The organism is Streptomyces sp. NPDC042346, assembly GCF_055581845.1.
On sequence record NZ_JBVJEH010000001.1, the window covers coordinates 1192181 to 1304829 of the forward strand.

99 protein-coding genes, 2 tRNA genes, 1 pseudogene and 1 riboswitch (1 of these 103 cut by a window edge) are annotated in these 112649 nt (G+C 72.5%); of the genes and pseudogenes, 63 read left to right on the plus strand and 39 right to left on the minus strand.

Annotation, left to right across the window (positions count from 1 at the left end):
- A partial coding sequence (locus ACZ6K0_RS05720) for a DEAD/DEAH box helicase (RefSeq protein ID WP_469575268.1) occupies positions 1-2104 on the minus strand: 2104 nt, incomplete at its 3' end.
- Positions 2105-2585: 481 nt separating this feature from the next.
- Between ACZ6K0_RS05720 and ACZ6K0_RS05725 the strand changes: the two genes are divergently transcribed.
- Positions 2586-3308 carry a ferritin-like fold-containing protein gene (locus ACZ6K0_RS05725; protein ID WP_317598878.1) on the plus strand — a complete coding sequence of 241 codons (723 nt, stop codon included), beginning with the start codon at positions 2586-2588 and terminating at the stop codon, positions 3306-3308.
- Positions 3309-3351: 43 nt separating this feature from the next.
- Here ACZ6K0_RS05725 and ACZ6K0_RS05730 read toward each other — a convergent pair whose 3' ends face one another.
- The 4 genes from ACZ6K0_RS05730 to ACZ6K0_RS05745 form a co-directional block, all read right to left on the minus strand.
- Positions 3352-3621: a hypothetical protein gene (locus tag ACZ6K0_RS05730; RefSeq protein WP_376412546.1), complete on the minus strand. Its 270-nt coding sequence runs from the start codon at positions 3619-3621 to the stop codon at positions 3352-3354.
- A gap of 190 nt (positions 3622-3811) precedes the next feature.
- Entirely contained in the window at positions 3812-4039 is a 228-nt protein-coding gene (locus tag ACZ6K0_RS05735) for a DUF3107 domain-containing protein (protein WP_030207540.1), read from the minus strand.
- 140 nt (positions 4040-4179) lie between these two features.
- Positions 4180-4839, minus strand: coding sequence for a TetR/AcrR family transcriptional regulator (locus ACZ6K0_RS05740; protein ID WP_376412543.1), 660 nt, complete (start codon positions 4837-4839; stop codon positions 4180-4182).
- Between the two features lie 146 nt (positions 4840-4985).
- Positions 4986-5201, minus strand: a complete 216-nt coding sequence (locus tag ACZ6K0_RS05745) for a hypothetical protein (RefSeq protein WP_024759554.1) — start codon at positions 5199-5201, stop codon at positions 4986-4988.
- 142 nt (positions 5202-5343) lie between these two features.
- Here ACZ6K0_RS05745 and ACZ6K0_RS05750 point away from each other — a divergent pair, with 142 nt between their 5' ends.
- From ACZ6K0_RS05750 to moeZ, 12 genes are all read left to right on the plus strand, one after another.
- On the plus strand, positions 5344-6309 hold the full coding sequence (locus ACZ6K0_RS05750) for an alpha/beta fold hydrolase (protein ID WP_376412540.1): 966 nt from the start codon (positions 5344-5346) through the stop codon (positions 6307-6309).
- A gap of 8 nt (positions 6310-6317) precedes the next feature.
- Entirely contained in the window at positions 6318-7844 is a 1527-nt protein-coding gene (locus ACZ6K0_RS05755) for a DUF3152 domain-containing protein (protein ID WP_469227729.1), read from the plus strand.
- A 101-nt stretch (positions 7845-7945) separates the two neighbouring features.
- Positions 7946-8041 (plus strand): Ms4533A family Cys-rich leader peptide, encoded by a 96-nt coding sequence (locus tag ACZ6K0_RS05760; protein ID WP_312846791.1) that lies wholly within the window; start codon positions 7946-7948, stop codon positions 8039-8041.
- Between the two features lie 200 nt (positions 8042-8241).
- The gene (locus ACZ6K0_RS05765; RefSeq protein ID WP_469227727.1) at positions 8242-9975 is read left to right on the plus strand and encodes an ABC transporter substrate-binding protein; all 1734 of its coding nucleotides are present in this window, start codon (positions 8242-8244) and stop codon (positions 9973-9975) included.
- A 41-nt stretch (positions 9976-10016) separates the two neighbouring features.
- On the plus strand, positions 10017-10964 hold the full coding sequence (locus tag ACZ6K0_RS05770) for an ABC transporter permease (RefSeq protein WP_376412677.1): 948 nt from the start codon (positions 10017-10019) through the stop codon (positions 10962-10964).
- Positions 10961-11950, plus strand: coding sequence for an ABC transporter permease (locus tag ACZ6K0_RS05775; RefSeq protein ID WP_376412529.1), 990 nt, complete (start codon positions 10961-10963; stop codon positions 11948-11950). The genes ACZ6K0_RS05770 and ACZ6K0_RS05775 overlap by 4 nt, the downstream gene beginning before the upstream one ends.
- Positions 11947-13599, plus strand: coding sequence for a dipeptide ABC transporter ATP-binding protein (locus ACZ6K0_RS05780; RefSeq protein ID WP_469227724.1), 1653 nt, complete (start codon positions 11947-11949; stop codon positions 13597-13599). Before ACZ6K0_RS05775 ends, ACZ6K0_RS05780 begins: the two co-directional genes overlap by 4 nt.
- A 190-nt stretch (positions 13600-13789) precedes the next feature.
- Positions 13790-15436: a glycosyltransferase gene (locus ACZ6K0_RS05785; protein WP_469228019.1), complete on the plus strand. Its 1647-nt coding sequence runs from the start codon at positions 13790-13792 to the stop codon at positions 15434-15436.
- A 13-nt stretch (positions 15437-15449) separates the two neighbouring features.
- Positions 15450-16988 carry a hypothetical protein gene (locus ACZ6K0_RS05790; protein ID WP_469227722.1) on the plus strand — a complete coding sequence of 513 codons (1539 nt, stop codon included), beginning with the start codon at positions 15450-15452 and terminating at the stop codon, positions 16986-16988.
- 130 nt (positions 16989-17118) lie between these two features.
- Positions 17119-18090: an NAD-dependent epimerase/dehydratase family protein gene (locus ACZ6K0_RS05795; protein WP_376400467.1), complete on the plus strand. Its 972-nt coding sequence runs from the start codon at positions 17119-17121 to the stop codon at positions 18088-18090.
- Positions 18078-18824: a spherulation-specific family 4 protein gene (locus ACZ6K0_RS05800; protein WP_469227721.1), complete on the plus strand. Its 747-nt coding sequence runs from the start codon at positions 18078-18080 to the stop codon at positions 18822-18824. The genes ACZ6K0_RS05795 and ACZ6K0_RS05800 overlap by 13 nt, the downstream gene beginning before the upstream one ends.
- A 63-nt stretch (positions 18825-18887) precedes the next feature.
- Positions 18888-20066 carry an adenylyltransferase/sulfurtransferase MoeZ gene (gene moeZ, locus ACZ6K0_RS05805; RefSeq protein ID WP_376400461.1) on the plus strand — a complete coding sequence of 393 codons (1179 nt, stop codon included), beginning with the start codon at positions 18888-18890 and terminating at the stop codon, positions 20064-20066.
- Between the two features lie 53 nt (positions 20067-20119).
- On the opposite strand, the gene ACZ6K0_RS05810 is transcribed toward moeZ, so the two are convergent.
- The 3 genes from ACZ6K0_RS05810 to ACZ6K0_RS05820 form a co-directional block, all read right to left on the minus strand.
- Positions 20120-21697, minus strand: coding sequence for an alpha/beta hydrolase (locus ACZ6K0_RS05810; RefSeq protein WP_469227718.1), 1578 nt, complete (start codon positions 21695-21697; stop codon positions 20120-20122).
- 71 nt (positions 21698-21768) lie between these two features.
- Positions 21769-23343 carry an alpha/beta hydrolase gene (locus ACZ6K0_RS05815; protein WP_376400455.1) on the minus strand — a complete coding sequence of 525 codons (1575 nt, stop codon included), beginning with the start codon at positions 23341-23343 and terminating at the stop codon, positions 21769-21771.
- A 155-nt stretch (positions 23344-23498) separates the two neighbouring features.
- Entirely contained in the window at positions 23499-26153 is a 2655-nt protein-coding gene (locus tag ACZ6K0_RS05820) for a flippase-like domain-containing protein (protein ID WP_376400452.1), read from the minus strand.
- Between the two features lie 204 nt (positions 26154-26357).
- Between ACZ6K0_RS05820 and ACZ6K0_RS05825 the strand changes: the two genes are divergently transcribed.
- From ACZ6K0_RS05825 to nudC, 6 genes are all read left to right on the plus strand, one after another.
- Complete coding sequence (locus ACZ6K0_RS05825) at positions 26358-26723, plus strand: MGMT family protein (RefSeq protein ID WP_376400449.1); 366 nt, start codon at positions 26358-26360, stop codon at positions 26721-26723.
- 191 nt (positions 26724-26914) lie between these two features.
- Positions 26915-30415 (plus strand): ATP-dependent helicase, encoded by a 3501-nt coding sequence (locus ACZ6K0_RS05830; protein ID WP_469227714.1) that lies wholly within the window; start codon positions 26915-26917, stop codon positions 30413-30415.
- 108 nt (positions 30416-30523) lie between these two features.
- Positions 30524-31384: a hypothetical protein gene (locus tag ACZ6K0_RS05835; protein ID WP_469227711.1), complete on the plus strand. Its 861-nt coding sequence runs from the start codon at positions 30524-30526 to the stop codon at positions 31382-31384.
- A 71-nt stretch (positions 31385-31455) separates the two neighbouring features.
- Positions 31456-34881, plus strand: coding sequence for a UvrD-helicase domain-containing protein (locus ACZ6K0_RS05840; RefSeq protein ID WP_469227709.1), 3426 nt, complete (start codon positions 31456-31458; stop codon positions 34879-34881).
- 10 nt (positions 34882-34891) lie between these two features.
- Positions 34892-36370, plus strand: a complete 1479-nt coding sequence (locus ACZ6K0_RS05845; protein WP_376400438.1) for a dipeptidase — start codon at positions 34892-34894, stop codon at positions 36368-36370.
- Between the two features lie 137 nt (positions 36371-36507).
- Entirely contained in the window at positions 36508-37473 is a 966-nt protein-coding gene (gene nudC, locus ACZ6K0_RS05850) for an NAD(+) diphosphatase (protein WP_376400435.1), read from the plus strand.
- Between the two features lie 154 nt (positions 37474-37627).
- Here nudC and ACZ6K0_RS05855 read toward each other — a convergent pair whose 3' ends face one another.
- The gene (locus ACZ6K0_RS05855; protein ID WP_024758721.1) at positions 37628-37885 is read right to left on the minus strand and encodes a mycoredoxin; all 258 of its coding nucleotides are present in this window, start codon (positions 37883-37885) and stop codon (positions 37628-37630) included.
- 146 nt (positions 37886-38031) lie between these two features.
- Here ACZ6K0_RS05855 and ACZ6K0_RS05860 point away from each other — a divergent pair, with 146 nt between their 5' ends.
- From ACZ6K0_RS05860 to ACZ6K0_RS05880, 5 genes are all read left to right on the plus strand, one after another.
- A complete protein-coding gene (locus tag ACZ6K0_RS05860) occupies positions 38032-40209 on the plus strand; it encodes an ATP-dependent DNA helicase UvrD2 (RefSeq protein WP_469227707.1) in 2178 nt (725 codons plus the stop codon).
- A 176-nt stretch (positions 40210-40385) separates the two neighbouring features.
- The gene (locus tag ACZ6K0_RS05865) at positions 40386-40712 is read left to right on the plus strand and encodes a hypothetical protein (protein WP_469228017.1); all 327 of its coding nucleotides are present in this window, start codon (positions 40386-40388) and stop codon (positions 40710-40712) included.
- A gap of 171 nt (positions 40713-40883) precedes the next feature.
- Positions 40884-41261 carry a WhiB family transcriptional regulator gene (locus tag ACZ6K0_RS05870; RefSeq protein WP_376400429.1) on the plus strand — a complete coding sequence of 126 codons (378 nt, stop codon included), beginning with the start codon at positions 40884-40886 and terminating at the stop codon, positions 41259-41261.
- Entirely contained in the window at positions 41258-41581 is a 324-nt protein-coding gene (locus ACZ6K0_RS05875; protein ID WP_376400426.1) for a hypothetical protein, read from the plus strand. The genes ACZ6K0_RS05870 and ACZ6K0_RS05875 overlap by 4 nt, the downstream gene beginning before the upstream one ends.
- Before the next feature lie 113 nt (positions 41582-41694).
- The gene (locus ACZ6K0_RS05880) at positions 41695-41877 is read left to right on the plus strand and encodes a hypothetical protein (RefSeq protein ID WP_376400424.1); all 183 of its coding nucleotides are present in this window, start codon (positions 41695-41697) and stop codon (positions 41875-41877) included.
- A gap of 33 nt (positions 41878-41910) precedes the next feature.
- Here ACZ6K0_RS05880 and ACZ6K0_RS05885 read toward each other — a convergent pair whose 3' ends face one another.
- Positions 41911-43260: an ABC1 kinase family protein gene (locus ACZ6K0_RS05885; RefSeq protein ID WP_376400421.1), complete on the minus strand. Its 1350-nt coding sequence runs from the start codon at positions 43258-43260 to the stop codon at positions 41911-41913.
- 42 nt (positions 43261-43302) lie between these two features.
- On the minus strand, positions 43303-44454 hold the full coding sequence (locus ACZ6K0_RS05890) for a TOMM precursor leader peptide-binding protein (RefSeq protein ID WP_469227704.1): 1152 nt from the start codon (positions 44452-44454) through the stop codon (positions 43303-43305).
- Between the two features lie 259 nt (positions 44455-44713).
- On the opposite strand from ACZ6K0_RS05890, the gene ACZ6K0_RS05895 reads away from it, so the two are divergent.
- The 4 genes from ACZ6K0_RS05895 (at position 44714) to ACZ6K0_RS05910 (ending at position 48561) form a co-directional block, all read left to right on the plus strand.
- Positions 44714-45289, plus strand: coding sequence for a M48 metallopeptidase family protein (locus ACZ6K0_RS05895; RefSeq protein ID WP_376400416.1), 576 nt, complete (start codon positions 44714-44716; stop codon positions 45287-45289).
- A 131-nt stretch (positions 45290-45420) separates the two neighbouring features.
- The gene (locus ACZ6K0_RS05900; RefSeq protein ID WP_469227702.1) at positions 45421-47091 is read left to right on the plus strand and encodes a TerD family protein; all 1671 of its coding nucleotides are present in this window, start codon (positions 45421-45423) and stop codon (positions 47089-47091) included.
- Positions 47092-47105: 14 nt separating this feature from the next.
- Positions 47106-47786, plus strand: coding sequence for an AIM24 family protein (locus ACZ6K0_RS05905; RefSeq protein WP_376400410.1), 681 nt, complete (start codon positions 47106-47108; stop codon positions 47784-47786).
- Between the two features lie 19 nt (positions 47787-47805).
- On the plus strand, positions 47806-48561 hold the full coding sequence (locus tag ACZ6K0_RS05910) for an AIM24 family protein (RefSeq protein ID WP_376400407.1): 756 nt from the start codon (positions 47806-47808) through the stop codon (positions 48559-48561).
- A gap of 57 nt (positions 48562-48618) precedes the next feature.
- Here the strand turns inward: ACZ6K0_RS05910 and ACZ6K0_RS05915 are convergent, their stop codons facing one another.
- Positions 48619-49140 carry an NUDIX hydrolase gene (locus tag ACZ6K0_RS05915; protein WP_376400404.1) on the minus strand — a complete coding sequence of 174 codons (522 nt, stop codon included), beginning with the start codon at positions 49138-49140 and terminating at the stop codon, positions 48619-48621.
- Positions 49137-50594 carry a zinc-dependent metalloprotease gene (locus tag ACZ6K0_RS05920; protein WP_376400401.1) on the minus strand — a complete coding sequence of 486 codons (1458 nt, stop codon included), beginning with the start codon at positions 50592-50594 and terminating at the stop codon, positions 49137-49139. Before ACZ6K0_RS05920 ends, ACZ6K0_RS05915 begins: the two co-directional genes overlap by 4 nt.
- 215 nt (positions 50595-50809) lie before the next feature.
- Here ACZ6K0_RS05920 and ACZ6K0_RS05925 point away from each other — a divergent pair, with 215 nt between their 5' ends.
- The 4 genes from ACZ6K0_RS05925 to ACZ6K0_RS05940 all read left to right on the plus strand — a co-directional run bounded on the left by ACZ6K0_RS05925 (position 50810) and on the right by ACZ6K0_RS05940 (position 54072).
- Positions 50810-51919, plus strand: coding sequence for an SDR family oxidoreductase (locus ACZ6K0_RS05925; RefSeq protein WP_376400399.1), 1110 nt, complete (start codon positions 50810-50812; stop codon positions 51917-51919).
- A gap of 149 nt (positions 51920-52068) precedes the next feature.
- Entirely contained in the window at positions 52069-52530 is a 462-nt protein-coding gene (locus ACZ6K0_RS05930) for a molybdenum cofactor biosynthesis protein MoaE (protein ID WP_376400396.1), read from the plus strand.
- Positions 52531-52775: 245 nt separating this feature from the next.
- Positions 52776-52910 carry a hypothetical protein gene (locus ACZ6K0_RS05935; protein ID WP_376400542.1) on the plus strand — a complete coding sequence of 45 codons (135 nt, stop codon included), beginning with the start codon at positions 52776-52778 and terminating at the stop codon, positions 52908-52910.
- Positions 52911-52983: 73 nt separating this feature from the next.
- A complete protein-coding gene (locus ACZ6K0_RS05940) occupies positions 52984-54072 on the plus strand; it encodes a YlbL family protein (protein WP_376400393.1) in 1089 nt (362 codons plus the stop codon).
- Between the two features lie 136 nt (positions 54073-54208).
- Here ACZ6K0_RS05940 and ACZ6K0_RS05945 read toward each other — a convergent pair whose 3' ends face one another.
- On the minus strand, positions 54209-54760 hold the full coding sequence (locus ACZ6K0_RS05945; protein ID WP_376400390.1) for a PPA1309 family protein: 552 nt from the start codon (positions 54758-54760) through the stop codon (positions 54209-54211).
- A gap of 135 nt (positions 54761-54895) precedes the next feature.
- On the opposite strand from ACZ6K0_RS05945, the gene ACZ6K0_RS05950 reads away from it, so the two are divergent.
- From ACZ6K0_RS05950 to ACZ6K0_RS05965, 4 genes are all read left to right on the plus strand, one after another.
- Complete coding sequence (locus tag ACZ6K0_RS05950; RefSeq protein WP_376400534.1) at positions 54896-57787, plus strand: UPF0182 family membrane protein; 2892 nt, start codon at positions 54896-54898, stop codon at positions 57785-57787.
- A 45-nt stretch (positions 57788-57832) separates the two neighbouring features.
- Positions 57833-57906, plus strand: a tRNA-Met gene (locus ACZ6K0_RS05955).
- A gap of 202 nt (positions 57907-58108) precedes the next feature.
- Complete coding sequence (locus ACZ6K0_RS05960) at positions 58109-60115, plus strand: tetratricopeptide repeat protein (RefSeq protein WP_376400387.1); 2007 nt, start codon at positions 58109-58111, stop codon at positions 60113-60115.
- Between the two features lie 60 nt (positions 60116-60175).
- Positions 60176-60249, plus strand: a tRNA-Met gene (locus ACZ6K0_RS05965).
- 150 nt (positions 60250-60399) lie between these two features.
- On the opposite strand, the gene ACZ6K0_RS05970 is transcribed toward ACZ6K0_RS05965, so the two are convergent.
- Entirely contained in the window at positions 60400-60819 is a 420-nt protein-coding gene (locus ACZ6K0_RS05970) for a Fur family transcriptional regulator (protein WP_376400384.1), read from the minus strand.
- A 151-nt stretch (positions 60820-60970) separates the two neighbouring features.
- Between ACZ6K0_RS05970 and ACZ6K0_RS05975 the strand changes: the two genes are divergently transcribed.
- Positions 60971-62440 (plus strand): catalase, encoded by a 1470-nt coding sequence (locus tag ACZ6K0_RS05975; RefSeq protein ID WP_376400382.1) that lies wholly within the window; start codon positions 60971-60973, stop codon positions 62438-62440.
- A 60-nt stretch (positions 62441-62500) separates the two neighbouring features.
- Here the strand turns inward: ACZ6K0_RS05975 and ACZ6K0_RS05980 are convergent, their stop codons facing one another.
- Entirely contained in the window at positions 62501-62893 is a 393-nt protein-coding gene (locus ACZ6K0_RS05980) for a CBS domain-containing protein (protein WP_376400380.1), read from the minus strand.
- Positions 62894-63101: 208 nt separating this feature from the next.
- Between ACZ6K0_RS05980 and ACZ6K0_RS05985 the strand changes: the two genes are divergently transcribed.
- Positions 63102-63629 carry a hypothetical protein gene (locus tag ACZ6K0_RS05985; protein WP_376400377.1) on the plus strand — a complete coding sequence of 176 codons (528 nt, stop codon included), beginning with the start codon at positions 63102-63104 and terminating at the stop codon, positions 63627-63629.
- A 148-nt stretch (positions 63630-63777) separates the two neighbouring features.
- On the opposite strand, the gene ACZ6K0_RS05990 is transcribed toward ACZ6K0_RS05985, so the two are convergent.
- A complete protein-coding gene (locus ACZ6K0_RS05990) occupies positions 63778-65244 on the minus strand; it encodes an AfsR/SARP family transcriptional regulator (RefSeq protein WP_469227701.1) in 1467 nt (488 codons plus the stop codon).
- A gap of 134 nt (positions 65245-65378) precedes the next feature.
- Here ACZ6K0_RS05990 and ACZ6K0_RS05995 point away from each other — a divergent pair, with 134 nt between their 5' ends.
- From ACZ6K0_RS05995 to ACZ6K0_RS06010, 4 genes are all read left to right on the plus strand, one after another.
- A complete protein-coding gene (locus tag ACZ6K0_RS05995; RefSeq protein ID WP_469227700.1) occupies positions 65379-68477 on the plus strand; it encodes an AfsR/SARP family transcriptional regulator in 3099 nt (1032 codons plus the stop codon).
- Between the two features lie 90 nt (positions 68478-68567).
- Positions 68568-69470, plus strand: a complete 903-nt coding sequence (locus ACZ6K0_RS06000) for a CAP domain-containing protein (protein WP_469227699.1) — start codon at positions 68568-68570, stop codon at positions 69468-69470.
- 5 nt (positions 69471-69475) lie between these two features.
- Positions 69476-70348, plus strand: a complete 873-nt coding sequence (locus ACZ6K0_RS06005) for a peptidoglycan-binding protein LysM (RefSeq protein WP_469227698.1) — start codon at positions 69476-69478, stop codon at positions 70346-70348.
- Between the two features lie 29 nt (positions 70349-70377).
- Positions 70378-70968: an RICIN domain-containing protein gene (locus tag ACZ6K0_RS06010; RefSeq protein ID WP_376400362.1), complete on the plus strand. Its 591-nt coding sequence runs from the start codon at positions 70378-70380 to the stop codon at positions 70966-70968.
- Between the two features lie 57 nt (positions 70969-71025).
- On the opposite strand, the gene hisN is transcribed toward ACZ6K0_RS06010, so the two are convergent.
- Positions 71026-71835, minus strand: a complete 810-nt coding sequence (hisN, locus tag ACZ6K0_RS06015) for a histidinol-phosphatase (RefSeq protein ID WP_376400359.1) — start codon at positions 71833-71835, stop codon at positions 71026-71028.
- Positions 71836-71957: 122 nt separating this feature from the next.
- On the opposite strand from hisN, the gene ACZ6K0_RS06020 reads away from it, so the two are divergent.
- Positions 71958-72602, plus strand: coding sequence for a TetR/AcrR family transcriptional regulator (locus tag ACZ6K0_RS06020; protein WP_469227697.1), 645 nt, complete (start codon positions 71958-71960; stop codon positions 72600-72602).
- Here ACZ6K0_RS06020 and ACZ6K0_RS06025 read toward each other — a convergent pair.
- The 4 genes from ACZ6K0_RS06025 to ACZ6K0_RS06040 all read right to left on the minus strand — a co-directional run bounded on the left by ACZ6K0_RS06025 (position 72494) and on the right by ACZ6K0_RS06040 (position 75962).
- On the minus strand, positions 72494-72817 hold the full coding sequence (locus tag ACZ6K0_RS06025) for a DMT family transporter (RefSeq protein ID WP_267045756.1): 324 nt from the start codon (positions 72815-72817) through the stop codon (positions 72494-72496). The genes ACZ6K0_RS06020 and ACZ6K0_RS06025 overlap by 109 nt on opposite strands.
- A gap of 92 nt (positions 72818-72909) precedes the next feature.
- Entirely contained in the window at positions 72910-73923 is a 1014-nt protein-coding gene (rsgA, locus tag ACZ6K0_RS06030; RefSeq protein ID WP_376400351.1) for a ribosome small subunit-dependent GTPase A, read from the minus strand.
- A 3-nt stretch (positions 73924-73926) separates the two neighbouring features.
- A complete protein-coding gene (gene aroA, locus ACZ6K0_RS06035; RefSeq protein ID WP_469227696.1) occupies positions 73927-75258 on the minus strand; it encodes a 3-phosphoshikimate 1-carboxyvinyltransferase in 1332 nt (443 codons plus the stop codon).
- 20 nt (positions 75259-75278) lie between these two features.
- The gene (locus tag ACZ6K0_RS06040; RefSeq protein WP_376400345.1) at positions 75279-75962 is read right to left on the minus strand and encodes a M50 family metallopeptidase; all 684 of its coding nucleotides are present in this window, start codon (positions 75960-75962) and stop codon (positions 75279-75281) included.
- Between the two features lie 49 nt (positions 75963-76011).
- Here ACZ6K0_RS06040 and ACZ6K0_RS06045 point away from each other — a divergent pair, with 49 nt between their 5' ends.
- From ACZ6K0_RS06045 to def, 8 genes are all read left to right on the plus strand, one after another.
- Positions 76012-76827: an SOS response-associated peptidase gene (locus ACZ6K0_RS06045; RefSeq protein WP_376400342.1), complete on the plus strand. Its 816-nt coding sequence runs from the start codon at positions 76012-76014 to the stop codon at positions 76825-76827.
- 40 nt (positions 76828-76867) lie between these two features.
- Positions 76868-77521 carry an alpha/beta hydrolase family protein gene (locus ACZ6K0_RS06050; RefSeq protein ID WP_469227695.1) on the plus strand — a complete coding sequence of 218 codons (654 nt, stop codon included), beginning with the start codon at positions 76868-76870 and terminating at the stop codon, positions 77519-77521.
- Positions 77522-77773: 252 nt separating this feature from the next.
- The gene (locus tag ACZ6K0_RS06055; protein ID WP_376400531.1) at positions 77774-78430 is read left to right on the plus strand and encodes a sigma-70 family RNA polymerase sigma factor; all 657 of its coding nucleotides are present in this window, start codon (positions 77774-77776) and stop codon (positions 78428-78430) included.
- A complete protein-coding gene (gene rsrA / locus ACZ6K0_RS06060) occupies positions 78427-78756 on the plus strand; it encodes a mycothiol system anti-sigma-R factor (RefSeq protein ID WP_376400336.1) in 330 nt (109 codons plus the stop codon). Before ACZ6K0_RS06055 ends, rsrA begins: the two co-directional genes overlap by 4 nt.
- 180 nt (positions 78757-78936) lie before the next feature.
- Positions 78937-80466 carry an HD-GYP domain-containing protein gene (locus tag ACZ6K0_RS06065; RefSeq protein ID WP_469228014.1) on the plus strand — a complete coding sequence of 510 codons (1530 nt, stop codon included), beginning with the start codon at positions 78937-78939 and terminating at the stop codon, positions 80464-80466.
- Positions 80463-81719, plus strand: coding sequence for an HD-GYP domain-containing protein (locus tag ACZ6K0_RS06070; protein WP_376400334.1), 1257 nt, complete (start codon positions 80463-80465; stop codon positions 81717-81719). The genes ACZ6K0_RS06065 and ACZ6K0_RS06070 overlap by 4 nt, the downstream gene beginning before the upstream one ends.
- An 80-nt stretch (positions 81720-81799) precedes the next feature.
- Positions 81800-82780, plus strand: a complete 981-nt coding sequence (locus tag ACZ6K0_RS06075; RefSeq protein WP_189799965.1) for a tetratricopeptide repeat protein — start codon at positions 81800-81802, stop codon at positions 82778-82780.
- Between the two features lie 67 nt (positions 82781-82847).
- Positions 82848-83510, plus strand: a complete 663-nt coding sequence (gene def, locus ACZ6K0_RS06080) for a peptide deformylase (RefSeq protein ID WP_469227694.1) — start codon at positions 82848-82850, stop codon at positions 83508-83510.
- A gap of 66 nt (positions 83511-83576) precedes the next feature.
- Here def and ACZ6K0_RS06085 read toward each other — a convergent pair whose 3' ends face one another.
- Both ACZ6K0_RS06085 and ACZ6K0_RS06090 read right to left on the minus strand, forming a co-directional pair.
- Positions 83577-84344 carry a GntR family transcriptional regulator gene (locus ACZ6K0_RS06085; RefSeq protein WP_469227693.1) on the minus strand — a complete coding sequence of 256 codons (768 nt, stop codon included), beginning with the start codon at positions 84342-84344 and terminating at the stop codon, positions 83577-83579.
- Complete coding sequence (locus ACZ6K0_RS06090; RefSeq protein ID WP_469227692.1) at positions 84341-84886, minus strand: UTRA domain-containing protein; 546 nt, start codon at positions 84884-84886, stop codon at positions 84341-84343. Before ACZ6K0_RS06090 ends, ACZ6K0_RS06085 begins: the two co-directional genes overlap by 4 nt.
- A gap of 153 nt (positions 84887-85039) precedes the next feature.
- On the opposite strand from ACZ6K0_RS06090, the gene ACZ6K0_RS06095 reads away from it, so the two are divergent.
- From ACZ6K0_RS06095 to ACZ6K0_RS06105, 3 genes are read left to right on the plus strand one after another with little or no spacing between them, the layout of a single operon-like run.
- Positions 85040-85285, plus strand: coding sequence for an ATP-binding protein (locus ACZ6K0_RS06095; protein ID WP_469227691.1), 246 nt, complete (start codon positions 85040-85042; stop codon positions 85283-85285).
- Positions 85285-86409 carry an adenosylhomocysteinase gene (locus tag ACZ6K0_RS06100; protein WP_469227690.1) on the plus strand — a complete coding sequence of 375 codons (1125 nt, stop codon included), beginning with the start codon at positions 85285-85287 and terminating at the stop codon, positions 86407-86409. The genes ACZ6K0_RS06095 and ACZ6K0_RS06100 overlap by 1 nt, the downstream gene beginning before the upstream one ends.
- Positions 86410-86420: 11 nt before the next feature.
- Positions 86421-86963 (plus strand): NUDIX hydrolase, encoded by a 543-nt coding sequence (locus ACZ6K0_RS06105; protein ID WP_469227689.1) that lies wholly within the window; start codon positions 86421-86423, stop codon positions 86961-86963.
- Between the two features lie 74 nt (positions 86964-87037).
- Here ACZ6K0_RS06105 and ACZ6K0_RS06110 read toward each other — a convergent pair whose 3' ends face one another.
- From ACZ6K0_RS06110 to ACZ6K0_RS06135, 6 genes are all read right to left on the minus strand, one after another.
- A complete protein-coding gene (locus ACZ6K0_RS06110; protein ID WP_469227688.1) occupies positions 87038-88054 on the minus strand; it encodes a ribonucleotide-diphosphate reductase subunit beta in 1017 nt (338 codons plus the stop codon).
- Entirely contained in the window at positions 88054-90426 is a 2373-nt protein-coding gene (locus tag ACZ6K0_RS06115; RefSeq protein ID WP_469227687.1) for a ribonucleoside-diphosphate reductase subunit alpha, read from the minus strand. The genes ACZ6K0_RS06110 and ACZ6K0_RS06115 overlap by 1 nt, the downstream gene beginning before the upstream one ends.
- A gap of 141 nt (positions 90427-90567) precedes the next feature.
- Positions 90568-90665: riboswitch (adenosylcobalamin-variant (AdoCbl-variant) riboswitch) on the minus strand.
- A gap of 66 nt (positions 90666-90731) precedes the next feature.
- Complete coding sequence (locus tag ACZ6K0_RS06120) at positions 90732-91232, minus strand: GNAT family N-acetyltransferase (RefSeq protein WP_376400321.1); 501 nt, start codon at positions 91230-91232, stop codon at positions 90732-90734.
- Between the two features lie 82 nt (positions 91233-91314).
- Positions 91315-92961, minus strand: a complete 1647-nt coding sequence (gene mctP, locus ACZ6K0_RS06125) for a monocarboxylate uptake permease MctP (RefSeq protein WP_469227686.1) — start codon at positions 92959-92961, stop codon at positions 91315-91317.
- On the minus strand, positions 92958-93230 hold the full coding sequence (locus tag ACZ6K0_RS06130; protein ID WP_376400315.1) for a DUF3311 domain-containing protein: 273 nt from the start codon (positions 93228-93230) through the stop codon (positions 92958-92960). Before ACZ6K0_RS06130 ends, mctP begins: the two co-directional genes overlap by 4 nt.
- 168 nt (positions 93231-93398) lie before the next feature.
- Entirely contained in the window at positions 93399-94163 is a 765-nt protein-coding gene (locus ACZ6K0_RS06135) for a GntR family transcriptional regulator (protein WP_024761167.1), read from the minus strand.
- 424 nt (positions 94164-94587) lie between these two features.
- Here ACZ6K0_RS06135 and ACZ6K0_RS06140 point away from each other — a divergent pair.
- From ACZ6K0_RS06140 to ACZ6K0_RS06155, 4 genes and pseudogenes are all read left to right on the plus strand, one after another.
- Positions 94588-95547 (plus strand): annotated as a pseudogene (locus ACZ6K0_RS06140) (extracellular solute-binding protein); the annotation flags it as partial.
- Between the two features lie 326 nt (positions 95548-95873).
- Positions 95874-96896, plus strand: coding sequence for a carbohydrate ABC transporter permease (locus tag ACZ6K0_RS06145; RefSeq protein ID WP_376400312.1), 1023 nt, complete (start codon positions 95874-95876; stop codon positions 96894-96896).
- A gap of 44 nt (positions 96897-96940) precedes the next feature.
- On the plus strand, positions 96941-97777 hold the full coding sequence (locus tag ACZ6K0_RS06150) for a carbohydrate ABC transporter permease (protein WP_376400524.1): 837 nt from the start codon (positions 96941-96943) through the stop codon (positions 97775-97777).
- Between the two features lie 8 nt (positions 97778-97785).
- Positions 97786-99309 carry a glycoside hydrolase family 3 protein gene (locus tag ACZ6K0_RS06155; RefSeq protein WP_376400309.1) on the plus strand — a complete coding sequence of 508 codons (1524 nt, stop codon included), beginning with the start codon at positions 97786-97788 and terminating at the stop codon, positions 99307-99309.
- 119 nt (positions 99310-99428) lie between these two features.
- On the opposite strand, the gene nagB is transcribed toward ACZ6K0_RS06155, so the two are convergent.
- Together nagB and ACZ6K0_RS06165 are read right to left on the minus strand one after the other, a co-directional pair.
- Positions 99429-100214, minus strand: coding sequence for a glucosamine-6-phosphate deaminase (gene nagB, locus ACZ6K0_RS06160; protein WP_376400521.1), 786 nt, complete (start codon positions 100212-100214; stop codon positions 99429-99431).
- Positions 100215-100464: 250 nt separating this feature from the next.
- Positions 100465-101217, minus strand: a complete 753-nt coding sequence (locus tag ACZ6K0_RS06165) for an SDR family oxidoreductase (protein ID WP_376400306.1) — start codon at positions 101215-101217, stop codon at positions 100465-100467.
- Positions 101218-101300: 83 nt separating this feature from the next.
- Between ACZ6K0_RS06165 and ACZ6K0_RS06170 the strand changes: the two genes are divergently transcribed.
- Both ACZ6K0_RS06170 and ACZ6K0_RS06175 read left to right on the plus strand, forming a co-directional pair.
- The gene (locus tag ACZ6K0_RS06170; protein ID WP_469227685.1) at positions 101301-101984 is read left to right on the plus strand and encodes a TetR/AcrR family transcriptional regulator; all 684 of its coding nucleotides are present in this window, start codon (positions 101301-101303) and stop codon (positions 101982-101984) included.
- A 293-nt stretch (positions 101985-102277) separates the two neighbouring features.
- Entirely contained in the window at positions 102278-103744 is a 1467-nt protein-coding gene (locus ACZ6K0_RS06175; protein WP_376400300.1) for a sensor histidine kinase, read from the plus strand.
- A gap of 197 nt (positions 103745-103941) precedes the next feature.
- Here ACZ6K0_RS06175 and ACZ6K0_RS06180 read toward each other — a convergent pair whose 3' ends face one another.
- Both ACZ6K0_RS06180 and ACZ6K0_RS06185 read right to left on the minus strand, forming a co-directional pair.
- A complete protein-coding gene (locus ACZ6K0_RS06180; RefSeq protein ID WP_004937597.1) occupies positions 103942-104199 on the minus strand; it encodes a WhiB family transcriptional regulator in 258 nt (85 codons plus the stop codon).
- Positions 104200-104517: 318 nt separating this feature from the next.
- Positions 104518-105486 carry a diacylglycerol/lipid kinase family protein gene (locus ACZ6K0_RS06185; RefSeq protein WP_376400297.1) on the minus strand — a complete coding sequence of 323 codons (969 nt, stop codon included), beginning with the start codon at positions 105484-105486 and terminating at the stop codon, positions 104518-104520.
- Between the two features lie 177 nt (positions 105487-105663).
- Here ACZ6K0_RS06185 and ACZ6K0_RS06190 point away from each other — a divergent pair, with 177 nt between their 5' ends.
- On the plus strand, positions 105664-106089 hold the full coding sequence (locus tag ACZ6K0_RS06190; protein WP_469227684.1) for a hypothetical protein: 426 nt from the start codon (positions 105664-105666) through the stop codon (positions 106087-106089).
- A 7-nt stretch (positions 106090-106096) separates the two neighbouring features.
- On the opposite strand, the gene ACZ6K0_RS06195 is transcribed toward ACZ6K0_RS06190, so the two are convergent.
- From ACZ6K0_RS06195 to ACZ6K0_RS06205, 3 genes are all read right to left on the minus strand, one after another.
- The gene (locus ACZ6K0_RS06195) at positions 106097-107122 is read right to left on the minus strand and encodes an RNA polymerase sigma factor SigF (protein ID WP_469227683.1); all 1026 of its coding nucleotides are present in this window, start codon (positions 107120-107122) and stop codon (positions 106097-106099) included.
- On the minus strand, positions 107119-107532 hold the full coding sequence (locus ACZ6K0_RS06200) for an ATP-binding protein (protein ID WP_024761155.1): 414 nt from the start codon (positions 107530-107532) through the stop codon (positions 107119-107121). Before ACZ6K0_RS06200 ends, ACZ6K0_RS06195 begins: the two co-directional genes overlap by 4 nt.
- A 293-nt stretch (positions 107533-107825) precedes the next feature.
- Complete coding sequence (locus tag ACZ6K0_RS06205; RefSeq protein ID WP_376400287.1) at positions 107826-108086, minus strand: UBP-type zinc finger domain-containing protein; 261 nt, start codon at positions 108084-108086, stop codon at positions 107826-107828.
- A gap of 47 nt (positions 108087-108133) precedes the next feature.
- On the opposite strand from ACZ6K0_RS06205, the gene ACZ6K0_RS06210 reads away from it, so the two are divergent.
- Positions 108134-109732: a Na+/H+ antiporter gene (locus tag ACZ6K0_RS06210; RefSeq protein ID WP_376400284.1), complete on the plus strand. Its 1599-nt coding sequence runs from the start codon at positions 108134-108136 to the stop codon at positions 109730-109732.
- 15 nt (positions 109733-109747) lie between these two features.
- On the opposite strand, the gene ACZ6K0_RS06215 is transcribed toward ACZ6K0_RS06210, so the two are convergent.
- Together ACZ6K0_RS06215 and ACZ6K0_RS06220 are read right to left on the minus strand one after the other, a co-directional pair.
- Positions 109748-110671 carry a 1-aminocyclopropane-1-carboxylate deaminase/D-cysteine desulfhydrase gene (locus ACZ6K0_RS06215; RefSeq protein ID WP_469227682.1) on the minus strand — a complete coding sequence of 308 codons (924 nt, stop codon included), beginning with the start codon at positions 110669-110671 and terminating at the stop codon, positions 109748-109750.
- Between the two features lie 29 nt (positions 110672-110700).
- Positions 110701-111291 (minus strand): N-acetylmuramoyl-L-alanine amidase, encoded by a 591-nt coding sequence (locus ACZ6K0_RS06220; RefSeq protein WP_376400278.1) that lies wholly within the window; start codon positions 111289-111291, stop codon positions 110701-110703.
- A gap of 254 nt (positions 111292-111545) precedes the next feature.
- Between ACZ6K0_RS06220 and ACZ6K0_RS06225 the strand changes: the two genes are divergently transcribed.
- On the plus strand, positions 111546-112649 hold the 5' portion of the coding sequence (locus ACZ6K0_RS06225; protein ID WP_376400275.1) for a family 2B encapsulin nanocompartment shell protein. 309 nt of this gene lie beyond the right edge of the window; 1104 of the gene's 1413 nt are visible here — the first part of the coding sequence; its start codon is at positions 111546-111548; its stop codon lies beyond the right edge, outside the window.

The window sequence follows — 112649 nt, forward strand, 5'->3', positions numbered from 1 at the left end:
GGGCCTTGGGGGCTTCCTCGACGACCGGCTCGGCGATCGGCTCGGCGACGGGGGCCTCGGCCACCGGCGCCTCGGCGGTCACCGGCGAACCGGTGGCCTTGCGGACCGCACGGCGACGGCGCGGGGCGGGAACCTCGGCCGTGACCTCGGTCGTGACCTCGGCCGTGACCTCGACGGTCTCGACCACGGGCGCGGCGACGGCCTCGACGACCTGCTCCGCGACGGCCTTCTTGGCCGTACGGCGGCGCGGGGCCTTCTTCGGCTCCGCCGGGGCCTCGACAGGGGCCTCGACGACCGGGGCGGCGGGCGCCTCGGCGACCGGAGCGTTCCGCAGGGCGGCCGCGGCGGTCTCGACCGTCTGGAAGGAGACGGTGTCCTCGACCGGACGCAGCACACGAGGACGGCGACGGCGCGGTGCCGGGGCGGCCTCCTGGGCCACGGGGGCCGGGGCGACGGGCGCGGCCGTCACGGCCTCCGGACGGGCGACACGGGCACGGCGACGGGGAGCCTTCGGCTCCTCGGCGACGGGCGCCGCGGCGGCCTGGAAGACCGGGGCGGTCTTGACGACCGGCGCGGCCTGGACAGCCGGAGCCGTCCGCACGACCGGAGCGGACTCCACGACCGGGGCCGCCTGGGCGACCGGCGCGGCGCCGGCGCCGCCCGGACGGGTACGGCGACGGCGACGCGGGGTGCGCGGGCCGGACTCGGCCGGGGCGTCCTCGGTCACCGCGGCGGCCGGAGCGGCCGACACGGCGGCGGCCGGAGCCGTCGACGCCGGGGCGTCACCGAACTCGCTGCCGCCACGGGTACGCCGGCGCTGACGCGGGGTCCGCGTACGGTCCGGACGCTCCTCGGCCTGCTCGGTCCGCTCGGTCCGCTCGGCGGTCTTCGGGCCGCGGCCACGGCGTCCGCCGGGCTCGCCCAGGTCCTCGAGCTCCTCCGCGCCGAGACCCGCACGGGTCCGCTCGGTGCGGGGCAGGATGCCCTTGGTGCCCGCCGGGATGTCCAGCTCCTCGTAGAGGTGCGGGGACGACGAGTACGTCTCGACCGGGTCGTGGAAGTCCAGCTCCAGCGCCTTGTTGATGAGCTGCCAGCGCGGGATGTCGTCCCAGTCGACCAGCGTCACGGCCGTGCCCTTCGCCCCCGCGCGGCCGGTGCGGCCCACGCGGTGGAGGAAGGTCTTCTCGTCTTCCGGCGACTGGTAGTTGATGACGTGGGTGACACCCTCGACGTCGATGCCGCGCGCGGCGACGTCGGTGCAGACGAGGACGTCGACCTTGCCGTTGCGGAAGGCGCGCAGCGCCTGCTCGCGGGCGCCCTGGCCGAGGTCGCCGTGGACCGCGCCGGACGCGAAGCCGCGCCGCTCCAGCTGCTCGGCAATGTCGGCCGCCGTGCGCTTCGTACGGCAGAAGATCATCGCGAGCCCGCGGCCGTTGGCCTGGAGGATGCGGGAGACCATCTCCGGCTTGTCCATGTTGTGCGCGCGGTAGACGTGCTGCTTGATGTTGGCGACGGTCACGCCCTCGCCGTCGGGCGAGGTGGCCCGGATGTGCGTGGGCTGCGACATGTAGCGGCGGGCCAGGCTGATGACCGCGCCCGGCATGGTCGCCGAGAACAGCATGGTCTGGCGCTTGGCCGGAAGCATGTTCATGATCTTCTCGACGTCGGGCAGGAAGCCCAGGTCGAGCATCTCGTCGGCCTCGTCGAGGACGAGGACCTTGACGTGCGACAGGTCGAGCTTGCGCTGGCCGGCCAGGTCGAGCAGTCGGCCGGGGGTGCCGACGATGACGTCGACGCCCTTCTTGAGGGCCTCGACCTGGGGCTCGTACGCACGGCCGCCGTAGATGGCGAGCACGCGGACGTTGCGCACCTTGCCGGCGGTGAGGAGGTCGTTGGTGACCTGCTGGCACAGCTCGCGGGTGGGGACGACGACGAGCGCCTGGGGGGCGTCGGTCAGCTGCTCGGGCTTCGCCCGGCCGGCCTCGACGTCCGCGGGAACGGTCACGCGCTCCAGGATGGGAAGGCCGAAACCGAGGGTCTTGCCCGTGCCGGTCTTGGCCTGGCCGATGACGTCGGTGCCGGTGAGGGCGACCGGAAGGGTCATCTCCTGGATGGGGAAGGGGGTGACGATGCCAACGGCCTCAAGGGCTTCGGCCGTCTCGGGGAGGATTCCGAGTTCTCGGAAAGTCGTAGTCAGGGTGCTGCCTCTTCTGTGGACGCGGTACGAGGCGAACGATGGGGGTCGTACCGTGCCGGGACACCGGCCGGATCGGGAAGATCACAGCCGGGTGGCACGGGACCACTGCCGTCGCTCGAGCGTCGTACCGCTGAGGTGACCCTTCCGCGGGGTCCGCCGGAAGGGCTGTCGGGCCGGAGCCGATCGGGCCACCGACCGGGCATCCTCATTCATGAGTCGGCCCACCGGATACGTCCGAACGTGCGAAAGCATGTCCGCATACTCAGCAGGCGCTTTATCACTGTACCCCGGAATCGCGCATGTGTGTTGGGAGAAAACGTGATGAGGGCACGGTCACACTGACTGACCAGGGCCTTCCCGGCGGCGGGAGCGGGCTATTGTGCGCTCCATGGAGACGCCTGACAACGCCACACCGACCGGGATCGCCGCCGAGGACTGGGCCACGGCATCCGCCGAGCCGCAGTACCGCGCCGCCGTGATCGACCTCCTCGGCGCGCTGGCCTACGGAGAGCTGGCGGCCTTCGAGCGGCTCGCCGAGGACGCCAAGCTGGCGCCGACCCTCGCCGACAAGGCGGAGCTGGCGAAGATGGCCTCGGCCGAGTTCCACCACTTCGAGCAGCTGCGGGACCGGCTCGCCGCCGTGGACGCCGAGCCGACCGCCGCGATGGAGCCCTTCGCCAAGGCGCTCGACGACTTCCACCGCCAGACCGCGCCGTCGGACTGGCTGGAGGGTCTGGTCAAGGCGTACGTCGGCGACTCGATCGCCAGTGACTTCTACCGGGAGGTCGCGGCCCGGCTCGACTCCGACACCCGCGGGCTCGTCCTGTCGGTGCTCGACGACACCGGCCACGGCAACTTCGCCGTGGAGAAGGTCCGTGCGGCGATCGACGCCGACCCGCGCGTCGGCGGCCGGCTCGCGCTCTGGGCGCGCCGTCTGATGGGCGAGGCGCTCTCGCAGGCCCAGCGCGTGGTCGCCGAGCGCGACGCGCTGTCGACGATGCTGGTCGGCGGTGTCGCGGACGGTTTCGACCTCGCCGAGGTCGGCCGGATGTTCTCCCGGATCACCGAGGCGCACACCAAGCGGATGGCCGCACTCGGCCTGGCCGCCTAGGGGCTTGGCGGTTCCTGGTCGTTCCAGGGGCGTGCGGCGCTGTTCACGCCGCCGCTGATCGTCGCAGTCGGCGCGAGGCCGGGCGGATCAGCAGGGAGAGCAGCACCGCCGCGACCGCCACGGCACCGATCAGGGTGGCGAGGGGATGCCCGGGGCCCAGCGCTCCGTGCGTGACGAGCGAGCCGAAGACGCCGCCCACCGCGCCGGTCATGAGGACGGTCCCCCGGGAGGGGAGGCGGTCGGCCAGCCGGTGCACGGCGACCCAGGCCAGGGCGAAGCCGAGCAGGGCGGAACCGAGGGCTTCCAGGAACACGGCGGATCACCTCGCGGGTGCTGCGGGGCGGGTGGTGCGGTCGTAGCCCTTCTACCCCCGGCGCCCGGACGGCAATCCTCCCCGTACCCCCTGACGTGGCCATACGGCCCGATGCCGGGGCGGACGACGGACAGACGAAAGGCCCGGCGGACCGTGACGGTCCGCCGGGCCTTTCCCGTAGATCCGGGACTCAGAGGGCGCCGAAGCCCACCCGACGCACGGCGGGCTCGCCGAGCTCCACGTACGCGATCTTCTCGGCCGGGATGAGGATCTTGCGGCCCTTCTCGTCCGACAGGCTGAGCAGCTGCGCCTTGCCGGCGAGTGCGTCGGCCACCGCGCGCTCCACCTCCTCGGCGGACTGCCCGCTCTCCAGAACGATCTCCCGGGGTGCGTGCTGCACGCCGATCTTGACCTCCACGGCTATGTCCCTCCGAACGGTCAGCGTTGCGCGAATTCCCGCGCCGTACGCTGCACACATTAGCCCGGTGAGGGGACGTGCACGGCTCAGCCGCAGCACGCCAGGAGCGAACAGCCCGCGGGAATGCCCCGGGCAGGGGCTCAGTGGCCCTCGGCGCTCAGCTGGCCGTCGACCGGGTGCAGCGGGAAGCCGGCGATGCCGCGCCAGGCGAGCGAGGTCAGCAGACCCACCGCCTTCTCGCGGGGGATCGCGGACTCGCTGGACAGCCAGTAGCGGGCCACGACCTGGGAGACGCCGCCGAGCCCCACGGCGAGCAGCATCGACTCGTCCTTGGAGAGACCGGTGTCCTCGGCGATGACGTCGGAGATCGCCTCGGCGCACTGCAGGCTGACGCGGTCCACGCGCTCGCGCACGGCCGGCTCGTTGGTCAGGTCGGACTCGAAGACCAGCCGGAAGGCGCCGCCCTCGTCCTCGACGTACGCGAAGTAGGCGTCCATCGTCGCCGCGACCCGGAGCTTGTTGTCCGTGGTGGAGGCCAGGGCCGTGCGCACCGACTGCAGGAGGGACTCGCAGTGCTGGTCGAGCAGGGCCAGGTACAGCTCCAGCTTTCCGGGGAAGTGCTGGTAGAGCACCGGCTTGCTGACGCCCGCCCGCTCGGCGATGTCGTCCATCGCGGCCGAGTGGTACCCCTGGGCGACGAAGACCTCCTGGGCCGCGCCGAGCAGCTGGTTCCGTCGGGCACGTCGCGGCAGGCGCGTGCCCCGAGGGCGTGCTGCCTCTGTCTGCTCGATGGCGCTCACGCGGCCTCCCAAGATTCGATCCATGCGCGCTGTCGCGCCGCGCCGCCATCGTACTTTTGGGTAACCCGGCTGTGCGCGGTGCGAACGCAGAATTTCACGGACCGGACGCCCCGGTCGACAGTCGATTCAAGATTAAACCGAACAAATCAGCGATAGTCGTCCTCGTCGAGGGCGACGACACGCGCCTGATCGGACGCGTCGGCCTCGTTCGCCGACTCGTGCTCGATATGCGTGGGGTGCTCGTCCTCGCGCTGCTGGACTTCGGTGTGCTGCTCGGCCGCGTCGGCCTCGGGGATTTCCTGGTCGAGCACGACGACCTCTTCCTCGGCGAATGTGTCCGGCTCGGTCGGATCGACAGTCATGCGGTTCCTTCCGGCGCGCGGGGTCCGCGGTCCGCTCCGATGGCCCTCCCTTCGAGCGTAGGAGCACACGCGCCCCGCCGCACACGCACTTGTGACGGCACCCACACGCGCCGCCGCGTGATCGTCTCGTAATATTGCGGCCATGTCCTCGACCGAGCTGCCGGAAACCCGGACCGCCGCCGCCCCGCAGGCGTCGCGGATCCGCACCGTACGGGTCGCCGACGGCGAGGAGCTCCGCTCCGTCGCCCTGCCCGGACTCACCCTTACCGTGCGCGCCCGCCCCGGCATCCGCACCGGTCTGCCGCCCGCGCTGTACGTCCACGGCCTCGGCGGCTCCTCGCAGAACTGGTCGGCGCTCATGCCGCTGCTCGCGGACCTGGTCGACGGCGAGGCCGTCGACCTGCCCGGCTTCGGCGACTCCCCGCCGCCCGACGACGGCAACTACTCGGTCACCGGTCACGCCCGCGCGGTCATCCGGCTCCTGGACGCCGGCGGGCGCGGACCGGTCCACCTCTTCGGCAATTCGCTGGGCGGCGCCGTCGCCACCCGCGTCGCCGCCGTCCGGCCCGACCTGGTCCGCACCCTCACCCTGATCTCCCCGGCCCTGCCCGAGCTGCGGGCCCAGCGCAGCGCCCTGCCCACCGCGCTGCTCGCGGTGCCCGGCGTCGCCTCGCTGTTCGCGAAGATCTCCCGGGACTGGACGCCGGAGCAGCGGGTCCGCGGGGTCCTCTCCCTCTGTTACGGCGATCCCGGCCGGGTCTCCGACGAGGGCCTCCGGCACGCCGTCGAGGAGATGGAGCGGCGCCTGGAGCTCCCCTACTTCTGGGACGCCATGGCCCGCTCCTCGCGCGGCATCGTCGACGCGTACACGCTCGGCGGGCAGCACGGGCTGTGGCGGCAGGCCGAGCGCGTGCTCGCCCCGACGCTCCTCGTCTACGGCGGGCGCGATCAGCTCGTCGCGTACCGGATGGCCCGGAAGGCGGCCGCCGCCTTCCGAGGCTCGCGCCTGCTGACCCTGCCGGAGGCGGGGCACGTGGCGATGATGGAGTACCCCGAGACGGTCGCCCAGGCCGCGCGGGAACTGATCGCCGAAGACGGCGGGAGCTGATCCGGGGCGTGGGACGACATAGTCGCAAGGGCTCCGTGCCCTCGGTGCCCGACACCGAACAGCAGCGCGCGGCGGCCGGACGGACGACCCGGACGACGGGGACGGCCGCGCCGGCCGCGGCCGGACCGCCGCGTACGGTGACGGGGCAGACCGGGGGAGCGACCGGGCAGGCCCCGGGGGCGACCGGGCAGGCCCCCTCGGGGACGGGGCGCCGCCGCAGGGCGCCGGGCGGCGGCGAGAGCGTCGCCGATACGCCGGGATACGGAACCCCGCAGTACGGGACGCCGCAGGCACCCCAGCGCGGGACGTCCCCGTACGGGTCGGCGCCGTACGGAACGCAGACGTACGGGGGCGGGTCCTACGACACCCCCGCGCACGGGACCCCGGGAACCCCGGCGTACGGCATCCCCGCCTACGGGACCAGTCCCGTACGGGGCGGGCATCCGCAGCACGACGAGGGCGGCGGCCCGCGTCCTCCCGAGGGGTACGGCCGCCGGCGCGGCTCGCACCGGGCCGCCGCGCCCGGGCAGGACACGTTCGGGCAGGAGGCGTTCGGACCGGACACGTTCGGGCCGGATGCGTTCGAGCAGCAGGACGCGGCCGGATCCGAGCGGGGCGCGTTCATCCCCGGGCCCCGGCGCGGGAGCCCGACCGACCCGGAGGCTCCGGCCGACGGATCGGCCGGCCGGGTCCTCAAGGGCCGCACCCTGACCGGTATCGCGGCCGCCGCCGTCACCACCGTCCTCGCCGTCGTCGTCGCCGGACAGGTCGCCGACCGGGGGGACGCGCCGACCACCACCCGCGCCGCCGACGGGCAGGCCGACCGGGCCTCGGGCGACACCTCCGCCTCCCGCTCCGACGACCGGATCACCCCGTCGCGCCCGGCGACCGCCGCACCCGCGGCCCCCTCGGCGTCCGCCTCGGCCCCGGCGCCGACGTACGAGCAGTTGATGACCCGCCAGTTCCCGATCGACCCGAAGCTGAAGGGCTCCGGCGAGTTCGAGGCCGTGCCGGGCTTCCAGAAGGCACCCGGCAAGGGGCGGCTCGTCCGCTACCGGATCGACGTCGAGAAGGGCATCGGGCTCGACCCCGCGCTCTTCGCCTCGGCCGTGCACAAGACGCTCAACGACGAGCGCAGCTGGGCCGGTCAAGGGGCGATGACCTTCGAGCGGATCTCCACCGGGGAACCCCAGTTCGTCATCACGCTCGCGAGCCCCGGCACCACCGGGGAGTGGTGCCGGAAGTCGGGGCTCGACACGACGGTCGACAACGTGTCCTGCGATTCCGCCAATACCGAGCGCGTGATGATCAATGCGTTCCGCTGGGCGCAGGGCTCTCAGACCTTCGGACCCAAAGCCATGTACGCCTATCGCCAGATGCTCATCAATCACGAGGTCGGACACCGGCTCGGGCACGGTCATGTGAGCTGCGGCACGCCCGGTGCGCTCGCCCCCGTGATGCAGCAGCAGACGAAGTCGCTGCGGATCGACGGAATCGCCTGCCGTCCCAACCCCTGGGTGTATCCCGGAAGTTGATGTTCCGTCTCTTTCGATGATGATCACATGGTGAGACGCGCGTCTCGGGAAACCCTCCCTGCGCGTTGACATCGCTCGTGCGTTCGTTCATATTTCTCGGCATGTCGCACCGTCACGTCGCCTTCGATCGCGCCGCCATTGAGCTGGCGCTCATCGGCGTGACCGGACACGCCGTGGCCGACATTCTCTGTAGCTGACGCCAGCCCGAGCGCTCGTCGGCCTTTCCGTCTTCGCGTACTGCCGACGCCTTTCCGCGCCCGGGTATTTCCCTCCCGCAGGCGCGGCTTCTCCCTGTGCTGTTCCGGTTCTCCGTCCCTTTCTCCGGACGTCGCCGCTCGCCGCTGCCTGCGCGGAATTCCCTTTTCCCCGCCCGCAGTTCTTCGAGAGGTCTTCTCCGATGCGTCAATCGTCCGTCATTTCGCGCCGCGTGGCAGCGGCCGCCGTCAGCATCGTCCTGGCCTCGGGCACCGCCGCCTGCGCGGGACCCGAGGACACCGGCGCCAAGGGAGGCGCCGCCGGCAAGGCGGCCGCCGGCACCCCGCAGAAGGGCGGCACGCTCACCGTCCTCAACAGCGAGGCGCAGACCGACTTCGACCCCGCCCGCCTCTACACCTCCGGCGGCGGCAACGTCCCCTCCCTCGTCTTCCGTACGCTCACCACCCGCAACCGCGAGGCGGGCGCCGCCGGCAGCAAGGTCGTCCCCGACCTCGCCACCGACATCGGCCGCCCCAACAAGGACGCCACCGAGTGGACGTACACCCTCAAGGAGGGGCTGAAGTTCGAGGACGGCACGCCCATCACCAGCGCCGACGTCAAGTACGGCATCGAGCGCTCCTTCGCCGCCGAACTCTCCGGCGGCGCCCCCTACCTGCGTGACTGGCTCGTCGGCGGCGACACCTATCAGGGCCCCTACAAGGACAAAAAGGGCCTCGCGTCCGTCGTCACGCCCGACGACCGGACCATCGTCTTCAAGCTGAAGAAGCCCGAGGGCGAGTTCCCCTTCGTCGCCACGCAGACGCAGTTCACCCCGGTCCCGAAGGCCAAGGACCAGGGCGCGAAGTACGAGGAGCACCCCGTCTCCTCCGGCCCGTACAAGGTCGTCAAGAACGAGAACGACGGCGAGCGCCTCGTCCTGGAGCGCAACGAGCACTGGGACCCGAAGACCGACGAGGAGCGCAAGGCCTACCCGGACCGCATCGACGTCAGGTCCGGGCTCGACGAGGCCGTCATCAACCAGCGCCTCGCCACCTCCTCCGGAGCCGACTCCGCCGCCGTCACCACCGACACCAACCTCGGCCCGGCCGAACTCGCCCAGGTCGGCTTCGACAAGGCGCTCGCCGCCCGCGTCGGCACCGGACACTTCGGCTTCACCAACTACCTCGCCTTCAACCCGAAGGTGAAGCCCTTCGACAACCCCAAGGTCCGGCAGGCGATCTCCTATGCGGTAAACCGCACCAGCGTCGTCAACGCCGCCGGCGGCTCCGCGCTCGCCGAGCCCGCCACCACCTTCCTGCCCGAGCAGAAGTCCTTCGGCTTCACGCCGTACGACCACTTCCCGGCCGGGAAGACCGGCGACCCGGCCAAGGCCAAGCAGCTCCTGAAGGAGGCCGGGTTCCCGAACGGGCTCAGCGTCACCCTGCTGCACTCCACCGCCCAGAACCGCGCCACCAGCCCCGAGATCGCCACCGCCGTGCAGGAGGCCCTCGGCAAGGCCGGCATCACCGTGAAGCTCGACGGCCAGGAGCCCAACTCCTTCAACGAGAAGCGCTGGAGCGTCAAGGACGCGCCCGGCCTCTTCCTCTCCCGCTGGGGCGCCGACTGGCCGGCCGGCGGCCCGTTCCTCGCGCCGATCTTCGACGGCCGCCAGATCGTCGCCAACGGCTCCAACTACAACCACGCGCAGCTGAACGACCCGGCGGTCAACAAGGAGATCGACGAGATCAACAAGCTGACCGACCTCCAGGCCGCCGCCGCCCGCTGGGGCGCCCTCGACAAGAAGATCGGCGAGCAGGCGCTCGACGTGCCCCTCTTCCACCCGGTCTACAAGCGGCTCGTCGGCAAGGACATCAAGAACGTCGTCATCAGCGACTGGACCGGCGTCCTCGACATCTCGCAGGTCGCGGTCAAGTGACCGCACTGACCGGCACACCGCTCGCCGACCCGTCGGCGCCCGTGGCGGGCACCCCCGCCACGGGCGCCGCCCGGCAGGCCTGGCGGCGGCTCCGCACCCGCCCCGCCGCCCTCGTCTCCGCCGGGGTCCTCCTCCTGCTCGTCCTCCTCGCCGTCGCCGCGCCGCTGCTCGCCGCCCTGGAAGGGCAGGACGCGTACGCGTACCACGACGACCTCGTCGACTCGGCCCGCGGCGGCGTCCCGTACGGCTCCTTCGGCGGAGCGAGCGCCGACCACTGGCTCGGCGTCGAACCCGGCACCGGCCGCGACCTCTTCGTCCGCCTGCTGTACGGCGCCCGGATCTCGCTCCTCGTCGCCGTCGGCGCCACCGCCGTCCAGGTCGCCCTCGGCGTCGTCATCGGCCTCGCCGCCGGGCTCGGCAGCCGCTGGGTCGACGGCCTCCTCGGCCGGATCACCGACGTGCTCGTCGCCCTGCCCATGCTGGTCCTCGCCATCGCGCTGACCGCCGTCGTCCCCCGGGACTTCCCCCGCCCGCTGCTGCTGATCCTCGTCATCGGCCTGCTCGGCTGGGCGGGCACCTCCCGGATCGTGCGCGCCCAGACCCTCACCCTCAAGAGCCTCGACTTCGTCGCCGCCTCCCGCCTCGCGGGCTCCGGACGGTGGCGGACGGCCCGCCGCGAACTGCTGCCCGCGCTCGCCGCGCCCGTCATCACCTTCGCCGCGATCCTCGTCCCCACCAACATGGTCGTCGAGGCCTCCCTGTCCTTCCTCGGCGTGGGCGTCACCCCGCCCACCCCGTCCTGGGGGCAGATGCTGTCGACCGCGCAGACCTGGTTCCGCGCCGATCCCGCGTACGTCCTGCTGCCCGCCGGACTGCTCTTCGTCACCGTGCTCGCCTTCACCGTCCTCGGCGACGCGGTCCGCACGGCCCTCGACCCGCGCGAGGCGAGCCGGCTGCGCGTGGGCACCCGTAAGGAGAACTCCCGATGACCCGCTACGTCCTCAAGCGGCTCGCGGGTGCCGCGCTCGTCCTCCTGGCGCTCTCGGTCCTCGTGTACGCCCTCTTCTACGTGGCGCCCGGCGACCCCGCCCGGCTCGCCTGCGGGGAGCGCTGCAACCCCCAGCAGATCGCCCAGGTGCGCGAGCGGCTCGGCCTCGGCCAAGGCGTGGTCACGCAGTACCTGCACTTCCTCCAGGGGGTGTTCGTCGGCCGCGACTACTCCACCGGCACCTCCGTCACCCACTGCGACGCGCCCTGCCTCGGACTCTCGTACCAGAACGACCAGCAGGTCACCCGGCTCATCCTTGAGCGCCTCCCGGCCACCGCCTCGCTCGCCCTCGGCGCGCTCGTCGTCTGGCTCGTCGTCGGCGTCGGCACCGGACTGCTCTCGGCGCTGCGCCGGGGCGGCGCCACCGAACGCGTCCTGACCGTGCTCACCCTCGCCGCGACCGGCACGCCCGTCTTCATCCTCGGGCTGCTGCTCCTCATGGTCGTCTGCGCCTACCTCCAGTGGCTGCCCTTCCCGAGCTACGTCCCCCTCGGCGAGGACCCCGAGCAGTGGGCGTGGAACATGCTGCTGCCCTGGCTGACCCTCGGCTTCTTCGAATCCGCCAAATACGCGCGACTCACGAGGAGTTCGACCCTGGAGACGCTCGCCGAGGACCACATCCGCACCTTCCGCGCCTACGGCGTGGGAGAGCGGGCCGTCGTCACCCGTCACGCCCTGCGCGGCGCCGTCCCGCCGGTCATCGCGGTCAGCGCCGTCGACCTCGGCTACATGTTCGGCGGGGCGGTCCTCACCGAGTCCCTCTTCGGCATCCCCGGACTCGGCAAGACCCTCCTCGACGGGGTGCGCTCGATCGACCTGCCGGTCGTGGTGGGCGTGGTCATGGTGATGGGCGTCGCCGTCGTCCTCGCCGGCGTCGTCGCCGACCTCCTGTACGCCGCCGCCGACCGAAGGGTGGTCCTGACGTGACCTCGCTCAACGAAGCCCCCCTGGTGGAAGTCCGGGACCTCACCGTCGAGTTCGACCGCGCCGGCGACCCCGTACGGGCCGTGGACGGGCTCTCCCTCACCCTCGGCGAAGGCCGCGCCCTGGCCCTCGTCGGCGAGTCCGGCAGCGGCAAGTCCACCGTCGCGAGCGCCCTCCTCGGCCTCCACCGGGGGACGGGCGCGCGGGTCACCGGCTCCGTACGGGTCGGCGGCATCGACGTCGCCACCGCCGGCCCGGCCGAGCTGCGGAGACTGCGCGGCGGGGTCGCCGCGATGGTCTTCCAGGACCCGCTGTCCGCCCTCGACCCCTACTACGCCGTCGGCGACCAGATCGCCGAGGTGTACCGGATCCACGCCGGGGGCTCCCGCCGGGACGCCCGCGCCCGCGCCGTCGAGGTCCTCGACCGGGTCGGCATCCCCGACGCGGCCCGCCGCTCCCGCTCCCGCCCGCACGAGTTCAGCGGCGGCATGCGCCAGCGCACCCTCCTCGCGATGGCCCTCGCCTGCGAACCCCGGCTCCTCGTCGCCGACGAGCCGACCACCGCCCTCGACGTCACCGTCCAGGCCCAGATCCTCGACCTGCTGCACGAACTCCGGCGCGAGACCGGAACGGCGCTGCTGCTCGTCACCCACGACGTGGGCGTCGCCGCCGAGAGCGTCGACGAGGTGCTCGTCATGCGCGGCGGCCGTGAGATCGAACGCGGGCCCGTCGACGGGGTGTTGGGCGCCCCCGTGGAGCCGTACACGCGCAGGCTGCTCACCGCAGTGCCCCGGCTCGACGGGCCGGTGCGGCCCGCCGCCGCCGTGCCCGCCGGCGAGCCGCTCATCGAAGCGGTCGACCTGCGGCGGGAGTTCGGGCGCGGCAAGCGCGCGGTGACCGCCGTCGACGGCGTCTCCCTCACCGTCCACGCGGGCGAAACCCTGGGCGTCGTCGGGGAGTCCGGCAGCGGCAAGACCACCCTCGGCCGCATGCTGGTGCGGCTCCTCGATCCGACAGGCGGCCGGCTCCGTTACGGGGGTACGGAGATCGGCGGCCTGTCGGAACGGGAGCTGCGCCCGTACCGCCGCGAGCTCCAGATGGTCTTCCAGGACCCCGTCGCCTCCCTCAACCCGCGCCGCTCCGTCGGCGAGTCGATCGCCGACCCGCTGCGCGCGGCGGGGGAGCGCGACGAGACCCGGATCCGCGGCCGGGTGCGGGAGCTGCTCGACCGGGTGGGCCTCGAACCCGACCGGTACGAGGCCTACCCGCACGAGTTCAGCGGCGGCCAGCGCCAGCGCGTCGGCATCGCCCGCGCGCTCGCCGCCGAGCCCCGGGTCGTCGTCTGCGACGAACCCGTCTCCGCGCTCGACGTCACCACCCAGGCCCAGGTGACCGCGCTGCTCGCCGAACTCCAGGCCGAACTCGGCCTCGGGCTCGTCTTCATCGCCCACGACCTCGCCGTCGTCCGGCAGGTCAGCGACCGCGTCGCCGTCATGCGCGGCGGCCGGATCGTCGAGCAGGGCACGGTCGAGGAGGTGTACGGCGCACCCCAGGACCCGTACACGCGGAGCCTCCTCGCCGCCGTTCCGTCCCTCGACCCGGCCCACGCGGCCGAACGCCGGGGACGCCGCAAGGAACTGGCCGCTGCCTGACACTCCGTAACCCTCCCGACGCGTACCGCGACAGAACGCGACCGGGGTGGGAAAGTTACGTGCATTCACCCCTTCCGGTGGTGCGACGGACAACCGTCCGTCGCACCACCGACATCTCCGCTTACGTTCTTCCCGCTGCGAGTCGCCGGACCAACGGTGGCCGTCGTCAAGGGAGATCGGGGGTGTGCACGTGCGGATCGGACTGCTCACGGAGGGTGGCTACCCGTACGCCACCGGTGAATCCGGACTCTGGTGCGAACGGCTCGTACACGGGCTCGGGCAGCACCAGTTCGACCTCTACGCCCTCGGCCCCACCGGCACCCCGCCGCCCCTGCCCCCGAACGCCCGGACCGTCCACACCGGGGACGTGAGCGGCCCCGGCGCCGACACCGCCCCGGGGAGCCGGATCGAGCGGGCCGCCTTCGGCGACGACCGGGCCTCCCGCCGCGCCTACGGACGGCGCGAGCGCCGCCGCTTCACCGAGGCCTTCCACGCCCTCGCCACCGGCCTCTGCGCCGAACACGACGAGACCTCCTTCGCCACCGGGCTCTACGCCCTCGCCGACCTCGCCCGCGAGCGCGGCGGACTGCCCGGCGCGCTCCGCTCCGACGACGCCGTCCGCGGCCTCGAAGCCGCCTGCCGCGCCCCCGGCGCCCGCCGGACCGCGGCCGCGGCCGGGCTCCCCGACCACCTCGCCTTCGCCGACCGGCTGGAGCGCGCCCTGCGCCCGCTCTCCCTCGACTGGTACACGGAGGAGGCCCTCGGCGCCGTCGACCTCTGCCACGCCACCGCCGCCGGCACGGCCGCCCTCCCCGGCCTCCTGGCCAAACGCTTCTTCGGCACTCCGCTCCTCGTCACCGAGTACGGTGCCCAGCTCCGCGCCCACTACCTCTCGCCCGCCGTCGCCGGACACTCCGCCCCGCTGCGCGCCCTCCTCGCCGCCCTCCAGGGCCGCCTCGCCGCCGAGACCTACGGGCAGGCCGCGCTCCTCACCCCCGGCAACGCCCACACCCGCCGCTGGCAGGAGAAGTGCGGCGCGGACCGCGCCCGGATCCGCACCGTCCACCCCGGCCTGCCCGCCGACCGCTTCGCCGAGGTCGGCGAGGACGAGGAGAGCGGCGACCCGGCCACCGTCGTCTGGGTCGGCCGCGCCGAACCCGCCAAGGACCTCGTCGCCCTGCTGCACGCCTTCGCCGACCTCCGGGCCCGGCAGCCCGACGTGCGGCTGCGGATCGTCGCCGTGCCGACCGGCGAGCCCGCCGCCGACGCGTACCTCGCGCACTGCAAGGGCTTCGCCGCCCAGCTCTTCCCCGACGAGGCCGCGGGGGCGCACGCCGTCGGCGAGAACCCCGTCACCTTCGAGGAGCTCGGCGGACCCGAGGCGCCCACCCTGGAGGACACCTACGCCTCCGCCGCCGTCGTCGTCCTCTCCAGCGTCGTCGAGGGCTTCCCGACCAGCCTCGTCGAGGCGATGTTCTGCGCCCGCGCCACCGTGTCGACCGACGTCGGCGCGGTCGTCGAGGTCATCGGCGGCACCGGCCTCGTCGTCCCGCCGCGCAACCCGCGCGCGCTCGCCGACGCGTGCCTCGCGCTCCTCCGGGACCCCGAGCGCCGCCACCGGCTGGGCGCCGCGGCCCGCGCCCGCGCGCTCGAACTCTTCACCGTCGAACAGAACCTCGCCGCGTTCCGCGGTATCTACCTGGAGCTTCTCTCCCACGCGCCGGTGCGCCACCGCCCCGGGGACGGCGTGCCCTTCGCCCACCCGGCCGAGGCCCACGTGCCGGGCAGCTGGACGCACCAGGCCGTGACCGCGGGCACAGGAGCCCCCGATGCCTGAAGGAGGCACCCCCATGCGCGGCACCGCCGCCCCCACGAGCCCCGGAGCCTGGGACGCCCGCTCCGAAGCCCTCCTCGGCGCCCCGGCCCTGACCCCGGCCGACGCCGGCACCCTCGACCTCCGCGCCCCCGAGGACCCGCTGGACGCCCTGGACGCCGCACCGTCCGGGATAGCCCCGGCCCCCGAGGCCCCACCGGCCGACCCGCCGGCCGACCGCCCGGCCGACGAGGACGTCGAACCGTCGGCCTCCGAGGACGTCGACCCGCCCGCGTACGAGGACGTCGACCCGCCCGCGTACGGAGGCGTCGACCGTCCCGACGCCCCGGAGCGCGGTCTCGCCTGGAGGGCGGCGGCCGCGGAGGAGCCCGCCTCGGCGGAGGGGCCGACCCCGGCAGCCGGGCCCGGCGCCGCGGCCTTCGCGCCGACCGAGGCCTCCGTACCGGCCGAAGCCCCTGAGCGGACCGCGGCCGACGGGCCGGGTGCGCCGGCGCCCGCCCCCTCGGCCTCCACGCCCCGGCCTCGGCGCGGCACCGCCGACCCCGTCAAGGTGCTCATGCACCGGCACCGCGAGCTGTGCGAGCGCGCCGTCGACCCGCTGGAGATCGCCGCCGGGCTCGAAGCGCAGGGATTCACCGACCGGACCGCCGCCCGCTTCCGGCACCGGGACGTCTTCGCGCTCGCCGAGGAGCTCTACGTACGCGTGCCCCGCGGCACCGCGACGCCCCCGGCCCCGGCACCGGGCGAGCGGGTCCGCGCCCCCTGGGTGCTCGCCACCCTCGCGCCCGGCGCCGCCGCCGCGCTCGCCGGACTCGGCCTCACCCTCACCCACGGGTCCGCCCGCCTCGCCGTCGGCGCCGCCGGAGCCCTCGCGCTCACCGGGGCGCTCCTCCTCGCCGTCCGGCGCGGACCGCTCCGCGCCCCCGGCGGCCGGACCGTGGCCGCCGCCCGCCTCTGGACCCTCTGGCTCCTCGCGTACGCCGTCGCCGGCGACGGCCTCCTGACCCAGGTCCTCACGGGCGGCCCCGACGGGCCCTGGGCGCTCGCTCCCGGCCCCCTCCTGGCCCTCGCCCTCGCCGTCGCCCCCGCCGCCTGGGGCGCCCACCTCTTCGCGAGCCGGGCCCGCCGCCGGATCGCCGACAGCCGGGGACTCGCGGACTTCGCCGCCGGAGCCCGGCCCCTGCTCCTCGGCACCGTGACGCTCCAGCTCCTCGCCCTCACCGTCCTCCTGGCCCTCACCGGATTCAGCCCGGGGGCCCTCGCCCTCGGCGCGCTCCTGCTGTCGGCCCGGCTCCTCACCGTGCACGGCTTCCCCGAGACGGCCTCCGCCGCGCTCGCCGCTGCCTGTGCCGCCGAGGTCCTCGCCCTCGCGAGCGTCCTCGCCGCCCGCATCCCCGCCCCCGGCTTCGACGCGCTCGCCGCCCCCGTGCGCTCCCTCGTCGAGGCCGCGGGACCCGGGGCCGTACCCACCCTCGTCTGCGGCGCCGCCGCGCTCGGCCTGCTGGCCCACGCGACCGGCGCCCTCGCCCGGGCCTCGGCCCACGTAACCCCGTGAATCCCCCGCTCACCCGCGGAGCCGACGCCGCGGGCGTGCCCCACCACCTCTCTCATCACCCCGCAAGGAGACCCAAGACCATGACCCCTCACTCCCAAGGACCGGCCGGTCGGCACGTAGGGGCCGCACGATGAGGGTGCTTCTGCTCGGAGCCAACGGCTTCATCGGCCGCTTCGTCGCCGACCGGCTGCTCGCCGACCCGGCCGTCCACCTCACCGCCCTCGGCCGGGGCGACGACGCCGACGTCCGCTTCGACCTCGCCTCCGGCAGCCCGGGCGCGCTGACCCGCTTCCTCGACGCCGTCCACCCCGGGGTCGTCGTCAACTGCGCGGGCGCCACCCGCGGCGGCGCCCGCGAGCTGACCCGGCACAACACCATCGCCGTCGCCACCGTCTGCGAGGCCCTGCGCCGCAGCGGTTGCGGCGCCCGGCTCGTCCAGGTCGGCTGCGCCTCGGAGTACGGGCCGAGCCAGCCCGGCTCCTCCACGGCCGAGGACGCCGTACCCCGCCCCGGCGGCCCGTACGGGGTGTCGAAGCTGGCCGCGACCGAACTCGTCCTCGGCTCGGGCCTCGACGCCGTCGTCCTGCGGGTGTTCTCGCCCGTCGGCCCCGGCACCCCCGCCGGCTCCCCGCTCGGCCGCCTCGCCGAGGCGATGCGCCGCGCGATGCAGGCCGGGGACGGTGAGCTCAAGCTCAGCGGGCTCGGCGTGCAGCGGGACTTCGTCGACGTACGGGACGTGGCCAGGGCCGTCCACGCGGCCTCGCTCTCCGCCGCGCAGGGCGTCGTCAACATCGGCACCGGCCGCGCGGTCCGGCTCCGGGACGCCGCCGCCGTGCTCGCCCGGGTCGCCGGCTACACCGGCAACCTGCACGAGCTGGACGCCCCGCACGGCATGCAGCAGCGCCCGATGATCGGCGCCCCCCGCTCCGAGGGGACCATCGCCGACCAGCTGGCCTCCGCCCCCTACCCGTACCCCGACGGCTGCGGCCCCTGGCAGCAGGCCGACGTCAGGACCGCCCGCGACCGGCTCGGCTGGCGCCCCCGGATCAACCTGGAGGAGTCGCTCGCCGACATCTGGATGGAGGCGGCGTGTCGCATCTGACGACGACCGCGGCCACCGGGGCGGTCCAGGCGCTGGGGGTCGGCGTCCCCGGCTACGCCCACCCGCTGCTCGCCCCCGTCGAGTGGGCCGAGCTGACCCGCCCCGGGACCCCGCTGCACTGGGCCGTGCTCAATGTCGCGGACGGCCCGGGGAGCCGTCCCGACCCGCACTGTCTGGAGGCCGCGGGGAAGCTTCGCAACGCGGGGGTCCGGGTCCTCGGGCACCTGGACCTCGCCTACGGCTCCCGGCCCTTCGGGGAGCTGGTCTCGGAGGCCCACCGCTTCCTCGACTGGTACAAGGCGGACGGCTTCTACCTGGACCGCTGCCCCTCGGACCGGGCCGACCTGCCCGGCACGCGGCGGCTCACGGCGACCCTGGAGGCCGTCCTCGGCGGCGAGGCGCACCTCGTCCTCGGGCACGGCACCCACCCCCATCCGGGATACGCGGAGACCGCCGACCAGCTGGTCACCTTCTCCGGCGCCTGGTCGGAGTACCGCTGGTCACAGGTGGCGGAGTGGACCGCCGACTACGCGGAGGCGAAGTTCGTCCACCTCGTGCACGGGGTCCCGCGCACACACCTCGACGAGGCGCTGCGGGTCGCCCGCTGGCAGGGGGCCGGGACGATCTTCTTCACCGACCGGACCGGGGCGGCGGGACAAAGTACGCCATTCCACTCGCTGCCCGGCTACTGGGACGAAATCGTCTCGCGGATCGGACCGGGTGTCTCGGAATGAGAAGGGGCGTGGCAGTGTTACGGGGAGAACAACCGTACTGACATACCGACAACCGGAGTCCCCGTGTCGCTGCCACCCCTGGTCGAGCCGGCTGCCGAGCTCACCGTAGACGAGGTCCGCAGGTACTCCCGCCACCTGATCATCCCGGACGTCGGGATGGACGGGCAGAAGCGGCTGAAGAACGCCAAGGTGCTGTGTGTCGGCGCCGGTGGCCTCGGCTCGCCGGCGCTGATGTACCTGGCCGCCGCCGGCGTGGGCACGCTCGGCATCGTGGAGTTCGACGAGGTCGACGAGTCGAACCTCCAGCGCCAGATCATCCACAGCCAGGCCGACATCGGCCGGTCCAAGGCCGCGTCGGCCCGCGACAGCGTGCTCGGCATCAACCCGTACGTGAACGTGATCCTCCACGAAGAGCGGCTCGAAGCCGAGAACGTGATGGACATCTTCAGCCAGTACGACCTGATCGTCGACGGCACCGACAACTTCGCCACGCGCTACCTGGTGAACGACGCCTGCGTGCTGCTGAACAAGCCGTACGTCTGGGGTTCGATCTACCGCTTCGACGGCCAGGCCTCGGTCTTCTGGTCCGAGTACGGCCCCTGCTACCGCTGCCTCTACCCGGAGCCCCCGCCGCCGGGCATGGTCCCGTCCTGCGCCGAGGGCGGCGTCCTGGGCGTGCTCTGCGCGTCCATCGGCTCCATCCAGGTCACCGAGGCCATCAAGGTCCTCGCCGGTGTGGGCGACCCGCTGGTCGGCCGCCTGATGATCTACGACGCCCTGGAGATGCAGTACCGCCAGGTGAAGGTCCGCAAGGACCCGAACTGCGCGGTCTGCGGCGAGAACCCCACCGTCACCGAGCTCATCGACTACGAGGCCTTCTGCGGCGTCGTGTCCGAGGAGGCCCAGGAGGCGGCGCTCGGCTCGACGATCACTCCCAAGCAGCTCAAGGAGTGGATCGACGACGGCGAGAACATCGACATCATCGATGTCCGGGAGGTCAACGAGTACGAGATCGTCTCGATCCCCGGCGCCCGCCTGATCCCGAAGGGCGAGTTCCTGATGGGCACCGCCCTCCAGGACCTCCCGCAGGACAAGCGCATCGTCCTGCACTGCAAGACGGGTGTCCGCAGCGCCGAGGTCCTCGCGGTGCTCAAGTCGGCGGGCTTCGCGGACGCGGTGCACGTCGGCGGCGGCGTGATCGGCTGGGTCCACCAGATCGAGCCCGAGAAGCCGGTCTACTAGGCCACACCGGAAGGGCCCGGACCTCGTCACGAGGTCCGGGCCCTTCCGTGCGTTCACCCGCAGGTCGTGCCGTACTTCGGGACCGTGCCCTTCAGGAAGTACGCGTCGACCGTCTTCGTCACGCAGGGCGAGGTGCCGTAGGCGCCGTGGCCCTCGCCCTTGTTCGTGACCAGGACGCCGACGCCGTCCCCGAGCTCCTTCGCCATCTTCTCCGCGCCCTCGTACGGGGTCGCCGGGTCGCCGGTCGTGCCGACGACCAGGATCGGAGCCGCGCCCGGGGCGCTCGCCTCCGGCGTCGCCCGCTCGCCCTTCACCGGCCATTCCGCGCACCAGCCGGCCGTGTCCCAGGCGAGGAACGCCCCGAAGACGGGGGACAGCCCGCGGAACTCGGGGATCAGCGCCTTCGCCTGCGCGGCGGTCGGCCGCTCGCTGGAGTCGGCGCAGGAGATCGCCCGCTGGGAGTGCGACTGGGTGGAGTAGTGGCCCTTCGCGTCCCGGTCGTTGTAGTAGTCGGCGAGTTCGAGCAGGGTGCCGCCGCGGCCCTGCTCGGCGTCGGCCAGGGCCTGGGTGAGCAGCGGCCAGTTGGACTGCCCGTACAGGGTGACCGCGATGCCCGTGAGCGCGAGGCTCTCGGTCAGCCGGCGGTCGCCGACGGTCAGCGGCTCGCGGTCCAGCTTCCGCAGCAGGCGCGTGATCCGCGCCGTCCCCGTCTTCGGGTCCTCGCCGGTGCTCTTCAGGTAGTTGTCCAGGGCCCGCTGGAAGCCGATCGTCTGGTGGCGGGCGTGCCCGGCGGTGTCGGCGGTCGGGTCGACGACCGCGTCGAGGACGAGCCGGCCGACGTTCGCCGGGAAGAGGTGGGCGTACGTGCCGCCGAGCTGCGTCCCGTACGAGATGCCGAAGTAGTGGAGCTTGTCGTCCCCGAGGACCTGCCGGACCAGGTCCAGGTCGCGGGCGGTGGCGGTGGTCGTGGTGTAGGGGAGGACGGTGGCCGAGCGGCGGGCGCAGCCGGCGCCGAAGGCGGTGCTGTCCTTCAGGTACGCGGCCTCCTCGGCGGCCGTGTCCGGGGTGAGGTCCACCGAGGCCTCCGCGGCGGCCTGTTCGGCGTCGTCCCGGCAGACCACGCCGGCGCTGCCGCCCACGCCGCGGGGGTCGAAGCCGACCAGGTCGTAGCGCTCGCCGAGCTTCGCGTACTCGGCGGCCGCCTGCGGCAGGATGTCGACGCCCGAGGCGCCGGGGCCGCCGAAGTTGAAGAGGAGCGAGCCGATCCGGCCGCCCTTGTCGGTGGCCTCCTTGCGGATCAGCGCGACGGGGATCGTGGCGCCGTCGGGCTTCGCGTGGTCGAGCGGCACCTTCACCGTCGCGCAGCGCCACTCGGGGCCGGGCCGCTGCCCGCTCTCCGGGGCCGCGCAGCGCTTCCAGTCGGGCCGCTGGCCGGTGAGGGAGGCGGGGAGCGGGGCGGCCGCCGACGGCTTGGCGTTGTCGGTGGTCGGCGGCGGGGTGGCGCTCCCGGTGGGGCTGCCGGTGGCCGTGGACGGGGGAGCCGTGGCCCCGGCTCCGCTCCCGCCGCTCGTGCAGCCCGCGACGAGCAGCCCGGTGACGGCGAGCACCGTCATGCGTACACGTATGGACATGTGTTCCCCCAGGATCCCGGCAAGGCGGCCATCCTAGGGGGCGTCACCTGCCGACGCCGCCCGGAGGCGGGTCACTTGCAGACGGTCCCGGAGGCCGGCTGCTTGCCGTTCAGGAGGTACGCGTCCACGGCCTTCTTCACGCACGCGTTGCCGCTGTTGTAGGCGCCGTGGCCCTCGCCCTCGTACGTCACTTCGATGCCGACGCCCTTGCCGAGCGCGTTCACCATCGCGCGCGTGCCCTCGTACGGCGTGGCCGGGTCCCCGGTGGTGCCGACGACCAGGATCGGGGCCGAACCGGGCGCGGAGACGTCCGGGTGGTCCCAGGCGCCCGGCACCGGCCACTGCGAGCAGCTCGCCAGCGCCCAGCCCATGAAGTCGCCGAAGACGGGGGAGGCCTCGCGGAACTGGCCGAGCCGCTCCTTCGCCTGGCCGAGGGTGTAGCGCTCCTTGAAGTCGACGCAGTTGATGGCGGCGTTGGCGGCCTGGATGTTGCTGTAGCTGCCGGTCTCGGAGCGTCCGTTCATCGAGTCGGAGAGCGAGAGGAGCAGGGCGCCGTCGCCGCCGTCGGCCGCGTCGAGCCCCTGCTCCAGGTAGGGCCAGTAGTCCTTGGAGTACAGGGTCTGCGCGATGCCGTTGGTGGCCTGCGTCTGGGTGAGCTCGCGGTCGCCGATGCCCGGGATCGGCTGCTTGTCGAGCGAGGCCAGCAGGTCGGTGATGAAGGACTCGACCTCGGCGACGCTCGAACCGGGCAGGGTGCACTCGTCGCCGCGGTCCACGCAGTCCTGGGCGAAGTTGTCCAGGGCGAGCTGGAAGCCCTTCGCCTGGCCGAGGGCGCCCTCCTCGACCCCCGCGTCGGGGTCGACGACGGCGTCCAGGACGGCCCGGCCGACGTTCTCCGGGAAGAGGTGGGCGTAGACGCCGCCGAGTTCGGTGCCGTACGAGATGCCGAAGTAGTGGAGCTTGTCGTCGCCGAGGACCTGGCGCATCAGGTCCATGTCCCGGGCGGCGTTCTCGGTGCCGACGTGGGGGAGGGCCGCGCCCGCGTCCTGCTCGCACCCGGCCGCGTACTTCTTCTGCGCGTCCGACAGGGTCCGCTCCTCGGCCGCGTCGTCGGGCGTGAAGTCCAGGGCGTAGTACGCGTCGAGCTCCTTGTCGGTGGCGCACTCGACGGGGTCGCTGCGGCCCACCCCGCGCGGGTCGAAGGAGACGAGGTCGTAGCGGGAGCGGAGGGACTCGTACTCGTTGGCGAAGCCCGGCAGGCCGGTGATGCCGGAGCCGCCGGGCCCGCCGAAGTTGAAGAGGAGCGAGCCGATGCGGTTGCCGCTGTCGCGGGCCTTGGCCCGGATGAGGGCCAGCTCGATGGTCTCGCCCTCCGGCTTCGCCCAGTCCAGCGGTGTCTGGAGGAAGGAGCACTCCCAGGCGGTGCCGCCGGGGAGCGGGGAGGGCGCGGCCCCGCCGCCCTCGGCGGCGGACGGCGCCGTGCAGGGGGCCCAGGCCAGCTTCTGCTCCGTCAGCGCCGAGAACCCGGCCGAGCCGGACGGCTTCGTCGTCGCGGCCGTGTCGTCCGCGCCGTCCGAGCACCCGGCGGCGAGCAGCACGGTCGTGGCGGTGATCAGGGCGGCGCGCTGGGCGGCGGAGATCGGCATAGGCCCATGGTGGGCCGCGGCCCGGACCTCCGCGCGGGGCGGAGGTCCGGACGGGTGGCGGGCCTCTTCGCCACAGGCCGCGACGAGGCCCGTGGCTGCGGCCTGCGCTGAGGCCTGCGCTGCGGCCGTCGCTGCGGCCTGCGTTGCGGACTCGGCTACAGCGCTCCGCGTTTCGTCAGCCAGTTGAAGCAGATCCAGCCGGGCAGCACCGGGAGCCACAGGGTCAGCAGGCGGTACAGCAGCACCGCCGGGGTGGCGACCTCGATGGGGAGACCGACGGCGACCAGACCGGCGATGAGCGCGCCCTCGACCGCGCCGACACCGCCCGGGGTCGGCGCCGCCGAACCGAGCGCGTTGCCCGCGAGGAAGACGACGGCCACGCTCGCGTAGCTGACCGTGTGGTTGCCGTGGCCGAAGGCCCGGATCGACGCGTCCAGGCAGAACACGAACGCGCCGGTCAGGAGCAGCATCCCGCTGATGCCGGTCAGCAGCTTCATCGGCCGCTGGAGCACGTCCAGCATGCGCGGCACCACACCGGCGAAGAGCGACCGCAGCCGCGTCGACACGAACTTGCGCATGAACGGGATGGCGGTCACCACCAGGACGATCACCGCGACCGTCAGCAGCCCGGCGATGACCGTCCTCGACGGGCTGAACGACTGCGTCTTCTCCGTCCCCGTCAGATAGCCGAAGAGGAGCAGGAGCAGGATGTGCGCCCCGAGCCCGAAGAGCTGCGAGGCGCCGACGCTCGCCACCGCGAGCCCCGGCCGTACACCGGAGCGCTGGAGGAAGCGGGTGTTCAGGGCGACGCCGCCGACCGCCGCGGGCGCGACGATCTTCACGAACGAGCCGGCGACCTGCGCCACCACCGTCCGCCAGAACCCGACGCGCTCCGGGACGAAGCCCAGCAGGCTCATCGCCGCCGCCAGGTAGCTGAGCGCCGAGAAGACGAACGCCGCCGCCACCCACCGCCAGTCCGCCTCGCTGACCGTCGACAGCGGCGTACTGGCGATCTGCGACAGCAGGAAGTACGCGGCGACCGCGCCCGCGATCATGCTGACCAGGGTCCGCGGCTTGATCCGCTCCAGGCGGACCGGCTCCACCGGCGCCTGCGGGCGGATCAGCAGCACCTGCTGCCGGATCTGGGCCAGCAGGTCCTCGTCGCGGGCCTCGTCGAGCGCCGTGTCGAGGGCCTTCTTCTCGGCCTTCCGCTCGGCCTTCTTCTCGGCCTTCGTCTCGGACCGTACGACGGTGGTGTCCGCCGTCCTGTCCGCCGCGGCCTCGGCCTTCGCCAGCTCCCGCTCGTGCTTGGCCGCCTCGGAGGCCGCGAGCACGGCCTCGCGCTCGCGCTGCGACCGCTCCCGGGCCAGCCTCCGCAGCGTCGCGCGCGTGGAGCGGCTCAGCGCGATCGGCTGGAGCAGCGGCATGCAGTCGGCGACGCTGTCCGGGCCGAGGACCTCCACGGCCGCCGCGACCGCCCGCTCCGCCCCGACCCGCAGGCCGAGGGTGGTGAGCAGCTGCGCGATGTCCATCCGCAGGATCAGGTCCCCGGCCGCGATCTCGCCGCCCCGCAGGTCGGTCAGGATCACCCTGCCGGAACGATCCACCAGAATCGCGTCGCCCGCGAGCCTGCGGTGGGCGATCCGGCGCGACTGGAGCGCCCGCACCTGCCGCCAGGCACCGCGTACCAGCTCGTCGGTGATCTCCTTGTCGTCGAGCGAGTCCAGGCTCCGGCCGCCGATGTGCTCGTACACGAGCATCACGGCGTCCGGTCCGAGCTCCGAGGTGGCGATCAGCTTCGGCGCGTTCGCCCCGGCGGCGATCGCCGCGTAGGCGAGGAGCGCCTCCTGCTCCAGGGCCTGGCGCAGCGAGACGATCGACCGGCGGGTGGTGATCGTCCGCAGCGTGATCCGCCGCCACATCCGGTAGAAGAAGCCGTGGGCCTGCTGCTCGCGGTCGACGACGGTGACGTCGAGCGGCGCGCCCTCCTCCAGGGTCACGATGTACCGGCGGCCCCGGTCGCCGATGTCCGACGCGTCCGGCACGCCCTCGGCGCGCAGCGCCGTCACGGGGCGGAAGCCGACCCTTCGCAGGCCGGCGAGGAGGGTCTGGCCGGTGGGCCGGACGTTCGGCGAGCCGACGGCGTACAGCGTGCCGTAGGCCACGGTCCAGCCGATCAGCACGGTCAGGATGATCGAGAGCGCCGTGGTGTAGCCGGCCACCAGCATCGTGAACGCGTCGAGCAGCAGCACCGCCCAGAGCGACACCCGCCAGCGGGGTCGGCGGGCCATGCCGACGGCCGTCATGTACGCGATGACCGGGGCGAGGTAGTTGTGCACCGGGTCGGTGAGCCCGCCGCCGGACTGCGGCTGCGTCAGCGCGTCCTGGATCGTGCCGGGCGCCGCCTGGGCGACCCAGAGATCGGTGGCGAGCGTCACGCCGTGCGCGAGGACGGCGGCGAGGACGCCGTCGGCGATGCGCAGCCCGTCCCGTTTGATCAGCCGTTCGATGGCGAAGGCGACCGGGACCAGCAGGACGGCGATGGAGGAGACGAGACCGGCGATCTTGACGAAGACGTCGGGTGCGCCGACGGCCCCCTTGTTGATGTCCTCTTCGAGGCCCGACGTCGTGGCGTGCGCGAAGGCGGCGATGGCGATGACGAGACCGATGGCGAGGAGACCGGCGAGCAGCCGCATCAGGTCGGAGGGCCGGTGGACACGGGCCGCGAGCAGGGGTTCGTCCCCCGAGACCCGCTCCGGCACGTCGGCCTCACCCTCCTCGGGAGGCTGCGTGTCCTGCCCCATCACCATGTCCGTCTCTGCATGCGCGTCGTGTCGTTCCTGCTGTCGCTGTCGCTGTCGGTCTCGTACGTGCTCGTGGTCCTGCGTTCGTTCTCGTTCTTGTTCTTGTATGTGTCGCTCTTGATCTCGTATCACCAGTCACCGCCCGGACGATGGTGGCATGAAGAGCCGCCGCGCGGAGGCATCAGGGCCATGTCGGTGGGGTGAGGCAGGATGGGGCGGATGAGCCTGGAGGAACCCGTGGGGGAGACCGGAGAACTGCCCGAGTACGCGGAGCGGGTGCTCGACGTCGCCGACGGGATCCCGCCCGGCCGGGTGATGACCTATGGCGACGTGGCCGAATGGCTGGGCGAGGGAGGGCCGCGTCAGGTCGGCCGCGTCATGGCCCTGTACGGCGGGACGGCGCCGTGGTGGCGGGTGGTCCGCGCGGACGGGACGCTGCTTCCCGGGCACGAGCTGCGGGCCCTCGGCCACTACCGCGAGGAGGGCACCCCGCTGCGCGAGGCGGGCCCGGCGGCCGAGGGACACGTCCCGAGGATCGACATGCGACGGGCGCGCTGGGACGGAACTCACATCTGAGCTCCTCGGGGGTGCCCCGGAGCGGACGCGGTACGGAGTACGGCGTCGGATCCGGCACGGAGGGCGGTCCGGAGTACGGCTCGGCGGCGGTCCGATTCGCGTAACGTCGACGTTCGCGTCTTCCGCGGCGACGGCCGCCGCGCACGGCCGCCTCACCCGCACCACCACATCCCCCAGGACCGGCGAACCACGTGAGCTCCTCCTCCACCACCCGGCACACGCCGCACCAGGGACAGCCGTACCCGGGTCCGGGCCGGCAGCGGACCCCGGGCGCGTACCGACTGGTGCGTACCGCGCCGGCCCCGCTGGATCCCCCTCAGCTGGACGCAGCCCAGCGGGAAGTGGTTGACCACACCGGCGGACCCCTTCTCGTCCTCGCCGGACCGGGCACGGGAAAGACGACGACCCTGGTCGAGTCGGTCGCGGCCCGCATGGAGCGGGGCGCCGACCCCGAGCGCCTCCTCGTCCTCACCTTCAGCCGCAAGGCCGCCGTCGAACTCCGCGACCGCATGGCCACCCGCCTCGGCGGCCGCCGCCCGCCGCAGGCGACGACCTTCCACTCGTACTGCTACGCCCTGATCCGCGCCCACCAGGACGCCGAGCTCTTCGCCGAACCGCTGCGGCTGCTCTCGGGACCCGAGCAGGACCTCGCCGTGCGCGAGCTGCTCGCCGGCCAGATCGACCTGGAGAAGGCGGGCCTCGGGCAGGTCGGCTGGCCCGACGAACTGCGCGCCTGCCTCACCACCCGCGGCTTCGCCGACGAGGTGCGCGCGGTCCTCGCGCGCTCGCGCGAGCTGGGCCTCGGCCCGGACGCCCTCGCCCGCTTCGCCGAGCGGGTCGGGCGCCCGGACTGGAAGGCGGCGGCCGGCTTCCTCGCCGAGTACCTCGACGTCCTCGACCTCCAGGGCGTCCTCGACTACACGGAGCTCGTCCACCGGGCCGTCCTGCTCGCCGGGAGCGTCACGCTGCCCGCGTACGACGCGGTGTACGTCGACGAGTACCAGGACACCGACCCGGCACAGGTCCGGCTCCTGCACGCCCTCACGGGCGAATCGACAGGGGCCGCCCGAAGGGCGTCCGTGAGGGGCGATGGTCGGGCGACGGGCGGGAGCACGGTCGTCGCCTTCGGCGACCCGGACCAGTCCATCTACGCCTTCCGGGGCGCCGACGTGAACGGCATCCTCGACTTCCCGGACGCGTTCGGCGGCAACGACGTGCGGGTCCTGCGCACCTCGCGCCGCGCGGGCGCGGAGCTGCTCGGGGCGACCCGGCTGCTCACCCAGCGGATGCCGCTGACCCGGCTCCCCTCCGACAAGGTCCGGGCACACCGGGAGCTCGCGGCGGCACGGGACGGCGGCCGGGCGGAGGCGTACACGTACCCCACGGCCTCGGCGGAGGCGGAGAACATCGCCGACCTGCTGCGCCGGGCGCACCTGGAGGACGGCGTCCCCTGGCAGGACATGGCCGTCCTCACCCGCGCCGCCGCCTCCCTCCCGTCCCTGCGCCGCGCCCTCACGTCGGCGGGCGTCCCGGTCGAAACGGACGCCGCGGACACCCCCCTCCGCCACGAACCGGCGGTCGCCCCCCTGCTCCTCGCACTCCGAGCGGTTTCACGACCGACGGCCCCGGCCGTGAACGAGACGGCGCCTTTGCCGGACCCGGTTGTGGGCATGCGTTCCGCCGGGGCGGAACGGGTGGGCACAACCACCCACGCTGCCGCACTGTCGGCGCCCCGCTTGGACCCCACGCCCGATGGCCCTGCCGCGCACAAGGCCGCCGAAGGCCCCGGGCCGGCCGAGGCCCAGACGCCGACCGCCGGCTGGCTCACCGTCGAGACCGCGCTCGAACTCCTCGCCTCCCCCCTCGCCGGCGTCGACCCCGCCGACCTGCGCCGGCTCGGCCGCGCCCTGCGCGACGAGGAGCGGGCCGGCGGCAACAAGGTCCCGCCCCCCTCCGACGTCCTGCTCGCCCGCGCGCTCGCCGAGCCCGAGCGGCTCGTCGCCCACGACCCCTCGTACGCCCGCGGCGCCCGCCGCCTCGGCGAGCTCCTCCGCGAGACCCGCACCCTCCTCGCCGCCGGCGGCACCGCCGAGGAGGCCCTCTGGGTGCTCTGGAACGGCACCCCCTGGCCCGGGCGCCTGGAGCGCTCCGCCCTGCGCGGCGGCCCCGCCGGGCGGAACGCCGACCGGGACCTCGACGCCGTCTGCGCCCTGTTCGAGACCGCCGCCCGCGCCGAGGAGCGCGTCGGCGGCCGCGGTGTCCTCAACTTCCTCGAAGAGCTCGACGCCCAGGACATCGCCGCCGACACCCTCACCCGACGCCACACCCGCCCCGACGCCGTCCGCCTGATGACCGCCCACCGTTCCAAGGGCCTCGAATGGCGTTTCGTCGTCGTCGCCGGCGTCCAGGAGGGCCTCTGGCCGGACCTGCGCCGCCGCGGCTCCCTCCTCGAAGCCGACCGGATCGGCCGCGACGGCCTCGCCGAGCCGCTCACCCCGGGCGCCCTCCTCGCCGAGGAGCGCCGCCTGTTCTACGTCGCCGCCACCCGCGCCCGCGACCGCCTCGTCGTCACCGCCGTGAAGGCTCCGGCGGAGGACGGCGACCAGCCCTCCCGTTTCCTCACCGAGTTCGGTGTCGAGCCGAAGGAGGTGCCGGGCCGCCCGCGCCGCCCCCTCGCCGTCTCCGCCCTGGTCGCCGAGCTCCGGGCGACGACCGTCGACCCGGCCGCCTCGCCCGCGCTCCGCGACGCCGCCGCCCACCGCCTCGCCTCCCTCGCCGCGCTCACCGACGAGGACGGCCAGGCGCTGGTGCCCGCCGCGCACCCGGACCGCTGGTGGGGCCTGTTCGAGCCGACGCACAGCGCGGTGCCGCTGCGCGACCGCGACCAGCCCGTCTCCCTCTCGCCGAGCGCCCTGGAGAACCTCGCCACGACCTGCTCCCTCCAGTGGTTCCTGGGCCGGGAGGTCAAGGCCGCGGCCCCCGCCACCGCCGCCCAGGGCTTCGGGAACGTCGTGCACGTCCTCGCCGACGAGGTCGCCTCCGGCCGCACCCCGGCCGACCTCGACGTCCTCATGGCCCGCCTGGACTCCGTCTGGGACGCCCTCGCCTTCGACGCCCCCTGGAAGTCGGCCCAGGAGAAGGCGCACGCGCGCGTGGCGCTCGAACGCTTCCTCCAGTGGCACGTCATGGACCGCGGCGGCCGTACCCCCGCCGCCTCCGAGCACGGCTTCGACGTGACCTTGGAGGCGGGGGAGTACGAGGTCCGCATCCGCGGCTCCATGGACCGCGTCGAGACCGACGAGCAGGGCCGCGCCTACGTCGTCGACTTCAAGACCGGCAAGTCGGCCCCCACCCGGGACGAGGTCGCCCACCACCCGCAGCTGGCCGTCTACCAGCTCGCGGTGCGGGAGGGCGCTCTCGACGAGGTCTTCGACGGGCACCGGCCGGAGCCGGGCGGCGCCGAGCTCGTACAGCTGCGGCAGGCCGCCCCGAAGAAGGAGGGCGGGGACGCGCTTCCGAAGGTCCAGGCCCAGGGACCGCCGGACGGGGAGTGGGTCGGCGACCTGCTCGCCACCGCCGCCGGCCGCGTCCTCGACGAGCGCTTCGCCCCCACCACCGGCCAGCACTGCGCGAACTGCGCCTTCCGTGCCTCGTGCAGCGCCCAGCCGGAGGGCCGCCAGATCGTCGAATGACCCTCCCGTACCCGCCCCGGCCGGGCCGCTCGCCCGGTCCGGTCGCGGGCACGCGCGCGCGGGGCGACCCTGGTGGACAGGGATGGGGGAATCCGCGAGGAGGCTCGCATGGCGTCCCACCGAAAGCTCCGCGCCGCGGCCGTCGTCTGTGCCGCCGTCGCCGTCGCGGGTCCCGCACCGGCGGTGGCCCGGGCGGCGCCACCGGCAGCGGTCCCGGCAGCGGTCGGGGCCCCCGCTCCCGCCCCCTCCCCGGATCCCTTCGCGAACCTCACCCCCGACGAGATCGCCGACCGGGCGGTCACCGCCACCCAGTCCGCGACCTCGCTCCGCATGACGGGCCGGGTCACCGCCGACGGGGAGCCCCTCGACATCGACTTCGCGGTCAACGACCGCCAGGAGTGCACCGGCGCGATGAGGATCGGCGGCGGCACCGCCGAGCTGCGCCGCGTCGACGACATCACGTACATGAAGGGCGACGAGGCCTTCTGGCGGGTCTCCATGGCCTCCCAGGGCATGCCCGAGCCACAGATCGACGCCACGATCGAGCTCATCAAGGGCCGCTGGCTGAAGATCGCCCCGGGGCAGGCGGGCAGCGGCGACCTCGGCGGCGTCTGCGACCTGAAGGGGCTCCTCGCCGACCTCGACGAGGACGCGGAGCAGCGCAGCGGCCTGGTGCGGGGACCCGACGGCGAGCTGGACGGCACGCCCGTGGCGACGCTGGTGAAGAAGAAGACGGGCGGGGAGACGACCGGAGGGGAGACGCCGGGCGGGGAGACGCCCAGGCCGGAGACGACCACCGTCTCCGTCTCCGAGGAGGGCAAGCCCTACATCCTCAAGATGGTCAAGACGGGCGGCGACGAACCCGGCTCCATGGTGCTCTCGGACTACGACAAGCCGGTCAAGGTGGTCGTCCCGCCCGCCGACGAGACGGTGGACCTGTCCAAGCTGGACCAGGGCACGCCCGCGTGACGGGGGTGCGGGAGGCCCGGTGAGCACCGGGCCGGGCCGCACTGTCGGTCGGTCGCGTTAGCCTCTTTGAGGTGACCGCACACCTCACCGACCCCGAGCAGCTCAAGGAGCTCCTCGGCATCCCGTTCACCCCGGAGCAGACGGCCTGCATCACCGCGCCGCTCGCCCCGCAGGTCGTCGTGGCCGGAGCCGGCTCCGGCAAGACGACGGTGATGGCCGCCCGTGTGGTCTGGCTGGTCGGCACGGGCCAGGTCGCCCCCGAGCAGGTCCTCGGCCTCACCTTCACCAACAAGGCCGCGGGCGAACTCGCCGAGCGCGTCCGCACCGCCCTCGTCCGCGCCGGGGTCACCGACCCCGACGTCATCGATCCCGACGAGCCCCCGGGCGAGCCCCGCATCTCCACGTACCACGCCTTCGCCGGGCAGCTCCTCACCGACCACGGCCTCCGCATCGGCCTGGAGCCCACCTCCCGGCTCCTCGCCGACGCCACCCGCTACCAGCTCGCCGCGCGCGTGCTGCGCGAGGCCCCCGGCCCGTACCCGGCACTGACCAAGTCCTTCCCGACCCTCGTCACCGACCTCCTCGCCCTCGACGGCGAGCTCGCCGAGCACCTCGTACGGCCCCGGGACCTCACGGCGTACGACTCCGAGCTCCTCACCGCCCTCGCCGACGCCAAGCTCAGCAACGCCGAACTGCGCAAGATCCCCGAGGCCACCGCCGCCCGCCGCGAGCTCCTCGACCTCGTCGTCCGCTACCGCGCCGCCAAGCGCTCCCGCGACCTGCTCGACTTCGGCGACCAGATCGCCCTCTCCGCCGAGCTAGCCACCACCCGGCCCGAGGTCGGCGGCCTGCTCCGCGAGGAGTTCCGGGTCGTCCTCCTCGACGAGTACCAGGACACCTCCGTCGCCCAGCGGCTGCTGCTCTCCGGCCTCTTCGGCCAGGGCACCGGACACGCCGTGACCGCCGTCGGCGACCCCTGCCAGGCCATCTACGGCTGGCGGGGCGCCTCCGTCGCCAACCTGGACGACTTCCCCGAGCACTTCCCGGGCGCCGACGGCAGCCCCGCGAGCCGCTACTCCCTCTCCGAGAACCGGCGCAGCGGCGGCCGCCTCCTCGACCTCGCCAACCGCCTCGCCGCCCCCCTCCGTGCCATGCACGCGGGCGTGGAGGCACTGCGCCCCGCGCCGGGCGCGGAGCAGGACGGCAGCGTCCGCATCGCCCTGCTGCCCACCCACGCCGAGGAGATCGACTGGCTGGCCGACTCCCTCGCCCACCTCGTCCGCACCGGCCGCGAGCCCGGCGAGATCGCCGTCCTGTGCCGGACCGCGACCGACTTCCCCGCGATCCACGCCGCCCTCGTCGCCCGGGACGTGCCCGTCGAGGTCGTCGGCCTCTCCGGCCTCCTCCACCTGCCCGAGATCGCCGACCTCGTCGCCGTCTGCGAGGTCCTCCAGGACCCGGGGGCCAACGCCTCCCTGGTCCGCCTCCTCACCGGCCCCCGCTGGCGGATCGGCCCCCGCGACCTGGCCCTCCTCGGCCGCCGGGCCCGGCTGCTCGTCCACCGGGGCGGCGACGACCCGGACCCCGAGCAGCGGCTCGCCGCCGCAGTCGAGGGCGTCGACCCGGCGGAGGTGATCTCGCTCGCCGACGCGCTCGACACCTTCCTGGACTCCGGCGGCGCCGGCGACGACGGCCTGCCCTTCTCCGCCGAGGCCAGGGTCCGCTTCGCGCGCCTCGCCGCCGAGCTGCGCGCCCTGCGCACCTCGCTCGCCGACCCGCTCATGGACGTGCTGCACCGGATCCTCACCGCGACCGGCCTGGAGGTCGAGCTCTCGGCCTCCCCGCACGCGCTGGCCGCCCGCCGCCGCGAGACCCTGTCGAACTTCCTGGACGTCGCCGCGGGCTTCGCCTCCCTCGACGGCGAGGCGAGCCTCCTCGCCTTCCTCGGCTTCCTGCGCACGGCCGTCCAGTTCGAGAAGGGCCTCGACAACGCCCTCCCGGGCGGCGAGAACACGGTGAAGGTCCTCACCGCCCACAAGTCCAAGGGCCTGGAGTGGGACGTCGTCGCCGTCCCCGGCCTGGTCGCCGGCGCCTTCCCGAGCGCCCGCGCGCGCGAGGCGTGGACCTCCCAGCCGCAGGTCCTCCCGCACGCCCTGCGCGGCGACGCGGACACGCTGCCGGGGATCGACACGTGGGACGCCAAGTCCCTCACGTCCTTCAAGAACGCCATGCGGGACCACCAGCACACGGAAGAGCTCCGCCTCGGCTACGTCACCTTCACCCGCCCCCGCTCCCTCCTCCTCGGCTCGGCCCACTGGTGGGGACCGTCCCAGAAGAAGCCCCGGGGCCCCTCGGACTTCCTCCAGGCCCTGTACGACCACTGCGAGGCCGGCCACGGCGACATCGAATCCTGGGCGGAAACCCCGGAGGAGGACGCGGAGAACCCGTCCCTGACGGAGAACACGAAGGACCAGGCCTGGCCGCTACCGCTGGACGCCGAGGCACTGACCCGCCGTAGGCAGGCGGCGGAGCAGGTGACCGCCGCGCTGCGGGCCATCGTTCCGCAGGACTGGGGGCACCTCCCGGGCGAAGCTCCGGGGGAGGGTGGGCACAGCCCCACCAGCGCAGCGCCCGACCTCCAGGACCCGCACCCCGAGGACCTCTGGCCGGACGACGAGGAACCCGTCTGGGACGAGGAGACCCTCCCCGAGGACACCCACACCGACGCGGTCCCGGCACCAAGGGACCCGGAGCGCACCACGGAGCGCACCCCGGAGCGCACCCTCACTCCCGAGGAGCTCCGCACCATCGCTTCCTGGGACCGCGACCTCACCGCCCTCACCACCGAACTCCGCCGCGCCCGCGCCACCACCCGCGACGTCCTCCTCCCCCCGTACCTCTCCGCCTCCCAGGTCCTCCGCCTCGCCGCCGACCCCGACGGCTTCGCCCAGGACCTGGCCCGCCCCATGCCCAAGCCGCCGCAGCCCGCGGCCCGCCGGGGCACCCGCTTCCACGCGTGGGTGGAGTCCCGCTTCGAGGAGCTGCCGCTGCCGTTCCTCGGCCCGGAGGACCTCCCCGGCGGCGAGGACTTCGCGGGCGAGCCCGAGATCCTCGACGAGCGGGACCTCGACACCCTCAAGGAGGCCTTCGCCCGCACCCCGTACGCCCACCGCTCCCCGTACCGCGTCGAGGTCCCCGTCCACCTCACCCTCGGGGGCCGGGTCGTCCGGGGCCGGATCGACGCCGTCTACCGGGACCCGGACACCGGCGCGTACGAGATCGTCGACTGGAAGACCAGCCACCACCGGACCGCCGACCCCCTCCAGCTCGCGATCTACCGGCTCGCCTGGGCCGAGCAGCACGGCCTCGCGCCCGAGGACGTCGCGGCCGCCTTCGTCTACGTCCGTACGGGTGAGGTCGCCCGGCCCGCCCGCCTGCCCGGCCGTGCCGAGCTGGAGGCCATCCTGCTGGGCGGGGCACCCCCCGGCGCCGGATAGGCTCGGAGGCATGAGCGAGACCCCGGACAGCGTCGTCCACGCCGTGCGCACGTACATCGACCAGCACCGCGAGGCCTTCCTCGGCGACCTCGCCGAGTGGCTGCGCATCCCCTCCGTGTCCGCGCAGCCGGACCGCGCCGGGGACGTCCGCCGCAGCGCCGAGTGGCTCGCCGCCAAGCTGGCGGAGACCGGCTTCACGACGGTCGAGGTGTGGGAGACGGACGGCGCCCCCGCGGTCTTCGCCGAGTGGCCCTCCGGCGACCCGGACGCCCCGACGGTCCTCGTCTACGGCCACCACGACGTGCAGCCCGCGGCCCGCGAGGACGGCTGGCACACGGAGCCCTTCGAGCCGACCGTGATCGACGGCCGGATGTACGCGCGGGGCGCCGCCGACGACAAGGGACAGGTGTTCTTCCACACACTCGGTGTCCGCGCCCACCTCGCCGCCACCGGCCGCACCGCCCCCGCCGTCAACCTCAAGCTGATCGTCGAGGGCGAGGAGGAGTCCGGCTCCCCGCACTTCCGCGAGCTCGTCGAGACCCACGCCCAGCGGCTCGCCGCCGACGCCGTGATCGTCTCCGACACCGGCATGTGGTCCGAGACCACCCCCACCGTGTGCACCGGCATGCGCGGGGTCGCCGACTGCGAGATCGAGCTGTACGGCCCCGACCAGGACATCCACTCCGGTTCCTTCGGCGGCGCCGTGCCCAACCCGGCCACCGTCGCGGGCCGGATCGTCGCCGCGCTGCACGACGAGACCGAGCGGGTGGCGATCCCCGGCTTCTACGAGGGCGTCACCGAGCTCTCCGACGCCGAGCGCGCCCTCGTCGCCGAGCTCCCCTTCGACGAGGCGGCCTGGCTGCGTACGGCCAAGTCCCGCGGCACGCTCGGCGAGGCCGGCTTCTCCACCCTGGAGCGCGTCTGGGCCCGCCCCACCGCCGAGGTCAACGGCATCGGCGGCGGCTACCAGGGCCCCGGCGGCAAGACGATCGTCCCCGCCTCCGCCCAGCTCAAGCTGTCGTTCCGGCTCGTCGCCGGCCAGGACCCGGCCAAGATCGAGCTCGCCGTACGGGACTGGCTCGCCGGACTCGTCCCCGCCGGCATCCGGTACGAGATCGTCTTCGGCGCACCGACCCGCCCCTGCCTCACCCCCCTCGACCACCCCGCCCTCAAGGCGGTGGCCGGGGCCATGAGCAGGGCCTTCGACGGCGCCAAGGTCCGCTACACCCGCGAGGGCGGCTCCGGACCGGCCGCCGACCTCCAGGACGTCCTGGAGGCACCCGTACTGTTCCTGGGCATCTCCGTCCCGTCCGACGGCTGGCACGCCCCGAACGAGAAGATCGAGCTCGATCTCCTCATGAAGGGCGTCGAGACCACGGCTCACCTGTGGGGCGACCTGCCCGCCGCCCTAGGGCCTGTCCGGCGGATCATGGCCGGGTCCGCGGCGTCCGGCACGGCACCTCGCCGTGTTGCCGAAACACCCGAATAGCTCCGCTATTAGTGCGCTCCGGCGCCTTGCGATGCACCGCACCGGACGCCGCGGCCTATCCGGCCATGATCCGCCGGACAGGCCCTAGCCGCCGCGCGCTGAACCCACACACCGATCCGGGGGAGTTGGAAGCACCTGTGAGCAACTTGAAGCACGCCGCGAAGGTCAGGCCGGACCGGCTGGACCGCCCGATCTCGCTGACCGCACCGAGCGGCCTCGACCGGGCTGCTCACCACCGCCTCGACGAGGCGTGGCTGGCGGCGGCCTGGAGCCACCCCACGACCCGGGTCTTCGTGGTCTCCGGGGGGCAGGTGCTGATCGACGACCGGCCCGACGGCACCACCGAGCTCGTCATGACCCCGGCGTTCGAGGCCCCCGTCACCGAGACCCACCGCTACTTCCTGGGCACGGACGCCGACGGGGTGTCGTACTTCGCGCTCCAGAAGGACTCCCTGCCCGGCCGCATGGACCAGTCCGCCCGGCCCGCGGGGCTGCGCGAGGCGGGCCTGCTGCTCTCGCCCCGGGACGCGGGCCTCATGGTGCACGCCGTCGCCCTGGAGAACTGGCAGCGCCTCCACCGCTTCTGCTCGCGCTGCGGCGAGCGCACCGTCATCGCCGCCGCCGGGCACATCCGCCGCTGCCAGGCCTGCGGCGCCGAGCACTACCCGCGTACCGACCCGGCGGTCATCATGCTGGTCACGGACGACCAGGACCGGGCCCTGCTGGGCCGCCAGGTGCACTGGCCGGAGGGCCGCTTCTCGACCCTCGCGGGCTTCGTCGAGCCCGGCGAGTCCATCGAGCAGTCGGTGGCCCGCGAGGTCTTCGAGGAGGCCGGCGTCACGGTCGGCGAGGTCGAGTACATCGCCAGCCAGCCCTGGCCGTTCCCGTCCAGCCTCATGCTGGGCTTCTTCGCCCGCGCCACATCCTCGGAGATCAACGTGGACGGCGAGGAGATCCACGAGGCCCGCTGGTTCTCCCGCGAGGACCTCGCGGCCGGCTTCGAGTCCGGCGAGGTGCTCCCCCCGTACGGCATCTCGATCGCCTCCCGCCTGATCGAGCTCTGGTACGGCAAGCCGCTCCCGAAGCCGGGCGACGTGGTCTGAGAAACACGGAACCCCCGACCGGAGGCCTCTCCGATCGGGGGTCGTGCGTCGCCGGGCCGTGCGTAGCGGGCCGTGAGCCGCGGCTCGTGAGCCGCGGCTCGTGAGCCGCGGCTCGTGAGCCGCGGCTCGTCCGTCGCCGCTGGTGCGGGCGGGGTCAGACGCCGAGCGCCTGCTTCACCTGCGCGAGGCTCGGGTTCGTCATGACGACCTCGTCGCCGCCGGCGGCGGGAAGAATGCGGACGGTCGGGACCGTCTGGTTGCCGCCGTTGGCCTTCTCGACGTACGCGGCCGACTCCGGGTCCTGCTCGATGTTGATCTCCGAGTACGCGATGCCCTCACGGTCCATCTGGCTCTTCAGCCGACGGCAGTAGCCGCACCACGTGGTGCTGTACATCGTCACAGTGCCCTGCATGGCCTGCGCTCCTCTTCTTCGCTGACGGGTGCCGAGAAGGAGAACGTACGCCCCGGCCGTCCCATTCCCGGCATTCGTATGACCGGCGCCTCCCGCCTGTGGACGAGCCGCGACACCGAGCTCGCCGGACCTGGCAGCATGGACAGGTGACAGCAGCAACGCACTCCACTCTCTTCCCGCAGGTACCGGAGACGGCCGACGCGGTGCTCGACGGGCTCGACCCCGAGCAGCGCGAGGTGGCGCTCGCCCTGAGCGGCCCGGTGTGCGTGCTGGCGGGAGCCGGCACGGGCAAGACGCGCGCCATCACCCACCGGATCGCGTACGGGGTGCGGGCGGGCATACTCCAGCCCGCCAGCGTGCTGGCCGTCACGTTCACCAACCGCGCCGCGGGCGAGATGCGCGGCCGGCTCCGGGAGCTCGGGGCAGGCGGCGTCCAGGCCCGTACGTTCCACTCCGCGGCCCTGCGCCAGCTCCAGTTCTTCTGGCCGAAGGCCGTCGGCGGCGACATGCCCCGGCTCCTGGAGCGGAAGATCCAGCTCGTCGCCGACGCCGCGGCCCGCTGCCGCATCCGCCTCGACCGCAACGAGCTGCGCGACGTCACGGGCGAGATCGAATGGGCCAAGGTCACCCAGACGGTCCCCGCCGACTACCCTGCCGCGGTCGCCAAGTCCGTCCGGGACGCCCCGCGCGACCCGGCCGAGATCAGCCAGATCTACGCGCTGTACGAGCAGCTCAAGCGCGACCGCTCGGTGATCGACTTCGAGGACGTGCTGCTGCTCACCGTCGGCATCCTCCAGGACCGGCACGACATCGCCGAGCAGATCCGCCGCCAGTACCAGCACTTCGTCGTGGACGAGTACCAGGACGTCTCCCCGCTCCAGCAGCGTCTGCTCGACCTGTGGCTCGGCGACCGGGACAACCTCTGCGTCGTCGGCGACGCCAGCCAGACCATCTACTCGTTCACCGGCGCCACCCCCGACCACCTGCTGAACTTCCGCAACCGCCATCCGAACGCCACGGTGGTCAAGCTCGTCCGCGACTACCGCTCCACCCCGCAGGTCGTCCACCTGGCCAACGGACTGCTCAGCCAGGCCCGCGGCCGGGCCGCCGAGCACCGCCTGGAGCTGATCTCCCAGCGCGACCCGGGCCCCGAGCCGGCCTACGCGGAGTACGCCGACGAACCGGCCGAGGCCGAGGGCACCGCCCGCCGCATCCGGGACCTCGTCGCCGCCGGCGTCCCGGCCGGCGAGATCGCCGTCCTGTACCGGATCAACGCCCAGTCCGAGGTCTACGAGCAGGCCCTCGCCGACGCCGGAGTGCCCTACCAGCTCCGCGGCGCGGAGCGCTTCTTCGAGCGCCAGGAGGTACGGGAGGCGGGCATCGCCCTGCGCGGCGCCGCCCGCGCCGGGGGCAACGACTCCCTCCTCGACGACGCCGACGACCTTCCCTCGCAGGTCAGGGCCGTCCTCTCCACCAAGGGCTGGACCACCAAGCCGCCCTCGGGATCCGGCGCGGTCCGCGACCGCTGGGAGTCGCTCGCCGCCCTCGTCCGGCTCGCCGAGGACTTCGCCCGCGCCAAGTCGGGGGCCACCCTCTCCGACCTGGTCGCCGAGCTCGACGAGCGGGCCGCCGCCCAGCACGCCCCGACCGTCCAGGGCGTCACCCTCGCCTCGCTGCACGCGGCCAAGGGCCTCGAATGGGACGCCGTGTTCCTGGTCGGCCTCACCGAGGGCATGATGCCCATCACATACGCCAAGACCGACGAACAGGTCGAGGAGGAGCGCCGCCTGCTGTACGTCGGCGTCACCCGCGCCCGCCTCCACCTCTCGCTCTCCTGGGCGCTGTCCCGCGCCCCGGGCGGCCGCGCCTCCCGGCGCCCCACCCGCTTCCTCAAGGGACTGCGGCCCGGCTCCGGCTCCCTCGGCTCCGTCGCCGCCGCCGGTGCCGGAGGCATCGAGCGGGGCATCGCGGCCGGCCGGCGCAAGCCGCGCGGCCCCGTCCTGTGCCGGGTCTGCGGAGCGACGCTCACCGAGGCGGGCGCGATGAAGCTCATGCGCTGCGAGGACTGTCCCTCGGACATGGACGAGGCGCTCTACGAGCGGCTCCGCGACTGGCGCTCCGAGCAGGCGCGGGAGCTGGCCCAGCCCGCCTACTGCGTCTTCACCGACAAGACGCTCATGGCCATCGCCGAGCGCGTCCCGACCACCGACGGCGAGCTCTCCTCGATCGCCGGCGTCGGCATCCGCAAGCTCGACCGCTTCGGAGCCGATGTCCTGGCCATCTGCGCAGGTGGGGACAGCGGGACGGGCGAGGACGAACACTGAGCAAAACTCGTGGCGAAAATAGTTTGCGCCTGCCCCGTCAAGCGCCATAGGTTCTTAACCACGGACACGGCGGCTTCTTCGAAGCCCTGTCTTCGTGCTGTACTTGTCCAAATACATATGAGGGCCCGGCTCACACCCGAGTCCTCCGAGACGCCGAGAGGAGGCGATTCCCCGTGATCAGCAACATCGAGACCAGCACCAACGGCTTCGTCAGCACCGCCAAAATGACCGATCGCGCGATCGTCTCCGCCTGCTCGCTCGGCCTCTCCGGCGCTGCGTTCCTTGGCAGCGGTCTGCCCGTCACCGGTCTGTCCGGTCTCGGCACGCCCGCCATCGAGCGCAATGAGCGACCGACCAAGGCGCTGGGAGCAGTAGCAGCAGGCAAGGCCACGGCCTATGCCTTTGCCGCGACCGGTGCCGGAATCCAGCAGCGGCAGACGACGACGCACCACCACATGATGTGGGCCTTCCGTGGGCTCGAACCCTGGAGTGATCCAGTCTGATCCATGATCGGACCGGCGCCTTCAGGGCCGCGGAACCCCACCCGGGATCCGCGGCCCTTCTGTTTGTCCCCGACCGGGGATGACGGAGCGAAGGGGCCTCGGGCAGAAACACCCGGTACCAGCCGAAACCCCGGCCAACAGGCCGGAACGACCAGACGAGGAAAGACCACCGTGCAACTCGAAGCGCACGCCCCGTCCGTACCGCCTTCCGACTCGATCTCGCTGCCCGGCTCCACGGAGGACCACGCTTTGACCCCCGTCACCCCCCTCACCGCGCTCACCGCGCTCGACGACGCCATCGAGAACCTCGGCGTCCCCGTTCCCTGTCGCGCCTACGACCCGGAGGTCTTCTTCGCCGAGTCCCCGGCCGACGTCGAGTACGCGAAGTCCCTCTGCCGGACCTGCCCGCTCATGGAGGCCTGCCTGGCCGGTGCTCAGGAGCGCCGCGAGCCCTGGGGCGTCTGGGGCGGCGAGCTCTTCGTCCAGGGCGTGGTCGTCGCCCGGAAGCGGCCCCGTGGCCGTCCGCGCAAGAACCCGGTCGCGGCATGAGCGCCACCGGAACCATCGACCGCCCCTCCACGAACGATCCCCAGAAGCAGGCACCGATGACCTCTTCCGTCATTGAGCCCATCGGCTCCGCGACCCCCGACTTCTCCACCACCGCCGCGCACACCGCGCGTCAGAACAGGATCCGCGAAATGCAACTCATCCCAGAAGCCCTGGCTCGTGCTCATATGCACGAGCGGCAGCGTGAGGCCGAGGCGGAACGTCAGGCCGTGCGCCTGGTCGCCGCCCGGCGCATGCAGCGCCGCGCCGAGCGTGTGTCGCTGCGCGCCCGTCGCGCACTGGCCATGGCCGTCATGAACTAAGGGGTCTCCACCCCGCGCCCTCCGGGGCGCGCCCGCGGGGGCCGGTCCTCACGGACCGGCCCCCGCGGTGCGTTGCCCGGGCCGCGGCGACCCGCCGGGCTATCGTCACGAGGATGAACGACGCCCGTACCCCCGAGGCACCCTTCGCCTGCGCGCGCTGCGGCAAGACCACCGACACCCTCCCGCTGACCTGGACGTGTTCGGTGGAGAACGGCCGGCGCGAGTACTTCTGCGAGGACTGCGCCCGCGCCCACATCCGCGCGATCGAGGGCCGGCTCGACTCCGCCTGGTGGTGACCGGCCCTCAGGGCGGGGAGTCCGGAACGGGACTCAGTCGGAGTCCGGCGCGACGAAGCCGGGCAGCCACTCCTCCAGCTCGTCCCGGAGCCGTACCGTCGCGTTGAGCTGACACAGCACCCCGATGGTGCTCAGCGTCACACGGTGTATCAACAGGTACGAGGGCGGCAGGTTGAGCTGCTTGCCCAGCTGGTGGGCGGGGGAGCGGGGATCGGCGATCCGGGCGGCCTGGGCCCGCAGCCAGCCGCGGGTGAAGAGATAGGTCTCCGCCTCGGCCGGTTCGATGATCGGCAGCAGGTACGCGAGGACCGCCTCCGGGTCGAGGGCGACGGAGTCCTTGACGAACCCCTCCGAGCGGAGCAGTTCGTAGACGGTCTCGGCCTCACCGGCCAGCGTCATCCGCAGACAGACGCCGATCGTCTCCGGCAGCCCGCCCGGGAGCCGGTCCACCGTGCCGAAGTCGAGGACGCCGAGGCGCCAGCTCGCCGGATCCTCGTCGCCCTCGGCGCCGGGCAGCAGCCGGAAGTTCCCCGGGTGCGGATCGGCGTGCAGCAGGCCGGTGCGCGCGGGCCCGGAGAAGAGGAAGCGGGCCAGCAGCTGCCCCGCCCGGTCCCGCTGGGCCTCCGTGCCGTCCGCGATCACCTCGGAGAGCGGGATGCCGTCCATCCACTCGGTCACGAGGACCTGTTCCGACTGGTGCACCACGGCCGGTACGACCACGTCGGGATCGTCCGCGAACACCTCCGCGTGCTCCTGCTGGGACGTCGCCTCCAGGGCGTAGTCCAGCTCTTCGGAGACCCGGTCCCGCATCTCGGTGATCAGCGGCTTGATGTCCATCCCGGGGACGAGCGGCCCGAGGAGCCGGGCGAAGCGGCTCAGCTGGGTCAGGTCCGAGAGCAGGGCCTCCCCGGCGCCCGGGTACTGCACCTTCACCGCGACCTCGCGCCCGTCGTGCCACACCGCCCGGTGCACCTGTCCGATCGAGGCGGCCGCCGCCGGCTTGTCCTCGAACTCCAGGAACAGCTCGCGCCAGTTCTCGCCGAGCCGCTCGCCGAGGACCGTGTGGACGGTGGACGTCGGCATCGGCGGCGCCGCGTCCTGAAGCTTCGTCAGCGCCGCCCGGTACGGTCCGGCGACCTCCTCCGGGAGGGCCGACTCGAAGACGGAGAGCGCCTGACCCAGTTTCATGGCCCCTCCCTTCAGCTCGCCGAGGACCTTGAACAGCTGCTCGGCCGTGCGCTGCTGGAGCTCGCGGGCGACCAGCTCGGCGGACCTGCCGCCGATCCGTTTGCCCAGACCCCACGTGGCCCGGCCGGCGAAGCCGAGCGGCAACGCGGCCAACTTGGCGGTCCGGGTGACCGCCTTCCGGGGAAGATCAGACATGCGCCCCTCCAAATTCCCAGACTGCCGTGCCGCGTAGGGCCGTTACCCCGCCATTGTGTCCTGCGCGCTCGCGGCTGCCGAGGCGCGCTCCCCTTCTCCACCGCGCGCCGCCCCGCACGGGCAGTCCGGGTGCGGCCGCAGGCGCTCCGTCCGCCACTCCAACAGCGGCAGTGACACCTCCCAGCGGGCGCCCGTGCTCGCCGGGAGGTCCCCGTCAAGGAACGCGAGCGCGTGCGCGGCGGTGAGCCCGGCCACGGCCGTGGCCAGCGCCAGATCGCAGGCGGGCAGCGGATGCGGGGCGCCCGAGCGCCACTGGGCGAGGAGCCGGGGGCGGACGGGCTCCCGGTCCGTCAGCTCCTCCTGGAGGCAGCGGGCGCAGGCCGTCCCGCCCGGCAGGACGAGCGGCCCGACCGTCCCCGTCGCCTCCAGCACGCCCGCGTACAGGTGAGGTGTGCCGGTGGCGATCCACGGCCCGGCCGGGACCGGGTCGGGGACGTACGCGCCGAGACCGTCGCGCGGTGTCACCACGACGAGTGACAGCCCCACCGCGCCGCGCCCGTCACCCGGTGCGGACACCCCGGCTCTTCCCGCACGGCCCCGGGCCCAGCGGCTCACCAGACGCCGGGCCGCCGTCGCCCGGCGCTCGCCGACGGCCTCGGCCGGCAGCCCGCCCGGGGCGGTCTCCCACGGCTCGACCCGGCCGGAGTCCAGTACCTCGACCGTGCCCACACCCGCCGCGGACAGCAGGGCCGCCACCATCGCCCCCACCCGCCCCGCCCCCCGGACCTGGACGCGCAGGGCCCGTCGGGCGGTCAGCGTCCGCGGCGCCCGGTCGGGCTCGCGGTGGACGACGGAGAGCGAGGCCAGGTCGGCGCGGAGCGGATCGAGCGCCGTGTCCGCCGCACCGGCGCCCGGCACCGCCTTCCCGGGCCGCCCGGTCGAGGCGTCGGCGAGGAGCCCGGCCGCCGCCAGCCGGCCGAGGAACGCCTCCAGCCGTCCGTCCGGCAGACCCAGCGCCCGCGCCTCCGCCCGTAGCAACTCGGTCCCCCGCGTGCCGTCGAGCAGCGTGAGGAGCGCCCCGGTGTCCGTGTCGACCGGGCTCATCACCACCGCGTGCGCGGGGGTGATCCCGAACTGGACGCACGGGAGACTTCGCCAGGCGCGTCGCAGCGCCGGTTTCACCATCGGATGCATTTCCCGCCCCCGCCCCCGCTCATGACCCGTGATCCAAGCCCCGATCCAAGCCTCATGACCCAAGACCCATTCAAGATCGACAACGGCTCTTCCGTCGTCCGTCATGAAGCGAGAATGCCCCGCCGCCGTGACGGCCGCCGAAAGTTGTCCACAGGTCAGGGGGATTAGTCATTCAAATGGTGCGCGGTGGGGTCGGATCGTTCTCGAAACCCCTCCGGAGGGAGGACTTCCCCCACCGCCAGCGGGTAACGTCGGGGCCGTGCCCGCCGATCCACAGCGCAGCGTGACCAGCAAGCCGCCCCGCGGCTCGGGGACGAGTGCGGTCGAGGTCCGCAGAAGCGCGCGGCGGAGCCGAACCGTCTCGGCCTACCGCGAGGGCGACCGGACCATCGTGCTCATCCCCGCCCGCATGTCGGAGGCGGAGGAGCAGCGCTGGGTCACCGTCATGCTGGACAAGCTCGCCGCCCAGGAGAGCCGGAGCGTCCTCGGCGACCGCGAGCTCACCGAGCGGGCGCTGCGCCTCTCCGACCAGTACTACGGCGGCCGGGCGCGCCCCGGCTCCGTTCGCTGGGTCACGAACCAGAACACCCGCTGGGGCTCCTGCACCCCCTCCGAGGGCAGCATCCGCCTCTCCCACCGGCTCCAGGGCATGCCCGAGTACGTCGTCGACTACGTCCTCCTGCACGAGCTGGCGCATCTCCTCGTCCCGGGCCACGGACCCGGGTTCTGGCGGCTCCTGGAGGCGTATCCGCGCACCGAGCGGGCCCGCGGCTACCTGGAGGGCGTGGTCGCCGCCGCACGGCTCCCGCACCTCCCGGGTGCTGGCGAGGAGTGACGCCGCAAACACCGGCTGCGCCGGTGTTTCCCGATTCCGTACCGAAAACGACCTGCCCTGTCTCAATGTCGTACGCAGCCGTTAGCCTGGCGCGAGCATTCGCCATTCGGGATGGGGGACGGTCGTTACGCATGGCCAGGGAATTCCAACGCGGCCACAAGGCCAAGATCAGTGATCTGACGGCGGGAACCGATCTGTACGTAGGTGTGCAGATCGCGGCGCCCGGACTCAGCTTCGACATCAGCTGCTTCGGACTCGACGCGGACGAGCGGCTCTCGGACGACCGCTACTTCGTCTTCTTCAACCAGCCGAAGTCGCCGGAGGAGTCCATCCAGCTGCTCGGTGCCCAGTCCGGTGACACCGAGTCCTTCCGCATCACCCTCGACCGCATCCCCGCGAACATCCAGAAGCTCTCGTTCACCGCGACGATCGACGGCGCCGGCCAGATGTCCCAGGTCGGCCCCGGCCACCTGCGGATCGTGGCGGGCGGCGAGGAGGTCGCCCGGTACGCCTTCACCGGCGCGGAGTTCTCCACCGAGCGCGCGGTGATGCTCGGCGACTTCTACCTCAAGGACGTCTGGCGGTTCGCCGCCGTCGGCCAGGGCTTCGACGGAGGCCTGGAGGCGCTCCTGCGGAACTTCGGCGGCGAGGTCGCCGAGGAGGAGCCCGCGGCGCCGCAGGCCCCGGCCCCGGCCCCCGGCTTCGCCCCGCCGCCGCAGGCGACGGCGCCCCCGGCCTTCGGCGCACCCGCACCGGCGGCGCCCCAGCCGCCGGCCCCGGCTCCCGCGTTCGGCGCCCCGCCGGCTCCGCCCGCGCCCGTCGCCCCCGTGCAGCCGGTCCACACGGCGCCCACGATGGTGGCGCCCATGGCCCCGGCCCAGGTCCCGCCGCCCGCGCCGGCCCCCGCCCCGTACGGGCAGCCGCCGCAGCCGCCGCAGCCGTCCCCGTACGGCCAGGTCCCGGGCCAGGCTCCGGGCCAGGCTCCGGGTCAGTACCCCGGCCAGGTCCCCGGTCAGTACCCCGGCCAGGGCCAGCCGCCGCAGCAGCCGCCCTACGGGCAGGCACCCCCCGGCCCGTACGGGCAGCAGCCGCAGTTCGGGCAGCAGCCCGCGGGCGTCCCGCAGGGCGTCCCGGCCACCGGCGCGGGGCTCGCCGCCGCGCTCGCGCCGTTCAAGGAGACCGCCACCGGCGCCCGGTGGACCCCGCAGAACCAGCAGCTCATGCGGGTCGACCTCGCCATGGGCGGCGCGCCGGTCCTCGCCCGGCAGGGCTCCATGGTCATGTACCAGGGCAAGGTCGACTTCTCCCACAAGGGCGCGGGCTTCGCCGGCCGCATCGTCGGCAACGCCACGGGCCAGGAGATGCAGCTGATGCGGTGCAGCGGCCGCGGCCAGGTCTTCCTCGCCGAGGAAGGCGCCCATCTGCACCCGATCGAGCTCCAGGGCGACGGCATCTGCGTCTCCGCGGAGAACGTCCTCGCGTTCGACGAGTCCCTCCAGTACGAGGTCCGCCGCATCGAGGGCCACGGCATCCCCGGTGGCGCCCTGTTCACCATGCAGTTCCAGGGCACCGGCACCGTCGTCGTGAAGACCCACGGCATCCCCGTGGTCCTGCCCGTCACGCCGACCACCTTCGCCGACTGCAACGCCGTCGTCGCCTGGTCGTCCGCGTCCCAGGTCATCCTCTCCAGCCAGGTGCGGCTCCGCCGCAACGCCTACCCGGGCCACAGCGGAGAGACCGTGAACCTCCAGTTCCGGGGCGCCCCCGGCAACTTCATCGTCGTCCAGCCCTACGAGGTCTGAGGGAGCCCGAAGTCATGAACCAGCAACTCGCGGGCTACGCCCCGACCCCCGTCGCGGCCCGGATGGAGAACCACGGCCGCGCCATGCTGAAGGTCGCCATGGCCTCCGGCCAGGACCTGTACGCCCGGACCGGCTCGATGGTCGCCTACGAAGGCTTCATCACCTACGAGCCCAACCCGCCCGCCGTCCGCCAGGTCGCCAGGGACTGGGCCACGGGCGAGGGCGCGCCGATCATGAAGTGCTCCGGCGACGGACTGCTCTACCTCGCCGACTACGGCGCCGACGTCGTCGTGATCAACCTCCAGAACGACTCCCTGTCGGTCAACGGCACCAACCTGCTCGCCTTCGACGCCCACCTCCAGTGGGGCGTCGAGCGGGTCAAGGGACTCGCCAAGTTCGCCGGCCAGGGCCTGTTCAACGTGGAGATCGCCGGTACGGGCTGGGTCGCGCTCACCTCGCGCGGCACGCCGATCGTCGTCGACTGCGGTCGCGGCGAGGACGAGACCTACGTCGACCCCGACGCGCTCGTCGCCTGGTCGCCGGCGCTCAAGGTCAAGGGCAAGCGCAGCTTCAAGGCCTCCTCCCTCATCGGGCGGGGCAGCGGCGAGGCCTACCAGATGGCCTTCTCGGGCCAGGGCATCGTCGTCGTACAGCCGAGCGAGGACAGCACCGACCGCCTGCGGGCCCGGGGCTGAGGGGGAGCGAGAACACACCATGCAGAGCCCGCTTTTCAACCACGCCGAACAGCAGAGCCAGGAGCGGTACGTCATCCAGAACCCGCAGCTCCTGCGGGTCAGCCTGACCGGGCAGGACGACATCCTGGCCCGCAAGGGCGCCATGGTCGCGTACCAGGGGCTCGTCGACTTCGACGGCGAGTACCAGACCCCGAACCAGCGCCGGGCCCGCGCCCGCACGGGCGAGGGCCTCGACCTGATGCGCTGCTCCGGCCAGGGCACGGTCTACTTCGCCAACCTCGCGCAGAACGTCCACGTCGTGGAGGTCGACCACGACGGCCTGACCGTCGACAGCTCCTACGTCCTGGCGCTGGACTCGACCCTCCACACCGAGGTCATCGCCGTCGACAGCCAGTACGGCATCTCCGGCTCCGGCAAGTACCAGCTCAACATCTCCGGCCGCGGCAAGGTCGCCCTCATGACCTCGGGCCAGCCGCTGATGATGCAGGTCACGCCCGAGAAGTACGTCAGCGTCGACGCGGACGCGATCGTCGCCTGGTCCACCGGGCTGCGCGTCCAGATGCAGGCGCAGACGCACAACTCCAGCGTCCGCCGCCGCCGCGGCGACACGGGCGAGGGCTGGGAGCTCAGCTTCCTCGGCCAGGGCTTCGCGCTCGTCCAGCCCAGCGAGGTCATGCCCCCGCAGCACGTGGCCATCGGCCAGGGCATCGCCGCCCAGTTCGGCGCCGGCCAGCAGGGTGCCCACGCGCAGAACCAGAACAACGCCTGGAACTGAGCCCGGCATGCGGGTAAGGGGCGGTCGCCACGGCGACCGCCCCTTACCCGTGTCCCGTCACAGACGGGCGAGCGTGCTGTCGAGCAGTCGCACCACCGACGTGTCCGCCACGCCGGCCACCTCCTCGTAAGCGAACCAGCGCAGGTCCAGCGACTCCTCGCTGATCTCCGCCGCGGCCCCCGCCGGAGCGAGCGCCGCGTACTGCACGTCCAGGTGCCAGTGGCACGGCGCCGGAATCGGATGCCGGTCGAGCCGCACCGGACCGCCCGGCAGCAGGCTCAGGCCCGCGATCCCCGACTCCTCCGTCGCCTCGCGCAGCGCGGCCGCCTCCAGCGTCCCGTCACCCGCCTCGCAGTGACCGCCCATCTGCAGCCACATGCCCAGCTTCTTGTGCAGCGTCAGCAGCACCTGACCCCGCGAGGGGTCGATCACCAGCGCGCTGCCCGTGAGGTGGCCCGCTCCGCACGGCTTGTACATGCCGTCCGGGTGGGCGGCCAGGTGATCCAGATAGAGGTCACGCAGCTCCGGCTGGTCCTCGTACGCCTTCAGTACGAGGACCGCGTCATCGTGCAGACTCACGCCTTGTCGTCCCCGTCCTCCGCGTCGCCCTTCCCGGCCTCGCCCTTCCCCGGGTCGCCCTTCGCCGCCTCGCCGAGCATCTTGTCGAGCTCCGAGAAGTCGAGGTGCTCACGGTGGACGAAGCCGTCCGGGTCGTCCAGGTCGGTCGCCGTCGGCAGCATGTCCGGGTGCTCCCACAGACCGTCCCGGCCGTCGACCCCGCGCGCGTCCGTCAGCGAGGCCCACAGGCGCGCCGCGTCCCGCAGTCGCCGCGGACGCAGTTCGAGACCGATCAGCGTCGCGAAGGTCTGCTCGGCCGGACCGCCCGAGGCCCGGCGCCGGCGCAGCGTCTCGCGCAGCGCGTCCGCCGAGGTCAGCCGGGACTTGGCGGCCTCGTGGACCACCGCGTCCACCCAGCCCTCGACCAGCGCGAGCGCCGTCTCCAGACGGGCCAGGGCCGCCTTCTGCTCCGGGGTGTCCTCCGGCTGGAACATGCCCTGCTGGAGGGCCTCCTGCAGCTGCTCCGGGTGCGTCGGGTCGAGCTGGCCGACCGCCTCCTCCAGCTTCGAGGTGTCGACCTTGATCCCGCGCGCGTACCCCTCGACCGCGCCGAACAGATGCGCCCGCAGCCACGGCACGTGCGCGAAGAGCCGCTGGTGGGCGGCCTCGCGCAGGGCCAGGTAGAGCCGCACCTCGTCCGAGGGCACGCCCAGGTCCTTGCCGAAGGCCTCGACGTTCAGCGGGAGCAGCGCCGCGCGCCCGGCCGGGCCGAGCGGCAGACCGACGTCCGTCGAGCCGACGACCTCACCGGCGAGCGCGCCCACGGCCTGCCCGATCTGCTGGCCGAACATGGCGCCGCCCATGGAGCGCATCATGCCGATCAGCGGGCCGGCCATGGCCTGCATCTCCTCCGGCAGGACGTCGCCCATCGCCGCGCCGACGCGCTCGGCGACCGGGTCCACGAGCTGCTGCCACGCCGGGAGCGTCGCCTCGACCCACTCCGCGCGGCTCCACGCCACCGCCGTGCTCGCTCCCGAGGGCAGCGAGGTCACGCCGTCCAGCCACAGGTCGGCCAGGCGCACGGCCTCCTCGACCGCGGACTTCTCCGCGGGGCCCACGCTGGCGTCCTTGGTGCCGTCGGCGGTCCCCTGGGCCACCACCTGGCGGGCGATCTGCTTGGCCATGTCCCAGTTCACGGGACCGCCCTCGTAGCTCAGCATCTGACCGAGCTGCTGGAAGGCCGCACCCAGATCGTTGGGGTTCAGGGAGCCGAACATCGCCGCGAACGGATTGTCCGCGCCGCCGGGCCCGCCCATGCCGGGCAGCCCGCCGAAGCCGAACGGGTTCGCCCCGAACGGGTTGCCGCCCTGGCCGCCGGAGCCCTGGCCACCTCCGGCGGGGTCCTTCTTCTTGCCCTCGTCGCCGTTCTCCGGCTCCTCCGGCGGAAGGCCGAATCCGAATGGGGTGTCACTCACAGGTTTCCTCGGCTCGTAGGGCCGCCGGCCTCCTGCCGACGGCGACTGCCCGACCAGGGCCTGTCCAAGACAGGCCCCGCACACCACCAGCGTAGACATCCGGGCCGGAAATGGGCTCGGTGCTCCGCCGGGCCGTGCCCTGCGGCAGGATGGACGCCACCTGGTCCGTACGCGTCATGCGTGTACGTACTGAAGACAACCGCTGGAGACGCCCGGTGAGTTCCCCAGATCCTCAGGTTCGCGGAGCGCGAAACCCCTCAACCCGGTCCGCCGCGCGCGGCCCCGTCGTCGCGGTCACCGGCGCCGCTTCCGGCGTGGGTGAGCTGCTGACCAGGCGCCTTGCCGCCTCCGACGAGATCAAGCAGGTCGTCGCGATCGACGAGCGCCGCGGCGAGGTCGCCGAGGCGAAGTGGCACATCCTCGACGTGCGCGATCCGGCCATCGCGGAGAAGCTCCGCGGCGCGGACGTCGTCGTCCACCTCGCCGTCGATCTCGACCTGGAGACCGACCCCGCCGCCCGAACGGCCTACAACGTGCGCGGCACGCAGACCGTCCTGACCGCCGCCGCGGCCGCCGGCGTGCACCGCGTGGTGCTCTGCACCTCCGCGATGGTCTACGGCGCCCTGCCCGACAACGACATCCCGCTCTCCGAGGACGCCGAGCTCAAGGCGACGGCGGAGGCCACCGGCGTCGGCGACATGCTGGAGATCGAGCGCCTCGGCCGCCGCGCCCCGCGCGCGCACCCCGGCCTCAACGTCACCGTCGTCCGCCCGGCCGTCCTCGTCGGCGGTACGGACACGGCGCTGACCCGCTACTTCGAGTCGCCCCGGCTGCTCGTCGTCGCCGGCTCCCGGCCCACCTGGCAGTTCTGCCACGTCGACGACCTGGTGAGCGCCCTGGAGTACGCGGCCCTGGAGAAGGTCGACGGCGAGTTCGCGGTCGGCTGCGAGGGCTGGCTGGAACAGGAGGAGGTCGAGGAGCTCTCCGGGATCCGGCGCATGGAGCTCCCCTCGGCCGTCGCCCTCGGCGCTGCGGCCCGCCTCCACCGGATCGGGCTCACCCCGTCCCCGGCCGGCGACCTCGCGTACACCATGCATCCCTGGGTGGTGAGCGTCGGACGGCTCCACGACGCCGGCTGGCGGCCGAAGTGGACGAACGAGGAGGTCCTCACCGCGCTCCTGGAGGAGGTCGAGGGCCGCCACACGGTCGCCGGCCGCCGACTGGGCCGCAAGGACGCGACGGCGGCGGGCGCGGCCGGTGCGACGGTGGCGCTGCTCGGTACGGCCGCCCTCGTCCGGCAGATGCGGAAGCGGCGCGGCATCTGACCCGCGCCGGGAGCGGGCCAGGGCCGGGCGTCGGGCCCGCGCCGGGAGCGGGTCCGACGCCCGGCCTGTAGAACCCTCCTACGGAGGGTTCCGACGACCGGTCGAAACCGCTATTCCGGGATGTCGGGGGCGTGCGGCACCATGGGCGCATGGCACCCACCCACGACCACCCCGGCGAGCAGGCCGCCGCCGACCCGATCAAGCTCCTCGCGATCCGGGAGACCCCGCTCTCCGTGGACGAGGTCTTCCGGGCCGTCGGCGACGACGCCTCCGGCGGCACGACGCTCTTCGTGGGCACCGTCCGCAACCACGACGGAGGCGCGGACGTCGACGGGCTCGGCTACTCCTGCCACCCCTCCGCGGAGGCGGAGCTGCGCCGCGTCGCGGAGAAGGTCGTCGCGAACTATCCGGTCCGCGCGCTGGCCGCCGTCCACCGCGTCGGCGACCTCCGGATCGGTGACATCGCGGTCGTCGTCGCCGTCTCCTGCCCCCACCGCGGCGAGGCCTTCGAGGCCTGCCGCAAGCTGATCGACGACCTCAAGCACGAGGTCCCGATCTGGAAGCACCAGACCTTCTCGGACGGCACGGAGGAGTGGGTCGGGGCCTGCTGAGGCCTTGCCTTGCGGGCCCCGGGCCCGCAAGGCGGCGCGCCGACAGCGCGTAGCCGAACGCCCGATTTGCGTAACCGGCCCCCAGGCGCGAGCGTTGATGCCACAGATGAATAGTCTGCTGATCAACTCACTGGGGATGGGAGGTCGGGATGGCAGCGCTGGCCTGGTTGCTGATTCCGCTTTTCGCAGTCGTCGGCGCGGCGATATGGGGAAGCTGGGCTTCGAGGAACAGGACGATAGGTGACGTGGCCGAGCTCGCCGGCTACGCCCGTTTCCGGGACGCGATGGAGCGGTCCCACACCACGACGGACGCCCCCGTCGTCCAGGAGCGCGAGCCGGCCACGACGGTGACTCCCGTCTCCACGTCGGCGTCCAGCTGACGCGGCCCCGCCGGCCGCCCCGTACGGCCCGCCCCAGGGGTGCACCCACAGGCGAGTCCCGTACTGTCGTTCCATGCCACGCCGCACCGCGACGATGCTCGCCTCCACCCTGGTGTTGATCTGTCTGCTCATCGCAGGCGTCCTGATCCCGGTGCCGTACGCGGAGATGAGTCCCGGCCCCACGGTGAACACCCTGGGAGAGGCCAGGGGAGAGCCCGTCCTCTCGATCTCCGGACGCAAGACCTACCCGACCGACGGGCACCTCAACATGACGACGGTCCGCGTCACCAGCGCGGACTACAAGATGAACGCCGTCGAGGCGGTCTACGGCTGGCTCGCCCACGACAACGTGGTGGTGCCGCACGACACGCTCTACCCGGACGGCAAGACCGAGGAGCAGTCGAGCCAGGAGAACGCCGAGGAGTTCAGCCAGTCCCAGGAGAGCGCCAAGGTGGCCGCCCTCGGGGAGCTGGGCATCCCGGTGACCAGCCGCGTCGTCGTCGCCACCGTCGTCAAGGGCTCTCCGGCGGAGGGCAGGCTGCACGCCGGTGACGTCATCAGGGCCGTGGACGGCGTGGCCGTCACCGAGCCGGGCGATGTCGCGAAGCAGGTCACGAAGCGCAAGCCGGGCCAGGACGTCGTCTTCACGATCGTCCCCGCCAAGGAGGCGGCGCAGGCCGAGAAGGCCGGCAAGGAGCCGACCGTCACCCGGAAGGTGGTCATCAAGACCGCGACCTCCGAGGAGGGCGACCGGGCCATCGTCGGCATCCAGGCCGGGACCGACCACGTCTTCCCGTTCACCATCGACATCAACCTCGCCGACGTCGGCGGCCCCAGCGCCGGTCTGATGTTCGCCCTCGGCATCGTCGACAAGCTCACCCCGGAGAGCCTCACCGACGGCAAGTTCATCGCCGGCACGGGCACGATCGACGACGAGGGGAAGGTCGGCCCGATCGGCGGCATCGACATGAAGCTCGTCGGCGCGCGCAAGGCGGGCGCGGAGTACTTCCTCACCCCCGCCGACAACTGCAAGTCCGCCGCCTCCGACACGCCCGACGGTCTGACCCTGATCAAGGTCGACACCATCGACGACGCCACGAAGTCGCTGGAGAAGCTCCGCAAGGGCGACACGGCGAACCTGCCGAGCTGCTCGAAGAGCTGACCGGCCCGGAAACGGACGAGGGGCGCCCGGTCGGCCGACCGGGCGCCCCCTCTTCGTACCGCCGCCGGGGACCGGCGCGGCTGCGGGCCATGCGGACTGCGCGGACTGCGCGGACTGTGCGGGCCTGGCGGGCGCCTTACGACTCGAAGGTCGCCGCCAGCGCCTCGGCGAGGCCCGGCACCAGGTCGGGGCCGGTCAGGACCTCGGTCGTCGAGTCCTTCTCGCGCAGCCGGATCGCCGCCTCACGGGCGCCGCCGCGCAGCACCGCCACGGTCATCCGGACCTCCTGGCGGTCCGGGTGCGAGGCCACCCACTTGGTGAGCTGCTTCTCGCTCAGCCCCTGCGGGACCTGGGACTCCGCCGACGGGGGCAGCATCAGCCGCTCCACGGTCAGCGCGCAGCCGGCCACGGAGGCGGGCCAGGCGATCGTGCCGAGGAAGTCGTCGAGCGGCTTCCCGCGCGGCAGCTTGTCCTGCTCGATGGGGGTGAAGGCGGTGGCGTCGTCGCCCAGGCCGAGCTGGGAGGCGAGGGCGGGCTCCTTGGCGCGGAGCCGTGCGGTGTCGACGAGGGCGAACAGACGGGCCGGCTGGTCCCAGCCGAGACCCGACGCGTACTCGTCGATCTCGAGTACCGCGCGGGTGAGGGGGCTCGCGGCCATCGCCGGGCCTGAGGGGGAAACGTTGGACATGACCAATATCCTGCCTCCTCTTCACCCGAAGACGGGAACTAGGTAAAGCCTCAGTAAGTTGCATCAGTGGGCTCTACGATCGCGGGGCCTGCTTTCAGACGCATCAACATCGAGGGGCGCACGTTGGCTTTCCAGATGCCGGACCGCGGCGGTAGCCCGTCCGGGCCGAGGATGAGAGTCGGCCGGCCGTCCCGGCGGGCCCGCACCCTGCTCATGACACTCGGGGTGCTGGCCGTCCTGGCCATGGCGTTCGTGATGTTCGCCGGGTTCTGGACGGACTGGCTCTGGTATCGCTCGGTCGAGTACTCGTCCGTGTTCACCACCACCCTGTGGACCAAGATCGGGCTCTTCGCCGTCTTCGGTCTCCTCATGGGGCTCGCCGTCGGCCTCAACATCTGGCTGGCGTACCGGCTGCGTCCGCCGCTCAGCGCGATGTCGCTGGAGCAGCAGAGCCTCGACCGGTACCGGATGGGGGTCGCCCCCTTCAAGAAGTGGGTGCTGCTCGCGGTCACGGTCCTGGTGGGGCTGATCGCCGGAGCCTCGGCCTCCGGCCAGTGGCGCACCTGGCTCATGTGGGTCAACGGGGTGAAGTTCGGCCAGAAGGACCCGCAGTTCGGGCTCGACGTGTCGTTCTACGCCTTCGACCTGCCCTGGTACCGCTTCCTCCTCGCCTTCGGCTTCGCCGCCGCCGTCCTGTCGCTGATCGCCGCCGCGCTCACGCACTACCTGTACGGCGGACTGCGGATCACCAGCCCGGGCGCCCGCGCGACCGCCGCCGCCACCGGTCACCTCTCGGTGCTGCTCGGCGTCTTCGTCTCGCTCAAGGCCGTGGCGTACTGGCTCGACCGGTACGGCCTGGCGGTGAAGTCCAGCGACTTCAAGGCCACCGGCAACTGGACGGGCCTGCGGTACGTCGACGCCAACGCCTACCTGCCGGCGAAGACGATCCTGTTCTGCATCGCCGCGATCTGCGCCGTGCTGTTCTTCGCGACGCTCTGGCGCCGCACCTGGCAGCTGCCGGTGATCGGCTTCGGTCTGATGGTGCTCTCCGCGATCCTGATCGGCGGCCTGTACCCGGCCATCGTGCAGAAGTTCCAGGTCCAGCCGAACGAGCAGGCCAAGGAAGCGCCGTACATCCAGAAGAACATCGACGCGACCCGCAAGGCGTACGCGATCGACTCGACGAAGCCCGAGAACTACTCGGGCAAGTCGACGGTCAAGGCCAAGGACCAGCTCCGCACGGACGCCGACTCGGCGGCCAGCTACCGCGTCCTCGACCCGAACATCGTCTCGCCGACGTTCCAGCAGCTGGAGCAGAAGCGGAAGTACTACCAGTTCCCGACGACCCTGGACGTGGACCGCTACCAGGGCAAGGACACCGTGGTCGGTCTGCGGGAGCTCAACATCAAGGGCATCCCGAAGCGGAACTGGATCAACGACCACTTCACCTACACCCACGGCTACGGCGCGATCATGGCCGCGGGGACGACGACGGACGCCAACGGCTCCCCGGTCTTCACCGAGTCCGGACTGCCGACGACCGGTGACCTCGGCACGTACCAGCAGCGGATCTACTACGGCGAGAAGACCGACCAGTACTCGATCGTGGGCGGCCCGCAGAAGGAGCTGGACTACGAGGAGAACGGCGAGAAGACCACCAGCTACAAGGAGAAGAGCGGCGTCAGCCTCTCCGGCGCGTTCAACCGCGCCGCCTACGCGGTGGCCTTCAGCGAGCCGCAGATCCTCTACTCGGGGGCCATCGGCGAGGGCTCGCGGATCCTCTACAACCGCACGCCCAAGGAGCGCGTCGAGGCGGTCGCGCCCTGGCTGACCATCGACGGCGACGCCTACCCGGCGGTCGTCGACGGGCGGATCCAGTGGATCGTCGACGCCTACACGACGACGAACGGCTACCCGTACGCCTCGCGCACCACGCTCGGGGACACGACGGCCGACTCCCTGACCGTCGGCAACCAGCAGCGCGCGGTCGTCGCCCAGCAGAACCAGGTCAACTACATCCGCAACTCGGTGAAGGCCACCGTCGACGCCTACGACGGCACGGTGAACCTCTACGAGTGGGACACGCAGGACCCGGTCCTCAAGACCTGGATGAAGGCGTTCCCGGACACGGTGAAGCCGAAGTCCGAGATCAAGGGCGACCTGATGGCGCACCTGCGCTACCCGCAGGACATGTTCAAGGTCCAGCGCGAGCTGCTGACCCGCTACCACGTCACCGACCCCGCGCAGTTCTACAGCGGCTCGGACGCCTGGCAGGTGCCGGACGACCCGACCAACAAGGACGGCAACGCGGTCCCGCCGTACTACCTGAGCATGAAGATGCCCGGGGACACGGCGCAGCGCTTCTCGCTGACGACGACGTTCACGCCGAACGGCCGGCCCAACCTGGGCGGCTTCATGGCGGTCGACGCCGACGCCACCAGCAAGGAGTACGGGCGGCTGAGGCTGCTGCGGGTCACCGAGGACGTCCCGGGCCCGGCCCAGGTGCAGAGCAAGCTCAACGGTCTGCCGGACGTCGCCCAGTTCGTCCGGGACATGAAGGGCGCCGACTCCGACATCCAGTACGGCAACCTGCTGACCGTGCCGCTCGACGGCGGGTTCCTGTACGTGGAGCCGGTGTACGCCCAGGGGCGGAACGCGCTCTACCCGCTCCTGAAGAAGGTCGCGGTGTCCTACGTGGACGCGGACCAGCCGGAGGGTGACACGACCAAGGACACCACGGTGTTCGAGGACAACCTCACCGACGCCCTGAACGCGGTCTTCGGGGTGGAGGCACCGACGAAGCCCACGACCCCGCCGCCGGGCACCACGCCCCCGCCGCCGACGTCGAACGACGCCGCGCTGAAGGCCGCGATCGCCGACGCCCAGAAGGCGTACGACGCGGGCGAGGCGGCGCTCCAGAAGGGCGACTGGACGGCGTACGGCAAGGCGCAGGAGGACCTCCAGGACGCTCTGGAGCGTGCTGCGGACGCCGGAGCGAAGCTCAAGAGCACGGGATCAAGCGGCTGACCTGAGGTTTTGCCTCCCCGCGTCGTGATACTGTGGTTTCACCGACGCGGGGTGGAGCAGCTCGGTAGCTCGCTGGGCTCATAACCCAGAGGTCGCAGGTTCAAATCCTGTCCCCGCTACTCAGAACGAGGGCCCGGATCCATAAGGATCCGGGCCCTCGTCGTGTGTCGAGGTGACGGGGGGCACCGAAGAGCGGTACGGAGGGGGCGAGTTGGTGTGAGGCGTGTTTGACTTGTCTCTCTGTGGGCATGTCGACAAAACGCTGAGTGACCTCACTGGCTGCGGTATACCAGGTGTGCTCGGGTTGCGGGTGGTGCGACGATGGTATTTATGGGGGACAGGGCAACTCTGTTGGAGACAGGGCGGTTTGTGCAGCGGCACGCCAGAAACGCCGCGGACGAGATCATCGAGGCAGTGGGGGCCGTCGATGCGGCCGTCGACATCACCGCCGAGACCGATGCAGACACCGACACCGACACCGAGAACGAGACGGAAACCGAGAGCGAGGCGCGCCACCGGCGCGCGGCCGAGCGCGGAGACCTCGCCTCGATGAGCGCGCTCGGCGCGCTGCTGCTGCGCCGCGGTGACCTCGACGGCGCCGAGCCCTTCCTGCGCGGCGCCACCGCCGAGGGGGACCGGGCCGCCGCCAACAACCTGGGCGTCCTGCTGCACCAGCGGGGGTACGCCGACGAGGCCGCCGGCTGGTGGCGGGTCGCCGCCGTCGCCGGCTCCGCGCCCGCCGCCCACGCCCTCGGCCGCCACCACCGCGAGCGCGGCGACGAGCCGGCCGCCGAGTACTGGCTGCGCCAGGCCGCCGAGCAGGGCCACGCCCTGGGCGCCTACGCCCTCGCCGACCTCCTGGAGCACCGCAGCGACGTCGGCGCCGAGCGCTGGCTGCGCGCCGCCGCCGAGCAGGGCCACCGCGAGGCCGCCTACCGCCTCGCCCTCGCCCTGGAGCGCCGCGCGACCGAGCCGGGCCACGGGCCGCACGAGACCGGCCGCGGGCCGCACGAGACCGGCACGCGGCTCCGGGCGCCCGGTGGCGCCGCCGGCGCGGGCACGGCCCCTCCGGCGGGCGCGGCACCCGGCGGGGTGACGGAGCCCGCCCCGCCGAAGGGCGAGCTCACCGAGGCCGAGCAGTGGTTCCGGCAGGCCGCCGCCCGCGGGCACCGGCGCGCCGCGCTGCACCTCGGCGCGATCCTGGAGAAGCGCGGCGACCTCAAGGAGGCCGGCCGCTGGTACCTGAGCTCCGCCAAGGAGGGCGAGGCCAAGGCCGCCTGCGCCCTCGGTTTCCTCCTCCGCGACGCGGGCGACCAGGAGAGCGCCGCCGTGTGGTGGCTGCGCGCCGCCCAGGACGGCGACGGGAACGCCGCCAACGCCCTCGGAGCGCTGCACGCGGCCCGGGGCGAGCAGCAGACCGCCGAGCGCTGGTACCGCGCCGCCATGGACGCGGGTGACGTCAACGGGGCGTACAACCTCGGGCTGCTCTGTGCCGCCCAGGACCGGATCCCGCAGGCCGAGCAGTGGTACCGCCGCGCCGCCTACGCGGGCCACCGCGAGGCCGCCAACGCGCTCGCCGTGCTGCTCCTCCAGGCCGGCGACGCGAACGGCGCCGAGCCGTGGTTCTCCAAGGCGGCCGAGGCCGGCAGCGTGGACGCCGCGTTCAACCTGGGCATCCTCCACGCGGGCCGCGACGACGACCGCAAGGCCCTCGTCTGGTACGAGCGGGCCGCCGCCGCCGGGCACACCGAGGCCGCCCTCCAGGTCGGCATCGCCGCCCTGCGCGACGGCGACGAGCGGACCGCCGAGCGGCACCTGCGGTGCGCGGCCGGCGGCGGCAGCGCCGAGGCCGCCTTCCGGCTGGCCACGGTCCTCGACGCCCGCCGCCCCGATCCCGGCCCCGCCGTCCTCGGCGCATCCCGGGACGAGAAGTCCGAGTGCGAGGAGTGGTACGAGCGGGCCGCCCAGCAGGGGCACCGGCGCGCCCAGGTGCGGGTCGGGATGCTCGCGGCGGGCCGCGGCGACCTCGCGGAGGCCGACCGCTGGTACCGCGAGGCGGCGGAGGCGGGCAGCCGCAACGGCGCCTTCAACCTCGGGCTGCTCCTCGCCCGTGAGGGCAGCGAGCGCGAGGCCGCCCTCTGGTGGACCCGTGCCGCCCGGGCGGGCCACGGCCGCGCCGCGCTCCGGCTCGCGCTGCTCGCGGCGCGCCGGGGCGAGCTCACCGAGGGGCGGCACTGGTGCGCCCGTGCGGTGGAGCTCGGCCCGGCGGAGGTCGCCGAGCGAGCGGCCCGGCTGAGCGAGGCGCTGCACCAGGAGCTGACCGCGTAACCCCTGGTCGGAACGGATTTGCACTGGTCGGGGGCCGTCCCGTAGAGTCGTGTTTACCGACGCGGGGTGGAGCAGCTCGGTAGCTCGCTGGGCTCATAACCCAGAGGTCGCAGGTTCAAATCCTGTCCCCGCTACTCAGTAGCAACGAAGGCCCGGATCCGGTTTCGATCGGATCCGGGCCTTCGTCGTTCCCGGGCGCCGGCCGCACGAGAGGGCCGTCCCACGAGAAGAGCCCCCGCCGGAGCGGGGGCTCTTCTCGTGAAGGCGTCAGGGTGTGAGGCGCGTCAGGCCGTCGTGGCACAGCTCGGGCAGACGCCGCGGTACGTGACCTCGACGTTCGAGATCGTGAAGCCGAAGCGCTCCGTGTCCGGCAGGTCCGCCATCGGGTCGCCGGCCGGGTGGACGTCGCGGATGGCGCCGCAGCGGCCGCAGACCAGGTGCTGGTGCGGGCGGTGGGCGTTGGGGTCGTACCGCTTGGCGCGGCCGTCCGTCGCGACTTCCATGACCTCGCCGAGGGTGACCATCTCGCCCAGCGTGTTGTACACGGTCGCGCGAGAGATCTCGGGCAGCCTCGAAACAGCGCGGGCGTGGACCTCGTCGGCGGTCAGGTGTACGTGATCCCCGTCGAGGACCTCGGCCACGACACGCCGCTGCGCGGTCATCCGCCAGCCGCGTCCGCGCAGTCGTTCCAACAGGTCACTCATGGGCGCCAGCCTAACAGTCGGGGGACGCGGGTCCCGAACGGGTGTGACTTTGGAAGCCCACTTGACTTAGACATTGTCTATCGTAGGATCGAACCCGGCATTGGCCAAGGACCCGAACAGGGTCCGGGCCGAGGGACAGGACTCGCAGGACATGACGCAGGAGGCGCACGTGACGCAGGGACCGCTCACCACGGAGGCCGGCGCGCCGGTCGCCGACAACCAGAACAGCGAGACGGCGGGCGTCGGCGGACCGGTCCTCGTGCAGGACCAGCTCCTCCTGGAGAAGCTCGCCCACTTCAACCGCGAGCGCATCCCGGAGCGCGTGGTCCACGCGCGCGGTGCGGGCGCCTACGGCACCTTCACGCTCACCCGTGACGTCTCGCAGTGGACGCGTGCCGCGTTCCTCTCCGAGGTCGGCAAGGAGACCGAGACGTTCCTGCGCTTCTCCACCGTCGCGGGCAACCTCGGTGCGGCCGACGCGGTCCGCGACCCGCGCGGCTGGGCGCTGAAGTTCTACACCGAAGAGGGCAACTACGACCTCGTCGGCAACAACACCCCGGTGTTCTTCATCAAGGACGCCATCAAGTTCCCCGACTTCATCCACACCCAGAAGCGCGACCCGTACTCGGGCTCGCAGGAGGCGGACAACGTCTGGGACTTCTGGGGCCTCTCCCCGGAGTCGACCCACCAGGTCACCTGGCTCTTCGGCGACCGCGGCATCCCCGCCTCGTACCGCCACATGAACGGCTACGGCTCGCACACGTTCCAGTGGAACAACGAGGCCGGCGAGGTCTTCTGGGTCAAGTACCACTTCAAGACCGACCAGGGCATCAAGAACCTGACCCAGGCCGAGGCCAACCGCCTCGCCGGCGAGGACCCGGACTCGCACCAGCGCGACCTGCGCGAGTCCATCGAGCGCGGCGACTTCCCGACCTGGACCGTGCAGGTCCAGATCATGCCCGCGGCCGAGGCGGCCGAGTACCGCTTCAACCCGTTCGACCTCACCAAGGTGTGGCCGCACGAGGACTACCCGCCGATCGAGATCGGCAAGCTGGAGCTCAACCGCAACCCGGAGAACGTCTTCGCCGAGGTCGAGCAGTCGATCTTCAGCCCGGCGCACTTCGTGCCCGGCATCGGCCCGTCCCCGGACAAGATGCTCCAGGGCCGCCTCTTCGCGTACGGCGACGCCCACCGCTACCGCGTCGGCATCAACGCCGACCACCTGCCGGTGAACCGCCCGCACGCCACCGAGGCGCGGACCAACTCCCGTGACGGCTACCTGTACGACGGCCGCCACAAGGGCGCGAAGAACTACGAGCCGAACAGCTTCGGCGGCCCGAACCAGACGGACCGGCCGCTGTGGCAGCCGCTCCCCGTCACCGGCCTCACCGGCGACCACGCCGCTCCCTCGCACTCCGAGGACAGCGACTTCGTGCAGGCGGGCAACCTCTACCGCCTGCTGTCGGAGGACGAGAAGGGCCGTCTCGTCGAGAACCTGGCGGGCTTCATCGCCAAGGTCTCGCGGGACGACATCGCCGAGCGGGCGATCGACAACTTCCGCCAGGCGGACGGTGACTTCGGCAAGCGGCTCGACGCCGCGGTCCAGGCCCTGCGCGGCTGAGGACGCTTGTCGTAGACAGGGACCGGGCCGGACTCCTCACGGAGTCCGGCCCGTTCTCGTTCACCGGCCGGCGACGCTGTGCACCGGGATCCAGCAGCGGATGATGTCCCGTACGGAGACGATGCCGACGGGTCCCCGGTCGTCGAGGACGACGAGGTGACGGAAGCCGCCGTGCGTCATGGCCTCGGCCGCCTCCGCCAGGGTCCAGGTGGGCGCGGCGAAGACGACGTCGTGGGTGGTGTGGGAGCCCGCGGCCTCGACGTCGGGGTCCTGGTCGCGGGCGAGCGAGTTGAGGATGTCGCGCTCGGTGAGGATGCCGAGCCCGCCGGCGTCGGAGTCGAGGACGACGGCCGCGCCGACGCGGCGCGCCGACATCAGCCGGGCCGCTTGGCGGAGGGTGTGGGCGGGGCCGATGGTGAGGACCACCGTGCTCATGGCGTCGCGGACGAGCATGGACGGAGCCACCTCCTTGGTGAATCGACCTTCGAGAATCGATTCACAAGTTCACAAGTGGGGGGACTTTCAGAGTGGCACCGGGGGAGGGGGCCGACAAGGGGGCGCGCGAGGCGCCCCGGGGAGCGCGCGGCGGCCGCGTTCATCGTTTGTCTACCGCCACCGTCGAGGATCGGCGCGCACGCAGAACCGACGGAAGGCAACGGGGATGAACACGATCGTGAAGAAGGCGCTGCGCAGGGCGGCGGGGGTTGCGGCGGCCGGCCTCCTTGCGGTGGCGGGGACGGTGGCCGGATCCGGCACCGCACAGGCCGCGTACGACCCCGGCACCCACACGCTGTGGGGCGACGAGCCGCTGTACCAGGGCTGGCACGTGAGCACCGACTACGCACGGCTCATCATGCAGACCGACGGCAACCTCGTCTTCTACCGGACGACCACGGCGGGCGACTGGTCGCGCGCCACGCCCTACTGGGCCACCAACACCGTCGGCTGCGGCTCCAAGGCGGTCATGCAGAGCGACGGCCGACTCGTGGTGCGGAGCGCGGACGGCCGCGAGTGCGCCTCGCGGGGCCACGACAAGGGTGCCGCCGCCTACGCCTGCCTCCAGGTCGGGGAAGGCCCGGGAGGCCTTCACATCTGGTACACGAACACCCGGTGCGGCAGCTTCACGGCCCTCGCGGGGCGGACGCTGAGCTCGACGACCGAGGACAGGATCCTCTCCGACCTGTACTGATCTCCCAGATCTCCCAGATCTCCCAGATCTCCCAGATTCCCCAGATTCCCCAGATTCCCCAGATTCCCCAGATTCCCCTCCCCCTCCGCACGTGGCCCCGGCCGGAACCCCCTCCGGCCGGGGCCACCTCGCGTCCGCGCCCGGCGGCTCAGTCCGAGAGGCGGCCCACCAGATCCGCCACCGACCACTGCGGCCGGGCCGCGAGCCGTGTCGCCGCCGACCGCAGCCGGGCCGGCAGCCGGCCGCACAACTCGGCCAGTTCCCGCGCGGCGGCGGACTCCCGGCGGATCCGGTCCGGGCCGGCGATCCGGGCGAGCAGCTCGTACGCGTCCTCCGGATCGAGCGGTCCGACCGGCAGCCGTACGGTCCCTGCTCCCGCTGCCGTGCCCGTCTCCCCGACTCCGTCCGCTGCCGTCCCCGCCGCTGTCCCCGCCTCCGTGACCAGGGCCGCGCAGCCCGCACCGCCCGGCAGCAGCGGGCCCGGCTCCGGCACGCCGTCGAGCAGCACCAGGACCCGGCGGCCCGCGAGCGCCGCCCGGTAACGCGCCCCGAGCTCGCCCTTGCCCGTCCCCTCCGGCGGCCGCTCGCCCAGCGCCCGCAGGAACCCGGCCATGACCTCTCGTACGGTTCCGGGGGCATCGCCCCGCGCGTACAACTGGCCGTCCGGGAAAGCGTCCCGCACCCGGTGCGCCAGATGCACCGCGAGCGTCGAGGCGCCCGCCCCGAACGGCCCCGAGAGGACCACGACCACCGGGCCGTCACCCCGCCCGCCGCCGGACCGCAGCAGCCGCTCCGCCTCCCGCACCTGCGCCCCCCGCCCCACCAGATCCGGGATGTCCGGCGGCAGCTGGCGCGGACGCGGTACGGCGAGCCCCGGACCTTCGCGCCGGATCCGCTCGTACAGGCCGGTCAGCGCCCCGCCCGGATCCAGCCCGAGGCGCCGGTCCAGCCGCTCCCGCAGCGCCTCGAACAGCGCCAGCGCCTCCGTCCGGCGGCCGCACCGGTACAGCGCGAGCAGACACAGCCGGTGCGCCTCCTCGTCCTCCGGTCGCGCCGCCGTCAGCTCGCGCAGCGCCGCGAGGACCTCGGCGTGCCGGCCGAGCGACAGCTCCGCCTCGTACGACGCCATGACCGCCGCGTGGCGCGAGGCCGCGAGCCGCTCCCGGGTGCGTGCCGCGAGCGGCCCCGGCACCCCGTCGAGCGCGGCCCCCGACCACCGGCCCAGGGCGCGCGCCAGGAGCTCCCGCGCCTCTTCGGGAGCGTCGCGCAACCGGGCGGCGGCGCGGCCCGCCTCGTCCTCGTACCGGAAGACGTCCACCGCCTCGCGGGCGACGGCGAGCCGGTAGCCGCCCGGCCCGGCGACCAGGACGCCCGGACGGTCGAGGGCCCGCCGCAGCCGGTGGGCGTGCGTGCCGATCTGGCCGACCGGGTCCTTGGGCCAGTCCTCCTCGTCCTCGCCCCACAGCGCCGTGATCAGCCGCTGGGTGGGCACCAGCTCGCCGGGCGCGAGCAGCAGGGCGCACAGCAGCGCCTGCTGCTGCGGGCGGCCGAGCGCACGCTCCCGTCCGTCGAGCCATGCGCGCGGTGGGCCGAGAACGGCGAATTCGAGTCCCATGACACCCCCTGAGCCATGAGTCCTTCGCGGGTCACGTGGCGCATCATAGGCGGCCGGGCCGCGCCTCCCGGAAGGGTTGCGGACCGTCGGCGCGCCGCGCCGACCAGCGGAAACGAGAGGGGAAGACGAGGGTCATGGGGGACACGGGGGACACGGGAAAGCTGAGGTTCGCGCTGCTCGGGCCGCTGCGCGCCTGGTACGGGGACGAGGAGATCGACCTCGGTCGGCCGCAGCAGCGGGCCCTGCTCGCGGTGCTGCTCGACGCGTCCGGGCGGACCGTCGCGCACGGAATGCTCGCCGAGGGGGTCTGGGGCGAGGGGGCCGCCCCCGCCGACCCGCGCAAGGCGCTCCAACTGCTCGTCTACCGGCTTCGGTCCGCGTTCCGGCCGCACCTGGCCGAGTCGCCGATCGTCCGCGTCGGGGACGGGTACGCCCTGCGGGCCCCGGGCGCGTGGGTCGACACGGCCGAGTGGCGGCGGCGGGTCGCCGAGGCGCCCGGCGGCGCGTCGCCGGGCGCGGTGCGGGACGTGCTGCGCGACGCGCACCGGCTGTGGGCCGGCGAACCGCTCGCGGGCCTGCCCGGGCCCCACGCGGAGGCGGTCCGCGCCCGCCTCGCCGAGGAACGGCTCACCGCCCTGGAGCAGCGGCTCGAACTCGACGCCGAGCTCGGCGACCGCCCCGACCTCACCGCCGAGGCCGCCGCCCTCTGCCTGGAACACCCGCACCGCCCCCGCCTCGTCGCCGTCCACATGCGCGCCCTCCACCGCGCGGGCCGCACGGCGGAAGCCCTGGCCGTCTACGAGGACGCCCGCGCGTCCTTCCCCTCGGAGGCACTGTCCGGCCCACCCACCAGGAACGTCCCGGGCGCCACGTACGCCCCGGGCGTCCCGGGCGCCACGTACGCCCCCGGCACCACGTACGCCCCGGGCACGCACCACGGCCCGGCCACCCGCCCCGCCCCGACCGCCCCCGCCCCGACCGTCCCCGCGCCGGGTTCGCCCGCCGGGCTCCAGCTGCGGATTCTGCGGGGCGACCCGACGCTGCTCGGCGAAGTGACGGCCTGGCCCGGTGAGCAGGACGTGCCCGTGTGGTGCGCGCCCGAGCAGCTTCCCGCCGGGATCGTCGACTTCACCGGCCGCGTGGATGCCGTCGACGCGCTCGCGGAGCGGCTCGCGGGGGCGGGTGGCCGGGCCGTCGTGGTGTCCGCGCTCGACGGCATGGGCGGGGTCGGAAAGACCACGCTGGCCGTGCACGCGGCCCGGCGGGCGGCCGGCCGCTTCCCCGACGGGCAGCTCTTCGCCGACCTGCGCGGCGCCGACCGCACCCCGCGCGAACCGGCCGCAGTTCTTGCCGAGTTCCTGCGCGCCCTCGGGGTGGCCGCCGAGGACGTGCCACCGGGCACGGCCGAACGCTCGGCCTGCTACCGCTCCGTGCTCACCGACCGCCGGGTCCTCGTCGTCCTCGACAACGCCGCGGAACCCGCGCAGGTCGAGCCGCTGCTGCCCGGCTCCGCCGGCTGCGCGGTCCTCGTCACCAGCCGCACCCGTCTGCCGGGCCTGGCAGGCGCCCACCACCTGCGGGTCGACCCGCTCCCGGCGGACGAGGCCGTCGAACTGTTCGCCCGGATCGTGGGACCCGACCGGGTCGCGGCCGAGCCGGGCCTCGTCGAGGAGATCGTCGCGGCCTGCGGGCACCTGCCGCTCGCCGTACGGATCGCCGCCTCCCGTGTCGCCGCCGGCCCCGGAACCGGCCTCGCCGCGCTGGCCGAGGGGCTGCGGGACGAGCGGCGGCTCGCCGCGCTCGACGACGGGGAGCGGGCCGTCGAGGCCACCTTCGCGCTCTCGTACCACCGGCTCACGCCGGAGGCGGCCCGCGCCTTCCGGTTCCTCTCGCTGCCCGACGCGCCCGACGTCGCCCTGCCCTGCGCCGCCGCCCTCCTCGACCGCTCCGAGGCGGAGGCCGACGAACTCCTCGAAGGGCTCGTGGACCTCAACCTGCTGCACTCGCCGGGCTTCGGCCGGTACGGCTACCACGACCTGGTCCGCGCCTACGCCCGCGACCGGCTCGCCGAGGAGGAGAGCGGTCCGGAGCGGAGCGCCGCGGCCGCGCGGCTGCTCGACTTCTGCCTGGCCACCGCCCGGCACGCCGACACCGCCGCCCGCTCCGTCGACCCGGCCGAACGGAGCCTGCTCGACACGCCGGTGACCCGGGCCGGCCGTCCCCTCGCCACCGGCGCCGACGCCGTCCGCTGGATGCGCGACCAGGCCCCGGTGCACGCCGCGGCCGTCGCCCTCGCCTGCGCGGACCCGACCCTGCCGCTCGCCCAGGCCGCCGAACTCGTCGACAAGATGGGCACGGTCGTCTTCGAGCGGGACCGGACGACCGTCATCGCCGGCCTCGCCGAGCGGATCGCCGGGGCGGCCGCGGCCCGCGGCGACCGCGCACCCCAGGCCCTCGCCCGGTACGTGCGCGGCACCATGCTCTGGCACCTGAACCGCTACGAGGAGTCCTGGACCGAGATCACCCGCGCGGTCGCGCTGTGCGAGGCCCTCGCCCGGGACCCGGACCCCGCGGCCGGGCCGGCCGCCCGCGTGCGGGCCAAGGCACTGCTCACGCTCGCCGGGAACGCGCGCGTGCACGGGCGGCACGCGGAGGCCGCCGAGCATGCCGGGCGGGCCGCCGAGGTGTTCCGGGAGCTCGGGGTGGAGCGGGCCGAGGGCAGCGCCCTGGGGGAGTTCGCCCTCAACGCCGCGCACACCGGGCGGCCGGCCGAGGCCCGGCGGGCCGCCGAGCGCGGCGCGCGGCTGATGAGCGGGACCGGTCCGGTGTCCGCCGCGACCGGGCGCTACTACCTGGCGCGGGTGCTGCGGCTGTGCGGCGACCCGGAGGGCGCGCTCGCCGAGGCGACCGGGGCCCGGGAGGAGTTCGCCCGGCTCCAGGTCGCGGTGTTCGAGGCGGCGGCCGGTGACCTCTCCGCCCGGATCCACGCGGAGTGCGGCCGGGCCACGCTCGCCGCGGAGGCCGCAGAGGCGGCGCTGCCGCCGGCCCGGAAGACCAGCGTGGCCCTGGAAGCGGCCCTGCTCCACACCCTCGGCTCGGCGCTCGTCTCCCTCGGCAGGCCCCGTCGGGCCCGTGCCTGCCTCCAGGACGCGGCGCAGCTGTACGAGCGGCTCGGCATCGCCGACGAGGAGGAGGCCGTACGAGCGTCGCTCGACTCCCTGCCCGCGCCGTGAGCGGCACGCTACGCGCGTTGACCGGATGTCTACCGGTGTCGGTGACCGTACTGCCCGTCAGGTCACCGACACGACTGGAGAGATCACGACATGACGACGCAGCCTCAGAACGGGCAGGTCTTGACGCTCACCGCGGGCAACGGCCTCGCCGCCGACGTCAACGCGAGCCAGACCGGCAACGGCAACCGGATCCAGGGCTGGGCGCCCAACGGCAGTGCCGCCCAGGGCTGGGTCTTCTGGGCCAAGCCGAACAGCGCCTTCCTCCTGGAGACCAGGCTCACCCACAACGCCCACGCCCCCGGCCAGGCGATGGTGATGGACTACGACTACGCGCACTACACCACCCACCTGTTCCAGGAGCACGGCCAGGCCAACCAGCTCTGGCACCTGGAGGACGCGGGCAACGGCCGGGTCCTGCTGCGCAGCGCCCGCCCCGACGAGGGCGCCGCCTACCTCACCGCCGACGCGCACGGCGCCGCGCTCGGCGTCTGGCGGCGCGACCCCGCCAACCAGGGCCAGCTCTGGCAGCTCGCCCCGGTGGGCAGCACCGGAGGCGGCCAGGGCGGCGGCTCCCAGCCGCAGCCCCAGCCCCAGCCGCAGCCCGCACCCGCCGGTGTGCACGGCGAGATGCTGGCCATGGTCAACGAGGAGCGCCGCCGCGCCGGAGTCCCGGCCATGCGGCTCGACGACCGGCTCTCCTCCGCCGCGCAGCGCCACGCCGACGACATGGCGCGCAACGACCTCACCCAGCACAACGGCACCGACGGGTCCGACTTCAGCCGTCGCATCAGCGACGCCGGCTTCCCCGGCAACACCGCCCGCGCCGAGAACGTCACCCCGTCCAACAGCGTCCCCGAGGCCATGCAGATGTGGATGAAGAGCCCCGGCCACCGCAGCAACATCCTCAACGGCGCCTACCGCAACCTCGGCGTCGGTTACGCGCCCCGCCAGCGCGGCAACTGGGGCCGCTTCGTCCAGACCTTCGGGAGCTGAGCCCGATGGGAACGGTCTGGATACCCGGCGCCGTACGCCTCGGCGACGGAGCCATCGGCGGCCCCATGGACAGCCCCGAGCTGCCGCCCCGGGTCGTCTGGCACACCACGGAGAGCGGCGCGGGAAACGCGGCCTTCGACTCCGTCGGCGCGTACCTGATCCGGCAGGGCAGCGAACCCCACTTCCTGTACGACCCCACCACGGACCGGCTCGGTCAGTTCGGGCCGCTCGACCGCAGCGCCCGCGCCCTGCGCAACGACGGGGACACCCGGACCAACCGGACCGGCCGGGTCTGCGTGCAGATCGAGGTCCTGGCCCGCGCCGCGACCCCGTTCACCGGCTACTGGAAGCCGGGCCCGAACTTCCGTGCGCTCATGGCGGCCGCCCGCTCCTGGGGCGTGCCCGACACATGGGCGGGCCGGGAGCGTTCCCGTACGGACTGGCGGGGGAAGGGCGGCCACTTCGGCCACGTCCACGTCCCCGGCAACGACCACTGGGACCCGGGGAAGATCGATCCCGCCCGGCTCTTCGCCGCCGCCGGCGGGTCCACCGCACCGGCACAGGCACCGGCGTCCCGGCCGCAGTTGCGGTCCGTGGTCAGCCTGGCCCGGGTGCTCGCCGCGGCCCGCACCGACCCGGCGGCCGCCCAGGGCGCCGCGGTCCACCGTGCCGACGCGCTGCCCGTCGAGAAGGCGCTCGCCGCCGAGGGGCTGCTGCGCGCCGACTGGGCGGACGGCTCCTTCGGTACCAGGACCCTCGCCGCGTACGCCGCCTGGCAGCGGCGCTGCGGCTACACCGGCGCGGACGCGGACGGCATGCCCGGCCGCACCACCCTGGAACGCCTGGGCAAGGCCCACGGCTTCCAGGTCACGGCATGACACCCACGCGTCATCGAGAGAGGACGATCATGACCAGCACGACCATGACCAGCACGAAGCGAACCACCATCCGATCCTTCGCCGCCGGTCTCGGCGCCGCCGTGGCCGTCGCGGGGGCGGCCCTGGCGACCGCCCCGGCCGCGGGGGCCGCCACCACCGACGACTGCGGGATGTTCCCGCCGGGGCTGCACGCCACCACGGAGGTCGCCACCTACCGGGGCGGCGCCCTCGACCTGCCGTCGAACAACGAGGCCAACGGGCAGCGCGTCGGCACCTGGACGCCCAACGGCTCCGCGGCGCAGACCTGGGCGGTGTGGACCTACTGCGACGGCACCAGCGCCATCAGCCACGGCGACGCCGGCAAGGTGCTCGACGTCGACCGCGCATCGGGCGTCCCGCAGCTCTGGGACACGCCCGGCGGCTGGACGGGCCTCAACGACCCGTACGGCAACTGGACCCCCGCCAACCAGAAGTGGCGGCTGACCGACGGCGGCAACGGCTGGCGGATGGCGAAGAACGTGGCCACCGGCCAGTGCCTGAAGTCCAACGGGGTCGGCTACCTCAACTCCACGGCGCCGTGCGACCCGAACGACGCCGGCCAGTGGTGGAAGCTCGGCTGACCCCCGGCCCGGCCCACGCCCGGGTGCGACTCACCCGGGCCCGGCCGAAGGAGCCGCTCAGCCCTCGGCGTTCTCCTGGTTGAGGTAGCTCAGCAGCTCCCCGTGCAGCAGCCCGTTCGAGGCCGCCGCGTTCCCGCTGTGCGGGCCGTGGCGGCCGTCGAGCCCGGTGTACGTGCCGCCGGCCTCCTGGACGACGACCGCCACCGCCGCCATGTCCCACAGGGACAGTTCCGGCTCGGCGCAGATGTCCACGGAGCCCTCGGCGACCATCATGTACGGCCAGAAGTCGCCGTACGCACGCGTCCGCCAGCACGCGCGCGTGAGGTCGAGGAAGCCGTCGAGCCGTCCCTGCTCCTCCCAGCCGCTCAGCGAGGAGTACGCGAAGGAGGCGTCTTCGAGGGTGGCCACCTTCGACACCCCGAGCCGGGTCGCCGAGGCCAGGCTGCGGCCCGTGTAGGCGCCCAGGCCCTTCGCCGCCCACCAGCGGCGGCCGAGCGCCGGGGCCGACACCACGCCCACCACCGGCTGGAAGCCGGTCTCCCCGGCCTCCATCAGCGCGATCAGGGTCGCCCAGACGGGCACCCCGCGCACGTAGTTCTTGGTGCCGTCGATCGGGTCGATCACCCAGCGGCGGGGGCCCGAGCCCTCCACGCCGTACTCCTCGCCCAGGATCGCGTCACGCGGCCTGGCGCGCTGGAGCTGGCCGCGGATCAGCTCCTCCGCGGCCTTGTCGGCCTCGCTCACCGGGGTCATGTCCGGCTTCGTCTCGACCTTGAGGTCGAGCGCCTGGAATCGGTCCATGGTGGCCGCGTCGGCGGCATCCGCGAGGACGTGGGCGAGACGCAGATCATCGTGGTAATCGGCCATGGTCGGCACTCTATCTCCGCGTGATCCCCGCGCGGAGAACCGTCCACCGGCGCCCTTGACAGTGCGGGGACGCCTGCCGACGCTGAGCACGGAAACGTTTCGGTCGGTCCCGGGAGGCGAGGATGCCGACGGCCCGCGAGGCCCTGCTCGACGCCGCGCTCGCCGCGCTCGCCGACCGGTCCTGGTCCGCGATACGGATGGTCGACCTCGCGACCGCGGCCCGGGTGTCCCGGCAGACTCTCTACAACGAGTTCGGCAGCAAGGAGGGGCTCGCCCGCGCCCTCGCGCGCCGGGAGGCCGACGCCTATCTCCAGGGCGTCCGGACGCTGCTCGCCGTCCCCGCCCCGCCCGAGCGGAACCTCGTCGCCGTCGCCGAGTGGACGGTCGCCCGGGCCGCCGCCCGCCCCGTGCTGCGGGCCCTGCTCACCGGTGCCTGGAACGAGCGGCTGCCCGCGCCCCGGCCGGTCCGCCCGGGCGCCCCCCTCGCCCCCGTACCCGCCCAGCGGCACGCCGACGAGGGGCCGCCCGCGCCGGGCGAGCTCGTGGCGGCGGCCGCGGCCTGTGCGGGTGAGCGGTGGGCGGCCGGCTGCGAGCTCGCCGTCCGGCTCGCCCTCAGCCACGTCGTCGCGCCCCCGGTGGCGTCCGGCCGGCCGGAGGGTCAGTGCGAGGAGCCGGAGAGCTGGAGGCCGATGACGCCGGCGATCACCAGCGTGATCGAGACGATCTTGAGGGTGGAGACGACGTCGCCGAGGAAGATCATTCCGTAGATCGCGGTCCCGGCCGCGCCGATCCCCGTCCACACGGCGTACGCCGGACCCACGTCCAGCTTCCGCAGCGCGAGGGTGAGCAGCCCGAAGCTGCCCAGGGCGAAGGCCGCGAAGGCGATCGTCGGCCACAGCCGGGTGAACCCGTGCGAGAGCTTCAGGCAGACCGCGAAACCGGTCTCCAGGACACCGGCCACCACCACCAGCAGCCACGCCATCGTCAGTGCCTCCCACGCCGTCGGTGACTGCTTCGTCGCACTTGGTGCGATTATGCACTTACCGGTGGCAGTGGGTCGTAAACGCCGGCGGGTCAGTCGCCCTCGCGTCGCTCGCGGGTCGCGAGCAGCCGCCGCAGCGAATAGAGCCGCGCGGGGTCCGCGTGCCCCTCCGCCACGAAGGCGTCGAGCGCGCAGTCCGGCTCGTCGTGGCTGCACGCGCGCGGGCAGTTCTCCGTACCCGGTACGAGGTCGGGGAAGGCGAGGATCACCCGGGACGGGTCGACGTGGTGCAGCCCGAAGGAGCGCACGCCGGGCGTGTCGATGACCCAGCCGCCCTCCTTGTCGTCGAGCGGCAGGGCGAGCGCCGAGGTCGTCGTGTGCCGGCCGCGGCCCGTGACCGCGTTGACCACGCCCGTCGTCCGCCGCCGGTCCGCCGGGACCAGGGCGTTGACCAGCGTCGTCTTGCCGACACCGGAGTGTCCGACGAAGGCGGTGGTGCGGCCCTTGAGGTGCTCGTGGACCCGCTCGGCCGCGACGCCGTCCACGAACTCGTCGCGGGTGGTGACCACGTGCGGGACGCCGAGCGCCCCGTACATCTCCAGGAGCGAGTCCGGCGACGCCAGGTCCGACTTGGTCAGGACGAGGAGCGGGGAGAGCCCGCCGTCGTACGCGGCGACCAGACAGCGGTCGATCAGCCGGGGACGCGGCTCGGGGTCGGCGAGCGCGGTGACGATCGCCAGCTGGTCGGCGTTGGCGACGACCACCCGCTCGAACGGGTCGTCGTCGTCGGCCGTGCGCCGGAGCACCGAGGTCCGCGCGCTGATCCGGACGATCCGGGCCAGCGTGTCCTTCTCGCCGGACAGGTCGCCGACGATGAGGACCCGGTCGCCGACCACGGCGGCCTTGCGGCCCAGCTCGCGCGCCTTCATCGCCGTCACGATCCGGTCGTCGACCAGGCAGGTCAGCCGCCCGCGGTCGACGGTGAGGACCATGCCCTCGACGGCGTCCTCGTGCTTGGGGCGGATGGTCGTACGGGGACGGGTGCCCTTGCGGTTGGGCCGCTGGCGGATGTCGTCCTCGTCGGTGTTCTTGCCGTAGCGCCGCATGGTTCAGACCCCGAGCATTTCGGTCCACATCGTCGGGAAGTCCGGCAAGGTCTTCGCCGTCGTGGCCACGTCCTCGATCTCCACGCCCTCGACCGCGAGGCCGATGATCGCGCCCGCCGTCGCCATGCGGTGGTCGTGGTACGTGTGGAAGACGCCGCCGTGCAGCGGGCGCGGGCGGATGTGCAGACCGTCCTCGGTCTCCGTCACATCGCCGCCCAGCTCGTTGATCTCCTTGGTGAGGGCCGCCAGGCGGTCCGTCTCGTGCAGCCGCAGATGGGCGACCCCGCGCAGGGTCGAGGGGGAGTCGGCGAGCGCCGCGACCGCCGCGATGCCCGGGGTCAGCTCCCCGACCTCGCCGAGGTCCACGTCGATGCCGTGGATCCGGCCCGTACCGGTGAAGGTCAGACCGGCCTCGGTCAGCTCGCAGGAGCCACCCATCTCGGTGAAGATCTCCCGCAGCGCGTCACCGGGCTGGGTGGTCCGCTCGGGCCAGTCCGGCACGGTCACCCGGCCGCCGGTCACCAGCGCCGCCGCCAGGAACGGCTGCGCGTTCGACAGGTCCGGCTCGACGACCAGGTCGCGGCCGCGCAGCGCGGAGGGCGCCACCCGCCAGACGTTCGGCTCGCCGCCGTGCTCCGGCTCGTCGACCTGGGCGCCGACCGCGCGCAGCATGTCGACCGTCATCCGGATGTGCGGCAGCGAGGGCAGCTTCGTCCCCACGTGCCGGACCTCGACGCCCTGGTTGAAACGGGCCGCGGAGAGCAGCAGCGCGCTGACGAACTGGGAGGACGAGGAGGCGTCGATCTCGACCGTGCCGCCGTCCAGGCCCCCGGCGCCGTGCACGGTCAGGGGCAGCGCGCCCCGGCCGTCGTCGTCGATCCGGGCGCCGAGCGCGCGCAGCGCGTCGATCACACCGTGCAGCGGACGCTCGTGGGAGCGGGGGTCGCCGTCGAAGCGGACGGGACCGTCGGCGAGCGCCGCGACGGGGGGCAGGAAGCGCATGACCGTGCCCGCGTTGCCGACGTCGACGGTGGCCGGGCCGCGCAGCGGGGAGGGGATGATCCGCCAGGCCTCGCCGGTGCCGTCCGGGCCCACGCCCTCCTCGATCTTCACGCCGAGGGTACGCAGCGCCTCGGCCATCAGGAGGGTGTCGCGGGAGCGCAGCGGGCGGCGCAGCCAGCCCGGCTCCGAGGCGAGCGCGGCGAGGACCAGACCGCGGTTGGTGACCGACTTCGATCCGGGCACGGTGACGGTCGCGTCGACGGCGCCGCGGGCGTACGGGGCGGGCCAGAGGTCGGTGGACGGGTCGGGGCGCACGGAAGCTGCTGCGGTCATGGAATCACTGTACGGGGGTGTCAGAAGCCCAGGAGCCAGCGCCCGCCGCCGATCAGGGAGCAGATCGAGACCGCGTGGAAGAAGAGGAGCCACACCCCCGGGTGCACATGGGTGAGGCGCGCGAGCTGGTCCGCGTCCGAGTCGGGCGCGCCGCCGTGGCGCCGTTTCGCCTGGAGCTCGAAGGCCGGGCGGACGCCGCCGAGGAGCAGGAACCACACCACCGCGTAGGCGAAGAGCGACTGGACCTCGGGACCGGTCAGCCAGGACACGAGGAGGAAGGCCGCGCCCGTCAGGAGGACGGTGAGGATCCCGTACGCGTTCCGGACCATCACGAGCATCGCGAGGAGCAGACCGGTCGCGAGCCAGAGCAGCAGGGTGACCAGGCCCGCGCCGAGCAGGGCGGCGCCGCCGAGGCCGAGCAGCGGGGCCGCGGTGTAGCCGGCGGCCAGGGTGAGGACCACGCCGATGCCGGTCGGGCGGCCCCGGGTCACGGTCAGCCCGCTGGTGTCCGAGTGCAGCCGGATCGCCTCCAGGCGGCGGCCGGTCGCGAGGGCGACGATCCCGTGCCCGCCCTCGTGGGCGATGGTGATCGCGTTGCGGGCCAGGAGCCAGGCGCGGCGGGGCACGGTGACGGCGAGGGCGGCGACCGCGGTGGCGATCACCAGCCACTCGGCCGGGGCGGCCTTCGGGCTGAAGAGGTCCATCGTTCGGGCCGCTCCTCGGGAGCTCGGGGATCGTGGCAGTGTGGCACGTATGTGCGGACGGTATGCAGCGAGTCGGCGGCCCGAGGACCTCGTCGACACCTTCGGGATCGAGAAGTGGGAGCCGGAGGAGACCCTGGCCCCCGACTGGAACGTGGCGCCCACCAAAGAGGTCTGGGCCGTTCTGGAGCGTCCTCTGAAAGACGCGGAAACGCGGCGGCCGGTTCGCCAGCTGCGCGCGCTGAAATGGGGCCTCGTCCCGTCCTGGGCGAAGACGCCCGAGGGCGCCGCCCGGATGATCAACGCGCGCGCTGAGACCCTCCACGAGAAGCCCTCCTTCAAACGCGCGTTCGCGGCCCGCCGCTGCATCCTGCCCGCCGACGGCTACTACGAATGGGTGACCGCCGCGGGGGAGCGGGACCTGGAAGTGGAGGGGAAGAAGAAGAGGCCGCGGAAGCAGCCGTACTTCGTGACCCCGGCGGACGGCTCGGTCTTCGCGATGGCCGGCCTCTACGAGTTCTGGCGCGACCGCACCCTCCCCGACGAGCACCCCTCCGCGTGGTGGGTGACCTGCTCGGTCGTCACCACCGAGGCCGAGACGGGCCCGCTGGGCGTGGCCCCGGCCGAGGGCCCCCGCTCGCTCGCCGACATCCACCCCCGGATGCCCCTGATGCTGACGGAGGACCGCTGGGACGCCTGGCTCGACCCGGCGCGCACCGGAGAGGACGAGCTGCGCGGGCTGCTCGGCGCACCGCCGGAGGGGCTGATGCGGGCCTACCCCGTGTCGACGGCGGTGAGCAACGTCCGCAACAACGGCCCCGAACTCCTGACGGAGCTGGAGGGCCCGGAGGAGGGCACGCTGTTCTGAGGTCCTCCGGCCGGACGAGCGCGGACGGCAGGATGGGGACGTGACAGAGTACGAGACCGTTCCCGCCGAGCACGAGACCGTTCCCACCGACGCCGGTGACGCCCGTGTCACCTGGTACGCCGGTACGGAGCCGTGGGCCGTCCTCGCCCTCGGCCACGGCGCCGGCGGCGGCGTCGAGGCCCGTGACCTCCAGGCCCTCGCCCGCGCCCTGCCCGCCCACGGCGTGACCACCGCCCTCGTCGAGCAGCCCTGGCGCGTCGCCGGCAAGAAGGTCGCGCCCGCGCCGAAGACCCTCGACACCGGCTGGCGCGGCCTCTGGCCGGCCCTCGCGAAGCCCGGACTCCCCGTGATCGCGGGCGGCCGCAGCGCCGGAGCCCGGGTCGCCTGCCGGACCGGGCGGGAACTGGGCGCCCTCGCCGTCCTCGCGCTGAGCTTCCCCCTCCACCCGCCGGGGAAGCCGGAGCGCTCCCGCGCCGACGAACTCCTCGGCACCGGCCTGCCCACCCTCGTCGTCCAGGGCGGCAACGACCCCTTCGGGCGCCCCGAGGAGTTCCCGGCGGGCGGACACACCCTCGTCGAGGTGCCGTACGGAGACCACGGCTTCGCCGTGCCCAAGCGGGCGCCGGTCACCCAGGACGAGGCCCTCGACGGGCTGGTCGCCGGCGTCGTCGCGTGGCTCGTCACCCTGCGCTGACAACGACTCCCGCACCGGGAATGTTGAGCGGGGGGCCTCTGTTGTGGAGAACGTCGGTGTGAGAACAAGGAAGAGGGAGTCCGTCGCATGGGTTCGACCATCTGCCCCGAGCGCGCGCAGGCCGCTGACCTCGACTGGACAGTGCTGCCCGCGCCCAAGATCGCCCCTATTCGGGCGGCGGGCGGAGCGGTTCCTCGTCTATCCTCCGAAACGAGTGGGTCCGCCTTCGGGCTCGCCACCACGCTGGAGGAGGTGGGTCCGGTCACTGGGACCGACACAGGGACCGACGACGGCCCCGAGGAGACGACCGCCGAGCGCAACGCGCGCTTCGAGCGGGACGCCCTCGGATTCCTCGACCAGATGTACTCCGCCGCCCTGCGCATGACGCGCAACCCCGCGGACGCGGAGGACCTGGTGCAGGAGACCTACGCGAAGGCGTACGGATCCTTCCACCAGTTCCGCGAGGGCACGAACCTCAAGGCGTGGCTGTACCGCATCCTCACGAACACCTTCATCAACTCGTACCGCAAGAAGCAGCGTGAGCCCCAGCGCAGCGCCGCCGAGGAGATCGAGGACTGGCAGCTCGCGCGCGCCGAGTCGCACATGTCGACCGGTCTGCGCTCCGCGGAGTCCCAGGCGCTCGACCACCTTCCCGACTCCGACGTGAAGGCAGCGCTGCAGGCGATCCCCGAGGAGTTCCGCATCGCCGTCTATCTGGCGGATGTCGAGGGCTTTGCCTACAAGGAGATCGCGGACATCATGGGGACACCCATCGGTACGGTGATGTCCCGACTGCACCGGGGCCGCCGCCAGCTGCGCGGCATGCTCGAGGACTACGCCCGTGACCGCGGGCTGGTACCCGCGGGCGCCGGAGAGTCGTCGAACGATCTGAAAGGCTCGGGCTCATGAGCTGCGGAGAGCCGCACGAGACGGATTGCTCAGAGGTCCTGGATCATCTCTACGAGTTCCTCGACAAAGAGATGCCCGACAGCGACTGCACCAAGTTCGAGGTGCACTTCGAGGAGTGCTCCCCGTGCCTGGAGAAGTACGGCCTGGAGCAGGCGGTGAAGAAGCTCGTCAAGCGCTGCTGCGGCAGTGACGACGTCCCCACCGACCTGCGGTCCAAGGTCATGGGCCGGATCGACCTCATCCGCTCGGGACAGCTGGTGCCCGAGCAGGACATCACGGCGGTCGCCCCGGCGACGCCGGCTCCGGCTCCGGCTCCGCAGGAGTAGGCAGGCAGTGCCCCGACGCATTCCGGCCCGGGTGTCCGGGTGTCCGGGTGTCAGGTGACGAAGGCCGCCGCGAAGTGATCGCGGCGGCCCCACGCATATATCAGCTTGTATCACCCGATGGTGCGAATCAGCCGCAGCGTCACCTCTCGGACCGTTCCACTCGCTAGCGTGACGGGTGTGATGGGCGAGAGGGTCATTCCGCGGGCGGCCGGCGCGTACATCGGCTGCGCCCTGCTCGCCGCCGGAGCCTGCGCCCTGCCCGCGCTGCGCCCCGGCGCCACCACTCCCTGGGGCACCGTCGCGCTCCTCGCCGCCCTGTACGCGCTCTGCGAGCTGCCCGCCCGCTGCCGGCTCCTCGGCCGCGGCCTCGGCGGCTCCGTCCCCATGGGCACCGGCTCCTTCTTCCCCGTCCTGCTCGCCTCCGCGCTGCTCCTGCCGCCCGCGGCCGCCGCGCTCACCGCGCTGCCCGGCAGCCTCCTCGCCCGCGTCGAGGAGCCGCCCGCCGGACCGCGCCGCGCCTGGCGGGCCGCCGCCACGGCCCTCGCCGTCTGGGCCGCGGCCCAGGCCGCCGGCGCCCTGGGCGGCCCCGCCGCCCTCGGCCACGGCCCCGCCGCCCCCGACTTTCCGTACGCGCTGCTGCCCGCGGGCGCCGCCGCGCTCGCCTTCTGCCTGGTCCTGACCGCCCTCGACGGCGGCATCCGGGCCACCGCCGACGGACTGCCCGTCGGGGCCGCCTGGCGCGGGCTCCTCGGACGGGCCATCGCCCCGCACGCCGTGCACGGGCTCGCCGGACTGATGATGGCCGTGCTCTGGCGCAGCGCGTACGGACCGGCCGCGGCCCTCTTCGTCTTGCTGCCGATGTACATCTCCTGCTGGGTCTTCGCCCAGTACCACCGCGAGCGGGCCGCCCACCAGGCCACCATCCGCGCCCTCGTCCAGGCCGTCGACATCAAGGACCAGTACACCCGCGGCCACAGCGAACGGGTCGGCCACGCCTCCGTCCTGATCGCCCGTGAGCTCGGCATGGCGGAGGACCGGCTCGACGTCGTGCGGTTCGCCGGCATCCTCCACGACGTCGGGAAACTGGGCGTGCCCACGCGGGTGCTGCGCAAGGACGGGCCGCTGACGCCGGAGGAGCGCCGGGTCATCGAACTGCACCCCGAGTACGGGCACGAGATGGTCCGGGGCATCGGCTTCCTCGGCGAGGCCCGGTCCGCGATCCTCCACCACCACGAGCGCATGGACGGCAGCGGCTACCCGTACGGGCTGCGGGGCGAGCAGATCCCCGAGTTCGCCCGGGTGGTCGCCGTCGCCGACGCCTTCGACGCCATGACCTCCACCCGCTCCTACAGCCGGGCCCGCCCGGTCCCCACCGCCGTCGCGGAGCTGGAGCGCTGCGCGGGCAGCCAGTTCGACCCCCGGATGGTCACCGCCCTGGCCCGGGCACTCGACCGGCACGGCTGGCAGACCGACGTCACCGCCGACGAGACCCCCCAGACGCTCCCGCCGACCCCGCCGACTCCGGCAGCTCCGGCAGCTCCGGTGACTCCGGCGAGTCCGCCCGACGAGACGCAGACGGCCCCGCCGACCCCGCCGACCCCGGCACCCCCGCCCGGCCCGGCCGACGGGAACCTGCCCCCGCCGCGCGCGGCGGACGCCCCGCTGACCTCGGACACCTCCCTGACCGCCCGGCCGAAGGAGCGCGCATGAGGCCCGGGGCCCTCACCGTCGGAGCCCTGTACGGGGCGGCCCTGCTGCTGAGCGTCGCCGGCTTCGGCGCCACCCTCTGGTACGGCGTCGACGAACCCGGCAACGCCCTCGCCTTCGGCACGCTCATCGCCCTCGGCGAGCTCGCCCGCTGGGGCGCCCTCCCCGGCGAGCGCGAACCCGCGCCGCTCGCCGCCGCGGGAGCCCTCGCGTACGCCCTGCTCGGTACGGACGCCGGGACCGCCACCACCCACGGCGTCCTCCAGATCGTCGCCGTCGTCGTCGCGGGCGGCCTCGCCGGGATCGTCCCCCACCTGGCCAGGGGCCAGGGCCCCGACGCCGACCACCTCGCCCGCCGCGTCCTCACCGTCGCCTTCGCCGCCCTCTGCTTCCAGCCCCTCTACAACTCCGGCGCCGTCGTCGAGCACGTCGGCGAGGGCCCGTCGTACGCCTTCTTCCTGCTGCTCCTGCTCGTCCTGACCGCCCTCTGCGACGCCGTGCTCGCCGCCCTCGTGCTCCGCGCCCGCACCGGATTCCCGTACGGCCCCCTCCTCCGCGACGAGCTGCGCGCCCTCCTCGGCATCGGCTCCGCCGTCTGCGCCACCGGCGCTGTCATGGCGCTCGGCGTGGCCGCCGCCGGACTGTGGGCCCTCCCGGTGCTCGCCGTACCGCTGCTGCTCACCCAGGTCTCCTTCCGGCGGTACGCGGCCGTGCGCACCGTCAACCGGCAGACCATCGCCTCGCTCGCCCGCGCCACCGAGATCGCCGGCTGCACCCCGCCCGGTCACGCCCGCCGGGTCGCCGCCCTCAGTACCGCCGTCGGCCGTGAGCTGGGCCTCTCCGGGACCGACCTGGCCGTCCTCGAACACGCTGCGCTCATGCACGACATCGGACAGCTCTCCCTCGTCGACCCCGTCGAGGGCGGCGCCACCGCCCTCCTTCCGGCCGAGGAGCAGCGCCGGATCGCCCTCCTGGGCGGCGAGGTCGTCCGCAGGACCGGGGTCCCGGCGGCCGTCGCCGTGGTCGTCGAGCGGCAGGCCGACCCGTACCGCGAGCAGCCGCTGCCGGCCCGGATCGTCCGCGCGGTGAACGCCTACGACGACCTGGCGGGCGACGGCGCGGGCGCCGCCCTGGAAGCCCTGGAGCGGCTCCGCCTCGGCACCGCGCGCGACTATCACCCGGACGTCGTCGAATGCCTGGCCAGGGTCCTGGCGCGGGGCGGAGCCCCTGGGGTGACCTCGTCGATCGCTGGGTAACCCATGGGTAATGAGCGCGCGTCCGACCGGGCATGGTTGGATGCGAACAAGAGGGTGAAAGCGACCGGCAGGCGGGAATCGTGAGGATCTTCGGGAAGGTACGGCATCGGCCCTCCGCCTCGTGGCGGCAGGCCACCGACCGCGCGTTCACGCTGATCGGCGACGGGCGGTACGAGGACGCGGGCGCGCTGCTGACACGTGCGGCGGATCTGGAGCCCTGGCTCTCGGAGTCCTGGTTCAACCTGGCCCTGCTGCACAAGTTCCGGCACGACTGGGAGCAGGCCAGGGCCGCCGGGCTGCGCGCGGTCGCGCTGCTCGACAAGGAGACCGGCGCCCCCGACTGGTGGAACGTCGGCATCGCCGCCACCGCGCTCCAGGACTGGCCGCTGGCCCGCCGGGCCTGGCAGGCGTACGGCCTCAAGGTGCCCGGGGCCGCCGCGGGCACCGGCGAGCCCGCCGGCATGGAGCTGGGCAGCGCCGCCGTCCGGCTCTCGCCCGAGGGCGAGGCCGAGGTCGTGTGGGGCCGCAGGCTCGACCCGGCCCGTATCGAGGTCCTCTCCATCCCGCTGCCGTCCTCGGGGCGCCGCTGGGGCGAGGTCGTCCTCCACGACGGCGTGCCGAACGGCGAGCGCACCACCACCGCGGGCCCCTCCTACCCGGTCTTCGACGAGATCGAGCTGTGGGCGCCGTCCCCCGTTCCCACCTGGGTGGTCCTCCTGGAGGCCGCCACCGAGGCCGACCGGGACGCCCTGGAGCAGCTCGCCGCCGAGGCGGGCTTCGCCGCCGAGGACTGGTCGTCCTCCGTGCGGCTGCTCTGCCGCGCCTGTTCGGAGTCGACCATGCCGAGCGCCGAGGGCGAGGGCGAGCACTCCGACCCGCACGACCACAGCGAGCCGGGGCACCCCGGGCCGCTCGGCCACCGCTCGCCCGGCGAGCTGTGGGTCCCGGAGCGGGAGTGCGGCATCGCGGCCCCGGCGGGCCTGGTGCGCGGGCTCCTGGACGGGTGGGTGGCGGACAGTCCCGACAGCCGTGAGTGGCGTGATCTCGAAGAGGTCTGCTGAGCGGCGACCCGCGGGCCCGTAGGCTGTCATCCGACGGAATCGGGTTTTCAGGAAGGCGCGGCCGGACATGGCGCAGCAGGACACGGACGAGCAGACGCAGATCAACCTTGGGGTCTCCCCGCCGCAGGTAGGGGATGGCTACGTCGTCGACACGGAGGACTGTGAGGCGCGCGAGCTCGCCCACCGCGAGCGCGGCACGGCCCGCCCGATCACGGTCGTCGGCAACCCTGTGCTCCACCGCGAGTGCAAGAACGTCACCGAGTTCGACGACGAGCTCGCCCGGCTCGTCGACGACATGTTCGCCAGCCAGAAGGCCGCCGAGGGCGTGGGCCTGGCCGCGAACCAGATCGGCGTGGACCTGAAGGTCTTCGTCTACGACTGCATGGACGACGAGGGCGTCCGGCACGTCGGCGTCGTCTGCAACCCGGTCCTGGAGGACCTGCCGCCCGAGCTGCGCGTCCTGGACGAGTCCAACGAGGGCTGCCTGTCCGTGCCGACCGCCTACGCCGAGCTGGCCCGCCCCGACTACGCGGCGCTCACCGGCCAGGACGTCCAGGGCAACCCGATCAAGGTCCGCGGCACCGGCTACTTCGCCCGCTGCCTCCAGCACGAGACGGACCACCTGTACGGCTTCCTGTACATCGACAAGCTCTCCAAGCGCGACCGCAAGGACGCCCTCCGCCAGATGGAAGAGGGCACCCCGCGCTACGAGACGGTCCCCAACGCCTGATCGCTCGCACCTACGGCGAAGGGCCCCGCACTCCAGGAGTGCGGGGCCCTTTCCCATGCCGGCACGTCACTCCGGTGTGAATGCGTACTGAACCTCGTAGAGGTGCCCAGCCTTGACCATGACCGTGGCCTCGACGGGGCGTTCGTCGTCGCTGTAGACGACACGAAGTGTGCGAAGTACGGGGAGGTCGCTCGGCAGCTTCAGGGCTCGGTACTGATCCTGGGTGGGGACCCGCGCCGAGACCCGGTCGACGCTGAGCCGGGGCGGGAACCCCAAGGAAGCAAGGAGTGTCGGGGTGCCACCCTTGATCTTGCGGCTCTCCATGAGGGGTGTGGAGCGGGCGATGTCCAAGGGGTAGTAGGACATGACGAGTTCGGCTGGCTCGTCGTCGAGGGAGAGTAGCTGGCGGCGGAGCAGTGCCGTTTCGTCGCTCCTCAGGCTCAGAGTGGCGGAGACGTCGGCCGGAGGCCTTGTCTCGGCGACTTCCAGCAGGGTGCTGAGAGGCCGTGCACCGAGTTGCGTGGCTTCGGTGAGCCACCGGTATGGCTCCCCGGCGGCGACCGGGGCCATGAAGGCCGAGGGGCGTACGGTCTGCTGACGGTGCTCTCGGACGGTAACTGCGGCGCCTGCACGACCGACGACCAGTTGCTCTTCCTTGAGGAGTTGCAGCGCTTTCTGCACAGTGGCGTTGGAGGCGTCGAACCGGGCCTTGAGGTGCACCGTGGACGGCAGCTTGGCGCCGGGTGCGAGGTCTCCGCTCATGATCTCGTCGCGGAGGTCGGCAGCGATCCGCTCGTGGAGTGAACGTCGGTCTTCGTTGACAGGCACGGTCATCCGATCGTGATCTCGTAGCGGAGTCGCTGCCGGTGCGCGGGCATGGTCATCATGTCGACCTGGACGGGCCGGTCCCGACGGTCGAGCGTCACCCTCGCCAGTCGGAGCACCGGCTCGTCGCGCCCCATCCGTAGCGCTTCCCGCTCCTCGGCGTCAGGCATCCGAGCGGTCACGTCCTCGCGAACGCGAACGCCGATGTGCCCGAGTTCGGCGAGCAGCGCGACGGCACCGCCACGGATCTTGAGCGTCTCGGCCAGCCGGGTGCCCCGCGCGATGTCCGCAGGGTAGTAGGTGTCAGTCAACTCGCACGGCTCGCCGTCGAATTCGATGACCCGGCGCCGGACGACGACCGGCACTCCCGCGGCCACGCCGAGCAGCGCTGCGACGGCGCCGGGGGCCGGCACCTCACCGGCGTGGATGATGCGCTGACTCCCCACACCGCCTCGGGCGGCAGCCTCGGCAGCCCAGGCGTCGGACCGCCCCTCGCCGTCCTGTGGCGTCAGGTACGGCTCAGAGGTGCTGACCCAGGCCTTGCTGCTCATGACGTCCTCCCGCGTGACCGCCTTGCTCGACCTTGCTGCTTTACACGTTAAGCGACGCACTCCCCAAGACTCCAAGGGTAACCTTGCTGCTTTTCGCGAATAGCGGTACGGTTTCGAGGATCGTACAGCCCAGGATCAAGGTGGTGGTCACCAGTGGCTCTGTCATGGCAGCGACGTTTCCCCCGTGCGCGCAGCTCCGTTCCGGCGGCGCGAGCCTTCGCGCTTGAGGCTCTGGCGCAGTGGGGGATCGTGGATCGTCGGGAGGAGATCCGTCTCTGCGTCTCCGAACTCGCCACGAATGCCCTGCGGCATGGTGTTCCGGCGGGCCGCGAGTTCTGTCTGAGGGTGGTGGCGGACGACCAGACGATGATCGCGTCCGTTCGGCGAGGGGGCCGGTGATGGAGACCTTCGAGCGTGCTCGGCTGGACGCCTACTTCGACCGGATCGCCTCGATCTTCGTGCCCGCCGAGCGACCCGCCTCGTTGCTGATCACACACCTGCTGCCGGAGCGCCCGGCATTCGTCCGGGGCGTGGCGGCCGTGACCGAGCTACGCGCGGTACTCCCCAAGCCGAAGTCCGTTCACGCCGAAGCGCTGCGCCAGGTCGAGAGCGATGGGCACGTGTGCGACAAGCTGTCGCGGGAGCTGTTCGCCGATCCCGAGCGGGCCGTGCGGTACCTCGACACACGGGCCGGCGGACGACCGGTCGTCCTGCTCGATGTGGGCGGGTACTTCGCCCCGTCGATCGAGGCGCTGTGCACCCGATTCCCGGGCCGGATCCTCGGCGTCGTCGAGGACACCGAGAACGGGCATCGCCGCTACTCCGACCTCGACGAGCTGCCGTGCCCGATCATCTCGGTGGCACGCTCGCCCCTCAAGGACCCCGAGGATTTCCTCGTGGGCCGGTCGGTCGTGTTCTCGACCGAGGCGCTCATGCGTGGCCGGGGTGACATCCTGTACGGCCGTACGGCTTTCGTGATCGGTTTCGGGAAGCTCGGGTCGAGCATCGCCCGGTTACTGCACGCCCAGGGCGTCAGGGTCACGGTGTACGACATCGATCCCGTACGCCGCACGCAGGCACTCGCGCAGGGCTTTACGGTGGCACGCGACCGCGAGGCGGGGCTCGGTGACGCCGGGCTCGTGTTGTGCGCCACGGGGGCACTCGCACTGCGTGGAGAAGACTTTCCCCGACTGCGCAACGGGGCGTACGTCGCCACCGTTACCAGCAGCGAGGACGAACTCGAACTCGCCGGGCTGCCGAACGTGTACGAGCGTGCTCACGTCGGTGAGCACGTCACACGCTATGTGACGACCGGCCACTACTTCTACCTGCTCAACGGAGGCAACGCCGTGAACTTCCTGCACGGCGCCAGCGTGGGACCGTTCATCTTCCTCGTCCAAGCCGAGCTGCTCGCCGCTTCCGCCGCGATCGCCCGAGGTGGCCTCGGTCCCGGAATGCACGAGATCAGCCCGGCAGACCGCGCCACCATCGCCGCGGCCTGGCTGGACTACTTCAACCGCTGAGGAGACACCCGTTGTCCATCACCCCCGACCACATCCGCGAGACCCTGGACGTCTACCTCGACGCCCACCCTGACGAGAACCGGCGGCTCTCCGCCCTCATGGAACTCCTCGACGCCGAGGCCGACCTCACGAGCCGGAAGGAGTTCCGAGGCCATGTCACCGCCGGGGCGGTCCTGGTCGACCCCGCCGGCCGCGTGCTGCACATCGAGCACCTTGCGCTGAACCGCTGGCTCCTCCCCGGCGGGCACATCGAGAACGACGACACCACCCTCCTTGCTGCCGCACAGCGTGAGCTCACCGAGGAGACCGGCATCTCCGCCTCGGTCGTCGTCCCGGTCGGCCGCCACCCCCTACACATCGACGCCCACTCCATCCCGGCCAACCCGGCCAAGGGTGAGCCCGATCACCGACACTTCGACTTCCGGTTCCTCTTCCGCACTTCGGCCGATGTCGTCGCCCTTCAGCTCGACGAGGTCACTGCTGCGGCCTGGCGCCACGCCGACACGATCGAGAACGAGACCCTGCGGAGCCGCGTGCTTCAGACACTGCGCTGACGACACGGCCTGTCCGGGAACGCGGAAGGCCCCGCACTCCAGGAGTGCGGGGCCCTTCGCCGTACAGGGGAGACCTAGAAGTCCTCGTCCAGGTCCACCGAGCCCTCGACGGCCACCTGGTAGGCGGACGGGCGGCGCTCGAAGAAGTTGGTCAGCTCCTGGACGCCCTGGAGCTCCATGAACGCGAACGGGTTCTCCGAGCCGTACACCGGGGCGAAGCCGAGGCGCTGGAGGCGCTGGTCGGCGACGCACTGGAGGTACTCGCGCATCGACTCGGTGTTCATGCCCGGCAGGCCGTCGCCGCACAGGTCGCGGCCGAACTGCAGCTCCGCCTCCACGGCCTCCTTCAGCATGTCGGTGACCTGCTGCCGGAGGGCGTCGTCGAAGAGCTCCGGCTCCTCCTTGCGGACGGTGTCCACGACCTCGAAGGCGAAGTTCATGTGCATCGTCTCGTCGCGGAACACCCAGTTGGTGCCGGTCGCCAGGCCGTGCAGCAGACCGCGCGACCGGAACCAGTACACGTACGCGAAGGCGCCGTAGAAGAACAGGCCCTCGATGCACGCCGCGAAGCAGATCAGGTTCAGCAGGAAGCGGCGGCGGTCGGCCTGGGTCTCCAGGCGGTCGATCTTCTCCACCGAGTCCATCCAGCGGAAGCAGAACTGCGCCTTCTCGCGGATGGAGGGGATCTCCTCGACCGCGTCGAACGCGGCGGCGCGGTCGTCCGGGTCGGGCAGGTAGGTGTCGAGCAGCGTCAGATAGAACTGGACGTGCACGGCCTCCTCGAACAGCTGGCGCGAGAGGTACAGGCGCGCCTCGGGGGAGTTGATGTGCTTGTACAGCGTCAGCACGAGGTTGTTCGACACGATCGAGTCGCCGGTCGCGAAGAAGGCGACGAGGCGGCCGATCATGTGCTGCTCACCGGGGGTGAGCTTGGCGAGGTCGGCGACGTCCGAGTGGAGGTCGACCTCCTCGACGGTCCACGTGTTCTTGATGGCGTCGCGGTAGCGCTCGTAGAAGTCCGGGTAGCGCATCGGACGGAGGGTCAGTTCGAAGCCCGGGTCGAGGAGGTTCTTCTGTTCGTTGGAGCTCATCACTGGCAGGCCTCGCAGGACTCGGGGTTTTCCAGGGAGCAGGCGAGGGCGTCCGCGTCGGGGGTCGCCTGCTGGACGGGGATGGTGGCGGCGGTGGGCGTCGCGGCCTGGGCGGCGCGGGCGATCCGGGTCGCCGGGCGGGAGCGCAGGTAGTACGTCGTCTTCAGACCCTGCTTCCAGGCGTACGCGTACATCGACGACAGCTTGCCGATCGTCGGCGTCTCCAGGAACAGGTTCAGGGACTGCGACTGGTCGAGGAACGGCGTCCGCGCGGCGGCCATGTCGATCAGGCCGCGCTGCGGGATCTCCCAGGCCGTGCGGTACAGCTCGCGCACCTCGGCCGGGATCCAGGTGAAGCCCGCGACCGAGCCGCTGGCGTCGCGCAGCGCGTCCCGGGTCGGGGCGTCCCACACGCCGAGCCGCTTCAGCTCGTCGACGAGGTACGAGTTGACCTGGAGGAACTCGCCCGACAGCGTCTCGCGCTTGAAGAGGTTGGAGACCTGCGGCTCGATGCACTCGTAGACGCCCGCGATCGAGGCGATGGTCGCCGTCGGCGCGATCGCCAGGAGCAGGCTGTTGCGCATGCCGACCGCGGCGATCCGCTCGCGCAGGGCCGCCCAGCGCTCCGGCCAGTTGAGCTCGACGTCGTAGTGGTCCGGGTGCAGGACACCGCGGGCCGTGCGCGTCTTGTCCCAGGCCGGGACGGGGCCGCTGCGCTCGGCGAGGTCGGCGGAGGCCTCGTACGCGGCGAGCATGATCCGCTCGGCGATACGGGTGGACAGCGCACGCGCCTCGGGGGAGTCGAACGGCAGCTTCAGCTGGAAGAAGACGTCCTGGAGGCCCATCGCGCCCAGGCCCACCGGCCGCCAGCGGGCGTTGGAACGCCCGGCCTGCTCGGTCGGGTAGAAGTTGATGTCGACGACCCGGTCGAGGAAGGTGACGGCCGTGCGGACGGTCGCGTCGAGCCGCTCCCAGTCGATGTCCTGGGTCGAAACGTCCACGAACGCGCCGAGGTTGACCGAGCCCAGGTTGCAGACCGCGGTCTCGCCGTCGTCCGTGACCTCCAGGATCTCCGTGCAGAGGTTGGAGGAGTGGACGGTGTGGCCGGGCTCGGCGGTCTGGTTGGCCGTCCGGTTCGAGGCGTCCTTGAAGGTCATCCAGCCGTTGCCGGTCTGGGCCAGGGTCCGCATCATCCGGCCGTACAGGTCGCGGGCCGGCATCGTCTTGCGGGCCAGGCCCTTCGCCTCGGCGGCGCGGTAGGCGGCGTCGAACTCCTCGCCCCACAGGTCGACGAGCTCGGGCACGTCCGCCGGGGAGAAGAGCGACCAGTCGGCGTCGGCGTTGACGCGGCGCATGAACTCGTCCGGGATCCAGTGCGCCAGGTTCAGGTTGTGCGTACGGCGCTGGTCCTCGCCCGTGTTGTCGCGGAGCTCCAGGAACTCCTCGATGTCCGCGTGCCAGGTCTCCAGGTAGACGGCGGCGGCGCCCTTGCGGCGGCCGCCCTGGTTCACGGCGGCGACGGAGGCGTCGAGGGTCTTCAGGAACGGGACGATGCCGTTGGAGTGCCCGTTGGTGCCGCGGATGAGGGAACCGCGGGCGCGGATGCGGGAGTAGGAGAGCCCGATGCCGCCGGCGTGCTTCGAGAGGCGCGCGACCTGGTGGTAGCGGTCGTAGATGGAGTCCAGCTCGTCCTGCGGGGAGTCGAGGAGGTAGCAGGAGGACATCTGCGGGTGGCGGGTGCCGGAGTTGAAGAGCGTGGGGGAGGACGGCAGGTAGTCCAGGCGGCTCATCAGGCCGTACAGCGCGCCGACCTCGGCGAGCGCGCGGACGCTCTCGTCCTCGGCGAGGCCGCAGGCGACGCGGAGCATGAAGTGCTGCGGGGTCTCGATCACCTTGCGGGTGATCGGGTGGCGCAGCAGGTAGCGCGAGAAGAGGGTGCGCAGACCGAAGTAGCCGAAGCGGTCGTCGGCGGTCTGGTCGATGGTCGCGTCGAGGCGGTCCGCGTGCCGCGCGACGAAGTCGGCGGTGCGGTCGGCGATCAGGCCCTCGCGGTGGCCGACGGCCACGGAGGCCGAGAAGCAGACCGCGCCCTGGCCGGCGGCCTCTTCGGCGATGGTGATCGTCAGGAGCCGGGCGGCGAGCCGGGAGTAGGCCGGGTCCTCGGAGATCAGACCGGCGGCCGCCTCGGTGGCCAGCTCGCGCAGTTCCGCCTCGTCCGACGTGGCGCTGCGGCCGCGGAGCGCGGCGGCGGCGATCTTGCCGGGGTCGGTGTCGGGGAGGTCGGCGGTGAGATCGGTCAGGGTCCGCAGCAGCACGGTGCCGGGTCCGTCGCTCTCGATCGCCGTGGCCGGATCGGCGGGCGCGATGGTCACGTGGGGGCTCTCCCTCGCTCGGCTCGGGGCCGCGGCGGGGGAAGGCGGGCAGGCGGGCATCCGTACGGACGCGCCGCGTCCACCGGCCCACTCCGCGAGGCCCGGACGTCAGTGACACCCGGAACGGCTGGACCGGGTGTGCTGTCGGCAGGTCCTCGGACTCACTTCGTACGAATCAACACGAAGCACACCGTTGCGGGACAGTTCCGGATTCGCGCCGGATTTCCCTGCGTCGACAGCGAGGACGAGCATACATGTGGGGGGCGCCGCTCGCAGAACCCCCCACATGTTGTGTCGTCCGTGTGTCAGAACTCCAGGGCGTAGGTCCGCAGCTGGTGGCCGGGAATCGGTTCCCAGTCCCGCTCAGGGGTGCGGACGAAGCCCATCCGCTCGTAGATCCGGTGCGCCGAGACCATCTTCGCGTCGGTGGAGAGCACGAGCCGCGCGCACCCCGGCAGGGCCCGTGCGCGGTCCGCACAGGCGCGGACGAGGGCCTCTCCGACGCCCCTGCCGCGAGCCTCCGGAGCGACCGCGAGCATCCGGAACTCGGCCTCGCCGGCGACGGCGATGTCCGCCCACGGGGTGGAGCCGGGGGCGAAGGTCACCCCGCCGATGATCCGGTCGTCCTCGTCGGCGGCGACGAGCACCTCGGCCTCGCGGGCCCGCCGGGCCGTGTCCTTCAGTACGTCCAGGTAGAAGTCGTCCTCGCCGTACAGCAGCAGCCCGTCGTTCAGGTATGTCAGCCCGGTGAGTTCCCCGAGCTCCTCGTGTTCCTCGGGCCGTACCGCCCTGATCGTGAAGTCCATGGGGGCAGTGTGCCCCGGGGGTACGGGAAGGGGCCCGGGATTTCCTGGCGGAGATCCCGGGCCCCTGTGTCGTACCGCGAGGTCAGTGCGCTCCGGCGCCGACCTTCGGGTCCGCCTGCGGGTCCGGCTTCGGCTTCGCCGCGCGGGCCGGCGCGTCGACCGTGTAGTCCGACGGGGAGGTCTCGTCGACGCCCTCGGGGGCCTTCAGGGCCTTGAGGACGAAGGTCAGGACGACCGTGACGACGACGTTGAGGACGAACGCGGTGAGGCCGATGTAGCCGATCTCGCCGATGCCCGGGATCTCGGCGGAGGAGCCGCCGAAGTGCTTCTGCGTCGGGCTGGCGACGCCGTACGCGGCGACCGTGCCGTAGACCATGCCGACGGCCCAGCCGGCGAGCAGCGCCCAGCGGTGGAACCAGCGGGTGAAGAGGCCGCCGACCAGCGCCGGGAAGGTCTGGAGGATCCAGATCCCGCCGAGCAGCTGGAAGTTGATGGCGACCGTCTTGTCCATGGTGAGGACGAAGGCCAGCGCGCCGACCTTCACCAGGAGCGAGACCAGCTTGGAGACCTTGGTCTCCTGGGCCGGAGTCGCGTCCGGCTTGATGAAGTCCTTGTAGATGTTGCGGGTGAAGAGGTTGGCCGCGGCGATCGACATGATCGCGGCCGGGACGAGCGCGCCGATGCCGATCGCGGCGAACGCGACGCCCGCGAACCAGTCCGGGAACATGGTCTCGAAGAGCTGCGGGATGGCGAGCTGGCCGTTCTTGACCTGGATCCCGGCGGCGATCGCCATGAAGCCGAGCAGCGCGAGCAGGCCCAGCATCAGCGAGTACAGCGGCAGGATCGTGGTGTTGCGGCGGATGACCTCACGGCTCCGCGACGACAGGGTCGCCGTGATGGAGTGCGGGTACATGAAGAGCGCGAGCGCCGAGCCGAGCGCCAGCGTCGCGTACGTCCACTGCCCGGCCTCGCCGGGGACGAGCGCGCCGCGCGGCTTGCCGGTCGCCGGGTTGGTCTGCGCGTACGCCTCGCCCGCCTTGGCGAAGATCTCGTCGAAGCCGCCGAGCTTGATCGGGATGTAGATGATCGCCACCGCGATGACGATGTAGATCAGGGTGTCCTTGACGAACGCGATGAGCGCGGGCGCGCGCAGGCCCGAGGAGTACGTGTACGCCGCGAGGACACCGAAGGCGATGAGCAGCGGCAGGTCCTTGATGAACCAGTGGGTGGTCTCGCCGCCGCCGACGCCCATCACGTCCAGGACGGCCTGGATGCCGACGAGCTGGAGCGCGATGTACGGCATGGTGGCGAGGATGCCGGTGACGGCCACCGCGAGCGAGAGGCCCTTGGAGTCCCAGCGGCCGCGCACGAAGTCCGAGGTGGTGACGTACCCGTGCTTGTGCGAGACCGACCAGAGGCGCGGCAGGAAGGTGAAGATCAGCGGGTACACCAGGATCGTGTACGGGACGGCGAAGAAGCCGGCCGCGCCCGCCGCGTAGATGGCCGCCGGGACGGCGACGAAGGTGTACGCGGTGTAGAGGTCGCCGCCGAGCAGGAACCAGGTCACCCAGGTGCCGAACGACCGGCCGCCCAGGCCCCATTCGTCGAGGCTGTTCTCGTTCTCGGCCCTGCGCCAGCGCGAGGCGAGGAATCCCATGACCGTGACGGCCAGGAAGAAGAAGATGAAGACGGCGAGTGCCACGCCGTTCACGCCGGTCACGTCCTTCATCGTGCGTCACCTCCCTTGCGGGCACGCTGGTCCAGCTGCCACAGCTTGTACGCGATCATGGTGAGCGCGGTGGAGATCAGCACCCAGAGCATCTGGTACCAGTAGAAGAACGGGATGCCCGCGAGGAGCGGTTCGGCCTTCGCGTACGAGCTCACCCAGAGCATCGCCACGAACGGTGCGAACAGGCAGAGCGCGATCACCACCCGCAGGGGAGTGATGGCGGGTTGTTTCCCTTGTGCCGTTTCCGACGCTTCTGACGCCTCTGACATGGCGATTCCGTCCCCTCGCTGATCACCTCGGTAATGCTGGGGAAATCTAGGGGACGCTCACGCTCGGCGGAACCCCCGTCCGCATAACGGAAGCGAATTCCCTGGTACGCGAAACGAGGGGGGCCGCCGAGTCCTCGGCAACCCCCCTCGTCAGGCGTGTGGATCCGCTCAGCCGTTGGGCCTCTTCAGGCGCGCCACGAACTTGTACCGGTCGCCGCGGTAGACGGACCGTACCCACTCCACCGGCTCGCCCTGGGCGTCCAGAGAATGGCGAGAAAGCATCAGCATCGGCAGGCCCACGTCCGTACCGAGCAGACCGGCCTCGCGCGGCGTGGCGAGGGAGGTCTCGATGGTCTCCTCGGCCTCGGCGAGGTGGACGTCGTAGACCTCTGCCAGCGCCGTGTACAGCGAGGTGTACTTCACCAGCGAGCGGCGCAGCGCGGGGAAGCGCTTGGCCGAAAGGTGGGTGGTCTCGATCGCCATCGGCTCGCCGCTCGCGAGGCGCAGCCGCTCGATGCGCAGCACCCGGCCGCCGGCCGAGATGTCGAGCAGTCCGGCGAGCGTGTCGTCGGCGGTGACGTACCCGATGTCGAGGAGCTGCGAGGTGGGCTCGAGGCCCTGGGCGCGCATGTCCTCCGTGTACGAGGTGAGCTGGAGGGCCTGCGAGACCTTGGGCTTGGCCACGAAGGTGCCCTTGCCCTGGATGCGTTCCAGCCGGCCCTCGACGACCAGCTCCTGGAGCGCCTGGCGCACCGTGGTGCGCGAGGTGTCGAACTCCGCGGCGAGCGTGCGCTCCGGCGGGACAGGCGTGCCGGGCGGCAGTGTCTCCGTCATGTCGAGCAAGTGCCGCTTCAGTCGGTAGTACTTGGGCACGCGCGCGGTGCGAGTGGCGACCCCGCCCTCCGGTTCCGTGCTGCCCGCGTCCCTGGCCATGGCCTGCCTTCCCGACTCCTGTGCTGCTGCCGTCACCGGCTCCTCCGTCTGTAGCGGCTCACATGGTGGCACGGACCGGTCACGGGTCGTCGCCCTACCTCAGGTGTCGGTCCGATAACGGACGCGACTGCCCTTCTTATACACCCTTGACACCCCTAAAGGTCTAGGCCAAGCTCCGGGTACTGGTCTAAACCATTAAAGACCAGGTCCCAGCCCCACGAGCACTACCTGACGAATGTCTTCGCGCGGTGGGCAGGGGTTTGCAGGCATCCCTGAGGAGGGTGGCGTGAAGCGCAAGCTCATCGCGGCGATCGGCGTCGCGGGCATGATGGTCTCTATCGCTGCATGTGGTTCGGACAGCGACACGGGCAAGGACGGCGCGAAGCCGTCCGCCGGTGGCAACAAGAACCTGACCGTCTGGGTCATGGACGGTTCGGCGCCGCAGACGTGGATCGACGGCGTCAACAAGGAGTTCGAGGCCAAGCACCCGGGCGTCAAGGTCAAGGTCGAGACGCAGCAGTGGACCGACATCCAGACCAAGGTCACCACGGCTCTCTCCGAGGACACCCCGCCGGACGTCCTGGAGCTCGGTAACACCCAGACGACGGGTTACGCCGCCTCCGGTGGTCTCGCCGACCTGACGGGCGACAAGGAGACGCTGGGCTACGCCAACTGGAGCGAGGGCATCAAGCCCTCCGCCGAGCTGGAAGGCAAGCTCTTCGCCGCCCCCTGGTGGGCCGCCAACCGTGTCGTGATCTACGACAAGGCCGCGTACAAGAAGGCCGGCGTCACCCCGCCGAAGACCCGCGCCGAGTGGATCGACGGCCTGAAGAAGCTCAAGGCCGCCGACCCCAAGGGTCAGCCGATCTACCTGCCCGGTCAGAGCTGGTACGTCCTCGCCGGTCTCATCTGGGACGAGGGCGGCGACCTGGCCGTCAAGGACGGCGACAAGTGGAAGGGCACCCTCGGCACCCCGCAGGCCGCGGCCGCCATGAACTTCTACAAGGAGCTGCAGTCCTTCTCGACCGGTCCGAAGGACAAGGACGAGGCGACCCCGCAGCAGTCCGTCGACATCGTTCCCAAGGGCGGCGTCGCGTCCTGGATCGGTCTCGGCTGGGAGGCCGGCGGCGCTGTCGCCGAGATCGAGAAGGCCGGCAAGAAGGCCGACTTCGGCTACTTCCCGATCCCGGGCAAGACCGCTGACAAGCCGGGCTCCGTCTTCTTCGGCGGCTCGAACCTCGCCATCGCCGAGCGCTCCCAGAACAAGGACCTCGCGAAGGAGTGGCTGGCCCTCGCCGTCAGCAAGAAGCAGATGGCCGAGTACGGCAAGGCCAACAAGGGCGGGATCATCCCGAACGACCCGGCCGCGCAGTTCCAGCCGGAGGCCGGCTCCTTCGCCGAGGCCATGGTGAAGGCCGCCAGCACCGGCAAGATCACCCCGGTCACCGAGGGCTGGGCCAACGTCGAGACCGCCCCGAACCCGATCAAGGACTACATGACCAAGGTCCTGAAGGGCGAGGACGCGCAGAAGGCCGGCGAGGCCGCCGACAAGGTCATCACCGAGCGCATCAACCAGCAGTAATCCCCAGCCCGGTGGCGTGGCCGGTACCTTTCGGCCACGCCACCGGGTCGGCGCAGTGATCAGCGGCCCGCTCCCCCGGGCCGCGACCCGGTGGGCGCGGGAGCCCCAGAACCGCGAGGAATAAGACCATGACCGTGGACTCCCAGGGGACGGCGAGCGCCGCTTCCCCGGACGCGCCCGGGAGGGCGGCAGGGAAGTCTCAGACTCCGCCACCCCCTTCCGGTACGAAGGAAGTCCTTCAGCCCTCGCGCGGGAGACGCTCCCTGCCCAGCGGGCTGCTGCCGTACCTGCTCGTCACGCCGGCCCTGCTCTCCATGGCCGTGCTGCTGCTCTACCCGCTGTTCCGCAACCTGATCCTCTCCTTCCAGGGGGTCAACAAGCGCGAGATGATCCGGCGCGAGACGCCCTGGGTCGGCTTCGACAACTACACCCAGCTCCTGCAGGACCCCGACTTCTGGACCGTCGTCGTCCGGTCGGTCGTCTTCACCGCGGCCAACGTGGCCCTGATCATGGTGATCGGCACCCTGATCGGCCTGCTGCTCAACCGCCTCGGCAAGAAGATGCGACTCGTGCTCTCCCTGGCGCTGATGTTCGCCTGGGCCATGCCGGTCATCGCCTCGATCACCGTCTTCCGGTGGCTCTTCGACGAGCAGTTCGGCGTCGCCAACTGGGTGATGCGCACACTCGGCTTCTCCGGCTACGAGCAGCACAACTGGTTCGAGACCGGCTTCGACGCCCTCGTCATCATCCTGATCCTGCTGGTCTGGGGCTCCATCCCCTTCGTCGCCCTCAACATGTACGCCGCCCTCACCACCGTGGGGACCGAGCTGTACGAGGCCGCCAAGATGGACGGCGCGAGCGGCTGGCGCACCTTCTGGTCCGTGGTCTTCCCGAACCTGAAGCCGTTCTTCCTGATCACCACGTTCCTGGAGATCATCTGGATCTTCAAGGCGTTCGCCCAGGTCTACGCGATGAACGCCGGCGGCCCCGACCGCGGCTCCGAGACGCTGCCCGTCTACGCCTACATCGAGGGCCTCGGACAGCAGCACTACGGCCTCGCGGCGGCCATCTCGATCCTCACGATCATCATGCTGATCGTGGCCATGTCCTTCTACTTCCGCCTGATCCTGAAGCAGGAGGATGAGCAGTGAGCACCACCACGCAGACCCCCCAGTCGGAGCGGACCCCGCAGAAGCTGCGCACCCGCAAGCCTCTCCGGCCCGCCGCGGTGGCGAAGAACCTCGCGGCGCTCGTCCTCGCGGCGATCTTCGTCTTCCCCGTCTACTGGATGTTCTCGTCCTCGCTGAAGCCGCAGTCGGAGATCCTCACCAAGGACCCCGTCTTCGTCTTCACCCCGACCTTCGAGAACTACACGACGGCGACCGGCGTCGACCTGTTCTGGACGTACGTCACGAACAGCCTCATCGTGACCGTCGGCGCGGTGCTCCTCGCCCTCGTCGTCGCCCTGGCCGCGAGCTTCGCGATCGCCCGGATGAAGTTCAAGGGCCGCAAGGGCATCGTCCTGATCGTGATGATGGCGCAGATGGCCCCCTGGGAGGTCATGATCATCGCGATGTACATGATCGCCCGCGACGGCGACATGCTGAACAGCATCCCGCTGCTCACGATGATCTACTTCGTGATGGTCCTGCCCTTCACCATCTGGACCCTGCGCGGCTTCATCGCCGCCGTCCCGGTCGAGCTGGAGGAGGCCGCCCAGATCGACGGCTGCACCCGCGGCCAGGCGTTCCGCAAGGTGATCTTCCCGCTGCTCGCCCCCGGCCTGATGTCGACCTCGCTCTTCGGCTTCATCACCGCCTGGAACGAGTTCGCGATGGTCCTCGTCCTGAACAAGGACGCGGAGAACCAGACCCTGACGCTCTGGCTGACGCAGTTCCAGACCGCGTTCGGCAACGACTGGGGCGCCACCATGGCCGCCTCCACGCTCTTCGCCCTCCCCGTGCTCATCGTGTTCCTCTTCCTCCAGCGCAAGGCCGTCGGCGGCATGACCGCCGGCGCGGTGAAGGGATAACGGCTCCCATGACCACTCTCGTACACGCCTCGGACACCCTGACCCGAGACGCGCTCACGGTGCTCCAGCCCGGCTTCGTCGGCACCACCGCCCCCGACTGGCTGCGCCGCCACATCGGCGAGGGCCTGTCCTCGGTCGGCCTCTTCGGCCGGAACATCGTCAGCCCCGAGCAGCTCGCCGCGCTCACCGCGCAACTGCGGGCCGAGCGGGACGACGTCCTCGTCGCCATCGACGAGGAGGGCGGGGACGTCACCCGCCTGGAAGTGAAGCAGGGCTCGTCCTTCCCCGGCAGCTACGCGCTGGGCAGCGTCGACGACGTCGAGCTCACCCGGGCCGTGGCCCGCGAGCTCGGCCGCCGGCTCGCCCAGTGCGGCGTCGACCTCAACTGGGCGCCCTCGGCGGACGTCAACTCCAACGCCGAGAACCCGGTCATCGGCGTCCGGTCCTTCGGGCCGGACCCGGACCTGGTCGCCCGGCACACCGTGGCGTACGTCGACGGCCTCCAGGGCGTCGGGGTCGCGGCCTGCACGAAGCACTTCCCGGGACACGGCGACACCAACGTCGACTCGCACGACGCGCTGCCCCGGATCGATGTGGACCTCGCCACACTGCACGCCCGTGAGCTGGTACCTTTCCGCGCCGCCATCGCCGCGGGTACCAAAGCGGTCATGAGCGCGCATATCCTTCTGTCCGCGCTCGACCCGCACCGTCCGGCCACCCTGAGCCCGCAGATCCTCACCGGTCTGCTGCGCCAGGAGCTGGGCTTCGAGGGGCTGATCGTCACCGACGGCATGGAGATGCAGGCCGTCGCGGCGACGTACGGCATCGAGCGCGGATCCGTCCTCGCGATCGCCGCGGGCGCCGACGCCATCTGCGTCGGCGGCGGGCTGTGCGACGAGGACACCGTACTGCGGCTGCGCGACGCGCTGGTCGACGCGGTACGGACCGGTGAACTGCCCGAGGAGCGGCTGGCCGACGCCGCGGCGCGCGTGCGCGCCCTGGCGTCCTGGACCCAGTCGCACCGGGCCAGGGGGGCCGAATCGGCGTCGGGCGCGGCAGTGCAGGAGGGGACCGCGCCCGGCGCCGACATCGGACTCGTCGCGGCGCGCCGGGCCCTGAAGGTGACCCGGGGAGAGCGGCCCTACACGCCGGTGAGCAGCGCTCCCTACGTGGCCTCCTTCACCCCGGTCGCGAACTTCGCGGTCGGCGACGAGACGCCCTGGGGCATCGCGGCGGAGCTGGAGCGCCTGCTGCCCGGCACGGAGACCGGCTCGTACGCCGATGCCTCCGTGGACGCGATCCTCGCCGCCGCGGGGGAGCGCCGGATCGTCGCGGTCGTCCGTGACGCCCACCGCCACCCGTGGATGACCGAGGCCCTGGACGGCCTCCTCGCGGCCCGCCCCGACACCGTCGTGGTCGAGATGGGCCTCAACGAGGCGGAGCCCCGCGGGGCCCTGCACATCGCCACGCACGGCGCGGCCCGGGTCTGCGGCCGCGCGGCCGCCGAGGCCGTGGCCGGCACCGGCGCCTGACCACCGCCACCGTCGTCCGCACGCGAAGGGGCCCGGCACCTGAAACCAGGTGCCGGGCCCCTTCGTCGTGTCCGTGTCCCTCGGACACCCTGCTCGGATGCCCTGCTCGGACGCCCTGCTCAGATGCCCTGCCAGGCCGGCTTGGCGGCGAAGGTCTGGCGGAAGTACTCCGCGAGCTTCAGCTTCGAGGCCGCGGCCTCGTCCACGACGACCGTGGCGTGCGGGTGCAGCTGGAGCGCGGAGGCCGGCACGAGCGCCGCCACGGGGCCCTCGACGGTCTGCGCCACGGCCTCGGCCTTGCCCTCGCCGGTGGCGAGCAGCACCAGGTGCCGGGCCTCCAGGATGGTGCCGATGCCCTGGGTGATGACGTGGTGCGGCACCTGCTCGATGTCGTTGTCGAAGAAGCGCGCGTTGTCCACGCGGGTCTGCTCGGTGAGCGTCTTGATCCGGGTGCGCGAAGCGAGCGAGGAGCACGGCTCGTTGAAGCCGATGTGCCCGTCGGTGCCGATGCCCAGGATCTGCAGGTCCACGCCACCGGCCTCGGCCAGCGCCTTGTCGTACGCCTCGCACGCCGCCTGGACGTCCTCGGCGGAGCCGTCGGGGCCCATGAAGGCCTCAGGGGAGAGCCCGAGCGGCTCGACGACCTGGCGGAGCACGGTGGAGCGGTACGACTCGGGGTGCCCGGACGGCAGCCCGACGTACTCGTCCAGCTGGGCGATCCGGGCCCGGGAGGCGTCCACGGAACCGGCCGCGACCTGGGCGGTCAGGGCGTCGTAGATGGGGATCGGAGTCGAACCCGTGGCCACGCCGAGCAGCGCGTCGGGCTTGCGGCGCAGGAGGCCGGCGATGCCGTCCGCGATGAGCTCGCCGCCTGCCTTGGCGTCCTTGACGATGACAACTTCCACGCTGTGCCTGCCGATCTGGTGGAGGGGCTGGAGGAGGGGCCATGTGGTATAGACCAATCAAAGCCAAATCTAGCAGAGGGGAGGCCGTCTCCTCATGTCGTTCCGCGGTGCGGACGGCACCGCCACCATCGTCGGCCGCCCCCGTCCCCCCAGCCACTCGAACCCCCGCCCACCGCGGCCTCCACGCCCCCCTGCGCCCCTGTGCTTTGCGCCCCCTGCCCCCGCGCGCCCGAAGCCCCCGTGTGTCGGTTCAGGCCAGCGAGCCGCCCGTGGCGTCGATCCAGTGGCCCGTCACCCAGCGCGCGTCCTCGGAGACCAGGAAGGCCACCACGTCCGCTATCTCCGCCGGCGTGCCGACCCCGCCGAGCGCCGACATCGCCGCCGCCCCCGCCCAGGCCTGCTCGTCGCCCCGCAGCCAGCCCGCGTTGATGTCCGTGTCCACGATCCCCGGCGCCACCGCGTTGACCGTGATCCGCCGCGGCCCGAGGACCTTCGACAGATAGCGGGTGAAGACGTCCAGCGCGCCCTTCGACATCGCGTACGCGATCGTCTCCGGCATGAGGGCCGCCTTGCTCAGGCCCGTCGAGACGTTGACGATCCGGCCGCCGTCCCGCAGTCGCTCCGCACCCAGCTGCGCCAGGAAGAACGGCGCCTTCGTGTTGACCGCGAAGATCCGGTCGTACTCCTCCTCCGCGATCGTCCCGAAGGGCCGGCTCGCCCCGATCCCGGCGTTGTTCACGAGGATGTCCAGGCCGTCCGCGCGCTCGTCGAAGGCCGCCCAGAGCGCCGCCGCGTCCCCCGGCGTCCCGAGCTCCCGCCCGATCGCGAAGGCCTCGCCGCCCGCCGCCTCGATCGCCGTGACGGTCTCCTTCGCCGCCGTCTCGTTGCTCCCGTAGTGCACGGCGACCCGCGCGCCCTCGCGGCCGAGCCGCTCGGCGATCCCCCGGCCGATGCCCCGGCTGCCGCCCGTGACCAGTGCCGTCTTGCCTGCGAGCACGCCCATGGCGACGCCCCCCTGTTTATGTAGTGGTCGTTACGAAAAGACCGTACCCCAGCTTTCGTAACGCGCGCTATAGAATTCACTCCATGGTGACGAGACAGCGCGGCCGCCCCCGCTCCTTCGACCGGCTCACGGCCCTGGAGCAGGCCACGATGGCCTTCTGGGAGCACGGCTACGAGACGACCTCCGTCGCCGACCTCACCCGCGCCATGGGCATCAGCGCGCCCAGCCTCTACGCGGCGTTCGGCGACAAGCGGACGCTCTTCGAGGAGGTCGTGGAGGCGTACGCGGGGTCGTACGGGGCGTACGGCGGCCGTGCCTTCGCCGAGGAGCCGACGGCCCGCGGCGCCATCGGGCGCGTCCTGCGGGAGGCGGCGGAGCTCTTCACGGAGTCGGGCCATCCGCGCGGCTGTCTGATGATCTCCGCCGCGATCAACTGCTCGACCCCCGAGGTGGAGGAGGCCCTCCGCGCACGCCGGGAGGCCAATCTGACCTCCTTCGAGGCCCGGATCCGCCGGGGCGTCGAGGCGGGGGAGCTGTCGTCGGGCACCGACGCCCGCGCGCTCGCCCGCTTCAGCGGCGCCGTACTCCAGGGCATGTCCCAGCAGGCCCGCGACGGGGCGACGCGGGAGGATCTCGCGGCGGTGGCGGAGTGGGCGATGAGCTCCTGGCCCGTGGAAACGGCCCCGGCCGTGACACCGGCATCGGCGCCGGCCCCGGCAACGGCCCGGGAAACGGCCCCGGAAACACCCGCGGGCCGCGGCGCCTGACGGGACCCTCAACCCGTCCGGCACCGCAGCCCGGAGTTGCTCGGCCGGGGGTGTGCGGTCCCTCGGCCGTGTGGGAGGTCTCGACGCAGTCAGGGCAGAGAGCGTCGGGTACCTCGTTCCATCCTCCTGTGCGGGGAGGATGGAGGCTTGTAGCGTTCATTGTGGACTAGACCATTCTTGTCTGTCCATCCACAGGAGCGCGGTCCTTCCCGGCCCATCCTCCAACACGGACGCCCGGAGATCCAGGTTCACCGCCCCTGCAATTCCGCAGGTACCCTCGCACCGTGCCCTCCATGAACGACCTCGTGCGCCAGCACACAGCCCTGAGCGACTCCGACCTCGAGTGGCTCCACCTGCTGGTGTCGGAGTGGCAGCTGCTCTCCGACCTCTCCTTCGCCGACCTCGTCCTGTGGGTTCCCACCCTCGACGGCACGCGATACGTCTCCGTCGCCCAGATGCGGCCCAACACCGGCCCCACGTCCTACCAGGACGACATGGTCGGCCACCTGGTGCCGCGCGGCCGCCGCCCCCTGCTCGACGCCGCCCTCGACGAGGGCCGGATCGTCCGTGAGGGCGACCCCGAGTGGCGCGAGGAGGTCCCCGTACGGGTCGAGTCCATCCCCGTACGCCGCGAGGGCCGGGTCCTCGGCGTCATCGCCCGCAACACCAACCTGCTCACCGTCCGCACCCCCTCCCGGCTTGAGCTCACCTACCTCCAGTCCGCCTCCGACCTCGCCCAGATGATCGCGGCCGGAACGTTTCCCTTCCCCGGCGAGCAGGTCGACATGGACTCCTCGCCGCGCGCCGGCGACGGCCTCGTCCGCCTGGACGCGGAAGGCGTCGTCCAGTACGCCTCGCCCAACGCCCTCTCCGCCTACCACCGGCTCGGACTCGCCGCCGACCTCGTCGGCCAGCACCTCGGCCAGATCACCGCGGAGTTCGCCCCCTCCCGAGGTCCGGTCGACGAAGCCCTGGTCAAGGTGGCCTCCGGCTACGCGCCGCGCGAGTTCGAGGTCGAGGGCAACGGCGGAGTGATCCAGCTGCGGGCGATCCCGCTCAGCCCCAAGGGCACCCGGATCGGTTCGCTCGTCCTCCTCCGCGACGTCACCGAACTGCGACGCCGCGAGCGCGAGTTGATCACCAAGGACGCCACCATCCGGGAGATCCACCACCGGGTGAAGAACAACCTCCAGACGGTGGCCGCCCTGTTGCGCCTCCAGGCCCGCCGGATGGACTCCGACCGCGGCCGTGAGGCGCTCAACGAGGCCGTGCGGCGCGTCGGTTCGATCGCCATCGTCCACGAGACGCTGTCTCAGAACCTGGACGAGCGCGTCGAGTTCGACGAGATCGCCGACCGGGTGATCGCGATGGTCGCCGAGATCTCCCCGGGCAAGGTCACCTGCCGCCGCAACGGCCGCTTCGGCATTCTCGACGCCGAGGTCGCGACCCCGCTCTCCATGGTCCTCACGGAGATCCTCCAGAACGCCCTGGAACACGCCTTCGCCCAGGGCGAGCAGGGCACCGTCGAGGTCACCGCCGTCCGCGGCGAGCCCCGCGTCGACGCCCGGCTCCTGATCACGGTCCAGGACGACGGCCGCGGTCTGCCCGAGGGCTTCGACCCGCAGCGGGCCGGCAACCTCGGCCTCCAGATCGTACGGACGCTGGTGGAGGGGGAGTTGGGCGGAACCTTCGACATGGTCCCCGGCGCCGAGCGCGGCACGAAGGTGATCCTCGACATCCCCGTACTGCCGCAGAAGTAACCGCGGTGACCGCTGTGATTGCTGTAACCGCCGTGATCACTGTGACCACTTGAGGCGGGCGGCACAGCAGCGAGCCCCGGACCGAGGAGATCGGTCCGGGGCTCGAATGCTGTGGGTTACTGCTGCGCGCTGCGACTCGAGGGCGGTGATTGCATACGCGATGTATGCGCCGCTGGCCTCAGGCTTTCGGCGGGGTGTCAGGCGGTAGCGTTACGCGCCCGGTTGCGAGCGGCACGACGCTTCATTGCGCGGCGCTCGTCCTCGCTGAGGCCACCCCAGACGCCGGAGTCCTGGCCGGACTCGAGCGCCCACTGCAGGCACTGCTCCATGACGGGGCAGCGGCGGCAGACGGCCTTGGCTTCCTCGATCTGCAGCAGCGCAGGACCGGTGTTGCCGATGGGGAAGAACAGCTCGGGGTCTTCCTCACGACAAACGGCGTTGTGACGCCAGTCCATGGCTGCTACCTCTCTAGGGTGTTACAAGCTGGTTGCTTGTGAATGTGAACGCTTTCACGAATCCCCCCGTAAGTGAAGGGCCGACTGCCAGATGAACTGGTGTGGTCCAGGTACTGAGGAGGGGTTCTGGCTCTCAGTGGAGGCCGGTGTTGCGGGCCGTCCCGATCGCCAAGAAGAGACTCGCAAACCTCGACACCGGATGCAACCCCTTCCGGAAAGTTTTTTTTGATTCCTCGGTGTCGACTAGGTCACAGCCGTACTTCTAAGGGGTGGATGCCAGCCTAAACGTTCGAGTGAAAGGACTTTGGGCCCTTCCACTCACACAATCACACGCAGTGCACGGCGTACGCCTGTGAACGTCACGCTCGTACGCAGTCCCAGGTGGTCTCCGTCCATCTGAAGGGGGAGGGGAACCTTGGAATGCAAGGTGAAGTCGGTCAGGTCGTGCAGAGTCACGGCATGCTTGCCGCGGGGCCCTCGCTCCGGCGTGGAAGTGAGCAGCTGAGTGGCGTAGCGGGCCACCGCCGGAGTGGAAAGACGGCTCAGTCCGAGCACGTCGAGAGCGGTTTCGAAGGACGCCTCCGGGGACGCGTACACCGGACGATTGCCCAGGTAGGTCCAGGGGGAGGTGTTGCAGATTATGGAAAGGACGAGGTCCTCGACCGGCTCCGCGCCGGGGCGCTCCAGGGTGATCGTGCCGTGCCGCCGGTGCGGCTCCTCCAGGAACTGGCGGAACACCTGGCGCAGATAGAGGGCGTGCGTGGATCTCTTTCCGCGCTCCCTCTGCTGTTCGACCCGGCCGATGACGCTCGCGTCGAATCCGAGGCCGGCGCAGAAGGTGAACCAGCGCGACGGCACCGCTTCGTCCTCGGTGCCCGGGGTCCCCGCCGCAAGCCCGAGGCTCACTGTGCGTGCCCGTCGCTCACGCAACGCGTCGAGCAGGGCGCCGGTCGCCTCCACCGCGTCGTTCGGCAGTCCGAGCGCGCGGGCGAAGACATTGGTCGAACCGCCGGGGACGACCGCGAGACCCGGAAGCCGGTCCGGATCGGGCCCGCCGTGCAGCAGTCCGTTGACGACCTCGTTGACCGTGCCGTCGCCACCGAGGGCCACGACCAGATCGATGTTGCCCTCGTCGGCGGCGCGCCGCCCCAGGTCGCGCGCGTGCCCGCGGTACTCGGTGGTGACCGCCTCCAGCTTCATCTCGCTCGCCAGGGCGTGGATGAGCACGTCACGGGTGCGGGCACTGGTGGTGGTGGCTGCCGGATTGACCACGAGAAGTGCGCGCATGACCGCCAGCGTACCTACCCGGCGGTACCTGTCCCAGCCCAGGACCACCCGTCGGACACTCCGCGGGGCTCGGGGCAGTGCTCCCGGCGGTGCCGCCCGGTGGGGTCTTCCCGACGGGGCCGCCGGGTCCACCCCGGCCTGCCCGGCCCGGCGGGCGCCCCGGATACCCTGCCCTTCATGAGCAGCAGCAGTACGGAGCAGACCTCCCGCCCCACCCGTCTCGCCGCCGCCGCGGCCGTGGCCGGAATCGAGGCCCTCGGGCTCCTCGCCGGCGGCGTGTACATGCTGGTGAAAGCCCTCTCGGACGGGACCGGCGACCTCACCGGCGCCCTGACCGGCGCAGTGACGCTCGTCGCACTCGGACTGATCCCGCTCGCCGCCGCCCGCGGCCTGTGGCTGTGCCGCTCCTGGAGCCGGGGCCCGGCCGTCATCACCCAGATCCTGGCCCTGCCGGTGGCCTGGCAGATGCTCCAGGCGAACAGCGCGATGATCCCGGCCGGTGTCGTCCTCGGCGCCCTCGCGGTGACCGGGCTCGTCCTCCTGGTGAACCCGGCCACGACCGAGGCGCTCGGCATCCGGCGCCCCGGCCAGGACACTCCGTAACGAGTCCCTACTCCTCCACGAGAAGTTTCTCCCGAAGCGACGCCAGGGTCCGAGCCAGCAGCCGAGAAACGTGCATCTGCGAGATGCCGACCTCCTGCGCGATCTGCGACTGGGTCATGTTCCCGAAGAAACGCAGCAGCAGGATCCGCTTCTCCCGGGGCGGCAGGTCCTCCAGGAGCGGCTTGAGCGACTCGCGGTACTCGACCCCCTCCAGGGCCTCGTCCTCCGCGCCCAGCGTGTCCGCCACGGCCGGCGACTCGTCGTCCGTGTCGGGGACGTCCAGGGAGAGCGTCGAGTAGGCGTTCGCCGACTCGAGACCCTCCAGGACCTCCTCCTCGGAGATCCCGAGCCGCTCGGCCAGCTCGTGCACCGTCGGGGAGCGGCCGTGCTGCTGGGAGAGCTCGGCCGTCGCCGTGGTCAGCGAGAGCCGCAGCTCCTGGAGGCGGCGCGGCACGCGGACCGCCCACCCCTTGTCGCGGAAGTGGCGCTTGATCTCGCCGACGACCGTCGGGGTCGCGTACGTCGAGAACTCGACCCCGCGCTCCGGGTCGAACCGGTCCACCGACTTGATCAGGCCGATCGTCGCCACCTGCGTCAGGTCGTCCAGCGGCTCGCCGCGGTTGCGGAAGCGCCGGGCCAGGTGCTCCACGAGCGGCAGGTGCATCCGGACCAGCCGGTTGCGCAGCTCCGCCTTCTCCGGGGAACCCTCCGGCAGCTCGCGCAGCTCGACGAAGAGGGCGCGGGCGCCGCTCCGGTCGGTCGGGCCGGGAACGGAGGGTGGCTCCGGGACCTCGTCCGCCTCGTCCGCCTTGGCCTCTTCGGCGCTCGGCAGGCCCGAAGAAGCCCCAGTGGCCTCGGAGACCTCGGCGACCTCGGAGGTCCCGGAGGTCGGCGTGACCTCCGGGAGGCCGGGTGTCTCGGGAACCTGGTGGTGCTGCTCGTGCTCGCTCATCTGGTCCGCCTGCTCCGTAGCGACCTCATGCGGCCGCGCCTGCTGCTCAGGGATGCCGGCCGTCGCGTCCCCGCTCCTCACGCCGGGCCTGGCCCCGCGCCGCGCTGTTTGTACAGGCTGATCGAGACCGTACGGTCATCGGCCACCGACGACTCCACCTTCCCGGCCAGTGCCGACAGCACCGTCCAGGCGAAGGTGTCCCGCTCCGGCGCCCGGCCGTCGGTCGTCGGGGCGGAGACCGTCACGTCCAGCGAGTCGTCGACCAGCCGGAAGACGCAGCTGAGGACGGACCCCGGCACGGCCTGCTGGAGCAGGATCGCGCAGGCCTCGTCGACGGCGATCCGCAAGTCCTCGATCTCGTCGAGGGTGAAGTCCAAGCGCGCCGCGAGGCCGGCCGTGGCCGTACGCAGCACGGACAGATAGGCACCCGCAGCGGGCAGCCGGACTTCCACGAAGTCCTGGGTCCCGGGCTCGCCTGTGATCTGGGACACCCTCACCTCCAAGGTGGCACAAGCTCATTCGGGGTCCGGGGGGAGAGGCCCCGGACCGGGCGGTGCGCAGGGGGCTGCGCAGTCCGCCGTGACGCTATCGCGATCCGTCCCGCCGTGTCGCCGTGAGCCCCCCGGGCCCCCGACCACGCTCGTCACCCATGGTAGGCCCATGGATGCGGACGGTGGGTAGAGGCCTGCGGAGGGCGAAAACGAGCGACGGGCGGAGGGATGACGTACCCAACGGGGAAGCCGTCGAACCGTCGGAAGGACCGCCGTACCGGGCGGCCCGGCCGTCAGACGATCGAACTGTCCACGAAGCACCACCGCCAGGCCTCGCCCGGCTCGAAGGTCCGCATCACCGGGTGCCCGGTGGAGGAGAAGTGGCCCGTCGCGTGCCGCCCCGCCGACGAGTCGCAGCAGCCGACGTGTCCACAGGTCAGACAGAGCCGCAGCTGGACCGGGTGCGTCCCGTCGGCCAGGCACTCCGGACAGGTGTCGGCCAGCGCCGCCGGTTCGGGGCGCGGCATTTCGGCAACGTGCGGGCACTCGCTCATGATGGCCAGGTTACTTTGCGACACAGGACAGGGACGGGCACACGGTCATGGACGCACTGCAGTTGGTGGCACTGGTCGCGGCGAGCGCCGCGATCGCGGGGTTCGCGCGCAGGACCCCGGTGCCGGCCCCGCTGCTCCTGGTCGCCGCCGGCCTCGCCGCCTCGTACGTACCCGGAGTGCCGGACTACACGCTCGACCCGCACATCGTGCTGCCGCTGATCCTGCCCCCGCTCCTCTACACGGCGGCCGTCGAATCGTCCTACCTCGACCTGCGGGCCAACATCCGGCCCGTCGCCCTGCTCTCCGTCGGCTACGTCCTCTTCGCCACCGTGGCCGTGGGCTGGCTCGCGTACGTCCTCGTCCCCGACCTGCCGCTCACCGCCGCGCTCGTGCTCGGCGCGGTGGTCGCCCCGCCGGACGCGGTCGCCGCCACCGCCATCGCCCGCAAGCTCGGCCTGCCCGGCCGGATCACCACGATCCTTCAGGGCGAGTCCCTGGTGAACGACGCCACCGCCATCACCGCCTACAAGGTCGCCCTCGCGGCGGCGGTCGGCGAGGGCATCAGCTGGGCCGGCGGCATCGGGGAGTTCGCCCTCGCGGCCCTCGGCGGGATCGGCGTCGGCCTGGTCCTCATGGTCCCCATCCACTGGCTCCGGCGCGGCCTCGGCGACTCCCTCCTCCAGAACACCCTCTCCCTCCTCATCCCCTTCGTCGCCTACGCGGCGGCGGAGGAGGTCGGCGCCTCCGGCGTCCTCGCCGTCGTCGTGGTCGGCCTCTTCCTCGGCCACCGCGCCTGGCAGGTCGACTTCGCGACCCGGCTCCAGGAGGAGGCCGTCTGGAAGATGGTCGCGTTCATCCTGGAGTCCGCCGTCTTCGCCCTGATCGGACTCCAGCTGCCGTACGTCGTCCAGGGCCTCGGCCAGTACGGCATGGCGGAGGCCGTCTGGTACGCGGTCGGGGTCTTCGTGGCTGTGGTCGTCGTGCGGTTCGTCTGGGTCTACCCCGCGACGTTCCTGCCCCGCTGGCTCTCCGTCCGCGTGCGCGAGCGCGAGCCGGAAGTGGACTGGAGAGCCCCGCTCGTCGTCGGCTGGGCCGGCATGCGCGGGGTGGTCTCCCTCGCGATCGCCTTCTCCATCCCCGTCGTCACGGACGGGGTGGAGTTCCCGGCCCGCAACCTCGTCCTCTTCCTCACCTTCACCACCGTCATCGGCACGCTGGTGGTGCAGGGCCTCACCCTGCCCCCGCTCATCCGGCTCCTGAAGCTCCCCGGACGCGACCGGTACGCCGAGACCCTCGCCGAGGCCCAGGCCCAGAGCGAGGCCTCCCGGGCCGCGGAGGAACGCCTCGACGCCCTCCTCGCCGACGAGCGCAACGCCCTCCCGAAGCCCCTCGCCGACCGGCTGCGCACGGTCCTGGAACGCCGCCGGAACGCGGTGTGGGAGCGGCTGGGGGCGGTCAACGAGGCCACCGGGGAGACCGTCGACGACACCTACCGGCGGCTCTCCCGCGAGATGATCGACGCCGAGCGCGAGGTCTTCGTGCAACTGCGCGACGCGCGCCGCATCGACGACGAGATGATGCGGACGCTGCTCCGCCGCCTCGACCTGGAGGAGGCCGCCGCGTACCGCGAGGAGACGGCGGACTAGGGCCTGTCCGGCGGATCACGGCCGGGGTCGTGACGCTTCCGGGAGCGGATCGGGGGCGCCCGTCACCACCGCCGCGAGCCGGGTGCCCGCCGGGAACGCGCCCTCCTCCGCGAGGGTGACGAGTCCGTGGAGCATTTTGGCGACATACAGCCGCTCGATGGCGAGTCCGTGCCGCGCCTCGAAGTCCTGTGCGAACGCCTCAAGCGCCGGGCTCGTACGGGCGTAACCGCCGCAGTGGAAACGCTCGTCGAGGGCCCAGTCGCCGCGCGGGCCGCCGAACGCCGCCTCCTGGAGGGCGCGGACGTCCGCGCCCAGGAAGCCGCCCTTGAGGACGGGGACCCCCAGCGCCCGCTGCCCGGGGGAGAGGCCGGCCGCGAGGCCCGCCAGGGTGCCGCCCGTGCCGCAGGCGACGGCGACCACGTCCGCCGCCCCGGCGAGCTCCCGGCCCAGCTCCACGCACCCGTGCACGGCGAGCGCGTTGCTGCCGCCCTCCGGGACCACGTACGTCCCGGCGGGGGCCCGTTCCAGGAGCGCGGCGAGCGTGGCGGGGTCGTTCTTCGCGCGGTACGTGGCACGGTCCGTGAACTCCAGCCGCATCCCGTCCGCCGCGCACCGCGCGAGGGACGGGTTCAGCGGGCGCCCGGCCAGCTCGTCGCCGCGGACGACGCCGATCGTGGGGAAGCCGAGGAGCCGGCCCGCGGCGGCCGTGGCGCGCAGGTGGTTCGAGTACGCGCCGCCGAAGGTGAGCACCGGCCGGCCGTCCGCCGCGCGCAGGTTGAGCACGAGCTTGCGCCACTTGTTGCCCGGCAGGTCGGGGTGGATGAGGTCGTCGCGCTTGAGCAGCAGCGTGAGACCGCGCCGGGCGAAGCGCTCGTCCTCCACCGGCTCCAGGGGCGAGGGGATCCGGGGCCGCAGACGGGAGAGATCGAACGCGTTCACCCGGCCATTGTCCGTCCCGCTCCGCGCGGTCAGCGCAGGCGGTCGGCGATCCGCTCCCGCATCGAGGCCATCGTGAAGCCGCGCGGGTCCACCTTCCCCGGCTGCCACTCCCGGTGCCCGATGACCGAGCGCTGGGTCCAGCCGTGCACCCGGCACACGGCGGCCGCCGCCTTCGCGATGGCCTCCAGCTGGACCTTCGGCCACGGGTCCTCGCCGTCGCCGAGGTTCTCGCACTCGAAGCCGTAGAAGTGCCGGTTGCCGTCCGTCGTGGCCTCGTCGTCCGGCGGCAGGCCCTGCTCGGCGACGACCGCCCTGAGCACCTCGTCGTCGCCGAGCCCCGCGTGGTTGGCCCGGCCGTAGCCGACGAGGTGGACCGTGCCGTCCTTGGCGATCACGCCGTGACAGAGCGGCCCCGGCAGCCCCTCGTAACCGTCCCTGCAGATCCGGACGGTGTTCGCGGTGCCGCGGGTCACGGTGTGGTGGATCATCACGCCGTGCACCGGGCCCCAGGGGCCCTTGTGGTTGCGGTTGTGGGTGGACCAGTCGCCGACCTGGACGACCGCGAGGCCCTCGTCGCGCAGCGCGTCGAGGAACCTGCTCGCGGACATGGGTGAGGCCATGACCGACTCCCTTCGGGGGAACGGGGTGAGCTTCCGGAGTACCGGAGTCCGCCACTCCGCGGCCATCCGTTCGGGCGGTGTGCGAGCCGATCCGGACACGACCCGTGGGGCCCGTGGTGCGCCGCTGTTCGGGTGGGAAATCACGTGACATGCCCCGAAGTTCGTCGAACAGTCCCACCCGAATGTGTAATGGCGCCGACACGTTCCGTGCTGAAAGGCTTCTCTCGCTACTCACGTATACGAGAGGGAGTTCCATGTCCGTTGGTTCGGTTGGCGACGAGGTCCGTACGGACCAGGCACCGCAGCAGAGTCTCGGTACCGCCGCCGCGCGGAACCTCGCCACGACCACCAAGTCCGCGCCCCAGATGCAGGAGATCACCTCCCGGTGGCTCCTGCGGATGATGCCGTGGGTGCAGGTGCAGGGCGGTACGTACCGGGTGAACCGCAGGCTCAGCTACTCCGTGGGCGACGGTCGCGTCACCTTCGTCCAGACGGGGCAGCGTGTCGCGGTCATCCCCGCCGAGCTGGGAGAGCTTCCCGCCCTGCGCGGATACGAGGACGAGGACGCCCTGACCGAGCTCGCGTCCCGCTGCTCGCAGCGGGAGTACGCGGCGGGCGAGATCATCGCGACCACCGGCGCCGCCACCGACCGCGTGTACCTCCTCGCGCACGGCCGGATCGAGCAGATCGGCGAGGGACCCTACGGGGACGAGGCCGTCCTCGGCGTCCTCGCCGACGGCGCCTACCTCGGCGAGTCCGCGCTGACCAGCGGCGACGCCGTCTGGGGCTGGACCGCCCGCGCCGCCACCGCCTGTACGGTCCTGGAGCTCACCCGCGACGACGTGCGGAACCTCGCGGACCGCGTCGGCTCGCTCGCCGCCCACCTGGAGGCCGCGTCCGCCCTGCCCGAGCAGCGCACCAACCACTACGGCGAGGCCGCCATCGACCTCTCCGCCGGCCACGTCGGCGAGGCGGTCGTCCCGCACACGTACGTCGACTACGACGCCTCGCCCCGCGAGTACGAACTGAGCGTCGCCCAGACCGTGCTGAAGGTGCACAGCCGCGTCGCCGACCTCTACAACCAGCCGATGAACCAGACCGAGCAGCAGTTGCGGCTGACGGTCGAGGCGCTCCGCGAGCGCCAGGAGCACGAGCTCATCAACAACAAGGAGTTCGGCCTCCTCTCCAACTGCGACTACGGGCAGCGGATCCAGCCCCACGACGGCGCCCCCAGCCCCGACGACATGGACGAGCTGCTCTCCCGCCGCCGGGGCTCGAAGCTCTTCCTCGCCCACCCGCGCGCCATCGCCGCCTTCGGCCGCGAGCTCAACAAGCGCGGCCTCGTGCCCGAGACGATC

Excerpts from the sequence above, each read along its gene's own strand:
- ACZ6K0_RS06220 (WP_376400278.1), bottom strand. The coding sequence starts at position 111,291 with ATGGCCTCACCCATGTCCGCGAGCAGGTTCCTCGACGCGCTGCGCGAC.
- ACZ6K0_RS05880 (WP_376400424.1), top strand. The coding sequence starts at position 41,695 with ATGAACGACGCCCGTACCCCCGAGGCACCCTTCGCCTGCGCGCGCTGC.
- ACZ6K0_RS05900 (WP_469227702.1), top strand. The coding sequence starts at position 45,421 with ATGGCCAGGGAATTCCAACGCGGCCACAAGGCCAAGATCAGTGATCTG.
- ACZ6K0_RS05760 (WP_312846791.1), top strand. The coding sequence starts at position 7,946 with ATGTCGCACCGTCACGTCGCCTTCGATCGCGCCGCCATTGAGCTGGCG.
- ACZ6K0_RS06130 (WP_376400315.1), bottom strand. The coding sequence starts at position 93,230 with ATGTCAGAGGCGTCAGAAGCGTCGGAAACGGCACAAGGGAAACAACCC.
- ACZ6K0_RS06045 (WP_376400342.1), top strand. The coding sequence starts at position 76,012 with ATGTGCGGACGGTATGCAGCGAGTCGGCGGCCCGAGGACCTCGTCGAC.
- ACZ6K0_RS05790 (WP_469227722.1), top strand. The coding sequence starts at position 15,450 with ATGCGCGGCACCGCCGCCCCCACGAGCCCCGGAGCCTGGGACGCCCGC.
- ACZ6K0_RS06120 (WP_376400321.1), bottom strand. The coding sequence starts at position 91,232 with ATGGACTTCACGATCAGGGCGGTACGGCCCGAGGAACACGAGGAGCTC.
- ACZ6K0_RS05975 (WP_376400382.1), top strand. The coding sequence starts at position 60,971 with ATGACGCAGGAGGCGCACGTGACGCAGGGACCGCTCACCACGGAGGCC.
- ACZ6K0_RS06100 (WP_469227690.1), top strand. The coding sequence starts at position 85,285 with ATGGAGACCTTCGAGCGTGCTCGGCTGGACGCCTACTTCGACCGGATC.
- hisN (WP_376400359.1), bottom strand. The coding sequence starts at position 71,835 with ATGGCCGATTACCACGATGATCTGCGTCTCGCCCACGTCCTCGCGGAT.
- ACZ6K0_RS06110 (WP_469227688.1), bottom strand. The coding sequence starts at position 88,054 with ATGAGCTCCAACGAACAGAAGAACCTCCTCGACCCGGGCTTCGAACTG.
- ACZ6K0_RS06135 (WP_024761167.1), bottom strand. The coding sequence starts at position 94,163 with ATGGCCAGGGACGCGGGCAGCACGGAACCGGAGGGCGGGGTCGCCACT.
- ACZ6K0_RS05940 (WP_376400393.1), top strand. The coding sequence starts at position 52,984 with ATGCCACGCCGCACCGCGACGATGCTCGCCTCCACCCTGGTGTTGATC.
- ACZ6K0_RS06020 (WP_469227697.1), top strand. The coding sequence starts at position 71,958 with ATGCCGACGGCCCGCGAGGCCCTGCTCGACGCCGCGCTCGCCGCGCTC.
- ACZ6K0_RS06180 (WP_004937597.1), bottom strand. The coding sequence starts at position 104,199 with ATGGACTGGCGTCACAACGCCGTTTGTCGTGAGGAAGACCCCGAGCTG.
- ACZ6K0_RS05855 (WP_024758721.1), bottom strand. The coding sequence starts at position 37,885 with ATGCAGGGCACTGTGACGATGTACAGCACCACGTGGTGCGGCTACTGC.
- ACZ6K0_RS05885 (WP_376400421.1), bottom strand. The coding sequence starts at position 43,260 with ATGTCTGATCTTCCCCGGAAGGCGGTCACCCGGACCGCCAAGTTGGCC.
- ACZ6K0_RS05910 (WP_376400407.1), top strand. The coding sequence starts at position 47,806 with ATGCAGAGCCCGCTTTTCAACCACGCCGAACAGCAGAGCCAGGAGCGG.
- ACZ6K0_RS06190 (WP_469227684.1), top strand. The coding sequence starts at position 105,664 with ATGAGCAGCAGCAGTACGGAGCAGACCTCCCGCCCCACCCGTCTCGCC.
- ACZ6K0_RS05930 (WP_376400396.1), top strand. The coding sequence starts at position 52,069 with ATGGCACCCACCCACGACCACCCCGGCGAGCAGGCCGCCGCCGACCCG.
- ACZ6K0_RS05775 (WP_376412529.1), top strand. The coding sequence starts at position 10,961 with ATGACCCGCTACGTCCTCAAGCGGCTCGCGGGTGCCGCGCTCGTCCTC.
- ACZ6K0_RS05980 (WP_376400380.1), bottom strand. The coding sequence starts at position 62,893 with ATGCTCGTCCGCGACGCCATGAGCACGGTGGTCCTCACCATCGGCCCC.
- ACZ6K0_RS06000 (WP_469227699.1), top strand. The coding sequence starts at position 68,568 with ATGACGACGCAGCCTCAGAACGGGCAGGTCTTGACGCTCACCGCGGGC.
- ACZ6K0_RS05820 (WP_376400452.1), bottom strand. The coding sequence starts at position 26,153 with ATGGTGATGGGGCAGGACACGCAGCCTCCCGAGGAGGGTGAGGCCGAC.
- ACZ6K0_RS05815 (WP_376400455.1), bottom strand. The coding sequence starts at position 23,343 with ATGCCGATCTCCGCCGCCCAGCGCGCCGCCCTGATCACCGCCACGACC.
- ACZ6K0_RS06085 (WP_469227693.1), bottom strand. The coding sequence starts at position 84,344 with ATGACCGTGCCTGTCAACGAAGACCGACGTTCACTCCACGAGCGGATC.
- ACZ6K0_RS05950 (WP_376400534.1), top strand. The coding sequence starts at position 54,896 with ATGCCGGACCGCGGCGGTAGCCCGTCCGGGCCGAGGATGAGAGTCGGC.
- ACZ6K0_RS05825 (WP_376400449.1), top strand. The coding sequence starts at position 26,358 with ATGGGGCGGATGAGCCTGGAGGAACCCGTGGGGGAGACCGGAGAACTG.
- ACZ6K0_RS06040 (WP_376400345.1), bottom strand. The coding sequence starts at position 75,962 with ATGGACCTCTTCAGCCCGAAGGCCGCCCCGGCCGAGTGGCTGGTGATC.
- ACZ6K0_RS06210 (WP_376400284.1), top strand. The coding sequence starts at position 108,134 with ATGGACGCACTGCAGTTGGTGGCACTGGTCGCGGCGAGCGCCGCGATC.
- ACZ6K0_RS05985 (WP_376400377.1), top strand. The coding sequence starts at position 63,102 with ATGAACACGATCGTGAAGAAGGCGCTGCGCAGGGCGGCGGGGGTTGCG.
- ACZ6K0_RS05905 (WP_376400410.1), top strand. The coding sequence starts at position 47,106 with ATGAACCAGCAACTCGCGGGCTACGCCCCGACCCCCGTCGCGGCCCGG.
- ACZ6K0_RS06185 (WP_376400297.1), bottom strand. The coding sequence starts at position 105,486 with ATGCGCGCACTTCTCGTGGTCAATCCGGCAGCCACCACCACCAGTGCC.
- ACZ6K0_RS05795 (WP_376400467.1), top strand. The coding sequence starts at position 17,119 with ATGAGGGTGCTTCTGCTCGGAGCCAACGGCTTCATCGGCCGCTTCGTC.
- aroA (WP_469227696.1), bottom strand. The coding sequence starts at position 75,258 with ATGACCGCAGCAGCTTCCGTGCGCCCCGACCCGTCCACCGACCTCTGG.
- ACZ6K0_RS06175 (WP_376400300.1), top strand. The coding sequence starts at position 102,278 with ATGAACGACCTCGTGCGCCAGCACACAGCCCTGAGCGACTCCGACCTC.
- rsrA (WP_376400336.1), top strand. The coding sequence starts at position 78,427 with ATGAGCTGCGGAGAGCCGCACGAGACGGATTGCTCAGAGGTCCTGGAT.
- ACZ6K0_RS06025 (WP_267045756.1), bottom strand. The coding sequence starts at position 72,817 with ATGGCGTGGCTGCTGGTGGTGGTGGCCGGTGTCCTGGAGACCGGTTTC.
- mctP (WP_469227686.1), bottom strand. The coding sequence starts at position 92,961 with ATGAAGGACGTGACCGGCGTGAACGGCGTGGCACTCGCCGTCTTCATC.
- ACZ6K0_RS06205 (WP_376400287.1), bottom strand. The coding sequence starts at position 108,086 with ATGAGCGAGTGCCCGCACGTTGCCGAAATGCCGCGCCCCGAACCGGCG.
- rsgA (WP_376400351.1), bottom strand. The coding sequence starts at position 73,923 with ATGCGGCGCTACGGCAAGAACACCGACGAGGACGACATCCGCCAGCGG.
- ACZ6K0_RS06090 (WP_469227692.1), bottom strand. The coding sequence starts at position 84,886 with ATGAGCAGCAAGGCCTGGGTCAGCACCTCTGAGCCGTACCTGACGCCA.
- ACZ6K0_RS05765 (WP_469227727.1), top strand. The coding sequence starts at position 8,242 with ATGCGTCAATCGTCCGTCATTTCGCGCCGCGTGGCAGCGGCCGCCGTC.
- ACZ6K0_RS05970 (WP_376400384.1), bottom strand. The coding sequence starts at position 60,819 with ATGAGTGACCTGTTGGAACGACTGCGCGGACGCGGCTGGCGGATGACC.
- ACZ6K0_RS06070 (WP_376400334.1), top strand. The coding sequence starts at position 80,463 with ATGAGGCCCGGGGCCCTCACCGTCGGAGCCCTGTACGGGGCGGCCCTG.
- ACZ6K0_RS06145 (WP_376400312.1), top strand. The coding sequence starts at position 95,874 with ATGACCGTGGACTCCCAGGGGACGGCGAGCGCCGCTTCCCCGGACGCG.
- ACZ6K0_RS06165 (WP_376400306.1), bottom strand. The coding sequence starts at position 101,217 with ATGGGCGTGCTCGCAGGCAAGACGGCACTGGTCACGGGCGGCAGCCGG.
- ACZ6K0_RS05945 (WP_376400390.1), bottom strand. The coding sequence starts at position 54,760 with ATGTCCAACGTTTCCCCCTCAGGCCCGGCGATGGCCGCGAGCCCCCTC.
- ACZ6K0_RS05745 (WP_024759554.1), bottom strand. The coding sequence starts at position 5,201 with ATGACTGTCGATCCGACCGAGCCGGACACATTCGCCGAGGAAGAGGTC.
- ACZ6K0_RS06170 (WP_469227685.1), top strand. The coding sequence starts at position 101,301 with ATGGTGACGAGACAGCGCGGCCGCCCCCGCTCCTTCGACCGGCTCACG.
- ACZ6K0_RS05990 (WP_469227701.1), bottom strand. The coding sequence starts at position 65,244 with ATGGGACTCGAATTCGCCGTTCTCGGCCCACCGCGCGCATGGCTCGAC.
- ACZ6K0_RS06005 (WP_469227698.1), top strand. The coding sequence starts at position 69,476 with ATGGGAACGGTCTGGATACCCGGCGCCGTACGCCTCGGCGACGGAGCC.
- ACZ6K0_RS06155 (WP_376400309.1), top strand. The coding sequence starts at position 97,786 with ATGACCACTCTCGTACACGCCTCGGACACCCTGACCCGAGACGCGCTC.
- ACZ6K0_RS05750 (WP_376412540.1), top strand. The coding sequence starts at position 5,344 with ATGTCCTCGACCGAGCTGCCGGAAACCCGGACCGCCGCCGCCCCGCAG.
- def (WP_469227694.1), top strand. The coding sequence starts at position 82,848 with ATGGCGCAGCAGGACACGGACGAGCAGACGCAGATCAACCTTGGGGTC.
- ACZ6K0_RS05725 (WP_317598878.1), top strand. The coding sequence starts at position 2,586 with ATGGAGACGCCTGACAACGCCACACCGACCGGGATCGCCGCCGAGGAC.
- ACZ6K0_RS06065 (WP_469228014.1), top strand. The coding sequence starts at position 78,937 with ATGGGCGAGAGGGTCATTCCGCGGGCGGCCGGCGCGTACATCGGCTGC.
- ACZ6K0_RS05845 (WP_376400438.1), top strand. The coding sequence starts at position 34,892 with ATGAGCGAGACCCCGGACAGCGTCGTCCACGCCGTGCGCACGTACATC.
- ACZ6K0_RS05995 (WP_469227700.1), top strand. The coding sequence starts at position 65,379 with ATGGGGGACACGGGGGACACGGGAAAGCTGAGGTTCGCGCTGCTCGGG.
- ACZ6K0_RS05875 (WP_376400426.1), top strand. The coding sequence starts at position 41,258 with ATGAGCGCCACCGGAACCATCGACCGCCCCTCCACGAACGATCCCCAG.
- ACZ6K0_RS05960 (WP_376400387.1), top strand. The coding sequence starts at position 58,109 with ATGGTATTTATGGGGGACAGGGCAACTCTGTTGGAGACAGGGCGGTTT.
- ACZ6K0_RS06010 (WP_376400362.1), top strand. The coding sequence starts at position 70,378 with ATGACCAGCACGACCATGACCAGCACGAAGCGAACCACCATCCGATCC.
- ACZ6K0_RS05810 (WP_469227718.1), bottom strand. The coding sequence starts at position 21,697 with ATGTCCATACGTGTACGCATGACGGTGCTCGCCGTCACCGGGCTGCTC.
- ACZ6K0_RS05890 (WP_469227704.1), bottom strand. The coding sequence starts at position 44,454 with ATGCATCCGATGGTGAAACCGGCGCTGCGACGCGCCTGGCGAAGTCTC.
- ACZ6K0_RS05835 (WP_469227711.1), top strand. The coding sequence starts at position 30,524 with ATGGCGTCCCACCGAAAGCTCCGCGCCGCGGCCGTCGTCTGTGCCGCC.